General features: G+C 67.6%; 106 protein-coding genes (2 of these 106 only partly in view). 62 read left to right on the forward strand and 44 right to left on the reverse strand.

The window, feature by feature from the left end:
* From J8I33_RS07205 to ugpC, 4 genes are all read right to left on the reverse strand, one after another.
* Positions 1-653 carry the 5' portion of a sugar ABC transporter permease gene (locus tag J8I33_RS07205; RefSeq protein ID WP_209934181.1) on the reverse strand. 292 nt of this gene lie to the left of the window's left edge, so only the first 653 of its 945 coding nucleotides appear in the window; it begins with the start codon at positions 651-653; its stop codon lies beyond the left edge, outside the window.
* Positions 654-708: 55 nt separating this feature from the next.
* The gene (locus tag J8I33_RS07210) at positions 709-1,968 is read right to left on the reverse strand and encodes an extracellular solute-binding protein (RefSeq protein ID WP_050013441.1); all 1,260 of its coding nucleotides are present in this window, start codon (positions 1,966-1,968) and stop codon (positions 709-711) included.
* Positions 1,969-2,035: 67 nt separating this feature from the next.
* Positions 2,036-4,030, reverse strand: coding sequence for a beta-galactosidase (locus tag J8I33_RS07215; RefSeq protein ID WP_209924973.1), 1,995 nt, complete (start codon positions 4,028-4,030; stop codon positions 2,036-2,038).
* Positions 4,031-4,039: 9 nt separating this feature from the next.
* On the reverse strand, positions 4,040-5,197 hold the full coding sequence (ugpC, locus tag J8I33_RS07220; protein WP_089489922.1) for a sn-glycerol-3-phosphate ABC transporter ATP-binding protein UgpC: 1,158 nt from the start codon (positions 5,195-5,197) through the stop codon (positions 4,040-4,042).
* A 188-nt stretch (positions 5,198-5,385) separates the two neighbouring features.
* Between ugpC and J8I33_RS07225 the strand changes: the two genes are divergently transcribed.
* Complete coding sequence (locus J8I33_RS07225; protein ID WP_124556578.1) at positions 5,386-6,441, forward strand: LacI family DNA-binding transcriptional regulator; 1,056 nt, start codon at positions 5,386-5,388, stop codon at positions 6,439-6,441.
* A 142-nt stretch (positions 6,442-6,583) separates the two neighbouring features.
* On the forward strand, positions 6,584-7,291 hold the full coding sequence (locus tag J8I33_RS07230) for a TetR/AcrR family transcriptional regulator (RefSeq protein WP_089489920.1): 708 nt from the start codon (positions 6,584-6,586) through the stop codon (positions 7,289-7,291).
* Between the two features lie 43 nt (positions 7,292-7,334).
* Here the strand turns inward: J8I33_RS07230 and J8I33_RS07235 are convergent, their stop codons facing one another.
* Complete coding sequence (locus J8I33_RS07235; protein WP_209924974.1) at positions 7,335-7,976, reverse strand: GntR family transcriptional regulator; 642 nt, start codon at positions 7,974-7,976, stop codon at positions 7,335-7,337.
* Positions 7,977-8,116: 140 nt separating this feature from the next.
* Between J8I33_RS07235 and J8I33_RS07240 the strand changes: the two genes are divergently transcribed.
* Positions 8,117-8,593: an OsmC family protein gene (locus tag J8I33_RS07240; protein ID WP_209934188.1), complete on the forward strand. Its 477-nt coding sequence runs from the start codon at positions 8,117-8,119 to the stop codon at positions 8,591-8,593.
* Positions 8,594-8,611: 18 nt separating this feature from the next.
* Here J8I33_RS07240 and J8I33_RS07245 read toward each other — a convergent pair whose 3' ends face one another.
* Positions 8,612-9,562 (reverse strand): LysR substrate-binding domain-containing protein, encoded by a 951-nt coding sequence (locus J8I33_RS07245; RefSeq protein ID WP_050013434.1) that lies wholly within the window; start codon positions 9,560-9,562, stop codon positions 8,612-8,614.
* Between the two features lie 114 nt (positions 9,563-9,676).
* Between J8I33_RS07245 and J8I33_RS07250 the strand changes: the two genes are divergently transcribed.
* From J8I33_RS07250 to J8I33_RS07285, 8 genes are all read left to right on the forward strand, one after another.
* A complete protein-coding gene (locus J8I33_RS07250; RefSeq protein ID WP_089489919.1) occupies positions 9,677-11,428 on the forward strand; it encodes an IlvD/Edd family dehydratase in 1,752 nt (583 codons plus the stop codon).
* 180 nt (positions 11,429-11,608) lie between these two features.
* Entirely contained in the window at positions 11,609-12,967 is a 1,359-nt protein-coding gene (locus J8I33_RS07255) for an MFS transporter (RefSeq protein WP_124639023.1), read from the forward strand.
* 49 nt (positions 12,968-13,016) lie between these two features.
* Positions 13,017-13,946: a dihydrodipicolinate synthase family protein gene (locus J8I33_RS07260; protein WP_209924975.1), complete on the forward strand. Its 930-nt coding sequence runs from the start codon at positions 13,017-13,019 to the stop codon at positions 13,944-13,946.
* Between the two features lie 25 nt (positions 13,947-13,971).
* Positions 13,972-14,901, forward strand: a complete 930-nt coding sequence (locus J8I33_RS07265) for a Gfo/Idh/MocA family oxidoreductase (RefSeq protein ID WP_050013430.1) — start codon at positions 13,972-13,974, stop codon at positions 14,899-14,901.
* 97 nt (positions 14,902-14,998) lie between these two features.
* Positions 14,999-16,012: an arabinose ABC transporter substrate-binding protein gene (locus J8I33_RS07270; protein WP_050013429.1), complete on the forward strand. Its 1,014-nt coding sequence runs from the start codon at positions 14,999-15,001 to the stop codon at positions 16,010-16,012.
* A 21-nt stretch (positions 16,013-16,033) separates the two neighbouring features.
* The gene (gene araG, locus J8I33_RS07275) at positions 16,034-17,581 is read left to right on the forward strand and encodes an L-arabinose ABC transporter ATP-binding protein AraG (RefSeq protein WP_209924976.1); all 1,548 of its coding nucleotides are present in this window, start codon (positions 16,034-16,036) and stop codon (positions 17,579-17,581) included.
* 31 nt (positions 17,582-17,612) lie between these two features.
* Entirely contained in the window at positions 17,613-18,632 is a 1,020-nt protein-coding gene (gene araH, locus J8I33_RS07280) for an L-arabinose ABC transporter permease AraH (RefSeq protein ID WP_175973718.1), read from the forward strand.
* A 52-nt stretch (positions 18,633-18,684) separates the two neighbouring features.
* Positions 18,685-19,587 (forward strand): SMP-30/gluconolactonase/LRE family protein, encoded by a 903-nt coding sequence (locus J8I33_RS07285; protein ID WP_209934194.1) that lies wholly within the window; start codon positions 18,685-18,687, stop codon positions 19,585-19,587.
* 115 nt (positions 19,588-19,702) lie between these two features.
* On the opposite strand, the gene J8I33_RS07290 is transcribed toward J8I33_RS07285, so the two are convergent.
* Both J8I33_RS07290 and J8I33_RS07295 read right to left on the reverse strand, forming a co-directional pair.
* Entirely contained in the window at positions 19,703-19,960 is a 258-nt protein-coding gene (locus J8I33_RS07290) for a hypothetical protein (protein ID WP_143328922.1), read from the reverse strand.
* A 113-nt stretch (positions 19,961-20,073) separates the two neighbouring features.
* Positions 20,074-21,294 (reverse strand): DUF6402 family protein, encoded by a 1,221-nt coding sequence (locus tag J8I33_RS07295; protein WP_209934201.1) that lies wholly within the window; start codon positions 21,292-21,294, stop codon positions 20,074-20,076.
* A gap of 283 nt (positions 21,295-21,577) precedes the next feature.
* On the opposite strand from J8I33_RS07295, the gene J8I33_RS07300 reads away from it, so the two are divergent.
* The 7 genes from J8I33_RS07300 to J8I33_RS07330 all read left to right on the forward strand — a co-directional run bounded on the left by J8I33_RS07300 (position 21,578) and on the right by J8I33_RS07330 (position 30,934).
* Positions 21,578-22,081 carry a MarR family winged helix-turn-helix transcriptional regulator gene (locus tag J8I33_RS07300; RefSeq protein WP_050013425.1) on the forward strand — a complete coding sequence of 168 codons (504 nt, stop codon included), beginning with the start codon at positions 21,578-21,580 and terminating at the stop codon, positions 22,079-22,081.
* A gap of 237 nt (positions 22,082-22,318) precedes the next feature.
* Positions 22,319-23,149, forward strand: a complete 831-nt coding sequence (locus J8I33_RS07305) for a p-hydroxycinnamoyl CoA hydratase/lyase (protein ID WP_059448873.1) — start codon at positions 22,319-22,321, stop codon at positions 23,147-23,149.
* 66 nt (positions 23,150-23,215) lie between these two features.
* Positions 23,216-24,664, forward strand: coding sequence for an aldehyde dehydrogenase (locus tag J8I33_RS07310; protein WP_209934208.1), 1,449 nt, complete (start codon positions 23,216-23,218; stop codon positions 24,662-24,664).
* Positions 24,661-26,574 carry a feruloyl-CoA synthase gene (locus tag J8I33_RS07315; protein ID WP_209934216.1) on the forward strand — a complete coding sequence of 638 codons (1,914 nt, stop codon included), beginning with the start codon at positions 24,661-24,663 and terminating at the stop codon, positions 26,572-26,574. Before J8I33_RS07310 ends, J8I33_RS07315 begins: the two co-directional genes overlap by 4 nt.
* A 182-nt stretch (positions 26,575-26,756) precedes the next feature.
* Positions 26,757-27,962 (forward strand): 3-(3-hydroxy-phenyl)propionate transporter MhpT, encoded by a 1,206-nt coding sequence (mhpT, locus tag J8I33_RS07320; protein ID WP_050013421.1) that lies wholly within the window; start codon positions 26,757-26,759, stop codon positions 27,960-27,962.
* A gap of 65 nt (positions 27,963-28,027) precedes the next feature.
* Complete coding sequence (locus J8I33_RS07325) at positions 28,028-29,176, forward strand: porin (protein ID WP_050013420.1); 1,149 nt, start codon at positions 28,028-28,030, stop codon at positions 29,174-29,176.
* 33 nt (positions 29,177-29,209) lie between these two features.
* The gene (locus tag J8I33_RS07330) at positions 29,210-30,934 is read left to right on the forward strand and encodes a tannase/feruloyl esterase family alpha/beta hydrolase (RefSeq protein WP_209924981.1); all 1,725 of its coding nucleotides are present in this window, start codon (positions 29,210-29,212) and stop codon (positions 30,932-30,934) included.
* A gap of 63 nt (positions 30,935-30,997) precedes the next feature.
* Here J8I33_RS07330 and J8I33_RS07335 read toward each other — a convergent pair whose 3' ends face one another.
* Positions 30,998-31,474 carry an Lrp/AsnC family transcriptional regulator gene (locus J8I33_RS07335; RefSeq protein WP_209924982.1) on the reverse strand — a complete coding sequence of 159 codons (477 nt, stop codon included), beginning with the start codon at positions 31,472-31,474 and terminating at the stop codon, positions 30,998-31,000.
* Between the two features lie 177 nt (positions 31,475-31,651).
* Between J8I33_RS07335 and J8I33_RS07340 the strand changes: the two genes are divergently transcribed.
* Positions 31,652-32,884, forward strand: coding sequence for a diaminopropionate ammonia-lyase (locus tag J8I33_RS07340; RefSeq protein ID WP_209934222.1), 1,233 nt, complete (start codon positions 31,652-31,654; stop codon positions 32,882-32,884).
* 29 nt (positions 32,885-32,913) lie between these two features.
* Positions 32,914-34,098, forward strand: coding sequence for a M20 aminoacylase family protein (locus J8I33_RS07345; protein WP_209934230.1), 1,185 nt, complete (start codon positions 32,914-32,916; stop codon positions 34,096-34,098).
* 124 nt (positions 34,099-34,222) lie between these two features.
* On the opposite strand, the gene J8I33_RS07350 is transcribed toward J8I33_RS07345, so the two are convergent.
* Complete coding sequence (locus J8I33_RS07350; protein WP_209924984.1) at positions 34,223-35,584, reverse strand: aspartate aminotransferase family protein; 1,362 nt, start codon at positions 35,582-35,584, stop codon at positions 34,223-34,225.
* Between the two features lie 436 nt (positions 35,585-36,020).
* On the opposite strand from J8I33_RS07350, the gene J8I33_RS07355 reads away from it, so the two are divergent.
* Positions 36,021-36,599: a hypothetical protein gene (locus tag J8I33_RS07355; protein ID WP_209934233.1), complete on the forward strand. Its 579-nt coding sequence runs from the start codon at positions 36,021-36,023 to the stop codon at positions 36,597-36,599.
* 263 nt (positions 36,600-36,862) lie between these two features.
* On the forward strand, positions 36,863-38,860 hold the full coding sequence (locus tag J8I33_RS07360; protein WP_209934234.1) for a glycoside hydrolase family 28 protein: 1,998 nt from the start codon (positions 36,863-36,865) through the stop codon (positions 38,858-38,860).
* 71 nt (positions 38,861-38,931) lie between these two features.
* Here J8I33_RS07360 and J8I33_RS07365 read toward each other — a convergent pair whose 3' ends face one another.
* Together J8I33_RS07365 and J8I33_RS07370 are read right to left on the reverse strand one after the other, a co-directional pair.
* A complete protein-coding gene (locus tag J8I33_RS07365; protein WP_124556609.1) occupies positions 38,932-39,441 on the reverse strand; it encodes a GNAT family N-acetyltransferase in 510 nt (169 codons plus the stop codon).
* A 267-nt stretch (positions 39,442-39,708) separates the two neighbouring features.
* Entirely contained in the window at positions 39,709-40,353 is a 645-nt protein-coding gene (locus J8I33_RS07370; RefSeq protein WP_209934235.1) for a glycine zipper 2TM domain-containing protein, read from the reverse strand.
* A 460-nt stretch (positions 40,354-40,813) separates the two neighbouring features.
* On the opposite strand from J8I33_RS07370, the gene J8I33_RS07375 reads away from it, so the two are divergent.
* Genes J8I33_RS07375 through J8I33_RS07385 form a run of 3 tightly spaced genes read left to right on the forward strand, consistent with a single transcriptional unit; the run spans position 40,814 to position 43,778 of the window.
* Entirely contained in the window at positions 40,814-42,013 is a 1,200-nt protein-coding gene (locus J8I33_RS07375; protein WP_209934236.1) for an amidohydrolase family protein, read from the forward strand.
* A gap of 49 nt (positions 42,014-42,062) precedes the next feature.
* The gene (locus tag J8I33_RS07380; protein ID WP_209934239.1) at positions 42,063-43,247 is read left to right on the forward strand and encodes an amidohydrolase family protein; all 1,185 of its coding nucleotides are present in this window, start codon (positions 42,063-42,065) and stop codon (positions 43,245-43,247) included.
* A gap of 54 nt (positions 43,248-43,301) precedes the next feature.
* On the forward strand, positions 43,302-43,778 hold the full coding sequence (locus J8I33_RS07385; RefSeq protein ID WP_209924989.1) for a nuclear transport factor 2 family protein: 477 nt from the start codon (positions 43,302-43,304) through the stop codon (positions 43,776-43,778).
* A 56-nt stretch (positions 43,779-43,834) separates the two neighbouring features.
* Here J8I33_RS07385 and J8I33_RS07390 read toward each other — a convergent pair whose 3' ends face one another.
* Positions 43,835-44,698, reverse strand: a complete 864-nt coding sequence (locus tag J8I33_RS07390) for a LysR family transcriptional regulator (protein WP_050013410.1) — start codon at positions 44,696-44,698, stop codon at positions 43,835-43,837.
* Between the two features lie 170 nt (positions 44,699-44,868).
* A complete protein-coding gene (locus J8I33_RS07395) occupies positions 44,869-45,204 on the reverse strand; it encodes a nucleotidyl transferase AbiEii/AbiGii toxin family protein (RefSeq protein ID WP_245171603.1) in 336 nt (111 codons plus the stop codon).
* Positions 45,205-45,724: 520 nt separating this feature from the next.
* Here J8I33_RS07395 and J8I33_RS07400 point away from each other — a divergent pair.
* Both J8I33_RS07400 and J8I33_RS07405 read left to right on the forward strand, forming a co-directional pair.
* On the forward strand, positions 45,725-46,528 hold the full coding sequence (locus J8I33_RS07400; RefSeq protein WP_050013409.1) for an ABC transporter substrate-binding protein: 804 nt from the start codon (positions 45,725-45,727) through the stop codon (positions 46,526-46,528).
* 31 nt (positions 46,529-46,559) lie between these two features.
* Complete coding sequence (locus J8I33_RS07405) at positions 46,560-47,408, forward strand: phytanoyl-CoA dioxygenase family protein (RefSeq protein WP_124556555.1); 849 nt, start codon at positions 46,560-46,562, stop codon at positions 47,406-47,408.
* An 82-nt stretch (positions 47,409-47,490) separates the two neighbouring features.
* On the opposite strand, the gene hutC is transcribed toward J8I33_RS07405, so the two are convergent.
* Entirely contained in the window at positions 47,491-48,228 is a 738-nt protein-coding gene (gene hutC / locus J8I33_RS07410; protein WP_124556554.1) for a histidine utilization repressor, read from the reverse strand.
* 31 nt (positions 48,229-48,259) lie between these two features.
* Positions 48,260-48,802, reverse strand: coding sequence for an XRE family transcriptional regulator (locus J8I33_RS07415; protein ID WP_050013406.1), 543 nt, complete (start codon positions 48,800-48,802; stop codon positions 48,260-48,262).
* Positions 48,803-48,936: 134 nt separating this feature from the next.
* Here J8I33_RS07415 and J8I33_RS07420 point away from each other — a divergent pair, with 134 nt between their 5' ends.
* Genes J8I33_RS07420 through J8I33_RS07430 form a run of 3 tightly spaced genes read left to right on the forward strand, consistent with a single transcriptional unit; the run spans position 48,937 to position 51,367 of the window.
* Positions 48,937-49,719, forward strand: a complete 783-nt coding sequence (locus J8I33_RS07420; RefSeq protein WP_209924991.1) for an aldolase — start codon at positions 48,937-48,939, stop codon at positions 49,717-49,719.
* Positions 49,720-49,769: 50 nt separating this feature from the next.
* Positions 49,770-50,666, forward strand: coding sequence for a dihydrodipicolinate synthase family protein (locus tag J8I33_RS07425; protein ID WP_089489902.1), 897 nt, complete (start codon positions 49,770-49,772; stop codon positions 50,664-50,666).
* The gene (locus tag J8I33_RS07430) at positions 50,663-51,367 is read left to right on the forward strand and encodes an MOSC domain-containing protein (RefSeq protein WP_209934243.1); all 705 of its coding nucleotides are present in this window, start codon (positions 50,663-50,665) and stop codon (positions 51,365-51,367) included. The genes J8I33_RS07425 and J8I33_RS07430 overlap by 4 nt, the downstream gene beginning before the upstream one ends.
* Positions 51,368-51,384: 17 nt before the next feature.
* On the opposite strand, the gene J8I33_RS07435 is transcribed toward J8I33_RS07430, so the two are convergent.
* Positions 51,385-52,146 (reverse strand): SDR family oxidoreductase, encoded by a 762-nt coding sequence (locus J8I33_RS07435; RefSeq protein WP_209924993.1) that lies wholly within the window; start codon positions 52,144-52,146, stop codon positions 51,385-51,387.
* Between the two features lie 406 nt (positions 52,147-52,552).
* Here J8I33_RS07435 and J8I33_RS07440 point away from each other — a divergent pair, with 406 nt between their 5' ends.
* Positions 52,553-53,263, forward strand: coding sequence for a YceH family protein (locus J8I33_RS07440; protein ID WP_209924994.1), 711 nt, complete (start codon positions 52,553-52,555; stop codon positions 53,261-53,263).
* Positions 53,264-53,362: 99 nt separating this feature from the next.
* Here J8I33_RS07440 and J8I33_RS07445 read toward each other — a convergent pair whose 3' ends face one another.
* Complete coding sequence (locus J8I33_RS07445; RefSeq protein ID WP_124556551.1) at positions 53,363-53,785, reverse strand: hypothetical protein; 423 nt, start codon at positions 53,783-53,785, stop codon at positions 53,363-53,365.
* Between the two features lie 28 nt (positions 53,786-53,813).
* Positions 53,814-54,368 (reverse strand): hypothetical protein, encoded by a 555-nt coding sequence (locus J8I33_RS07450; protein WP_124594819.1) that lies wholly within the window; start codon positions 54,366-54,368, stop codon positions 53,814-53,816.
* 283 nt (positions 54,369-54,651) lie between these two features.
* On the opposite strand from J8I33_RS07450, the gene J8I33_RS07455 reads away from it, so the two are divergent.
* Together J8I33_RS07455 and J8I33_RS07460 are read left to right on the forward strand one after the other, a co-directional pair.
* Positions 54,652-55,782, forward strand: a complete 1,131-nt coding sequence (locus tag J8I33_RS07455) for a 3-deoxy-7-phosphoheptulonate synthase (protein ID WP_050013399.1) — start codon at positions 54,652-54,654, stop codon at positions 55,780-55,782.
* Between the two features lie 408 nt (positions 55,783-56,190).
* Positions 56,191-56,619 carry a PRC-barrel domain-containing protein gene (locus tag J8I33_RS07460; RefSeq protein WP_050013398.1) on the forward strand — a complete coding sequence of 143 codons (429 nt, stop codon included), beginning with the start codon at positions 56,191-56,193 and terminating at the stop codon, positions 56,617-56,619.
* 56 nt (positions 56,620-56,675) lie between these two features.
* Here J8I33_RS07460 and J8I33_RS07465 read toward each other — a convergent pair whose 3' ends face one another.
* From J8I33_RS07465 to dapF, 8 genes are all read right to left on the reverse strand, one after another.
* A complete protein-coding gene (locus tag J8I33_RS07465; protein ID WP_209934246.1) occupies positions 56,676-57,428 on the reverse strand; it encodes an SDR family oxidoreductase in 753 nt (250 codons plus the stop codon).
* Between the two features lie 40 nt (positions 57,429-57,468).
* The gene (locus J8I33_RS07470) at positions 57,469-57,984 is read right to left on the reverse strand and encodes an Ohr family peroxiredoxin (protein WP_124594817.1); all 516 of its coding nucleotides are present in this window, start codon (positions 57,982-57,984) and stop codon (positions 57,469-57,471) included.
* A gap of 25 nt (positions 57,985-58,009) precedes the next feature.
* Positions 58,010-58,765 (reverse strand): SDR family oxidoreductase, encoded by a 756-nt coding sequence (locus tag J8I33_RS07475; protein WP_209924996.1) that lies wholly within the window; start codon positions 58,763-58,765, stop codon positions 58,010-58,012.
* A gap of 205 nt (positions 58,766-58,970) precedes the next feature.
* On the reverse strand, positions 58,971-59,975 hold the full coding sequence (locus J8I33_RS07480; RefSeq protein WP_050013394.1) for a LysR family transcriptional regulator: 1,005 nt from the start codon (positions 59,973-59,975) through the stop codon (positions 58,971-58,973).
* Between the two features lie 110 nt (positions 59,976-60,085).
* Positions 60,086-60,487, reverse strand: a complete 402-nt coding sequence (locus tag J8I33_RS07485; protein WP_050013393.1) for a cupin domain-containing protein — start codon at positions 60,485-60,487, stop codon at positions 60,086-60,088.
* A 75-nt stretch (positions 60,488-60,562) separates the two neighbouring features.
* A complete protein-coding gene (locus tag J8I33_RS07490) occupies positions 60,563-61,042 on the reverse strand; it encodes a carboxymuconolactone decarboxylase family protein (protein WP_050013392.1) in 480 nt (159 codons plus the stop codon).
* Between the two features lie 209 nt (positions 61,043-61,251).
* Positions 61,252-62,136 (reverse strand): RNA polymerase sigma-70 factor, encoded by an 885-nt coding sequence (locus J8I33_RS07495; RefSeq protein ID WP_124639704.1) that lies wholly within the window; start codon positions 62,134-62,136, stop codon positions 61,252-61,254.
* The gene (gene dapF, locus J8I33_RS07500) at positions 62,133-62,945 is read right to left on the reverse strand and encodes a diaminopimelate epimerase (RefSeq protein ID WP_209934253.1); all 813 of its coding nucleotides are present in this window, start codon (positions 62,943-62,945) and stop codon (positions 62,133-62,135) included. The genes J8I33_RS07495 and dapF overlap by 4 nt, the downstream gene beginning before the upstream one ends.
* A 269-nt stretch (positions 62,946-63,214) precedes the next feature.
* On the opposite strand from dapF, the gene J8I33_RS07505 reads away from it, so the two are divergent.
* The 3 genes from J8I33_RS07505 to J8I33_RS07515 all read left to right on the forward strand — a co-directional run bounded on the left by J8I33_RS07505 (position 63,215) and on the right by J8I33_RS07515 (position 66,341).
* Complete coding sequence (locus tag J8I33_RS07505; RefSeq protein WP_050013389.1) at positions 63,215-65,293, forward strand: carbon starvation CstA family protein; 2,079 nt, start codon at positions 63,215-63,217, stop codon at positions 65,291-65,293.
* A gap of 12 nt (positions 65,294-65,305) precedes the next feature.
* Positions 65,306-65,512: a YbdD/YjiX family protein gene (locus tag J8I33_RS07510; protein ID WP_050013388.1), complete on the forward strand. Its 207-nt coding sequence runs from the start codon at positions 65,306-65,308 to the stop codon at positions 65,510-65,512.
* Between the two features lie 208 nt (positions 65,513-65,720).
* Positions 65,721-66,341, forward strand: a complete 621-nt coding sequence (locus tag J8I33_RS07515; protein ID WP_209934258.1) for a hemolysin III family protein — start codon at positions 65,721-65,723, stop codon at positions 66,339-66,341.
* Positions 66,342-66,400: 59 nt separating this feature from the next.
* On the opposite strand, the gene J8I33_RS07520 is transcribed toward J8I33_RS07515, so the two are convergent.
* Both J8I33_RS07520 and J8I33_RS07525 read right to left on the reverse strand, forming a co-directional pair.
* A complete protein-coding gene (locus J8I33_RS07520) occupies positions 66,401-66,826 on the reverse strand; it encodes a nuclear transport factor 2 family protein (protein ID WP_050013386.1) in 426 nt (141 codons plus the stop codon).
* A 118-nt stretch (positions 66,827-66,944) separates the two neighbouring features.
* The gene (locus J8I33_RS07525; RefSeq protein ID WP_124639698.1) at positions 66,945-67,298 is read right to left on the reverse strand and encodes a DOPA 4,5-dioxygenase family protein; all 354 of its coding nucleotides are present in this window, start codon (positions 67,296-67,298) and stop codon (positions 66,945-66,947) included.
* A gap of 489 nt (positions 67,299-67,787) precedes the next feature.
* Between J8I33_RS07525 and J8I33_RS07530 the strand changes: the two genes are divergently transcribed.
* From J8I33_RS07530 to J8I33_RS07540, 3 genes are all read left to right on the forward strand, one after another.
* Positions 67,788-68,165, forward strand: coding sequence for a hypothetical protein (locus J8I33_RS07530; RefSeq protein ID WP_050013384.1), 378 nt, complete (start codon positions 67,788-67,790; stop codon positions 68,163-68,165).
* Between the two features lie 223 nt (positions 68,166-68,388).
* Positions 68,389-68,868, forward strand: a complete 480-nt coding sequence (locus J8I33_RS07535) for a hypothetical protein (protein WP_209934260.1) — start codon at positions 68,389-68,391, stop codon at positions 68,866-68,868.
* A 169-nt stretch (positions 68,869-69,037) separates the two neighbouring features.
* The gene (locus tag J8I33_RS07540; protein WP_050013382.1) at positions 69,038-69,298 is read left to right on the forward strand and encodes a hypothetical protein; all 261 of its coding nucleotides are present in this window, start codon (positions 69,038-69,040) and stop codon (positions 69,296-69,298) included.
* Between the two features lie 154 nt (positions 69,299-69,452).
* Here J8I33_RS07540 and hpnH read toward each other — a convergent pair whose 3' ends face one another.
* Both hpnH and ispH read right to left on the reverse strand, forming a co-directional pair.
* The gene (hpnH, locus tag J8I33_RS07545; protein ID WP_012339213.1) at positions 69,453-70,613 is read right to left on the reverse strand and encodes an adenosyl-hopene transferase HpnH; all 1,161 of its coding nucleotides are present in this window, start codon (positions 70,611-70,613) and stop codon (positions 69,453-69,455) included.
* Positions 70,614-70,625: 12 nt separating this feature from the next.
* Entirely contained in the window at positions 70,626-71,567 is a 942-nt protein-coding gene (ispH, locus tag J8I33_RS07550; RefSeq protein ID WP_050013381.1) for a 4-hydroxy-3-methylbut-2-enyl diphosphate reductase, read from the reverse strand.
* Positions 71,568-71,970: 403 nt separating this feature from the next.
* Between ispH and J8I33_RS07555 the strand changes: the two genes are divergently transcribed.
* Positions 71,971-73,158, forward strand: a complete 1,188-nt coding sequence (locus J8I33_RS07555; protein WP_089489891.1) for a glycosyltransferase — start codon at positions 71,971-71,973, stop codon at positions 73,156-73,158.
* Between the two features lie 120 nt (positions 73,159-73,278).
* Here J8I33_RS07555 and J8I33_RS07560 read toward each other — a convergent pair whose 3' ends face one another.
* Entirely contained in the window at positions 73,279-74,676 is a 1,398-nt protein-coding gene (locus J8I33_RS07560) for a phage tail protein (RefSeq protein WP_124594306.1), read from the reverse strand.
* Positions 74,677-74,784: 108 nt separating this feature from the next.
* Entirely contained in the window at positions 74,785-75,792 is a 1,008-nt protein-coding gene (gene hpnA / locus J8I33_RS07565; RefSeq protein ID WP_011353724.1) for a hopanoid-associated sugar epimerase, read from the reverse strand.
* A 152-nt stretch (positions 75,793-75,944) separates the two neighbouring features.
* Here hpnA and J8I33_RS07570 point away from each other — a divergent pair, with 152 nt between their 5' ends.
* From J8I33_RS07570 to J8I33_RS07580, 3 genes are all read left to right on the forward strand, one after another.
* Positions 75,945-76,241 (forward strand): acylphosphatase, encoded by a 297-nt coding sequence (locus J8I33_RS07570; RefSeq protein WP_050013378.1) that lies wholly within the window; start codon positions 75,945-75,947, stop codon positions 76,239-76,241.
* A 27-nt stretch (positions 76,242-76,268) separates the two neighbouring features.
* Positions 76,269-77,168: an EamA family transporter RarD gene (gene rarD, locus J8I33_RS07575; protein WP_124555220.1), complete on the forward strand. Its 900-nt coding sequence runs from the start codon at positions 76,269-76,271 to the stop codon at positions 77,166-77,168.
* A gap of 418 nt (positions 77,169-77,586) precedes the next feature.
* A complete protein-coding gene (locus J8I33_RS07580) occupies positions 77,587-78,711 on the forward strand; it encodes an OpgC domain-containing protein (RefSeq protein WP_209934266.1) in 1,125 nt (374 codons plus the stop codon).
* A gap of 40 nt (positions 78,712-78,751) precedes the next feature.
* Here J8I33_RS07580 and J8I33_RS07585 read toward each other — a convergent pair whose 3' ends face one another.
* Positions 78,752-78,958: a hypothetical protein gene (locus tag J8I33_RS07585; RefSeq protein ID WP_050013375.1), complete on the reverse strand. Its 207-nt coding sequence runs from the start codon at positions 78,956-78,958 to the stop codon at positions 78,752-78,754.
* A gap of 120 nt (positions 78,959-79,078) precedes the next feature.
* Complete coding sequence (locus tag J8I33_RS07590; protein ID WP_050013374.1) at positions 79,079-80,596, reverse strand: peptide MFS transporter; 1,518 nt, start codon at positions 80,594-80,596, stop codon at positions 79,079-79,081.
* Between the two features lie 496 nt (positions 80,597-81,092).
* Here J8I33_RS07590 and J8I33_RS07595 point away from each other — a divergent pair, with 496 nt between their 5' ends.
* The 7 genes from J8I33_RS07595 to J8I33_RS07625 all read left to right on the forward strand — a co-directional run bounded on the left by J8I33_RS07595 (position 81,093) and on the right by J8I33_RS07625 (position 88,974).
* Positions 81,093-81,671 carry a cupin domain-containing protein gene (locus tag J8I33_RS07595; RefSeq protein WP_011548888.1) on the forward strand — a complete coding sequence of 193 codons (579 nt, stop codon included), beginning with the start codon at positions 81,093-81,095 and terminating at the stop codon, positions 81,669-81,671.
* 178 nt (positions 81,672-81,849) lie between these two features.
* Entirely contained in the window at positions 81,850-83,463 is a 1,614-nt protein-coding gene (locus J8I33_RS07600; protein ID WP_050013373.1) for a peptide ABC transporter substrate-binding protein, read from the forward strand.
* 10 nt (positions 83,464-83,473) lie between these two features.
* Positions 83,474-84,412 carry an ABC transporter permease subunit gene (locus tag J8I33_RS07605; protein ID WP_050013372.1) on the forward strand — a complete coding sequence of 313 codons (939 nt, stop codon included), beginning with the start codon at positions 83,474-83,476 and terminating at the stop codon, positions 84,410-84,412.
* Positions 84,413-84,425: 13 nt separating this feature from the next.
* Positions 84,426-85,328, forward strand: coding sequence for an ABC transporter permease subunit (locus J8I33_RS07610; protein WP_050013371.1), 903 nt, complete (start codon positions 84,426-84,428; stop codon positions 85,326-85,328).
* A 2-nt stretch (positions 85,329-85,330) separates the two neighbouring features.
* Positions 85,331-86,323, forward strand: coding sequence for an ABC transporter ATP-binding protein (locus J8I33_RS07615; protein ID WP_089489888.1), 993 nt, complete (start codon positions 85,331-85,333; stop codon positions 86,321-86,323).
* Positions 86,320-87,339, forward strand: coding sequence for an oligopeptide/dipeptide ABC transporter ATP-binding protein (locus tag J8I33_RS07620; protein WP_050013369.1), 1,020 nt, complete (start codon positions 86,320-86,322; stop codon positions 87,337-87,339). Before J8I33_RS07615 ends, J8I33_RS07620 begins: the two co-directional genes overlap by 4 nt.
* 168 nt (positions 87,340-87,507) lie before the next feature.
* Positions 87,508-88,974 (forward strand): OprD family outer membrane porin, encoded by a 1,467-nt coding sequence (locus J8I33_RS07625; protein ID WP_050013492.1) that lies wholly within the window; start codon positions 87,508-87,510, stop codon positions 88,972-88,974.
* 55 nt (positions 88,975-89,029) lie between these two features.
* Here the strand turns inward: J8I33_RS07625 and J8I33_RS07630 are convergent, their stop codons facing one another.
* From J8I33_RS07630 to J8I33_RS07640, 3 genes are all read right to left on the reverse strand, one after another.
* Positions 89,030-90,022: a DedA family protein/thiosulfate sulfurtransferase GlpE gene (locus J8I33_RS07630; RefSeq protein ID WP_050013368.1), complete on the reverse strand. Its 993-nt coding sequence runs from the start codon at positions 90,020-90,022 to the stop codon at positions 89,030-89,032.
* Between the two features lie 155 nt (positions 90,023-90,177).
* A complete protein-coding gene (locus J8I33_RS07635) occupies positions 90,178-90,447 on the reverse strand; it encodes a hypothetical protein (RefSeq protein WP_050013367.1) in 270 nt (89 codons plus the stop codon).
* A 269-nt stretch (positions 90,448-90,716) separates the two neighbouring features.
* A complete protein-coding gene (locus J8I33_RS07640) occupies positions 90,717-93,050 on the reverse strand; it encodes a phospholipase C, phosphocholine-specific (RefSeq protein WP_050013366.1) in 2,334 nt (777 codons plus the stop codon).
* Between the two features lie 349 nt (positions 93,051-93,399).
* Between J8I33_RS07640 and J8I33_RS07645 the strand changes: the two genes are divergently transcribed.
* The 3 genes from J8I33_RS07645 to J8I33_RS07655 all read left to right on the forward strand — a co-directional run bounded on the left by J8I33_RS07645 (position 93,400) and on the right by J8I33_RS07655 (position 95,993).
* Positions 93,400-93,546 carry a hypothetical protein gene (locus tag J8I33_RS07645; RefSeq protein WP_235356191.1) on the forward strand — a complete coding sequence of 49 codons (147 nt, stop codon included), beginning with the start codon at positions 93,400-93,402 and terminating at the stop codon, positions 93,544-93,546.
* A gap of 99 nt (positions 93,547-93,645) precedes the next feature.
* On the forward strand, positions 93,646-94,146 hold the full coding sequence (locus J8I33_RS07650) for a GNAT family N-acetyltransferase (protein WP_209934274.1): 501 nt from the start codon (positions 93,646-93,648) through the stop codon (positions 94,144-94,146).
* A gap of 251 nt (positions 94,147-94,397) precedes the next feature.
* Complete coding sequence (locus J8I33_RS07655) at positions 94,398-95,993, forward strand: thioredoxin family protein (protein ID WP_209934282.1); 1,596 nt, start codon at positions 94,398-94,400, stop codon at positions 95,991-95,993.
* A 39-nt stretch (positions 95,994-96,032) separates the two neighbouring features.
* Here J8I33_RS07655 and J8I33_RS07660 read toward each other — a convergent pair whose 3' ends face one another.
* Both J8I33_RS07660 and J8I33_RS07665 read right to left on the reverse strand, forming a co-directional pair.
* A complete protein-coding gene (locus J8I33_RS07660; protein ID WP_011694888.1) occupies positions 96,033-96,284 on the reverse strand; it encodes a DUF4148 domain-containing protein in 252 nt (83 codons plus the stop codon).
* A gap of 341 nt (positions 96,285-96,625) precedes the next feature.
* Complete coding sequence (locus tag J8I33_RS07665) at positions 96,626-98,029, reverse strand: GntP family permease (RefSeq protein WP_050013360.1); 1,404 nt, start codon at positions 98,027-98,029, stop codon at positions 96,626-96,628.
* A gap of 326 nt (positions 98,030-98,355) precedes the next feature.
* Here J8I33_RS07665 and J8I33_RS07670 point away from each other — a divergent pair, with 326 nt between their 5' ends.
* The 5 genes from J8I33_RS07670 (at position 98,356) to J8I33_RS07690 (ending at position 104,106) form a co-directional block, all read left to right on the forward strand.
* Complete coding sequence (locus J8I33_RS07670) at positions 98,356-99,843, forward strand: sigma 54-interacting transcriptional regulator (protein WP_209925010.1); 1,488 nt, start codon at positions 98,356-98,358, stop codon at positions 99,841-99,843.
* Between the two features lie 54 nt (positions 99,844-99,897).
* On the forward strand, positions 99,898-100,425 hold the full coding sequence (locus J8I33_RS07675) for a BON domain-containing protein (protein WP_050013358.1): 528 nt from the start codon (positions 99,898-99,900) through the stop codon (positions 100,423-100,425).
* A gap of 61 nt (positions 100,426-100,486) precedes the next feature.
* Positions 100,487-100,759: a hypothetical protein gene (locus tag J8I33_RS07680; RefSeq protein WP_012493616.1), complete on the forward strand. Its 273-nt coding sequence runs from the start codon at positions 100,487-100,489 to the stop codon at positions 100,757-100,759.
* Between the two features lie 102 nt (positions 100,760-100,861).
* Positions 100,862-101,167, forward strand: coding sequence for an H-NS histone family protein (locus J8I33_RS07685; RefSeq protein ID WP_124555229.1), 306 nt, complete (start codon positions 100,862-100,864; stop codon positions 101,165-101,167).
* A gap of 581 nt (positions 101,168-101,748) precedes the next feature.
* Complete coding sequence (locus J8I33_RS07690) at positions 101,749-104,106, forward strand: GNAT family N-acetyltransferase (RefSeq protein ID WP_209934287.1); 2,358 nt, start codon at positions 101,749-101,751, stop codon at positions 104,104-104,106.
* Positions 104,107-104,757: 651 nt separating this feature from the next.
* Here the strand turns inward: J8I33_RS07690 and J8I33_RS07695 are convergent.
* Positions 104,758-105,309, reverse strand: a complete 552-nt coding sequence (locus J8I33_RS07695) for a hypothetical protein (RefSeq protein WP_050013355.1) — start codon at positions 105,307-105,309, stop codon at positions 104,758-104,760.
* A 181-nt stretch (positions 105,310-105,490) separates the two neighbouring features.
* Positions 105,491-106,312 (reverse strand): IclR family transcriptional regulator, encoded by an 822-nt coding sequence (locus J8I33_RS07700; protein WP_050013354.1) that lies wholly within the window; start codon positions 106,310-106,312, stop codon positions 105,491-105,493.
* A 661-nt stretch (positions 106,313-106,973) separates the two neighbouring features.
* On the opposite strand from J8I33_RS07700, the gene J8I33_RS07705 reads away from it, so the two are divergent.
* Positions 106,974-107,822 carry an ureidoglycolate lyase gene (locus tag J8I33_RS07705; RefSeq protein WP_050013352.1) on the forward strand — a complete coding sequence of 283 codons (849 nt, stop codon included), beginning with the start codon at positions 106,974-106,976 and terminating at the stop codon, positions 107,820-107,822.
* A 138-nt stretch (positions 107,823-107,960) separates the two neighbouring features.
* On the opposite strand, the gene J8I33_RS07710 is transcribed toward J8I33_RS07705, so the two are convergent.
* A complete protein-coding gene (locus tag J8I33_RS07710; RefSeq protein WP_050013351.1) occupies positions 107,961-108,344 on the reverse strand; it encodes a VOC family protein in 384 nt (127 codons plus the stop codon).
* Positions 108,345-108,619: 275 nt separating this feature from the next.
* Between J8I33_RS07710 and J8I33_RS07715 the strand changes: the two genes are divergently transcribed.
* The gene (locus J8I33_RS07715) at positions 108,620-109,249 is read left to right on the forward strand and encodes an ABATE domain-containing protein (protein ID WP_245171651.1); all 630 of its coding nucleotides are present in this window, start codon (positions 108,620-108,622) and stop codon (positions 109,247-109,249) included.
* Between the two features lie 15 nt (positions 109,250-109,264).
* Here J8I33_RS07715 and prpR read toward each other — a convergent pair whose 3' ends face one another.
* Positions 109,265-111,253, reverse strand: a complete 1,989-nt coding sequence (gene prpR / locus J8I33_RS07720; protein WP_209925012.1) for a propionate catabolism operon regulatory protein PrpR — start codon at positions 111,251-111,253, stop codon at positions 109,265-109,267.
* Positions 111,254-111,423: 170 nt separating this feature from the next.
* On the opposite strand from prpR, the gene prpB reads away from it, so the two are divergent.
* Complete coding sequence (prpB, locus tag J8I33_RS07725) at positions 111,424-112,317, forward strand: methylisocitrate lyase (protein WP_006480320.1); 894 nt, start codon at positions 111,424-111,426, stop codon at positions 112,315-112,317.
* 40 nt (positions 112,318-112,357) lie between these two features.
* Positions 112,358-112,774: the beginning of a 2-methylcitrate synthase gene (prpC, locus tag J8I33_RS07730; protein ID WP_006480321.1), read on the forward strand. 756 nt of this gene lie beyond the right edge of the window; 417 of the gene's 1,173 nt are visible here — the first part of the coding sequence; the start codon lies at positions 112,358-112,360; its stop codon lies off the right edge, out of view.

Consider the following 112,774-nt stretch of genomic DNA (forward strand, 5'->3'; position numbering starts at 1 on the left):
CCTTCCATCCGTGCGGCTTCGATCTGTTCCGGGTTGACCGACGTGAGGCCGGTCAGGTACAGGATCATGCAGTACGCCGTTTGCGGCCACAGCGCGGCCAACACGATGCCGAAGGTCGCGTAGCGCGCGTCGCCGAGCACCGGGATGCCGTGCCCGGCGATGAGCGCGAGCAGCCCGAAGGTCGGATCGTAGAACCACGAGAAGATCAGCCCGACGACCACGCCCGACAGCACGAACGGTGCGAAGAACAGCGACTTCACGAGCCGGATGCCACCGACCGCCTGGTTCAGGTAGAGCGCGAGCGCGAGGCCGAGCGGCGGCGCGAGCATGAACAGCGCGAGCCAGATCACGTTGTTGCGCAGCGCCGTGTAGAACGTCGGCGCATGCACCAGCTCCGCGTAGTTCGCGAGGCCGACGAAGGTGCGCTCGGTCATCCCGTCCCAGTTGTACAAGCTCAGCCACAGCGTCGACAGGATCGGCCAGATCACATAGACGGCCACCATCGCGCAGGCCGGCGCGAGAAAGAGCCACGCGGCGCGCCGTTGCCGCCGCACGGCGGGCGACGGGCGGCGCGCGGGCAATGCGTCGGCGGATGAGCCGCGCGACGGCGGCGCGGCGCCGGCGGGCGGGGGGGACGCGATCGGACTGGACACGGCAAGCCTCCTGAAACGGACACGGCGGCGCGCCGCCGCCGGTTGGGTCACGCGCTTACTTCTTGTAGATCCGCTTGCGGGTCTGTTCGAGTTGCGCGAGCACCGTGTCGAGCTGCGCGGGATTCGCGACGAACTGCTGCATGCCCTTCATCCCCTCGTCGGCCATTTCCTTCGTCATGTCGCGGTCGTAGAACTGCGCGACGCCGCCCTTCGTGTCGGCGAGAATCCGGAAGCCGATCCGCGAGATCGGATCGGCCGGCTCCGGCGACTTGCTGTTGGCCGACAGCGAACCGAGCCCTTCGGCGAGTTTCGCGCCGATCTCGGGCGTTTCGACGAATGCGAGGAACGTGTGCGCGTCGGCCTTGTTCTTCGCCTTGGTCGGGATGTGCAGCGATTCGACCGGGCCGTCCTCGGCGGTCGGCACCTTCGGGTCGATGACGGGGAAGCGGTAGTAGCCCATTTCCGGCTTCACGTTCGGCGGAAAGCCGGCCGCAATGAAGGTGCCCATCAGCATCATCGCGGCCTTGCCCTGGAACAGGAACGGCTGCGCGCCGTCGAGATCGTAGGACAGCGCGTTGTCGATGAAGTAGCCCGAGTCGATCAGCGATTTCCACGTCGTGTAGACCTTCTTCACGCGCGGGTCGGTGTACGCCACGTCGCCGGCCATCAGCTGCTGGTGGAACGCGTTGCCGTTCAGGCGCAGGTCGAGATAGTCGAACCAGCCGGCGAGCGTCCACGCGTCGCGGCCGCCGATCGCGATCGGCGTGATGCCGGCCGCCTTCAGCTTCTTGCACGCATCGAGAAACTGGTCCCAGGTCTTCGGTTCGTCGGCGATGCCGACCTTGCGGAACAGGTCCTTGCGGTAGAAGAGGCCCCACGAGTAGTAGACGGTCGGCGCCGCGTACTGCTTGCCGTTATACGACGACGCGCTGCGCGTCGACGCGTACATCGCGTCCCAGCCGTTCTTCGTCCAGTCGCCGCTCAGGTCCTCGAACAGTCCGCGCTTCGCGTAGTACGCCATCCGCTCGCCCGCGTGCCAGTTCACGACGTCCGGCGCGACGGTCGTGAGCCACGCGGGGAGCTGCACCTTGTACGCTTCCTCGTCGACGAAGGTCGGCTTCACGTCGATGTCGGGATGGGCCTTGTGGAACGCTTCGATCGTCGACTGCCACACGGCGCGCTGGCTCGCGCCCTTGAACGCGATGTTGATGGTGAGCGTGCCGGCATCGGCGGGCGTCGTGGCGCCGAACGACGCGAACGCGATGGCGGCGGCGCTCGCCAGGCGGGCAGCGACGCGAAGGGGGCGATGGGTCATGAGTGTCTCCAGTCCTGTGTGTCGTTGTTTGTGCGTGACCGGCGCGTGGCGGCGCCGGGGGCGGTTGCTACGAACGGCTTCGATACACGGCCACGCCTTGCGGCTCGACCTGCGCGGCGCCGACCACGAACGCGGACGGCGGTACGCCGTCGATCGCATGCGGCGTGTCGCGATAGTTGAATACGTAGGTCAGGCCGCCGCGCCGGCTCACGCGCACGGTGTCGCCGAGCGGCGTCGGGGCCAGGCCCGCAACGGCTGCGACATCGGCGAACAGCCGCGCGGTGGTCGCGTCGTCGAACAGCGCGGCCCAGTAGTGCAGCGCGCCGTGCGACACGCAGGCCGGATGGCCGTCGGCGAAGCGTGCGTGCACGACGCAGCGGGCGCCGTCGTCGTTCAATTCGACGAGGTCGCGCCAGTGACGCGCTTCGCCCGCGAGCGGCGAGCCGTCGCGCAGCGTGCCGTCGATCCGTTCGGTCAGGTTCGGCCGCAGCGATTCGACGCGCCACACGCGTACCGGCAGGATCGATGCGAGCGGGCCGGGCGGCAGCGCCGGCGGAATCTGCAGGTCGGCCGTCTTCGAGCCGGTGCGCGGGCCGAACACCGCGTGCGCACCCGATGCGGCGAGCCGCGACGCGAAATCGTCCGGCACGACCGGCAGCGGCGGCACGACGACGAGCCGGTAGCCGTCGAGCGGCGCATGCGCGGACACGATGTCGACGTCGAGGCCGAGCGAGCGCAGCGCCGAGTAGTACTCGAACGCGAAACGCGGGTAGTGGAAATCGGCGCCCTGCGGCTGCACTTCGAACAGCCATTTCGCTTCGTAGTCGAACACCAGCGCGACCGGCGCACGCACCGGGCCGGTTGCGTCGGCATCGGCGCCGGCGTCGAGCACGGCGGCGATTTCCTGCGCGACGCGCTGCGCTTCGCGGCCGCCTTCGTCGAGCCGGTTGTCCGGGGTGTTCAGGCCCGCGTGCATCTGCTCCTGCGCGAACGGCGCCTGCCGCCAGCGGAAGTACGACACGCAGCCGGCGCCGTGCGCGAACGCTTCCCAGCTCCACAGCCGCACCATGCCCGGCAGCGGCGCGGGGTTCCAGTGCGCCCAGTTCACCGGGCCCGGCTGCTGCTCCATCACCCAGAACGGCAGCTTCGACATGCCGCGATAGAGATCGTGATTGAACGACGCGAAATCGGGATGGCCGGTACGCAGCCAGCGCGCCTTCACGTCGGGCGCGAACCACAGCTCCTCGAGCGCGCCGAGCGGATAGCTGTCCCACGTCGCGACGTCGAGGTCGCGCGCGACTTCGTAGTGATCGAACTCGGTGAACAGCTGCATGAAGTTGTGCGCGACGACGCGGCCCGGCGAGTGCGCGCGGATCACGTCGACCTGCATCCGGTGATAGCGCGCGAGCTCGTCGGACGCGAAGCGCCGGTAGTCGAGGCGATGCGACGGATGGGCTTCGGTCACGGTGCCCACCGGCGCGTCGACTTCGTCGAAATGGCGATACTCCATGCTCCAGAACACGGTGCCCCACGCGCGGTTCAGCGCGTCGATCGTGCCGTAGCGCGCTTTCAGCCATTCGCGAAAGCGCACGAGCGCGGCCGGCGAGTAGCTGACGACGGTCTGGTGGCAACCCAGCTCGTTGTCGGTCTGCCAGTAGCGCACGGCCGGGTGGTGGCCGTAGCGTTCGGCGACCGCCGTGCAGATCTGGCGCGACGCTTCGAGATAGGTCGGCGACGAGAAGTCGTAGTGGCGGCGCGAGCCGAACTTGCGCGGCCGGCCGTCCGCGCTGATCGCGAGGATGTCGGGATGGCGGTCGACCAGCCATTTCGGCGGCGTCGCGGTCGGCGTGCACATCACGATCTCGAGGCCGGCCGCGCCGAGCACGTCGACCGCGCGATCGAGCCAGCCCCAGTCGTATTCGCCCGGCGACGGCTCGATGCGGCTCCACGCGAATTCGGCGATCCGCACCTGCTCGATGCCGAGCGCTTTCATCCGGCGGGCGTCGTCGGCCCACATCGATTCCGGCCAGTGTTCCGGGTAGTAACAGACTCCGAGGCGCATGCCCGATCCTTATGCGTAGTGGTGGACGGGAAGGTCGGCGCACGCGGGCACCGCGCGGCCGTCTTCGGTGAACAGGTGGCAGGCCGCGGCCGGCGCGTGCACGTGCACGCGTTCGCCGGTGCGCACCTGCGCGTCGCCGGGCACTTTCGCGATCAGTGGCGTCGCGTTCGGCTGGCCGGCCGGATCGAGGTGCACGTAGGTCTGCTCGCCCAGGCGTTCGACGAGCGCGACGTCGCGCGCGAGCGTCGTCGCGTCGGGCGCGGCGCCGAGCGTCAGGTGTTCGGGGCGGATGCCGAGCGTCACGGCGGCGCCGGCGGAGAGCGCCGAGCCGTCGCGCGGCAGCACGAAGGTTTCGCCGGACGGCACGAGCGTGACGGCCGTGCGACGCGCGTCGCATGCGGTCACGACGGCCGGCAGGAAGTTCATCCGCGGCGAGCCGATGAAGCCCGCGACGAAGCGGCTGGCCGGATGGTGGTAGAGGTCGAGCGGCGCGCCGACCTGCGCGATGCTGCCGTGCTGCGCGGTATCCGCGCCGGCGTGCAACAGCACGATCTTGTCGGCGAGCGTCATCGCCTCGGTCTGGTCGTGCGTCACGTAGACGACGCTCGCGCGTTCGAACTGACGATGCAGCCGCGCGATCTCGATGCGGGTCTGGCCGCGCAAGGCCGCGTCGAGGTTCGACAGCGGTTCGTCGAACAGGAACACGCCGGGCTCGCGCACGATCGCCCGGCCGATCGCGACGCGCTGCCGCTGGCCGCCGGACAGCGCCTTCGGCTTGCGCTCGAGCAGCGTGTCGAGCTGCAGGATGCGCGCGGCGTCGCGCACCTTCCGGTCGATCTCGGCCTTCGGCACGCGCGCGAGCTTCAGCCCGAACGCCATGTTCTCGTACACCGTCATGTGCGGAAACAGCGCGTAGCTCTGGAACACCATCGCGACGCCGCGCTGGGCGGCCGGCACGTCGTCGACGCGGCGGCCGTCGATCGACAACTCGCCCGCGCTCAGATCCTCGAGCCCGGCGATCATGCGCAGCAGCGTCGATTTCCCGCATCCGGACGGCCCGAGAAACACGCAGAACTCGTGCGCGCCGATCTCCAGATCGACGTCGCGAATGACCGGCGCGTGCTCGCCGTAGGCTTTCTGCACGCGTCGCATCGAGATGCTCGCCATTGTCTCCGCTCCATGTTCTAATGCGCCGTACGACTTGATTAAGCGCTTAATCACCGCGATCAAAAAAAGGGGCGATGCGATCGCGGCCGAGTCGCGCCCGTTGGCGGGCGGCAAGGTGTGCGGCGATAGTGCGCCGCTTCGGTGAGCGAAGCAAATACTGGATCGACGTCTCATATAGTGGGCAAACGATGGCAACACTGGATGAAGTGGCGCGCCGCGCCGGCGTGACGGCCGCGACGGTGTCGAACGTGCTGCGCGATCGCGGCCGGGTGGGCGACGCGACGCGCGCGCGGGTGCTCGAAGCGGTCGACGCGCTCGGCTATCGGCCGCATCTCGCCGCGCGGGCGCTGGCGGAAGGGCGCGCGCCGACGGTCGCGCTGATGGTATCGAGCATCGCGAACCCGTTCTATCCGGAGTTCGCGCTGGCGGTCGAGCGCGCGGTGCGCCGCAACGGGCAGTTCCTGATCGTCTGCAACACGAACGAAGATCCGTTGCAGGGGCGAGCGTATCTCGACCAGATCGCCGGCACGGTCTCCGAAGGGATTCTCGTGACCAACGCGAACCTGCATCTGCCGGATCTGCTCGACGTCGCGCGGCGCGGTGTGCCGGTCGTGCTGTGCCTGTGGGAGCGGCCCGAGGCGCCGCCCGACGGGCTGCCATGCGTGGCGATCGATTTCCGCGAGGCGGGGCGGATCGCGACGCGGCATCTGCTCGAACTCGGCCATCGCGAGATCGGCGTGATCGTCGGCGGGTCGGCAAACGGCGTGCAGGCCGCGCGCTACGACGGCTGCGTCGACGTGATGCGCGAAGCCGGGCTGGACGCGTCGCGCGTCGGCGCCGGGCACGATTCGATCGAGGGCGGCGTGCGCGCGGCCGGGCAGTTGCTCGATGCGCATCCCGAGCTGACCGCGCTCGTCGCGACCAACGACCTGCCGGCGATCGGCGCGATGCACGCGGCGGCCGATCGCGGCCGGCGCGTGCCCGACGATCTGTCGATCGTCGGCATCACCGACATCCATCTCGCCCGCGACACGCGGCCCACGCTGACGACCGTCGCGATCCCGACCGCCGAGGCGGCCGGCATCGCGGTCGAATTGCTCAATACGCTGCGCGAGGCGGGCGGGCAGGGTGACGACGCATCGCGCGTGCGGGTCGCGTCACCGCCGACGCTGGCGGTGCGCGGTACGACGGGGCCGGTGCACGGCCGCGCACCGCACCGTGCCGGGCGGTCGCACCGCACGTAAGGCCGCGAACCGGCCAGGTGGCGGCGCGAGGTTCGTTGGTAGAATTCGCATCCGTGGACAGCCGCCGGCAGCGACCCAGCCAGCCGGCGGCTACGCCAGACCGCCGACCCGCGCCCGCTTCGGCGCTCGATCCAATACGTGAATGAAGAAAACCGTCAAGACAGGTACGGCACCGGCTTCCGGCACGGCGCGCGCACGCCGGCCCACGCAGGCGGAGCGCAGCCAGGCGACGCGTGAGCGCGTCATTGCCGCCGCGATATCGCTGCTGCACAGGGAAGGCTATTCTGGCGCGACGACGCTCGCGATCCGGCGCGAGGCCGACGTCAGCATGGGCGCCATGCAGCACCAGTTTCCGACCAAGGCGGAATTGATGGCCGCGGTGCAGGAACGGCTCACCGGCGATCGCTTCGCGCAGTTCGAACGCGCGGCGCGCAGCGCCACGACGCCGCTCGAGCGGATCGACCGGATGCTCGATGTCGCGGGCGTGCTCATCGGCACGCCGCTATTCGCCGCCAGCATGGAGATCCAGTTGGCGCGGCGCGCCGACAAGGAGCTCGACGAGGCGGTGACGCGTATCCTCAGGCCGTTCGGCGAGGGGTTTCGCGCATTGATGGACGATGCCGTCGCGGGTTTCGATCGTGCGATTGCGCTCAAGATCACGCAATTGCAGTTACTGGCCGGATCGATGATCCGCGGGTTGACCATCGATGTCGTGACGGGCAGTGACCCTGCCGTGGCGCGGGCCGCATTCGCGCTCTGGCGTGAAATCGCGCTGCGGCACATCACGGACATGGCGCAATCTCCTGCGCCGGCGCCCACGAAAACCGGCAAGCGCCGCGCTTCACGCTGATATCCCGCTGACGATGTGGGCCGCGCGCATCGTCGCGCCGGCCTCAACCACCTTCGACGAGCCGCAGCACGATGCGTCGCGCCGAATCGAGATGCGCGACGGTCATCGCGCGTGCCGCCCGCGCATTGCGTTCGCGACATGCCTGCAGAATCTCTTCGTGATCGACCTGGAACGACGGCGTATCCGCGAGCAGCGTGGCCTGCAGGCGCTCGTAACGTTCGACCTGGCTGCGCAGCTCCGCGATCGACTTCAACTGCCGCGCGTTGCCGCAGCACGCATACAGCAACGCGTGGAATTCGCGGTTCAGCTCGCCTTGCCGGCGCGGCGCCGTTGCATCGCCGAGCAGCCGATGCACGAGTTCGGCGCGCGCGAGCGTCTCGTCGTCGAGCCGCTTCACGCTGCGGTAGATCGCATCGCCTTCGAGCAGCACGCGCAAATCGTAGATTTCCTGCACGTCGGACGCGCTCAGCATCCGCACGACCGCGCCGCGATTCCTGAAGATATCGAGCAAGCCTTCGCGTTCGAGCCGCTGGATCGCTTCGCGCATCGGAATTCGGCTGATGCCGAACCGTTCGGCCAGGTCGCGCTCGACGAGCCGCTCGCCGGCCGCCAGCTCGCCGTTGATGATCATGTCGCGCAGCGACGCGGCGACCGCGTCGGCGGTGGAGTCAAGTTTGGCTTCCATGCCTGCGTGTTCCGTTATTTTGGAATAATGGTATACCAAACGACGATCCGGTGCCAGAATGGCGATCACCGGCGGGCTTCACGTAACGGCGTCCGGCCCGTTCGGACCGGTCAAGACAACCGACATCAATGGAGAGCGAGATGGCATCGGGTGAACATCACTATCGCGTCGCAGTGGAGTGGACGGGCAATCGCGGCACCGGCACGTCGGGGTATCGCGAGTACGGCCGCGATCACGTGATCCGCGCCGGTTCGAAGCCGGATATCCCCGGTTCGTCGGACCCGGCGTTCCGCGGCGACGCGGCGCGCTGGAACCCCGAAGACCTGCTGCTCGCGTCGGCGTCGGCATGCCACAAGCTCTGGTATCTGCATCTGTGCGCGGAGGCCGGCATCCGCGTACTGGCCTACGTCGACCACGCGGAAGGCATGATGGTCGACGGCGCCGGAGCGGGCCGCTTCACCGAGATCGTGCTGCGGCCGCAGGTGACGATCCGGGTCGGCGACGATCGCGAACGGGCCGCGCATCTGCATCACGATGCGCATGCGCAGTGCTACATCGCGAATTCGGTCAACTTCCCGATTCGCTGCGAACCGGTGGTCGAGTTTGCCGCGGAGTAGGCAACCGCGGCTGCGCAGTCACGGCGCGACGCCGTAAACCTCCCGCGCCGCGGCCCGAATCGCATCGACCATCACCGCGACGGCCGGCGAATGCAGCCGGTCGGTGCGCGTGATGAGCCCGAAATCGTCCATCCGGCAATCCATCTCCAGCGGCAGCACCGTGACGATGCCGTGCCGCGCGTAGTAGTGCGCGACGTCCTCGGCGAGCACCGCGATCATGTCGCTCTGCTCGATCAATTGCGTGATGAACAGCAGCGCGGCCGTCTCGACGACGTTCGCCGGCGGCGCGAGGCTCGCGCGCTGGAACACGAGCTCGAAGCGGTGACGCAGCACGCTGCCGGCCGGCGGCACGACCCACGCGGCGCGCTGCACGTCCGCGAGCGACAGCGGCGCCTGCGCGAGCAGCGGGTGGCCGGGCCGCACGACGGCGGCCACCGACTCGCCGGTCAGCGGTTCGTAGCGCAGGCGCAGCTTGTCGTGTTCGGCGGACAGCCGGCCGAGCACGATGTCGATCTTTTCCTGTGCGAGGTGTTCGAGCAGCACGTTGCTGGTGTCGATCTCGACCGACACGTGCAGGCCCGCATGCGTGCCCTTCACCGCGGCGACGGCCGGCGGCACGAGCCGCAGGCCCGGCGACGTGATCGCCCCCACGGCGACGTGGCCGAGATGGCCGGCCTTTAGCGCGGCCAGCTCCTCGCGCGCCTGGTCGAGGCTGCCGAGCGCCGCGCGCGCGTGGCGGATCAGCGCGTCGCCGTACAGCGTCGGCCGCATCCCGCGCGGCAGGCGCTCGAACAGCACCGCGCCGATCGATTCCTCGAGTTCGCGCAGCAGCTTCGACGCGGCCGGCTGCGTCATGTTCAGCGCGGCCGCCGCGCGGTGAATGCTGCCTTCGTCGGCGAGCGCGACGAGCAGCAGCAACTGGCGCGTCTTCAGGCGGGCGCGGTTTCCCCACGGGCTGGCTTCGGTCATCGTACGGGTTTATATCGATATCTGAATCGATATCGTAATCGCCTAAATCGTCATTAGCCAGTTATCAAAATTCTGCCTAGACTGCGCCGGTATCCCGTCACCACAGGACTGACGATGTCGGCAACAAAACCCAGGCTGCGCTCCGCTCAATGGTTCGGCACGAACGACAAGAACGGCTTCATGTACCGAAGCTGGATGAAGAACCAGGGCATTCCCGATCACGAATTCGACGGCCGGCCGATCATCGGCATCTGCAACACGTGGTCCGAACTGACGCCGTGCAACGCGCACTTTCGCAAGCTCGCCGAGCACGTGAAGCGCGGAATCTCGGAAGCGGGCGGCTTCCCGGTCGAGTTCCCGGTGTTCTCGAACGGTGAATCGAACCTGCGCCCGTCCGCGATGCTCACGCGCAATCTTGCGTCGATGGACGTCGAGGAAGCGATCCGCGGCAACCCGATCGACGCGGTCGTGCTGCTCGCCGGCTGCGACAAGACGACGCCCGCGCTGCTGATGGGCGCGGCGAGCTGCGACGTGCCGGCGATCGTCGTGTCGGGCGGCCCGATGCTGAACGGCAAGCTCGAGGGCAAGAACATCGGTTCGGGCACGGCCGTGTGGCAGCTGCACGAAGCGCTGAAGGCCGGCGAGATCGACGTGCATCACTTCCTGTCGGCCGAAGCCGGGATGTCGCGCTCGGCCGGCACCTGCAACACGATGGGCACCGCGTCGACGATGGCGTGCATGGCCGAGGCGCTCGGCGTCGCGCTGCCGCACAACGCGGCGATTCCGGCCGTCGATTCGCGCCGCTACGTGCTCGCGCACATGTCGGGTATCCGGATCGTCGAGATGGCGCTCGAAGGGCTCGTGCTGTCGAAGATCCTGACGCGCGCGGCGTTCGAGAACGCGATCCGCGCGAACGCGGCGATCGGCGGTTCGACCAATGCGGTGATTCACCTGAAGGCGATCGCCGGCCGCATCGGCGTGCCGCTCGAACTGGAAGACTGGATGCGCATCGGCCGCGACACGCCGACGATCGTCGACCTGATGCCGTCGGGGCGCTTCCTGATGGAAGAGTTCTATTACGCGGGCGGCCTGCCGGCCGTGCTGCGCCGGCTCGGCGAAGGCGGGCTGCTGCCGCACCCGGACGCGCTGACCGTGAACGGCAAGTCGCTGTGGGACAACGTGCGCGAAGCGCCGAACTACGACGATGAAGTGATCCGTCCGCTTGACCGCCCGCTGATCGCGGACGGCGGGATCTGCATCCTGCGCGGCAATCTCGCGCCGCGCGGCGCGGTGCTGAAACCGTCGGCGGCGAGCCCCGAACTGCTGAAGCATCGCGGCCGCGCGGTGGTGTTCGAGAACCTCGACCACTACAAGGCGACGATCAACGACGAAGCGCTCGACATCGACGCGAGCTCGGTGATGGTGCTGAAGAATTGCGGGCCGCGCGGTTATCCGGGCATGGCCGAGGTCGGCAACATGGGGCTGCCGCCGAAGCTGCTGCGCCAGGGCGTGAAGGACATGGTGCGGATTTCCGATGCGCGGATGAGCGGCACCGCGTACGGCACGGTCGTGCTGCACGTCGCGCCGGAAGCCGCGGCCGGTGGGCCGCTTGCTGCCGTGCGCAACGGCGACTGGATCGAACTCGACTGCGAGGCCGGCACGCTGCATCTGGACATTACGGACGAGGAGCTGCAGCGCCGCCTGTCGGACGTCGATCCGACCGCGGCGCCGGGCGTGGCCGGGCAGCTCGGCAAGGGCGGTTACGCACGGCTGTATATCGATCACGTGCTGCAGGCCGACGAGGGGTGCGACCTCGACTTCCTGGTCGGCATGCGCGGCGCGGACGTGCCGAGCCATTCGCATTGAGTGGCGGGCGGTGACAGCCGATTGTGCAGAGATACGGCCCGCGTAAGCGCTGAAGCGCTAACGTGGGCCGACCGCGAAGCATGGGGCCGCCGTAAGCGCTGAAGCGCTAACGTGGGCCGACCGCGAAGCATGGGGCCCACGTAAGCGCTGAAGCGCTAACGTGGGCCGACAGGAGACAAGATGACGACGCAGTACACGCCCGCGCAGGCCGCGGCGGAACAGTCCGATTCGCCGGCAGCCGTCGACGAACGGCAACTGACCCGCCTGCTCACGCGCAAGCTGGTGCCGTTCCTCGCGCTGATCTACGTGGTCGCGTACGTCGACCGTACCGTCGTCGGCTTCGCGAAGCTCCACATGAACGCGGCGATCGGCCTCGGCGACGCCGCGTACGGGCTCGGCGCCGGACTGTTCTTCATCGGCTACTTCCTGTGCGAGGTGCCGAGCAACCTCGCGCTCGGCCGCTTCGGCGCACGCGTGTGGTTCGCGCGCATCCTCGCGACGTGGGGCGTGATCACGATGGCGATGGCGCTCGTGCAGGGGCCGACCAGCTTCTACATGCTGCGCTTCCTGCTCGGCGCGGCCGAAGCCGGCCTCTATCCCGGCATCCTGTACTTCCTCACGCAATGGTTCCCGATGCGGGATCGCGCCCGCGTGATCGGCCTGCTCGTGCTCGCGCAGCCGCTCGCCGGTATCGTCACCGGGCCGCTCGCCGGATGGCTGCTGTCGACGCACGGGTGGTTCGGCCTGTCGGACTGGCAGACACTGTTCGTCGTCAGCGGCTTGCCGGCCGTGCTGCTCGCATGGCCGACGCTGCGGCTGTTGCCCGAATCGCCCGCGCATGCGCGCTGGCTGAACGACGACGAACGCCGCTGGATCGCGCGGCAGCTCGCCGCCGACCGCGACACGTATCGCCCCGATTCGCACGGCAATCCGCTCGCCGCGTTGCGCGACCGCCGCGTGCTGCTGCTCGCCGCGCTGTTCCTGCCGTTCCCGCTGTGCATCTACGGGCTGTCGCTGTGGCTGCCGACGATCATCCACGCGTTCGGCGCCGGCGATGCGACGACCGGCCTGCTGTCCGCCGTGCCCTACCTGTTCGCGGTGGTCGGCCTGCTCGTCGTGCCGCGCCATTCGGATCGCAAGCGCGAGCGCTACTGGCACATCGTCGTCGTGTCGGCGGCCGCCGCCGTGACGATGGCCGCGAGCGCGTGGGTGCGGCAGCCGGCGCTGCAATTCATGTTCATCTGCCTGACCGCGTTCTCGCTCTATTCGATCCAGGCCGTCGTGTGGGCGCTGCCCGGCGAATTCCTGGCCGGCACGAGCGCCGCGGTCGGCATCGCCGCGATCAATTCGCTCGCGAATCTCGGCGGCTACGTCGGGCCGTACGGGATCGGGCTGATCAAGGCATCGACCGGCAGCCTCGCGGCCGGCCTGTACTTTCTCGCGGCGACGCTGCTGTTCGCGGTGCTGATGACGTTCGTGGTCCGGGCCGCGCTGCGCGCGCCCGAGCCGGCCGCGGGCGCATTCGCCCGCGAATCCTGAACGCCTTGTTTTCCGGCTGAACGCCGATTCGACTGACGCAGGACCCACCATGACATCGAGCAGCACACCGCGCTATCGCGGCATCTTCCCCGTCGTTCCGACGACGTTTTCCGACACCGGCGAGCTCGACCTCGCGAGCCAGAAGCGCGCGGTCGACTTCATGATCGACGCCGGCTCGGACGGGCTGTGCATCCTCGCGAACTTCTCCGAGCAGTTCGCGATCACCGACGACGAACGCGACGTGCTCACGTGCACGATCCTCGAACACGTCGCCGGCCGCGTGCCGGTGATCGTCACGACGTCGCACTACAGCACGCAGGTCTGCGCGGCGCGCAGCCTGCGCGCGCAGCAGCTCGGCGCGGCGATGGTGATGGCGATGCCGCCGTATCACGGCGCGACGTTTCGCGTGCCGGAAGCGCAGATCTTCGATTTCTTCGCGCGCGTGTCCGATGCGATCGACATCCCGATCATGATCCAGGACGCGCCGGCGAGCGGCACGCCGCTGTCCGCGCCGTTCCTCGCGCGGATGGCCCGCGAGATCGAGCAGGTCGCGTACTTCAAGATCGAGACGCCGGGTGCGGCGCACAAGCTGCGCGAGCTGATCCGGCTCGGCGGCGACGCGATCGAGGGGCCGTGGGACGGCGAGGAGGCGATCACGCTGCTCGCCGACCTCCATGCGGGCGCGACCGGCGCGATGACGGGCGGCGGCTTCCCGGACGGTATCCGGCCGATCCTCGAAGCATGGCGCGACGGGCGCCACGACGATGCGTTCGCGCATTACCAGACGTGGCTGCCGCTGATCAATCACGAGAACCGCCAGTCCGGGATCCTCACCGCGAAGGCGCTGATGCGCGCGGGCGGCGTGATCGCATGCGAGCGGCCGCGGCATCCGATGCCGGAACTGCACCCGGACACGCGCGCGGAATTGCTCGCGATCGCGCGCCGGCTCGATCCGCTCGTGCTGCGCTGGGCGCGCTGAGCGATTCGCGAAGGAGAGACGCACGATGAGCCATCCAATTTCGCTGGGTGTCGTCGGGATCGGCAAGATCGCCCGCGACCAGCATTTGCCGGCGATCGCCGCCGAACCGGGTTTCGCGCTGACTGCCTGCGCGAGCCGTCACGCGGAAGTCAACGGCGTGCGCAATTATCCGGATCTGAACGCGCTGCTGGCCGCCGAGCCCGAGCTCGACGCGGTGTCGCTGTGCGCGCCGCCGCAGGTGCGCTACGCGCAGGCGCGCGCGGCGCTCGAAGCCGGCAAGCACGTGATGCTCGAGAAGCCGCCGGGCGCGACGCTCGGCGAAGTGGCGGCGCTGGACGCGCTGGCCCGCGAGCGTGGCCTCACGCTGTTTGCGACCTGGCATTCGCGCTGCGCGAGCGCGGTCGAGCCGGCGCGTGCATGGCTTGCGCAACGCACGATCCGCGCGGTGCAGGTGCGCTGGAAGGAAGACGTGCGGCGCTGGCATCCGGGGCAGCAGTGGATCTGGGAGCCGGGCGGCCTCGGCGTGTTCGATCCGGGCATCAACGCGCTGTCGATCGTCACGCGGATCCTGCCGCGCGAGCTGGTGCTGCGCGAGGCGACGCTGATCGTACCGAGCGACGCGCAGATGCCGATCGCGGCCGAACTCGATTGCGCGGATACCGACGGCGTACCGGTGCGCGCGGAATTCGACTGGCGGCATGGCCCGGTCGAGCAATGGGAGATCGCGGTCGACACGGCCGACGGCGTGCTCGCGATCAGCCGCGGCGGCGCACAATTGTCGATCGCGGGCGAGCCGGTCGAGATCGGGCCGGAGCGCGAATACCCGGCGCTGTATGCGCATTTCCACGCGTTGATCGCGCGTGGAGAAAGCGACGTCGACGTGCGGCCGCTGCGGCTCGTCGCCGATGCCTTCCTGTTCGGCCGGCGCGTGCAGACCGACGCGTTCGGCCGCTGAACCTGCGTGCGCTTCGCCATGAAGCATGAAGCGCACGCGACGATTGATTGATATTTCGACACGCATCACGGCATCAGCCGATACCAAGGAGACACCCATGAACCGCACGACTCACACGATCCGTCGACACACCCTGCGCGCGCTGCTGGCCGCGCTTTGCATCGCGCCGCTCGGGATGACGGGCGCCGCGCATGCCGATGCGCCGCTGAAGATCGGCTTCCTCGTGAAGATGCCGGAGCAGGCGTGGTTCATCAACGAGCAGAATGCGGCATCCGCGCTCGGCCAGAAGGAGAACTTCTCGGTCGTGAAGATCGGCACGCCCGACGGCGAGAAGGTGCTGGCCGCGATCGACAACCTCGGCTCGCAAGGCGCGCAGGGCTTCGTGATCTGCGCGCCGGACGTGCGCCTCGGACCGGCGATCGCGTCGCGCGCGAAGCGCTACAACATGAAGTTCGTGACCGTCGACGACCAGCTCGTCGATTCGAGCGGCAAGCCGCTGCCGAACGTGCCGCACCTCGGGATGTCGGCGACCAAGATCGGCAACCAGGTCGGCCAGGCGATCGCCGACGAGATGAAGCGGCGCGGCTGGAAGCCCGAGGAAGTCGGCGCGCTGCGCATCACGAACTACGAGCTGCCGACCGCGAAGCTGCGCACCGACGGCGCGACGCAGGCGCTGCTCGCGAACGGCTTCCGCAAGGAGAATATCTTCGACGCGCCGCAGAAGACGACCGACGACGAAGGCGGCTTCAGCGCGGCGGCGCCGGTGCTCGCGCGCCATCCGAACGTGAAGAAATGGGTGGTCTACGCGCTGAACGAGGAAACCGTGCTCGGCGCGGTGCGCGCGACCGAACAGCTGCACATCCCGGCGGCCGACGTGATCGGCGTCGGCATCAACGGCGCGGGCGAGGCGTTCGCCGAGTTCCAGAAGAAGGAGCCGACCGGCTTCTACGGGACGATCGCGGTCAGCTCGACGAACCACGGCAAGGACAGCACGCAGAACCTCGTCGACTGGATCCGCAACGGCAAGACGCCGCCGGCCGACACGCAGACGAGCGGCAAGCTGATGACGCGCGCGAACTGGCAGGCCGTGCGCGCCGAACTCGGTATCTGAGCGGGGCGAGGCGAGAACGCGATGACGATGCAGACGATGACGGCCGCGTCCGGCCACGACGCCGAAGCGGGTACGCCGCCGGACGGCCCGCTGCTCGCGCTCGACGGCATCACCGTGACGTTTCCGGGCGTGCGTGCGCTCGACGCGGTGTCGCTGTCGGTGCGCGCGGGCGAAGTGCACGGGCTGATGGGCGAGAACGGCGCGGGGAAATCGACGCTGCTGAAGGTGCTGTCCGGCGTGAACCAGCCGCAGGCCGGCACGCTGACGCTGAACGGCACGGCGCAGCGCTTCGCGTCGACGCGCGCGGCACTCGAGGCCGGCATCGCGATCATCTACCAGGAGCTGCATCTGGTGCCCGAGCTGACGGTCGCGGAAAACCTGATGCTCGGGCAATTGCCGAGCCGGCTCGGCGTGGTCGACGAACGTGCGCTCGCCGCGCGCGCCCTCGATGCGCTGGAGCGGCTCGGCGAGCACATCGATCCGGGCATCCCGGTGAAGTATTTGTCGATCGGCCAGCGCCAGATGATCGAGATCGGCAAGGCGCTGATGCGCGATGCGCGCGTGATCGCGTTCGACGAACCGACCAGTTCGCTGTCCGCACGCGAAACCACGCAACTGTTCCGGATCATCCGCGCGCTGCGCGCGGAAGGCCGCGCGATCATCTACGTCACGCACCGGATGGAGGAAGTGTACGAGCTGTGCGACCGCGTGACGGTGTTTCGCGATGGCCGCCGCATCGACACGTTCGATTCCGTCGCCGATCTCGACCGCGACCGGCTGATCGGCTGCATGGTCGGCCGTTCGATCGAGGACGTGTACGGCTACCGGCCGCGCCCGGCCGGCGACGTGCTGATCGAAGCGAAGGGGCTGGCGGGGCCGGGGCTGGCCGAGCCCGTGTCGTTCACCGCGCGGCGCGGCGAGATCGTCGGCTTCTTCGGGCTCGTCGGCGCGGGCCGCTCGGAGTTGATGAAGCTGCTGTACGGCGCGGTACGGCCGACCGCCGGCCACGTCGAGCTGAACGGCAAGCGGGTGGCGTTCGGCAGCCCGCGCGACGCGGTGCGTGCCGGCATCGCGCTGTGCCCGGAAGACCGTAAGCAGGAAGGCATCGTCGCGATCGCGTCGGTGGCCGACAACCTCAACATCAGCGCGCGCCGTCATTTCAGCCCGGCGCGCGTGCTGCTCGACGGGCGGCGCGAACGCGAGCTCGCGCAGAAATACATCGAGCGCCTCGCGATCAAGACCCGCGACGGCGAAACGCCGATCGGCGCGCTGTCGGGCGGCAACCAGCAGAAGGTCGTCCTCGCGCGCTGGCTGGCCGAGCGCATCGACGTGTTCCTGATGGACGAGCCGACGCGCGGCATCGACGTCGGTGCGCGCGCCGAAATCTACAACCTGTTCTACGAACTCGCGGAAGCGGGCCGTACGGTGATCCTCGTGTCGAGCGATCTGGCCGAGGTGATCGGCGTGTCGGACCGCATCGTCGTGATGAAGGAAGGACGGATCGCGGGCGAGGTCGCAAAGGCGCAGGCGACGCCCGATGCGCTGATCAAGCTCGCGCTGCCGCGCTAGCGGCCCGCAGTCAAACTGGAAAGCAAACGTTATGAGCCAGGCAATGCAACCCCAACGTACTTCCCCCTCCCCGGATACGCCCGCCGTGCCCGCGCGCGCGCGCGGCGGCGTGTGGCAGTTGATCAACCGCTCCGGCATCGTGATGGTGTTTCTGGTGCTGTTCGCGACGCTGTCGCTGACCGTGCCGGACTTCCTCACGCCGCGCAACATCCAGGGCCTGCTGCTATCGGTCACGCTGATCGGTTCGATCTCGGTGACGATGATGTTCGTGCTCGCGCTCGGCGAAGTCGACCTGTCGGTCGCGTCGATCGTCGCGTTCTCGGGTGTGGTCGCATCGACGCTGATTACCGCGACGCACAGCATCGTGCTCGGCGTCGCGGCCGGCGTGCTCGCCGGCGGCGCGGTGGGGCTCGTGAACGGCGTGCTGATTGCGCGCTACCGGATCAACTCGCTGATCGTCACGCTCGCGATGATGGAAGTCGTGCGCGGGCTCGCATTCATCACGTCGAACGGCGACGCGGTGATGATCTCGGAAGAGCGCTTCTTCGATCTCGGCGGCGGGTCGTTCCTCGGCATCTCGTTTCCGATCTGGAGCAATATCATCGGCTTCGTCGTGTTCGGCTTTTTGCTGCGCAAGACGGTGTTCGGCAAGAACGTGCTGGCCGTCGGCGGCAACGGCGAGGCCGCGCTGCTCGCGGGGCTGCCGGTGATGCGCATCAAGATCGCCGTGTTCGTGCTGCAGGGGCTCGTGACCGGCTTCGCCGGCGTGATGCTCGCGTCGCGGATGAGCCTCGGCGACCCGAAGACATCGGTCGGCCTCGAACTCGGCGTGATCTCCGCGTGCGTGCTCGGCGGCGTGTCGCTGACGGGCGGCGTCGCGACGATCTCCGGCGTGCTGGTCGGCGTGCTGATCATGGGCTCCGTGCAGGACGCGATGAGCCTGCTGAACGTGCCGACCTTTTACCAATATCTGATACGCGGCGGAATTCTGTTGCTCGCGGTGCTGTTCGACCAGTATCGTCGCAACCAGCGGCGCGCGATGAAGATCTGACCCCTGGCGAACGCGCGACCGCCTGCATAAGCGACAGATATCGGGAGACGGCATGCAACAGATTCATCCTGCCACGCAGGCGACGCTGCTGGCGGACAGCCGCAACACGCTCGGCGAAGGCGCGACGTGGTGCGACGCGACGCACGCGTTGTACTGGGTGGATATCGAAGGCGCGCAGCTGTGGCGCTGCTGCGCGGATGGTTCGGACCTCGCGCAGTGGGCGATGCCCGAGCGGCTCGCGTGCTTTGCGCTGACCGACGATCCGGACGTGCTGCTCGTCGGGCTCGCTACGCATCTCGCGTTCCTTGATCTGCGCAGCGGCGCGTTCACGCGGATCGTCGACGTCGAGCCCGATTTGCCGACGCGGCTCAACGACGGGCGCTGCGACGGTTCCGGCGCGTTCGTGTTCGGGATGAAGGACGAAGGTGGCGATCCGCCGCGCGCGGTCGGCGGGTTTTATCGGCTCAATCCGGACCTCACGCTCGAGCGGCTTGCGCTGCCGCCGGCCGCGATCGCGAACAGCATCGGGTTCTCGCCGGATGGGTCGAAGATGTATTTCTGTGATTCGCTGGTGCGCGAGATTTTTGTGTGCGATTACCGGGCGGGTGGCGACGTCGCGAACGTGCGGTCGTTCGCGCGGCTGACGGATGTGGACGGAGATCCGGACGGCTCGATCGTCGATCGTGATGGCGGGCTGTGGAATGCGCAGTGGGGTGGGCGGCGGGTGGTGCGTTATGGGCCGGGCGGGGTCGAGACGGATCGCGTTGAAGTGCCGACCGCGCAGCCGAGTTGCGTTGCGATCGATGGTGACGGCCGGTTGTATGTGACGAGTGCACGTGTTGGCCTGAGCGATGATGCGCTGGCCGGCGATGCGCACGCCGGCGGTGTGTTCGTCGCGCAGACGCGGTATGTGGGGCTGCCGACTGCGCGGTTTGCCGGGACACGTACTGGATGAATGGCGGATGTGGACGGCAGGTGCTATCGGCTGGCAACCCGAAATGGCGCAGAACAACGAAAGCCCCCGGCTTGTGAAGGATCGGGGGCTTTTCTTTTACACGCAATCACCACAATTAAAATAAAGGTAGTCGGGCACGAATCCAATCCCACTTGGTAGGCGGAATCGCAAGCAACTGCATCACATCACTGCTCGAGCTATCGTAAAATATGATTCCACCGACACCATCTACCAGTTCTCGCTCGGTTGCTGAATTTACATAGTATGAAAAATAGCGTTGAGCGCGCAATTCTCCGGTTCCGTCAAAAAGCTGAAGCCTCACTTCATGCCCATTCCGAACATTCGCTCCACACAACTTTGCGTAATATTCCATGCCTCCAAATTCCTTCTTCCCCCCATTCAGTTCCTTTTCAAAAAAATCACACCGACCATAATTTGGTCTGCTCATATGAATGGAAAAGCCAATCAGAAAAAACAGAAGAATGGCTAGCCCAGTGATTCGGAGGGCGCTAATCTGCATATTTCACCAAGTTTTATTTCGACAGGTTTCTTCAACTTTAGATAGACGGGTTTTGAATATATCATAAAGTCCCCGCCCCTATGATGCTTGGCGCGCCATCGACTATAGTCGGAGTTGTAGATCGGATAGAACACGTCGGGCTCTTTGAATTTCCCGAAAAGGCTCTTTCTCGTGTCCACGGGCTTGTTGATGCTTTTTACCCAGATATCCACATCAGTATCGCGCTTTGGCGAACTAGACGCCGACTCACTTATCACGGGCCCCGGCGCGATGATCACGCCACGCTTATTCCAATGCCCCAAATATTGAATTCCATTAAATGAGTAGTTGTCTTTGACGTAAAGGTACACATGCGTAATTTTTCCGATGGCGTCTACGCAATAAAAATTGCTCGTTTTCTCATATCTGAAATATTTTTCACCAGTGATCTCAAGATTGCCTATGGCTGAATATATATTAAAATTCGCCAAGGCTCCCGTGAGATCCGTCGGTGCGAGATTTTCGAGTGTGTCCCAATTGCTGATTGAAGCAAGCTGGAATTGCCAATCTATATGAAAATGACGAATGTCAGACAAAAATTGAGTCGTATTGATATTGAGGTTTGCCTGTCGATCTTCTGAAAACATCTTGTTAATTTTTGCAAGAATTTTTGTTTTTGCTTCGACTATGGCGGCGTCTCGATAAATATCCTCGGAAAGAAGCTTTTCATATTTCCTCCGAACACTTCCAAATTTCAATGTCCAGTCAAGAGTTACGCTATCGTTGTTTATTGGTTGAATTGACTTGGCATTGTCATTATAAATGTGCTCGGCACTCGCAAACCAAGTGCGTGCGAGTTTGGCTGACACTCTCCAGCCCAAGTTATCCATCGCAATAGCTACATCTTGTAAATCAAAGGGCGGGGGATTCTCGCAAACTTCGGCCTCGTCCTGCTTTGGTGGTTCTTTGGTCTTCGGCTGTTGCTTCGACTGCGGTGCTTCTGCTTGCTTTCGAGTTTTGGGCGGCTTCACTACCGGCTTTGGTGGCAGTGGAGGCGGCGGCTTTTCGCCTGGAGCCAGTTTATCGATCGATACAGTTTTTTGAGTCTCGAGCGGGATGCATCCTTGTGCGCCATCGTACTTTTTCAATTCTGGCCCTAGCAACCCTTTTTGAGGTCTATAGTAAGGAATCTTTTTTACGTCAGCCATAAAATTCTCGTCTCATATTAACCTTTGTTGGTTGCGGTATCGCAGTCACTCCGCCTTGTGAAGATTGGAATGAAGCTGTTCTTTTACCCCATCACGAAGTGACGAACCATTTTCAAGATGAGAATCGATTGTTTTCGGTAATTTAATGGATGTGCGGACCGGTAATTTCGTACTTATACGAGGCAACTGAGAACATGGAGGGACGTTAAGCGTGATGTCGCGACTATGCGTCCGTCCCCCCACCTGCTGGTAAGATGGCCCGCAATTCCACCCAGCCCGCGCCATGAGTTCCACCCCGACCAAGCCCGCCCGTTCGAAACCCGCCGCGAAGAACGTCGCCCGCACGCCGGCCGACAAGCCGAAGCCGCGCGTGCAACAGCGCCTGACCTACGTGATCGGCGGCCTCGACCGGCTGCTGCGCCGCCACATGACCGACGCGCTCGCGCCGCTCGGCATCACGCTCGCGCAGTACACGGCGCTGTCGGTGCTCGAGGCGCGCGGCGCATCGTCGAACGCGCAGTTGGCCGAGCGCTCGTGGATCACACCGCAGTCGGCGAACGAGGTGATGAGCGTGATGGCCGCCCGCGGTTTCGTCACGCGCGAAGCCGACCCGTCGCACGGCCGCATCATCCTGCTGACGCTGACCGATGCAGGCGCGGCGATGCTGCGCGAATGCGAAGCCGTGCTGCGCCCGCTCGAAAAGCGCATGCTCGGCGACATCCCGGCCGACGACGCCGCGCACGTGCAGCGCGCGCTCGAACTGTTCTCGCGCAACCTGCGCGGCTGACCGCTTCCCCGGTTTTCACGACGCGGGCCTGCCGTCAGGCCCGAGCTCGCTTCGTCCACGCCATCGGCGGCCTCCCGACCGCTCCCTGATTTCCCCGCCGCTTTCTCCGCGTCCGCTCCGGGTTTACACCGGCGCTCGTGCCGCTTGCAATATCAGGTAGCCTGATATTAAATGAAGTCGTCCGCAGCAGGGATGCTGCGCACCGAATCGCACTGGAAACGAACGACAGGAACAGACATGAGCAAGTACGACAACCGCTGGCAGACCGTTGAAGTGAAAGTGGAGGCCGGCATCGCGTGGGTGACGTTGAATCGCCCCGAGAAGCGCAACGCAATGAGCCCGACGCTGAACCGGGAGATGCTGGAAGTCCTCGACGCGGTCGAGTTCGACGACGAGGCGAAGGTGCTGGTGCTGACCGGCGCGGGCGCCGCGTGGACGGCCGGCATGGATCTGAAGGAATATTTCCGCGAGATCGATGGCGGCTCCGACGCGCTGCAGGAAAAGGTGCGCCGCGACGCATCGGAATGGCAGTGGCGCCGTTTGCGGATGTACAACAAGCCGACCATCGCGATGGTGAACGGCTGGTGCTTCGGCGGCGGGTTCTCGCCGCTCGTCGCGTGCGACCTCGCGATCGCGGCCGATGAAGCGGTGTTCGGGCTGTCGGAGATCAACTGGGGCATCCCGCCGGGCAACCTCGTCAGCAAGGCGATGGCCGACACGGTCGGGCACCGCCGCGCGCTGCACTACATCATGACCGGCGATACGTTCACCGGCGTGGAAGCGGCGGAGATGGGCCTCGTGAACAGCAGCGTGCCGCTCGCCGGGCTGCGCGACGCGACGATCGCGCTGGCCGCGCGGCTGATGGACAAAAACCCGGTCGTGCTGCGCGCGGCGAAGCACGGCTTCAAGCGTTCGCGCGAACTCACGTGGGAGCAGTGCGAGGATTACCTGTATGCGAAGCTCGACCAGGCGCAGTTGCGCGACCCGGAGCGCGGCCGCGAACAGGGGCTGAAGCAGTTCCTCGACGACAAGACGATCAAGCCGGGCCTGCAGGCATACAAGCGCTGAGACAAGCGCGGACGCAGCCGCCGGCTTCCCCGCCGGCGTAATCGCAAGAGACAGGCAGGAGACGACATGACCGACAGACGGATGCTGATCGGCGGCGAGTGGTGCAACGCCCGCGACGGCCGCACCTTCGACCGCTTCAACCCCGCGACGGGCGCGCTCGCATCGCGCGCGCCGGCGGCCGGCGTGGCCGACGCCGACGCGGCGATCGACGCCGCGCATCGCGCGTTCCCCGCGTGGGCGGCACTCGCGCCGACCGAACGGCGCCGCCGGCTGCTGAAGGCGGCCGACCTGATGGACGCGCGCATCGACGAGATCATCGCGACCGGCGTCGCCGAAACCGGCGCGACGCCCGGCTGGCTCGGCTTCAACGCGACGCTCGCGGCGAACATGCTGCGCGAGGCCGCGTCGATGACGACGCAGATCGCCGGCGACGTGATCCCGTCCGACGTACCGGGCAACCTCGCGCTCGCGATGCGCGTGCCGTGCGGCGTGGTGCTCGGCATCGCGCCGTGGAACGCGCCGGTGATCCTCGGCACACGGGCGCTGGCGATGCCGCTCGCGTGCGGCAACACGGTCGTGCTGAAGGCGTCCGAGGCGTGCCCCGGTGTGCACGCGCTGATCGGTGCGGTGCTGGACGAGGCAGGGCTCGGCGCGGGCGTGGTCAACGTGATCACGCACGCGGCGGCCGATGCGCCTGAGCTCGTCGAGCGGATGATCGCGCATCCGCACGTGAAGCGGATCAACTTCACCGGGTCGACGCACGTCGGCCGCATCATCGCGCGCCACGCGGCCGTGCACCTGAAACCCGTGCTGCTCGAACTCGGCGGCAAGGCGCCGGTGCTCGTGCTCGACGATGCCGATCTCGATGCGGCCGTCGACGCGATCGCGTTCGGCGCATTCTTCAACCAGGGGCAGATCTGCATGTCGACCGAGCGCGTGATCGCCGCACGGCCGATCGCCGACGCCCTCGTCGAGCGGCTCGCCGCGAAGGCGCGCACGCTGGTCGCGGGCGATCCGCTGGCCGGTCATGCGCTCGGCACGATGGTCGATGCGTCGGCTGCCGCGCGCGCGGCGTCGCTGGTCGAGGATGCGCGTGCGCTTGGCGCGCAACTGCCGCTCGGCTGCCGTGTGGAAGGCGCGACGATGCAGCCGGCGATCGTCGACGGCGTGACGCGCGACATGCGGCTCTATCGCGAGGAGTCCTTTGCACCGGTCGTCGCGATCCTGCGTGCGGACAGCGACGACGAAGCGGTGGCGCTCGCGAACGACAGCGAATTCGGGCTGTCGGCGAGCGTGTTCAGCCGCGATATCGCACGTGCGATGGCGGTCGCGCGCCGGATCGAATCGGGGATCTGCCACGTCAACGGGCCGACCGTGCACGACGAAGCGCAGATGCCGTTCGGCGGCACGAAGGCGAGCGGCTACGGCCGCTTCGGCAGCCGCGCGTCGATCGCCGAATTCACCGAGCTGCGCTGGATCACCGTGCAGACCGCGCCGCGCCACTACCCGATATGAGCGAGCCGACGATGAATGCAGAGAAGGCGCCGCTTCAGGTCGGCCAACACGCCGACGCCGACGCCGTGCGCTATCGCGCGGCCGCCGTCGCGGTCGGCGCGGCCGAGATTCGCCGCGCCGACGACGGTACCTGGTACCTGCGCTCGCGCGAGCCGCTCGGCGATTACCCGACGCGCATCACCGACTGCCTCGTGCGCGGCGCGCACGCGCATCCCGACCGCGTGCTGGCCGCGCGGCGTGGCGCCGATGGCCGCTGGATCGAGATCACGTACGCGCAGATGCTCGAACGCGCGCGCGTGCTCGGCCAGGGCCTCGTCGATCTCGGGCTGTCGGCCGAGCGTCCGCTCGCGGTGCTGTCCGGCAACGATCTCGAGCATTTGCAGATGATGTTCGCGGCGATGCTGGCCGGCGTGCCGTATTCGCCGATTTCGCCCGCGTATTCGCTGGTGTCGACCGACTACGGCAAGTTGCGTCACACGCTCGGCGTGCTGCGGCCGGGCGCGGTGTTCGTCGCCGAACGTGCGCCGTTCGCGCGTGCGCTCGATGCGACGTTGCCGGCCGATGCAACGCTGATCGTGGCCCGCGACGCCGATGCGCAAACCGATGTCGAGAGCCGCACAGTGCCGCTGTCGCGCCTGCTCGCCACCGTTCCGCGCACGATCGACGCGATCCACGCGGCGGTCGGCCCCGACCATCTCGCGAAGATCCTGTTTACGTCCGGTTCGACGAAGCAGCCGAAGGCGGTGCCGACCACGCACCGGATGCTGTGCAGCAACCAGCAGATGCTGCGGCAGACGATGCCGGAACTCACGCGCGAGCCGCCGGTGCTGGTCGACTGGCTGCCGTGGAATCACACGTTCGGCGGCAGTCACAACCTCGGCATCGCGCTGTACAACGGCGGCACGCTGTATATCGACGACGGCCGCCCGATGCCCGGCCGCTTCGACGAAACCGTGCGCAACCTGCGCGAGATCGCGCCGACGATCTACTTCAACGTGCCGAAGGGCTGGGAAGAGCTGACCGCCGCGCTCGAACGCGATGCCGAGCTGCGCGACACGTTCTTCTCGCGCGTGAAGCTGTATTTCTTCGGCGGCGCGGGGCTGTCGCAGGCCGCATGGGACCGGCTCGACCGCGTGACCGAAGCGCATTGCGGCGAGCGCATCCGGATCATGGCCGGCCTCGGGATGACGGAGGCGTCGCCGTCGTGCCTGTTCACGACGGGGCCGCTGATGCGCGCCGGCTATATCGGGCTGCCCGCGCCCGGCTGCGACGCGAAGCTCGTGCCGTGCGGCGGCAAGCACGAACTGCGCTTCAAGGGGCCGAACGTGATGCGCGGCTACTGGCATGCGGACGTCGATCCGCGCGACGTGTTCGACGAAGAAGGCTACTACCGCAGCGGCGACGCGGGCGTCTTTGCCGATCCGCAGCGACCGGAACTCGGGCTGCTGTTCGACGGGCGGCTCACCGAGGACTTCAAGCTGAGCAGCGGCACGTTCGTCAGCGTCGGGCCGTTGCGCGCGAATGCGGTGTCGACCGGCGCGCCGTACGTGCAGGACGTGGTCGTCACCGGGATCAATCGCGACGACATCGGCTTGCTGGTGTTCCCGCGCGTCGATGCGTGCCGTGCGCTGGCGGGGTTGGCGGCCGACGCATCCGTGACCGACGTGCTGCGCGCGCCGGCCGTGCGCGCGGCGTTCGCGACGTGGCTCGCTGCGCTGAACCGGAACGCGAGCGGCGGGTCGACGTTCGTCGCGCGGATCCGGCTGATCGACACGCCGCCGTCGCTCGATCTCGGCGAAGTGACCGACAAGGGTTCGCTGAACCAGGCGGCCGTGCAGAAGCATCGCGCGGCGACGATCGACGCGCTGTACGACCCGGCGCGACGCGATCCCGACGTGATTTACGCGTAAGCAGCACGCACAACGACCGGCCGGCCACGACACCGGCAGGCATTTTTTCGGCCAGTGAATCAGGTTGCCTGATAAAGGCGGCCGTTCATACGACACCTCGCGCGCCGAACCGCCACTGGCCGGCGGCGGCGCGCGGCGGCCGTTGCAGGGCCGACCGACTACAAAGACATGGGAATGGAGACATGAACACTTACGTTGCCGAAAAATCCACGGTCGCGACCACGCTCGCGCTGTGTTTCGCGATCGCTCTCCTCGAAGGGCTCGACCTGCAGTCGGTCGGTGTCGCCGCGCCGCGCATGGCGCGCGAATTCGGGCTGTCCGTGTCGCAGATGGGCATCGCGTTCAGCGCGGGCACCTTCGGGCTGCTGCCGGGCGCGATGCTCGGCGGGCGGCTCGCCGACCGGATCGGCCGCAAGCGTGTGCTGATCGCATCGGTCGTGCTGTTCGGGCTGCTGTCGATCGCGACGGCGCAGGTATCGACGTTCGCGATGCTCGTCGTCGTGCGCGTGCTGACCGGCATCGGCCTCGGCGGCGCGATGCCGAACCTGATCGCGCTGTCGTCCGAAGCGGTCGAGCCGCGCTCGCGCAGCAGCGCGGTCGCGACGATGTACTGCGGGATCCCGTTCGGCGGCGTGATCGCGTCGGTGATCGGCGTGCTGCTCGCGGGCGACACCGAATGGCGGCACATTTTCTACGTCGGCGGCGTGGGTCCGCTGCTGCTCGTGCCGCTGCTCGTGTGGTGCCTGCCGGAATCGCGCGCGTATCTCGACGTCGCGGGCACGCAGGCATCACGCACGAGCGTCGGGAAGACGCTGTTCGGCGACGGCCGCACGACGTCGACGGTCGCGCTGTGGGTCAGCTACTTCTGCACGCTGATCGTCCTCTACTTCCTGCTGAACTGGCTGCCGTCGCTGATGGCTTCGCGCGGGCTCGATCGCGCACACGTCGGCCTCGTGCAGATCGCGTTCAACGTCGGCGCGGGGCTCGGCGCGCTCGGCATCGGCGCGGCGCTCGACCGGATGCGCGCGTCGCGCGTGGTCGGCGGCATGTATGTCGGGATCGTGCTGTCGCTCGCCGCGCTCGCGGCCGCGCCCGGTTTCGCGTCGCTCGCGGCGGCCGCGTTCGCGGCGGGGATGTTCGTCGTCGGCGGGCAGTCGGTGCTGTATGCGCTCGCGGCGATCTACTACCCGACCGCGATGCGCGGCACCGGCGTCGGCGCGGCGGTGGCCGTCGGCCGGCTCGGCTCCGTCGTCGGGCCGCTCGCGGCCGCGACGCTGCTGGCCGCGGGCCGCAGCGCGCCGGTCGTGATCGGCGCGAGCATCCCCGTCACGCTCGTCGCGGCCTTCGCTGCATTCGTGCTGATTCGTCGCCCGCAAGCCGACGACTGACGTTTCGTTTTTTCAAGGCGCGCCGTCAGAGCGCGCAATTCAACACGGTCTGGAGACGCAACGAAATGAAGACGAAGACAAGGAACGGCCTGCTGGCCGCCGGCGCGTGCTGCGCGCTTGCCGCGCCGGGCGCGCACGCGCAGTCGAGCGTGACGCTGTACGGGATCATCGACACGGGCGTCGAGTTCGTGTCGCACGCGAACGCGGCCGGCGACCACGTCGTGCGGATGCCGGGCGTGACGGGCGAGCTGCCGTCGCGCTGGGGGCTGCGCGGCACCGAGGATCTCGGCGGCGGCTACCAGGCGGTGTTCACGCTCGAAAGCGGCTTCAACGTACGCGGCGGCGATCTCGGCCAGGGCGGCCGGCTGTTCGGGCGCCAGGCCTTCGTCGGGCTGAAGAGCGGCTTCGGTACGCTCGCGTTCGGCCGTCAGTACACGATGACCTATCTCGCGCTGCAGGGCGCGGACATCATCGGCCCCGACATCTACGGGCTCGGCTCGTTCGACGCGTACGTGCCGAACGGCCGCGCCGACAACGCGGTGACCTACGTCGGCGCGTATCGCGGCGTGACGTTCGGCGCCGCGTATTCGTTCGGCCGCGACGGCGCGGGCACCGGCAACTCGCCGGGGCAGGGCACGTGCGCGGGGCAGGTGCCGGGCGACGCGGTGCAGTGCCGCAACTGGTCGGTGATGCTCAAGTACGACAGCGCGTACTTCGGTGCGGCGGCATCGTACGAGGAACAGCGCGGCGGCACCGGCGCGGCCGCCAACTTCTTCGACGGCGTGGCGCCCGTTCCCTTCACGAGCAGCGGCGGCAAGGATGCGCGTACGCACGTGAGCGCGTATGCGCAGGCGGCCGGCGCGAAGATCGGCGCGGGCTGGATCGGGCGGCGCGTGTCGACCGGTTCGCCGGCCGCGCCCGGCGCGCATTCGGACCTGTTCTTCGTCGGCGCGTCGTATGCGGTGAAGCCCGATTTCATCGTCGACGGCGAAGGCTACCGGATCGTCAACAGCGCGCACGACACGCGCGCGACGATGGCCACGCTGCGCGCGACTTATCTGCTGACCAAGCGCACGGCCGTCTATGCGCAATCGTCGTATCTGTGGAACAGCGCGCACGCGCGCTACTCGGTCAGCGGCGGCGGGCCCGGCACGACGCCCGGCGCAGGGATGGGGCAGCTCGGCGCGATGGTCGGCGTGCGGCACATGTTCTGATTCAGCGGCGTGACGAACCGAATGGGAGTTATCTTGAACAGGAAATCTGCATTCCTCTGTATTGCGCCGCTGTCCGCCGCCGCCCTGCTCGCCGGTTGCGGCGGCGACGATTCGATCAGCGCGCCGCCCACGCACCTGAGCGCCGCGACGCCGGCCGCGATGGCGCAGACCTGCGACGCGCTCGCCGCGAAGCTCGCGTATGCGAACACGTCGTTCACGTCGGTGACGACCGCGGCGGCCGGCGCGCTGACGGTGGCCGGCAAGCCGGTCGCCGAGCACTGCGTGATCGCGGGGAAAATGAACGAGCGCGTGAGCGCGGTGGACGGCAAGACCTATGCGATCGGCTTCGAGATGCGCTTGCCGAAAGCATGGAACGGCCGCTTCTTTTACCAGGCGAACGGCGGGCTCGACGGCAACGTCGTGACCGCGACCGGCGAGATCGGCGGCGGCGGGCCGCTGACCAACGCGCTGAACCAGGGTTTCGCGGTGATCAGCTCGGACTCCGGGCACAGCGCCGCGCAGAATCCGCTGTTCGGCCTCGATCCGCAGGCGCGGATCGACTACGGCTACGGCGCCGTCGACGCGCTGACGCCGATGGCGAAGCAGGTGATCCGGCTCGCGTACGGCAAGGCGCCCGATCGCAGCTATTTCGGCGGCTGCTCGAACGGCGGCCGTCACGCGATGGTCACGGCGGTGCGCAATCCGGCCGACTACGACGGCATCATCGCGGGCGATCCGGGCTTCCATCTGCCGAAGGCGGCGATCGGCGAGATGTACGGCGCGCAGCAGTTCGCGAAGATCGCATCGGCCACGGGAACGAACGGGTTGCCGGATATCCGCAGCGGTTTCAACGATGCGGAACGCCAGTTCGTCGGCGCGAAGATTCTCGAAAAATGCGACGTGCTCGACGGCGCGGCCGACGGGATGGTGCAGGACGTCGCCGCGTGCCAGGCGCACTTCAGCGTCGATGCCGATGTTCCCACCTGCGCGAATGGCACGCGCACCGGGTCGTGCCTGACGCCTGCGCAGAAAACCGCGCTGGAGAACGTGTTCGCCGGGGCGCGCAACAGCGCGGGCACGGCGCTGTACGCGAGCTTTCCGTACGATCCGGGCCTGTCGGGCCCTGGCTGGGCTGCATGGAAGCAGTCGAACTCGATCATGCTCGACCCGGCCGCGATGGCGTTCACGTTCATGACGCCGCCGAAAACCGCCGCGGTGCTCGCGAACCTCGCCGGCTTCGCGCTCGGCTTCGACATGGACAACGATGCGCCGGCAATCTTCGCGACGAACGGCACTTATACGCAATCGTCATGGTCGTTCATGACGCCGCCCGACGAGACGAACCTCGCCGCGCTGAAGTCGCGCGGCGCGAAGCTGCTCGTCTATCACGGCACGGGCGACCCGGTGTTCTCGTTCAACGACACGCGCGACTGGTACGCGCAGGTCGCGCAGGCGAACGGAGGCGATGCGTCGAGCTTCGCACGCTTCTATCCGGTGCCGGGGATGAACCACTGCTCCGGCGGGCCGGCCGCCGACCAGTTCGACATGCTGACGCCGCTCGTCGCGTGGGTCGAACAGGGGCAGGCGCCCGCGGCGGTCGTGGCTGCCGCGCGCGACACGGCGAACGCGGTGCCGAACGCGGACGTGCCCGCGTCGTGGGGCGCGGGGCGTACGCGGCCGCTGTGCCCGTATCCGCAGGTTGCGCGCTACAACGGTTCGGGCGACTTGAACTCGGCGGCGAGCTTCAGTTGTCGCTGACGTAGCCGTCGATGGGAAGCGGCCGGCGCACGCTGTCACGCGCCGGCCGCTTCATCGCTGCATTCACTCGCCGGGGTCGACCGGCACGTCGAGCCCGACCTTCACGCGGCTCATGCTGACCAGCGTCTTGAACCGCTTCACGTTGTTGTTCGCGAAGAACAGCTCGCGCGTGAGCGCGTTGTACTGATCCATGTTGCGCACCGCGAGGATCAGCACGAAATCCCATTCTCCCGTCACGTAGTAGCACTGCTGGATCTGCGGGCAGCGCTCGAACGCGCGTTTCATCGCGTCGAGCTGGTCGATCTGCTCGCTCTCGACCTCGACGTTCACGACGATCGTCAGCGGATGATCGACCTTGTCCGGCGCGACGATGGCCGTATAACGCTCGATCACGCCCGCTTCCGCGAGACGCCGCAGCCGCCGGTTCACGGCAGCGGTCGACAGGTTGACGCGCGCGCCGAGCTCGGCCTGCGGCGTCTGCGCGTCGCGCTGGACTTCCATCAGCAGCTTGCGATCGAACGCATCGAGTGGAGTCGTCATGATGGCGCGCGCAACCTCGAAAGAATGAGAAATTTTTGCGTCGAAGTGGTCGATTTGGCGATTTCGTTCACCCGCCTGCGCAATATTATTTTTCCAACCGACGGCGCGCAACCCGCGCCTGCCCGACCCGACTCACCCGACGGACCGCCCGAGGTCCCGCTTCCGGAGCCTTTCGCCATGCTGATCGCCAACCCGCGCGCGTCGCGCACCGCCTACCCGAACGCGCTGCGCCGCGTGATGAACATCGCGTCGGCCGACGAAAGCGGCGCATGGCTCGCGCACTGGCCGCTCGTCGGCAATGCACGCACGCCGCTGCGCGCGCTGCCCGATCTCGCCGCGCGGCTCGGCGTCGCGAGCGTCAGCGTGAAGGACGAGTCGTGCCGTTCGCCGCTCGGCAGCTTCAAGGCACTCGGCGCGCCGATCGCGCTGGTGCGGCTCGTGAAGCGGCTGCGCCGCACGCAGGCACTCGATCCGCAAGGGCTCGTCACCGGCCGCTACGCGTCGGCGCTGGCCGACCTGACGGTGATCAGCGCGACCGACGGCAATCACGGCCGCGCGCTGGCTGCCGCCGCGCGTGCGATCGGCTGCGGCTGCGTGATCGTGCTGCACGCGCACGTCGACGCCGAGCGCGAACGCGCGATCTCCGCGTACGGCGCGCGGATCGTGCGCATCGCGGGGAACTATGACGAATCGGTCGTCTGCGCGGCGCAGCTCGCGCAGGCGAACGGCTGGTACGTCGTGTCGGATACGTCGTACGACGGCTACGAAGCGATTCCGCGCGACGTGATGCAGGGCTACGGCGTGATCGCCGCCGAAGCGGCCGCGCAGGCCGCGGAGGACGACGGGCGGCCGTTCACGCACGTGTTCCTGCAAGGCGGCGTGGGCGGCCTCGCCGCGGGCGTCGCGAGTTACCTGTGGGAGCGTGACGGCGTGCAGCGGCCGCGCTTTGTCGTCGTCGAGCCGCGCCAGGCCGACTGCCTGTACCAGAGCGCGCTGGCCGGCCGCGCGACGAAGGCGAGCGGCAGCGTCGATTCGGTGATGGCCGGGCTCGCGTGCGGCGAGGCGTCGCCGCTCGCATGGGATTTTCTCGAGATGTGCATCGACCACTTCATGCTGATCGACGACGCGGACGCGGTGCAGGCGATGCGCGGCCTCGCGGCCGGCAGCGAACGCGACGTGCCGCTCGTCGCCGGCGAATCGGGCGCGGCCGGTGTGGCGGGGCTGGCCGTGTTGATGCGCGACCCGGCGCGCGCGCGGCAGGTCGGGCTCGACGCGAACGCGCGCGTGCTGGCGATCAACACGGAAGGGGCGACCGCGCCGTCCGTGTACCGGAACTGCGTCGGCGAGACGGCCGATGCGGTGCTCGCGCGCCAGCGCGACTGGCTGAGCCGCGCGGCGGCGGCGGCCTGAACGACATGACCACCGACGAGGCGAACGCAATGGATGCAATCGACGCAACGGCAGAAAGCACGCTGCAGGGCCGACTGAAGACCTGGCGCAGGTATCTGCACCAGCACCCGGAAACCGGATTCGAAGAGGTGAACACGTCGGACTACGTCGCGCGGATCCTGACGACGCTCGGGCTCGACGTGCATCGCGGCATCGGCGGCACGGGGCTCGTCGCGAACCTGACGGCCGGCACGGGCCAGCGCACGATCGGCATTCGCGCGGACATGGACGCGCTGAACATCGTCGAGCACGCGCCGGGCCGCGAACACGTGTCGCGCACGCCCGGCAAGATGCATGCGTGCGGGCACGACGGCCACATGTCGATGGTGCTCGGCGCCGCGCAACTGCTGGCCGAGCGCAAGGATTTCGACGGCACGGTGCGCTTCATTTTCCAGCCGGCGGAAGAGCACGGCCGCGGCGCGAAGGCGATGATGGCCGACGGGCTGTTCGAGCGCTTTCCGGTCGACGCGATCTTCGGTGCGCACAACATGCCCGGCATGCGCGCGGGCACGTTCGCGACGCGTGCGGGCGGCATCATGGCGAGCGAAGACAATTTCGTGATCCGGATCGACGGGCGCGGCACGCATGCGGCGCGGCCGCACATGGGCATCGATCCGATCGTGATCGGCGCGCAGATCGTGCTCGCGCTGCAGACGATCGTGTCGCGCAATCTCGACCCGGGCCAGCAGGCGGTGATCTCGTGCACGGAATTCATCACCGACGGGCTGCGCAACGTGCTGCCGTCGACGGTGACGATCAAGGGCGACACGCGCAGCTATTCGCGCGACGTGCAGGCGCTGCTGGAGGCGCGGATGCGCGAGATCGGCGAAGGGATCTGCCGTACGCACGGTGCGGCCTGTACGTTCGAGTACACGCACGAGTTCGCGCCGACGGTGAATTCGCCGGAATGGGTCGACACGGCCGTGCAGGCCGCCGCGCACGTCGCGGGCGCCGATGCTGTGAACGCCGACGTGCAGCCGATGATGATCTCGGAGGATTTCGGCGCGTTCCTGCAGGCGGTGCCGGGCAATTTCGTGTTCATCGGCAACGGCGAAGTGGCCGGTCAGGGCGGCGTGCCGCTGCACAACGCGACGTACGATTTCAACGACGAGATCTTGCCGACCGGCGCGCGCTATTTCGCGGAAGTGGCGCGGCGCGCGTTGAAGGCGGTGTAGCGGAGGCGGGTCGCTGCGTATTCGGTTCGCCGCGCGTGCGGCGTACCTTCGTCATTGACGACGCATCGATGCTCGAGCGCACCGGTTTGCCGGCGCGTCGAGGATCGTCCGTCGTCGCATTCGATCAACCGGCCAGTTCACCCAGGCACGCATCGAACTGTGCGACGAGCGTATCGACATCGTCGGCCGTCGTTTGCGGGCACACGAGCATCATGTTGTGGAACGGCGTGATCAGCACGCCGCGATTCAGCAGGTACAGGTGCACGATGTGCTCGAGTTCGCTGTCGAGTTGCGCGCCGGCCAGCGTGCCGTTGCGCGGCGGCACGGGCGCGAACTGAAACTCGGTGCGCGCGCCGATGCGCGTCACGCACCACGGCAGCCGGTGTTTTGCGATCGCCTGGTCGAGCCCAGCCGCGAGCCGTGCGGCGAGTGCGAACATGTACGCATACGCGGCGTCGGTCGCGACTTCGGCAAGCGTCGCGCGCATCGCATGCATCGCGAGCATGTTCGCGGTGAGCGTCGTGCCGATCCCCGAATGGCCGGGCGGCGCGTTCAGCTTCGCCGCTTTCGCGCGTTCCGCGAATGCGGCGCTGAAGCCGTACACCGCGCACGGCACGCCGCCCGCGATCGGCTTGCCGACCACCAGCATGTCCGGTTCGAGGCCGTGCGCGACCGCGTAGCCGCCGGGCCCGCTGCTGATCGTGTGCGTCTCGTCGATCACCAGCAACGTGCCGTGGCGGCGCGTCAGTTCGCGCGCGGCCTCCCAGAAGCCGGGGTCGGGCAGCACCATCCCGATGTTCGTCATCGCGGGCTCGGCGAGCACGCACGCGACGTCGCCGTCCTTCAGCGCCGCTTCGAGCGCGTCCAGATCGTTGAATTCGACGACGCGCGTGTTCGCGAGCAGGTCGTACGACTGCCCGAGCAGACTGTCGCGCTGCACCGGGCGGCCGTCGACGAGATCGACGAACACGTCGTCGACGGTACCGTGATAGCAGCCGTTGAACACGACGATCGTGTTGCGGCCGGTGGCCGCGCGCGCCCAGCGCAGCACGAAGCGGTTCGCGTCGCTCGCGCTCAGCGCGAATTGCCAGACCGGCAGCTGGAAGCGGCGCGCGAGTTCGCGCGACACCCAGGCGGCGTCCTCGCTCGGCAGCATCGTCGTATAGCCGCGCGTGGCCTGCTCGACGAGCGCGCGGGCGACCGGTTCGGGCGCATGGCCGAACATCGCGCCCGTATCGCCGAGGCAGAAGTCGACGTAGCGATGACCGTCGACGTCGATGAACGTCGCGCCGCGTGCTTCCTTCACGTATAGCGAGAACGGGGTCGACCAATCCTGCATCCAGTGCAGCGGCACGCCGAACAGCAAGTGCTCGGACGCTTCCGCGGAGAGTGCGCGGGAGACCGGCATGGCTTCGGTGAACGCGCGGCGCTCGCGATCGAACAGCGCGCGGGCGCGGATGAGGTCGACTCCGTGGTGGGTAGGCAAAGGCAGCTCCTGGCTGGGGGATAGGGGAAACGATAGCGCGGGCAGCAGGGAGCTGAACAGAGGCGGAATTACCGAGGCGGGTCGGCGGCGGCAATTCGCGAGTGCGTTCTATTTGATTTCGAGATGGCACTGGTGAATGAAAACCGTAAAAACCCGTGAAGGTTTCCATGGATTTTTAACGGACTTCCCGCGATCTATCGTTGTTGCATGCCGTGGCGCGGAGGGTTCGCACAACGAGGCCAGTATTGGCTGTTGAGCGAATCCGTTACGTGTTTTCGATCGAATCCAGCCGACTCGACCGCGCGCGCCGCGGCTGGGCGCATCGAATGCCACGGAGATCGCGCCGGTTAATTTCGGGATAAGTGGGTTTCGAATTTTCCGGCAAAGGAAGGCGCGGACGCCCGAATCCCAACCCTCCGGAATGCGGGACTACACAATGAAAATCCGAACTTCTCTCACCGTACTCGTCGCATGTGGCGTCTTGACCGGCATCGCCCATGCGGGCTCGACGTCGCCGCAAGCGGTTGTCAAGAAAATCACGCTGACCGCGCACATCGGCGACAGCCTGTTCGTTTCACAGCCGGACAACACCGCATACGGCGTGGTCGAGCTGAGCGCGACCGACGGCAGGCAACGGACGTTTGCGACGACGCTGCCGATCCGTGTGCGCACGACGAATCCCGATATCAACGTCACGCTGCTGCAGCCGCTGCGCCTGTCGAACGGTCTCGACGATCTTGCCAATACGCAGGTGGTGCTGACGGACAAGGCCGAAGACGCGGAAATCGCGCCCGGCGTTGGCCGCACGCTTATGCTGGTGAAACCGGGGCGGGACGGATTCGACGGCTATGACGAAACCCGCAACGTGAAGGTCAGCGCACAAGCGCCGGCTGTCGGCGGGACGGCACCGATCAACGGGCACTATCGCGGCGATCTGGTGCTGGTGTTCGAGCCGACAGCTTCGGCGGGGCGCGAGCCGACGACGGGAGCAGCGGTCGCGGCGGCTGGCGAGTAGGGGACCTCGCCCCGGCAGACATCGTCGGCCGGGGCTTTTCGATGGAAGTTTTTGCGCATAAACATACGATAACGTATCTCGCGGGACCCGTTCTCAAATGTGAGTGTGCGCACACATACCGTAGATTAGTGCTGTAAATACAGGGTAAACGACAGATACATGTTGCGGCTCAATCGCGTCTAGACTGCTCAATGTAGTACGACGACGTATAAATAGAGATCCGCTATTCGGTGCATCGATACCCCTGCCCTGAAGGAGTGCCCATGGCCGCCCATCGCCGTCGTTCGTCTTCGTCCGTCCGATCGCCTGCATCGAAACGGGTCTCGCGCCGCGCGTTCATCGGCTGGACCGGCGCACTCGCCGGCGGCGCGATGCTCGGCAGCCCATTCGCGGCCCGCCGGGCGCTGGCGGCAGGCGCGACGGCGAATGCGTCGGCGGTCGATCTCGTGTGGGCCGAGCACGGCGCGGCGGCGCGCATCGCGGCGTCGCTCGCGCACGTGTCGCGGCTCGCGCGGCACGGCCGCGACTTCGACGTGACGCACTACGGCGCGCGCCCGTGCGCGACGGTCGCGCAGACGTCGCCGTACCCGGCCGCGAAGTCGCCGGTCAGCCCCGGTTCCGACCTGACGACCGCGCCCGGCGCATTCGATTCGCGCCCGGCGTTTCTCGCGGCGATCGACGCATGCCGGCGCGAAGGCGGTGGCCGCGTCGTCGTGCCGGCCGGCGCCTGGTATTGCGCGGGGCCGATCGTGCTGCAAAGCAACGTCACGTTCCACCTCAGCGCGAACTGCACGATCTACTTCAGCCCGAACCCGGCCGACTACGCGAAGGACGGCCCGGTCGATTGCGGCGCGAACGGCCGGCTGTACTACAGCCGCTGGCAGGCGAACGATTGCCTGAACTACGGCGCGCCCGTCTACGCGCGCAACGCGACGAACATCGCGCTGACCGGCGAAGGCCCGACGTCGGTGCTCAACGGGCAGGCGATGACGCCGTTCTCCGGCAGCGGCGCGAACAGCGTCTGCTGGTGGACCTACAAGGGCTCGTCGGGCGCGTACGGCGCGAGCGCGACGGTGCCGGCCCAGAACACCCCGAACCCGAACAACGTCGACCTGCGGATCGTCGTGCCCGCGATTTCCGACGCGCTTTATGCGCTGCTGACGTCGTCCGTCACGCCATGGCAGCAGGACCAGAACTACCTGCCCGCGCTGTCCGAGGCCGGCGTGGTGGTCGAGAAGCGCATCTTCGGCCTCGGTCACTACCTGCGGCCGTGCATGGTCGAATTCATCGGCTGCACGAACGTGCTGATGGCGAACTACCAGACGCAGAACACGCCGTTCTGGCAGCACCATCCGACCGCGAGCCGCAACGTCGTGATCCGCGGCGTGACGACCAACAGCATCGGCCCGAACAACGACGGCTTCGATCCGGACGCATGCACCGACGTGCTGTGCGAGGACTGCACGTTCAACACCGGCGACGACTGCATCGCGATCAAGTCGGGCAAGGACCGCGACACCGAATACGGGCCCGCGAAGCGGCACCTGATCCGCAACTGCGCGATGAACAGCGGGCACGGCGGCATCACGCTCGGCAGCGAGATGGGCGGCGGCGTCGAGCAGATCTATGCGACGAACCTGTCGATGCTGAACGCGAACTGGCAGACCAACCCGCTGAACATCGCGATTCGCGTGAAGACCAACATGAACCGCGGCGGCTACGTGAAGGATTTCCACGTGAAGGGCGTCACGCTGCCGAACGGCGTGACGCTGAAGGGCGGCGGCTACGGCAGCGCGCTGCTCGCGGGCAGCCCGGTCAACGCGAGCGTGCCGCTCGGCGTGGTCACGCCTGCGGCAGGCAATCCGTCGGCCGCGCAGGGCGGCATCGTCACGTTCGACTGCGACTACCAGCCGGCGAACGACGCGGTGCGCACGCGCGCGCCGGTCGTGCAGAACGTGACGATCTCCGACGTGAAGGCGAGCAACGTGACGCTGAACGGCGTGAGCGCGTCGTGCTTCCAGGCGATCGTCGCGCAGGGGCCAGTCGCGTTCGACTACAACGGCACGCCGCCGACGCCGGCCGTGCAGCCGATTTCCGGCGTGACGATCAGCAACTGCGACTTTGGCACGCCGGTCGCGTCGGGCACGCCGACGGTCACGTCGCCGGGGCCGATCTATGCGTTCAACGTGAGCGCGATGACGCTGACGAACGTGACGATCGCCGGGCAGGTCGTCAACACGACGATCACCGACAAGCGGTGAGATGAGGCGACGCGCCACGACGTTCGCGTGCGGCCGATCGATACCTGCACGCGAACACGAATACGAATACGCTACGCCAGCGTCTTCACCATGTAGTGCTCGTCGTAGAAGCGGCCATCGACGCACATCGAGCGCGGCTCCGTGCCGAACCGCACGAATCCCTGCGACGCATACAGCCGCTCCGCGGCGTGGTTGACTTCGTTCACGCACAGCATCAGCTGGCTGCATCCCCACGCGTTCGCCGCATGCGCGGTCGCGCGGTCGAGCAGCGCCTGCGCGACGCGTTGCCCGCGATACGCGGCGTCGACGTACACGCCCCAGATCGTCGCCTTGTGCGCGATCTTCGTGCGCGCATCGCGGCGTACGCCGGTGATGCCGACGAGCGTGCCGCCGTCGAACGCGCCGAACACGGCCTGTGCCTGCGTCGGCGTGAGGCGTTTCGCGAATTCGTCGACCGGCACCTGCGACTCTTCGTCGAGCGTCGGCAGGAAAGACGTCGGGGCGGTGTCGACCGCGCGCAGGCGGACGGTCTGGAACTGCGCCGCGTCGGCGGCGTCAAGCAGGCGGATCGTGATCGTCATCGGCGGCATTCCGGTTGAGGGGCGTGCATGCCGGCGCGCCGCTGCGGCGGTCGCGGGGATGCATCGTCCTAATCCTAATAGGAATTCGGATGCCGCGTGGCGATGCGCGGTGCGTCGCACGGGCGTGAACGAGAAGACACTGATGGCGGCGTGTCGTACCGCGATCAAGGAGGGTGCGCGTCAAGCGCATGCGCGGTCGCGCCGGTCTGGCGCACGACGTCGAACAGGCGACGTGCGCGCGATCGACTCACGCGCACGCCACGGGAATCAATAGCGCGACAGTTGATTGCCGTTGATCTGCACGCGGTCGCCCGGACGCAGGTTGCCCGGCGACTGCACGTCGAACGAGCGCATCGAGCCGTCGCTAACCTGCACGTCGATCCGGTAGCTGCTTGGGCCTTGCGCGGCGCCCATCTGCTGGCCGATCTGGTTGCCGGCCACCGCGCCGCCGAGCGCGCCGATCACGGTCGCCGCATCGCGGCCGTGACCGCGGCCGAACTGGTTGCCCACCAGCCCGCCGACCAGCGCACCGACGACGGTGCCGGCGATGCCCGACGGAGCGACCGAGCCGTTGACCGGCTGGATGTTCGACACGGTGCCGTACTGCGTGCCGTAGCCGTTGCCGTACGGGGTCGCGTATTGCTGTTGCGGGTTGCCGTACTGGTCATACGGCTGCGAGCCGTATTGATCGTACGGTTGCGGCGCCTGGTTCGGATACGCCGGTTGCTGCTGCACGTAGCCCGGCTGCGAATACGTGGGCTGCGCATAGCCGGGCGTCGCGTATTGCTGCTGCTGCGGATAGCCCGGCTGCGCGCCGTAGTAGCCCGGCGCGACGCAGGCGGTGAGCGGAAGCGCCGCCACGGCGACGAGCGAGGCGAACAGAACGGTCTTCGTGGAAGGCATGCGCATCATGATGTTTCCTGCATCGGCAACGTGTCCGCCGCTGGATTCCCGTCAGGGTGGCGAACTCGGCGTGAGTATAAGGAATGGCCGGATGCGCGTCCGGTGCGGCCGGGTAACAACGTGTAAAGTCTGTTGCCGCGTAAATCGCCGGTGGGGTGGGGCGTCGAAGGGGCGGCCGGCAACGGCGCGACGCGGTTTCCCGGCGCACGCGTGCGGGCGCTGCACCCCCGCGCGGCCGCCGACATTCCAGCCGCTTCCACGGCCAACGACACCCGTCTCCGCGTTCGGTCCGCCGGCCATGCGCGCCACACATCGCGAAATCGAATGCGCGGCATCGCGACTTTTAATTGGCCTCGCGCAGCGGCGTCCGATATCGTGGCCGGATTCCCTGCCAACGGTCGCGCCGCGCCGGCCGCGGTTCCTCCCCTGTCCGCGCCGGTGTCGCGCCGCGACCGCCCCAATCGAAGCCATGACCGAACGATTCTTCATCAACGCCCGCGACGCCAGCGGCCAACCCGTCAATCTCGTCGTCCGCGACGGCCGCTTCGCCGCGATCGGCGCCGATTGCACCGCCGCGCCCGGCGCGCAGACGATCGACCTCGACGGCCGCGTCGTGCTGCCTGGTTTCGTCGACGGCCACATCCATCTCGACAAGAGCTTCGTCGGCGATCGCTGGGTGCCGCACGAACCGGTCGGCTCGCTGCGCGAGCGGCTCGCGGTCGAGAAGCGCCAGCTCGCGGCCGCGCCGCCGATCGTCGAGCGCGCGAACGCGCTGATCGCGCAGGCCGCCGCGTTCGGCACGATCGCGATGCGCAGCCACGTCGACGTCGATGCGACGACGGGGCTGTCGAACCTGCACGCCGTGATGGCCGCGCGAGAACAGTGGCGCGGGATCGTCGACATCGAACTGGTCGCGTTTCCGCAGGCCGGCGTGATCACGTGCCCGGGCACCGCCGAGATCCTCGATGCGGCGGTGCGCGAAGGCGCGGACGTGGTCGGCGGAATCGACCCGACGACGCTCGACGGCGATGCGGACGGCCAGCTCGACATCGTGTTCGGCATCGCCGAGAAGCGCGGCGCGAAAATCGACATCCACCTGCACGAGCCGGGCGAAACGGGCATCGCGCAATTGCTGCGGATCGCGGCGCGCACGCGCGCGGCCGGGCTCGGCGGACGCGTGAACGTGAGCCATGCGTACGCGCTCGGCCAGGTGAGCGCCGACGACGTGCAGCGCACCGCCGCGGTGCTGGCCGACGCCGGCGTATCGATCCTGACGAATGCACCGGGCGACTGCGCGTTCCCGCCGGTGCAACGGCTGCGCGACGCGGGCGTGCACGTGTTCGCGGGCAACGACAACATCCGCGACGCGTGGTGGCCGTACGGCAACGGCGACATGTTGCAGCGCGCGATGATGGTCGGCTACCGGTCGGGCTTCTACACCGACGAAGCGCTCGGCATCGCACTCGACATGGCGACGCACGCCGGCGCGCGCGTGATCGGCAAGGAAAACTACGGAATCGCGGTCGGCTGCGACGCGAGCTTCGTCGCGGTGCGTGCGCCGAACGCGGCAGCGGCCGTCGCGGGCGTGCCGGCCGAACGCTGGGTATTCCGCCGCGGCGAAAGCGATCAGGGCGCACCGCTCGCGCCGTCGCTGCGCTTCACGCGCTGATCCGCCCGACCCGCGGCACCTTGCACCGACCGACCCGACCGGAACCGACATGACGAACCTGCTGATCCGCAATGTCCGCACGAACGCCGACGCCGCGCTCGATATCCTGATCGAAGGCGATCGCATCGCGCGCGTCGGCCCGTCGCTCGACGCGCCCGCCGGCTGCGCGATCGAGGACGGCGCGCTCGCGTTGGCGCTGCCCGGCCTCGTCGAAGGCCACACCCACCTCGACAAGACCCATTGGGGGATGCCGTGGTATCGCAACGCGGTCGGACCGCGCCTCGTCGACCGTATCGAGAACGAACGCCGCTATCGCGCGACGAGCGGCCATGACGCGGGCGCCGCGTCGCTCGCGCTGGCGCGCGCGTTCCTCGCGGCCGGCACGACGCGCATCCGCACGCACGTCGACGTCGATACCGAAGCCGGGCTGCGCCATCTGCACGGCGTCCTCGCGACGCGAGAGACGCTGCGCGGGCAGGTCGAGATCCAGATCGTCGCGTTTCCGCAGTCGGGCGTGCTCAAGCGGCCGGGCACCGATGCGTTGCTATCCGACGCGCTCGACGCCGGCGCCGACCTGCTCGGCGGGCTCGATCCGTGCGCGATCGAAGGCGATCCGGTCGAGGCGGTGGACGTGCTGTTCGCGATCGCCGAACGCCACGGCCGCGGACTCGACATCCATCTGCACGAGCGCGGGTCGATGGGCGCGTACTCGCTCGACCTGATCCTGCAGCGCACCGCGACGCACGGCATGCAGGGGAGGGTCACGATCAGCCATGGCTTTTGTCTCGGCGATCTCGCCGAGCGCGAGCGCGATGCGCTGCTCGCGCGGATGGCCGAGCTCGGCGTGGGCATCGTCACGACCGCGCCGGCCGCGGTGCCGGTGCCGCCGGTGGCCGCGTGCCGCGCGGCGGGCGTGACCGTGATCGGCGGCAACGACGGCGTGCGCGACACGTGGACGCCGTACGGTTCGCCCGACATGCTCGAACGCGCGATGCTGATCGGCATGCGCAACGATTTCCGCCGAGACGATGCGCTCGAAGTCGCGCTCGACTGCGTGACGCACGGCGCGGCGCGCGGCTGCGGTTTCGCGGATTACGGGCTGCAGCCCGGCAGCCGCGCGGATGTCGTGCTCGTCGATGCGCTGACGTTCGCGGAGGCCGTCGTCGCGCGGCCGGTGCGGCGTCTCGTCGTATCGTCCGGGAAGATCGTCGCGCGTCATGGCGCGCTGGTCTGAGCGCCGCGTCGCCCCGGTATGATCCGGTTTTCAACCGGATGTCGGGAGACGACGATGCGACGCACGACCGCGGCACGGGCCGCACGATGGATGGCGGCGGCCCTGTTCGCCGTGAGCGCCGCGCATGCGGTGGCGACCGGCTCGGCCGACGACGCGCAGCAGGAAGCCAACCGGCGCACGGTGCTCGCGTTCTACGAGAAAGGCTTGAACGAGAAGGATGCGGACGCCGCGCTCGCGTATGTCGGCGATCGCTACGTGCAGCACAACCCGAACGCGGCCGACGGGCGTGACGGTTTCCGCAAGTTCGTCGCGTTTCTGCGCGACAAATATCCGCAGTCGCACAGCGAGATCAAACGTTCGTTCGTCGACGGCGACTACGTGATCCTGCACGTGCACGCGGTGCGCGAACCGGGCACGCGCGGCAGCGCGATCACGGATATCTTCCGGCTCGAGCACGGCAAGATCGTCGAACACTGGGACGTCAACCAGCCGGTGCCCGAGCAGGCGGCGAACGGCAACACGATGTTCTGACACGTGTGGCGCGCGGCGCCCCCCTGCGCGCCGCTCCCGTTCGAAATCCGCTTCGCCTACCGCCCTTCGAGTTCCAGCATCGCCGCGAGCGTCTTCGTCAGCGCGCGGACCATCGGGTCGGCCGTCGGCCGATGCAGGATCGCGATGTCCATATGCTCGATCGGCGCGAAGCCCTGCTTCGCGGTCAGCACCACATGCTCGTCCGTCACCACGCGCGCGGGCAGTACGCTGATGCCGAGCCCGTCTGCGACCGCCGCCTGGATGCCGCTCAGGCTCGACGTCGTGAAGCTGATCCGCCAGCGGCGGCCGCGCTCCTCGATCGCCTTGATCATGTCGTCGCGGTAGAGTCCGCGCGGCGGGAACACGACGATCGGCACCGGGTCGAGATCGATCGACGGATGCTTCGCGCTGTCGATCCAGCGCAGCTTCTCCGGCCAGCGCACGACGGCCTCGCGGCTGTCGCGCCGCTGCTTGATCAGCACGAGGTCGAGTTCGCCGCGATCGTACGCGGCGCTGATGTCGCGGCTCAGCCCGCACGTCACTTCGAGCTTCACCTGCGGATGCTCGCGCTTGAACGCCGCGAGCGCGTGCGTCGTGCGGCCCGCCGCGAAATCGTCGGGCACGCCGAGCCGGATCGTCAGCGCGACCGTCGCGCCCGACAGCGCCTCCAGCATCTCGTCGTTCAGCGCGAGCATGCGTCGCGCATAACTGAGCACCGTCACGCCCGCATCGGTCGGCCGCACGTCGCGCGCGCCGCGGTCGAGCAGGCGGTGGCCGGCGATTTCCTCGAGCCGGCGCACCTTCTGGCTGACCGTCGACTGCGTCGAATGCAGGCGCGCGGACGCCGTCGTGAAACTGCCGCAGTCGGCGACCATCACCAGCGCACGCAGCAGGTCGATGTCGAACAGGGGTCTATTCATTTATGCACTTCTAGGGATTCGGGCATTTCATTTTCAAATGCGTGCGACGACTTTTAACATGGCAGGGCAGCGCGGGCAATCGCGGTTTCGCCGGAGTTGGGCGGGTGTTTTGCGGGGTTGGGAGGTGCTTGACGACTTCCTGTGGATGACGTTCGCGGGCGCGGTAGGGATCAGCGGCGGCGCGATTTGGGTTCAGGCGTGCCGCCGGGGAGTTTTCGCAGGAATGCGTCGGCGAGTTGAACGCAATAGTCGAACGACGGCGTGTAGCCGAGTGTCCGGATGTCGTCGAACCGCGGTTGTACGAAGGCGCGATGCTCGTTGAGCAGACGCAGAAACGTGTCGCGATGCCGAACGAGGAACGCACCGGCTTCCATCAAGCTTTCCGGCTCCCGCTCGATGACCAGGCACAGATCGAACAGGTCCCGCGCAGTCGGACGATCGCCGCGGTGCCGCATTTTCTTGGCGACGATTTCCGCGGAAGTCTCGACCTTGACGACACGATCCATCAGCGTCCGTTCGTCGTAGCCGGGAGACGTCAGATTCCGGGAGACCCACGAAGTCGATTTCGCCGTCGGGCAGCATCAGCTTTACGAACCCGGCGTGTGCCTCATCATTCGGCGTGATGTCGGACGCGGCATCGCTGATGCGGGGATTCACGTCGAAAAATTCCATCGCAGTATAGGGCGCGTTGCCAGTAGATTCGACGGAACCGCGGGAAACACCTCGCGGTGGTGGCCGGTGTCCGGAAAACGCATTCTGGGTCAGGTGCGGATCGCGCAGGGTAGACATCCGAAATTTCCCGGAAAATCTCTCACTGGAGCGTCACCCGCGTCCCCGGCTTCGATCTTTTATTAATCCGCCGCCCTCCCGCATTTCCCTGCTTGTGCTCAAAAATCAAGCGGTCTAGCCTGCATGGCAGTTTCACCGAAGTCCCTCGTCTTTCGCGCCCCGCGCCGGCACCCCGTCGCATCGCCCCAAACCGAACGCCGGCATCGCCCGCCGCGTCGAGACTTTCAAGGACCCGCCATGAACCGCACCGCAAAGCTCCTCGTCACCGCGCTGGCGTTCGCACCGCTCGTATCGTTCGCGCAGGACGCGTCGACGATCCGCTGGGGCATCGACCCCACGTATCCGCCGTTCGAGGCGAAGCAGCCCGACGGCTCGCTGGCCGGCTTCGACATCGACCTGCGCAACGCGATCTGCGAGCAACTGCATGCGAAGTGCGTGTGGGTCGAACAGAGCTTCGATGGGATGATCCCGGCGCTGCGTGCACGCAAGTTCGACGTGATCATGTCCGCGATGACGGCCACCGACGAGCGGCTCAAGCAGATCGACTTCTCGAACAAGCTGTATGCGTCGCCGGGCGCGCTCGTCGCGCCGGTCGGCTCGAAGCTGCTGCCGAATGCCGCGTCGCTCGCCGGCAAGCGCGTCGGGATCGACCAGGGCACGACGCAGGAGGCGTACGCGAAGGCCGAATGGGCGACCAAGGGCGTGACGATCGTGTCGTACCAGAATCAGGACCAGGTGTATCAGGATCTGGTGAACGGCCGGCTCGATGCGACGTTCCAGGACAAGACCCAGGCCGGCTACTCGTTCCTGAAGACGCCGCGCGGCAAGGGTTACGCGTTCGCGGGCCCGGACGTGACCGACGCGCGGATCACCGGACACGGCGTGGCGATGGGCATACGCAAGGGCGACGGCGACATGAAGAAGCGGCTGAACGACGCGATCGTCGCGATCCGTGCGAACGGCACGTACCAGAAGATCGCCGCGAAATACTTCGACTTCGACATCTACGGCGCAAAGCAGCAACTGACTTCGGCGCCGTGATCCCGTGACTCATCCCATCGACAGGCACACCATGACGAGTATCCAGGATCGCGTCGCGCAAGCCGTGACGCCCGAACTGATCGCCGCGTTCCGCGACGAAGGCGCGGTCTGCATCAAGGGCATCTTTTCGCCGGACGAAGTGGCCGCGCTGCAGGCCGGCATCGACGCGAACCTCGCGCAGCCGAGCGAACGCGCGAAGGTCGCGAGCCGGCCCGACGATCCGGGCTGGTTCTTCGAGGATTTCTGCAACTGGCAGCACAACGACGCGTATCGCGACTTCATCGTGCGCTCGCCGGCGCCGTCGGTCGCCGCCGCGCTGATGGGCACGGACACCGTGCGGCTGCATCACGACCACCTGCTCGTGAAGGAGCCCGGCACGCGGCAGCGCACGCCGTGGCACCAGGACCAGCCGTACTACGACATCGAAGGCGACGACAACGTCAGCATGTGGATTCCGGTCGATCCGGTGCCGCTCGAATCGACGCTGGAATTCGTCGCGGGTTCGCATCGCGGGCCGTGGCTGATGCCGCGCACGTTCATGGACAAGGAGGCGAAGTGGTTTCCGGAAGGCAGCCTCGCCGACCTGCCCGACATCGAAGCCGACCGCGCGGCCTTCCCGATCCGTCGCTGGGCGCTCGAACCGGGCGACATGGTGTGCTTCCGGATGCTCACGCTGCATGCGTCGGGCGGCACGCAGAACCGCCGGCGCGCGTTTTCGATCCGCTTCGTCGGCGACGATATCCGTCACGCGCCGCGCCGCTGGAAAACGTCGCCCCATTTCCCCGGGCTCGCGGAACAACTGCCGGACGGTGCGCCGCTCGATCACCCGCTGTTTCCGGTCGTGTGGTCGCGCGATGCGGGGCAGGTCGGCGCGATCTGACTCTGGCGCGTCGAGGTAACGAACCCGGCGGCGGTTCCAGGGACGAAACGGCCGTCGTGCGTTGGGCGCGTGCGACGAAGGATCAGGTCGGGTGGCGCCCCGCGCCCGGTTTGAAGCGCGAGCCGAGCCGGTAGCGGTTGCCCGGATGCAGGAAGTGCACGAACGTGACGGGCAGCCCGTCCGTCCACGTGCGGCGCGTGAGCGTCAGGCACGGCTCGTCGGCGCGCATGTCGAGCAGCCGCGCCTGCTCGCCGGTCGGTAGCGACGCGTCGACGACGTGCTCGATTTCCAGTTCGTGGTGCGACACGTTGTTGTACAGGTACTCGGACGGCGGCTCGGTCTGGAAATCCTGATCGATGAAGCCGGGCGCGGCGGCCGGGTTCACGTAGCGATCCTCGAGCTGGATCGGGCGGCCGTTCTCCTCGTGCACGCACACCACGTGAAAGACCGGCGTGTTGACCGGCAGGCCGAACGCGGCCGCGACGTCGAACGACGCGGGCTCGCGCGACTGGCTGAGCACGCGGCAGCGGTACTCGTGGCCGCGCGCGCGGATCTCGTCGCGGATATGCGCGATCATCAGCAGGTTCGACTGCGGCTTCACCTCGGCGACGAAGGTGCCGACGCCCGCGATGCGCTTGAGCACGCCTTCCTCGGTCAGCTCGCGCAGCGCGCGGTTGACCGTCATGCGCGCAACGCCGAACTGCGCGGCGAGATCGAGCTCGGACGGGATGCGGTCGCCGGGGCGCCAGTCGCCGGACTCGACGTGCTGGCGAACGAGCGTCTTGATCTGCTGGAACGGTGCGGTGGCCTTGGTGACCATCGGAAGATCCTTGCGCGAAGAAGTGACGAGGCTAGTCGTCGTGGCTGACGATGACCAGGATCTCCGCCTGCGCGGCGCCGAGGCTGCGCGTGCGGTGCGGGATGAGTGCGTTGAAATAGACTGAATCGCCGGTCCTGAGTTGCACCGTCTCGTTCGGAAATTCGATTTCGACGCGCCCCTTGTGCACGAACAGGAATTCCTCGCCTTCGTGTTCGCGGAACGTCGACGCGACGAATTCGTGGGGCGGATGCACGACGAACGGCAGCATCTTCTTCGGCGCGACGCCCGCCGCGATGCTCTCGAAGCGGTGCGCGTGACTATCGGCTGCCGCGCCCATCGCGGTGCGCTCGCCGGCGCGCGTGACCGTGATCAGCTCGCGGTTGCTGCTTTCCGAGAACAGCTGCTCGACGTCGACGTTCAGCGCCTTCGACAGCTTCAGCGCGACCGCGATCGACGGCACGCTCAGGCCGCGCTCGACCTTCGACAGGTAGCTCTTGGTGAGGCCGGTCTCGTCGGCCAGCACGTCGAGCGTCCAGCCCTTCTGTTTTCTGAGCAGCTTCAGGCGAATCGTCATGGGGCGCCAGGTGTCCTTCGAAAAACCGATTGTAACGCATGACACAAAGTGTCATTCGGTGTATCGTGTGTCACGCACGCCGGAAAAAACGGCCGCGGACGGCGCGGCAGACCCGGTTCATTCAGGAGGCGAACATGGCGGAAACGCTGAATTTGACGAAGGAAGCGCTGGTCGCGCTGGCGGAGCGGCGGCTTGAAAACGAAGTGGGCGACAGCGGCTGGTCTGCGCGACAAAAGCTCGCGCTGACGTGCCGGATCCTGTTCGACGCCGGCCACGACTCGGGCCTGGCCGGGCAGATCACCTGCCGCGCGGATGCGGCCGGCACGTACTACACGCAGCGGCTCGGGCTCGGTTTCGACGAAATTTCGGCCGCGAACCTGCTGCGCGTCAACGAGGATCTCGACGTCGTCGATGGCGAAGGCATTCCGAACCCGGCCAATCGGTTCCATACGTGGATCTATCGCGAGCGCCCGGACGTGAACTGCATCATCCATACGCATCCGGCGCATGTCGCGGCGCTGTCGATGCTCGAACAGCCGCTGGTCGTGTCGCACATGGACACCTGCCCGCTGTACGACGATTGCGCGTTCCTGAAGGACTGGCCGGGCGTGCCGGTCGGCAACGAGGAGGGCGAGATCATCTCGAGGGCGCTGGGCAGCAAGCGCGCGATCCTGCTGTCGCATCACGGCCAGCTGGTGGTCGGCAAGACGATCGAGGAGGCGTGCGTCCTCGCGCTGCTGATCGAACGCGCGGCGAAGCTGCAACTGCTCGCGATGTCGGCCGGCGAGATCAAACCGGTGCCGCCGGCGCTGGCGCGCGAAGCGCACGACTGGATCTCGAAGCCGAAGCGCGATGCGGTGACGTTCGACTACTACGCACGCCGTGCGTTGCGTACGCATCGGGATTGCGTCGCTTGAGCGCGTGCGCCGTTTCGATCTCTTCACACAATCATTGAGGAATACCCATCGTGTCCATCCTGCTGAAAGGCATCATTGCCTACCCGGTCACGCCGTTCTCCGCCGCCGGCGACGTCGACCTGAAAGCGCTCGATGCGCTGATCGAACGCCTGATCGCCGACGGCGTTCACGCGATCGCGCCGCTGGGCAGTACCGGCGAAAGCGCATACCTGTCCGATGCCGAATGGGAGGCCGCCGCCACCGCGTCGATTCGCGCGGTGCGCCGGCGCGTGCCGACCGTCGTCGGGATTTCCGATCTCACCACGGCGGGCGCGGTGCGCCGCGCCCGCTACGCCGAACAGGCCGGCGCCGATGCGGTGATGGTGCTGCCGGTGTCGTACTGGAAGCTCGGCAACGACGAGATCGTCGCGCACTATCGCGCGATCGGCGACGCGATCGGCATCCCGATCATGCTGTACAACAACCCGGCGACGAGCGGCGTCGACATGTCGCCCGACCTGATCGCGACGATCTGCCGGGCCGTCGACAACGTGACGATGGTCAAGGAAAGCACCGGCGACATCGGCCGGATGCACCGGCTCGCGCAGTTGAGCGACGGGACGATTCCGTTCTACAACGGCAGCAATCCGATGGCGCTCGCCGCGCTGGCCGCGGGCGCGTCCGGATGGTGCACGGCCGCGCCGAACCTGAATGCCGCGTTGCCGCTCGCGTTGTTCGACGCGATGCGTACGGGCGATCTCGCGCGCGCCAGATCGGTTTTTCACGCGCAGTTGCCGTTGCTGCAGTTCATCGTCAACGGCGGGTTGCCGGTGACGGTGAAGGCCGGGCTGAGGCTGCGCGGTTTCGACGCCGGCGAACCGAGGCGGCCGCTGCTGCCGCTCGGCGACGCACGCACGCGCGAACTCGAGCGCCTGCTGGCGGCGCTGCCGGAGGTTGCCGCGGCATGAGCGACGACGCGCGGCCGGCGATCGCGGCCGTCATCGACGCGGTGCGGATCGGCGCGAGCCGGCCGCTCGCCGGCACGCCGCACGCGAGCGCGATCGACAAGCAGCCGGTCGATGCGCGCCGCTGGTTGGGTGCGCTCGGCTTTGCCGGCGACGAGCAGGCCGATGCGCGGCATCACGGCGGCCCCGACAAGGCCGTTCATCACTATGCGCACGATCACTATGCGTGGTGGGCCGGGCAGATCGGCGCGCGCGACGTGCTCGCCCGGCCGGGCGCGTTCGGCGAGAACCTGTCGACGCGCGGCATCACCGAGCGCGACGTGTGTCTCGGCGACGTGTTCACGCTGGGCGGCGCGGTGCTGCAGGTGTCGCAGTCGCGGCAGCCGGGCTCGAAGCTCAACGCGCGTTTCGATCATCCGAGGATGGCGGCGCTCGTGCAGCAAAGCGGCCGGACCGGCTGGTACTACCGCGTGCTGCAGGAAGGCTGGGTGGCGGCGGGCGACGTGCTGGCGCTGCATGCGCGCCACTACCCGCAATGGCCGTTGTCGGCGGTGCTCGACGTGCTGTATCGACGCACGCTCGACATGGCCGCGCTCGACGCGCTGTGCGACGTGCCGCTGCTGCCGCCCGGCTGGCGCAAGATGCTCGAGAAGCGCCGCACGGAGCGGCAGGTCGAGGACTGGACGAAGCGGCTCGAAGGATGACGGGCCGCGTCCGATGCTTACTTCGTCGGCAGGTTGCGCACGTCGGCCGTCGGCTCGTTACCGAATGCGTCGCTCAGCACATAGCCGATCAGCTGTCGGGCGGTGGCCTCGGGCGTGGCGAGCGCGCCGCTCGCCTTCAACTCGTCGAATTTCTCGCGCATCGGGAAATTGTTTTGGTCGGTCGCGCGGATCGTGGCCTGCATGCCCGTATCGACGACACCCGGCGCGACGCTGCAGATCCGCAGTGCGCCGTTCGCGTCGAGCGCGACGGCGCGCGCATGGTGATCGAGCGCGGCCTTGGTCGCGCAGTAGATGCTCCAGCCCGCATACGCGTTGCGCGCCGCGCCGCTCGACAGGTGCGCGATCCGGCATTCGGTCGCGGCCGACGCGGCTTGCACGAGCGCGGCCGACAGCATCAGCGGCGCGGCGACGTTCAGGCCGACCGCGCGGGCGACGATCGTCGGGTCCTGCACGGCGAGCGGGCCGATCGGATCGACGACGCCCGCGTTGTTGAACAGCAGCACGAGCGACGCGCCGTCCACGAAGCGGCACAGCGTGTCGCCGGCCAGCCAGGCCGCGACGGCCGTGGAATCCGACAGGTCGAGTTCGACTTCGGCGAAGCGCTCGCCGGCCTGCGACGCGAGCGACGGATGGCGGCTGCGCGACACGCCGAGCACGGCGATGCCTTCCTGCAGCAGTTGTTCGGCGAGCGCCGCGCCGACGCCGCGCGTGTGTCCGGTGACGATGGCGCGCACGGGTGCGGGAGAAGATGCAGTCATGGTGGTGAACCGGTGAGGGGTGAACGGTAGTGGCGAGCGGCGCGCACGCACGGCGGCAGTGAATTCGGGGCGAGTGATGCGTGGTATCGACGAGCGAAGACGGTCGCGCGCGGCGCGCTCGATATCGGGATGAGCGCCTATCGTAGCGCCGGCATGGGCATCGCGCAAACGCGGGGGCGTGCGCGAAGGCCGAATCTGCGGCGCTGCGGCCCACGCATCGTCGCATTGCACCGCGCGCGATCGGCCGCGCCGCTACGTCGGACGAAAGCATGCCGCGGCACGTGCGCGCGCTGGTGCGATGAGCGGCGCCGGGCCGCTCGCCGCGGGCTATCATATGGCTCGCCCGTGCGATGCCGCGCGGGCCGCGATCGTTTCCCTTCACCTGCTGCACGCCGCGACGCTACTCATGAACACCACGCCGGATACGCCCACGCCCCGCGCCCTTCGCGAACTCACGCCCCTCGAGGCCCGCATTCTCGGCGTGCTCGTCGAGAAACAGCACACGGTGCCGGATACCTACCCGCTGTCGCTGAACGCGCTGACCGCGGGCTGCAACCAGAAAACCGCGCGCGCGCCGGTGATGAACGTCAGCGAGGACGAAGTCACGACCGCGCTCGACGGGCTGAAGCACCTGAGCCTCGTGATGGAAGGCAGCAGCAGCCGCGTGCCGCGTTTCGAGCACAACATGAACCGCGTGCTCGGCATCCCGAGCCAGGCGATCGCGCTGCTGACGATCCTGTTGCTGCGCGGCCCGCAGACGGCCGCCGAGCTGCGCCTGAACAGCGCGCGCCTGCACGGCTTCGCGGATATCTCGTCGGTCGAGGCGTTCCTCGACGAACTCGCGGCGCGCACGCAGCCCCTCGTCGTCCGGCTGCCGCGTGCACCGGGTGCGCGCGAGAACCGCTGGATGCACCTGATGTGCGGCGAAGTGAACACGGCCGACTTCGCGAGCGCGGATGCCGGCGGTGGCGCGGATTCGGTGCCGCCTTCCGAATTCGAGGCACTGAAGGCCGAGCAGAAGCGCCTCGCGGACGAAGTGGCGCGACTCAATGCGCTGGTTCAGCGGATGGCGAGCGAACTCGGTATCGACGTCGACGCGCCGGGCGACGCGGGCTGACAGACGCCCAAGGCACCTGAAACGGAGTGACACCGGCGCACACGCGCTCACGCGCGCGCCGGGTGACGAACGCGCTCCGCAACCCTGCCCGAAGCCGCATTACCAGCGGCACCCCGCCTTCGCGGACGCATCGACGTCCTGCGCCCACGCGAAATCCGTTTGCTTGCCGGTGCGTGCGTTGCGGTACGTCATCGAATAGACGATCGCGCCCTGGCTCGTCATCTCGTACTCGCCGTTGATCTTGCCGTCGACCATTTCCCACCACGTGGTCGTGAACTGGTACGGCCGGCCCTCCGCCAGTTCTTCGTGATCCTCGTGCTTGAACAGCAGCGGGATCGCCGTCTTCGACTTCGCATACCGGACGACACCGCCTTGCCACTTGGCCACGTCGTCGTAGTACGTGCGCAATTCGAAGCGCACGGGTTTGTCTCCGCTCGTCTGAAAACACAGCACTTCGGTACTGACTTCCGCCGACGCGGGCAACGCGATGCACACCAGCAACGCCGCGAATGTTTTTTTCATGTTCGTCTGTCCGTCATGGAAAAGCGCTTCAACCGACACTGATTCGCGTGGCGCCCGCATCGACGAGCCGGAACAGCAGGTCCTCGACCGCCGCGCCCGGTGCCGAGCCGAGATCCGCGTTGACGCGCCATCCGTGCTCGGTGTTCGCCGGTTCCGACAGATAGTGAACGATGCCGTGCAGGCCGTCTTCGGCCGGCATGCTTTCGTCGTCGGCGTCGAACCACGCGAAGAACCAGGTCTTGAACACCTCGGTGGCCGCGGCTTCGTCGAGACCGTCGGCTTCGATCGTCGCCCAGTCCCACACGAACGGATGGATCGATACGGCTACCGTTTCGAGCTCGAACGCGAACGGCTCGAAATCGAGTTGCGTGGTCGAATCGACCATCGCCGGCTGGCCAGCCGATTCGCCTTCGCCGTGAATGGTGTCGGCCCGGCATGGCAGCGCGAGCGGGCCTTCGGTGGCGAGCGTGCCGTCGGCTTTCCGGTAGGCCGGCTCGACGACGGCGGCCGGTTGCGTGGCCGCTTGCGCGAGCAGGTCGGCGTAGGGTTGGCGGATGGCGCTGAGGAGGTCGGATACGGTCATCGTGGCGTGTCGGGCAAGGGGTGAACGATCGGTCGCAGGCAGGCGGCGCATGGTGCCGCCGGTGTCGAGCGAGGGGCCGCATCGGCAGCGGACAGCCACGATCGTACGGCACCGCGGTGACACGCGACCACTCGGCCGAATGGCCGGCGGACCGCGATCGCCGTCACGTCGCGACCCGTCGTGTCGATTTCGGTCGACTTCCCCGCAACCCGCTATCGTTCCGCACGGGTGCCATAATCGAGCCTGCCCATCATTCCAGACAGATGTCCCCCGGAGAATCACCATGCAGAACCTCGACAATCCTTCCCACGATCGCGAGGTAGGCAGCGCCGACGCGACGCAGGACACCACCCGCATCGACGACGTCCGCATCGGCGCGGTGCGTCCGCTGATTTCGCCCGCGCTGCTGCTCGACGAGCTGCCGGTGCCGGCCGCGACGCAGACGCTCGTCGAGGATACGCGCCGCGCGATCGGCGACATCCTGCACGGCCGCGACGACCGGCTGCTGCTCGTCGTCGGCCCGTGCTCGATCCACGATCACGACCAGGCGCTCGATTATGCGCGCCGCCTGAAGGCCGCCGCCGACGCGCTGAAGGACGACCTGCTGATCACGATGCGCGTGTACTTCGAGAAGCCGCGCACGACGGTCGGCTGGAAGGGGTACATCAACGATCCGCGCCTCGACGGCAGCTTCCGCATCAACGAAGGGCTGCGCGCCGCGCGGCAACTGCTGCTCGACATCAACGCGCTGGGCCTGCCGGCGTCGACCGAATTCCTCGACCTGCTGAGCCCGCAGTACATCGCCGACCTGATCGCGTGGGGCGCGATCGGCGCGCGCACGACCGAGAGCCAGAGCCATCGTCAGCTCGCGTCGGGGCTGAGCTGCCCGATCGGCTTCAAGAACGGCACCGACGGCGGCGTGCAGGTCGCGTCGGACGCGATCGTCGCCGCGGCCGCGAGCCATGCGTTCATGGGGATGACGAAGATGGGGATGGCCGCGATCTTCGAGACGCGCGGCAACGACGACGCGCACGTGATCCTGCGCGGCGGCAAGAACGGCCCGAATTACGATGCGGAGCACGTCGAAGCGAGCTGCGCGGTGCTGCGCAAGGCCGGCTTGCGCGAGCAGGTGATGGTCGACTGCTCGCATGCGAACTCGAACAAGTCGCACGAGCGGCAGATCGAGGTCGCGCAGGATCTCGCGCGGCAGTTGGGGCAGGGCGAGCACCGGATCGTCGGCGTGATGGTGGAGAGCCATCTCGAGGCGGGCAGGCAGGACCTGAAGCCGGGCGTGCCGCTGCAATACGGCGTGTCGATCACCGATGCGTGCCTGAGCTGGACGCAGACGGAGCCGGTGCTCGACGTGCTGGCGGAGGCGGTGCGGCATCGCCGGGTGTATGCGCGGAATGCGTGATGCTGCGCGGCGGCGCGGCGCCCGCCGCGTGATTCGATGTGTTCGATACGCCGCGAAGATCGGGCGCTCGTCCGTGAGATTGCGCTAATCGACGGGTCACGGCGCCATTTTCCGCGCCGCGCGCGCCGTCTGTTTGCACGAATCTTGATCCTGATCCGTTCCGCCCCGCTTGCCACGTTGCACGCTCAACGCACGATCCGGCGAATCCCGCTACCATGAAAGACGTGTTGCTCGCTGCAGTCCGGCCACGCACACACGCAGTGGCGGTGCGGCCGGCCGTCACGCGACCGACGAAGCGCGGGGCGGCCATCCGCGGGGCGGCCATCCGCGGGCGCTCACCGATCAGCCATTGCGCCCGCGTCGCTTCGTTCCCGGAATCCACAACAACCGAACCGGAGTGCATCACACATGAAGTTCTACAAGACCCTCCTCGCAGCAACCGTCCTCGCGTCGAGCATCAGCGCGCATGCGCAGATCGCGGGCGCGCAGCCGATCAGCGTGACCGTCGAGCAATCGCAGGCGCTGCTCGAAGGCTGGAGCGTGAAGAAAAGCGTGCTCGGCAAGACCGTGTACAACGACGAGAACCAGAAAGTCGGCAAGGTGCGCGACCTGATCGTCGCGCCGGACGGCTCGGTGTCGGCCGCGATCGTGTCGGCAGGCGGCTTCCTCGGCGTGGCCGCGCACGACGTCGCGGTGCCGATCGCGTCGCTCGACGTGCGCAACGGCAACATCTACCTGCCGGGTGCGACCAAGGAAGCGCTGAAGGCCACGCCGGCGTTCCAGTACGCGAAGGTGCCGTCGGCACCGAAGCCGAAGAAGGTCGACGAAAAGCACTGATTTGCCGTACCGCGCGGCACGCGTCGTACGTCGCGTGCCGCGCGTCCTTGCGACGGTCAGGTTGCGTCGAGTCCGCCGTCGACCGTGACCACCTGACCTGTCATCCATGCCGCCTGCGGCGACGCGAGCGACACGATCCAGTTCGCGACGTCCGCGGGCTCGCCGCGCCGGCCAAGCGGAATGCGCGTGCGCTCCTGCGCCTTGATTGCTTCGATGTCGGGTGCCGACAGCTTCATCCGTTCGGACAGGAAGTCCGTTTCCGTCGGGCCCGCCGCGACGGCGTTCACGCGTACGCCCGCCGATGCGAGCTCGAGCGCCCAGCAGCGCGTCAGATGCTCGAGCGCGGCCTTGCTCGCTGCATAGTGCGACAACAGCGCCGCGGCCTTGTGTCCGAACGTGCTCGACACGTTGACAATGCTGCCGCGGGCTGCTTTCAGATGCGGCAGCGCGGCGGTCGCGAGCATCGACGGTCCGAGCGTATTGACGCGGAAGATCGCGCTGATCGCGTCGAAGGTCGCCGACTCGAGCGGCAGGATCGCCCCCGCGCCCGCATTGTTGACCAGCACGTCGAACCGCCCCGCCAGTGCGACCGTTGCGTCGATCGTGCGCGTGGCGTCGGCCGGATCGCCGGCATCCGCGACCACGTAGTCGATGCCCGGCGCGCTGCGCGCGGCGGCGGAAAGCGCCTCTTCGCGGCGGCCCGTGATGACGACGCGCGCCCCTTCGCGTGCGAACGCGACGGCCGCCGCCCGCCCGATGCCGGCACCGCCGCCGGTAATGAGGACCACCTTGTTGTCGAATGACTGCATGACTTTCTCGTGAAGATGATGGGTTGAACGTGCGTGCCGTTTAGCGTTCGTGCGCATCGTCCGCCGGCGCCAGCGCCACCACGTGGCTGATTCCCTCATGCGCCATCTTCGTGTAAGGACTGAAACGCTCCGTATTGCGGACGAGCTCTTCCGCCACGACGCGTTCGACGCCCGGCAGCCGCACGCGAATGTTCGCGTTCAGCATGAACAGCCCGTCCATCGGATCGCGGCAGAAGTCGATCGACGCGGACACCGATGCACCGGCGATCGACACCCCCGCCCGTGCAGCCAGCAGGCTCAGCGCGCCGTGAAAACACGCCGCATAGCTCGCGGCGAACAGTTGCTCCGGGTTCGGGCCGTCGCCGAGCCCGCCGAGCGCGGACGGCAGGCGCAGCTCGACATCGAGCCGCCCGTCGTCGGAACGCGCGACGCCCGATGCGCGGCCGTGCTCCGCCGCGCCGCCGGTGACGGTCACCGTCGTCGAGTACAGCGTCTGCGGTTCTCGTCCGCGATACCGGTCGAGCAGCGATAGCGGCGGCGGGCGCAGCGGCGTCATGGTGTGCGTGATCCGGCCGAGGCGCTCAGCGCGCGGGCTGGTTCTGGCGGAACCACGCGTCGAAGGTCGTCGCGCCGAACCGCGCACCGGCTGCCGGCACGAGCGTGTCGTCCTGCAGCACCGCGCCGAAGTAGTCGGCGCTGGCGTCGCGCGTCACCGTGCGCGCGTCGTGCGTCGCCGACAGGAAACGCTCGACCAGATCGGCGATCCGCACGCGCTCGGGGCCGCCGATCTCGGCGATGCCGTTGCGCGGCGCGTCGAGCGCGAAGTCGGTCACGGCGGCCGCGACGTCGTCCGATGCGATCGGCTGGAAGTGCGCGGTGGTCAACCGGACCGTGTCGCCCTGCGCGCCGGCCTGCGCGATCGCGCCGACGAATTCGAAGAACTGCGTCGAGCGCACGATCGTGTACGGCACGCCGGCTTCGCGGATCAGGTTCTCCTGGATGATCTTGCCGCGGAAATACGCGCTCTGCTGCAGCCGGTCGGTGCCGACCACCGACAGCGCGACGTGATGGCGTACGCCGGCCGCGCGCTCCGCGGCGAACAGGTTGCGCCCCGACGCCTCGAAGAACGCCTTCACGGCCGCTTCCTCGAACGACGGCGAATTCGCGAGATCGACGACGACCTCCGCGCCGGCCAGCGCGGCGTCCAGCCCCGCGCCCGTGATCGTATCGACGCCCGTCGACGGCGCGGCCGCCACCGCGTCGTGGCCGCGTGCGATCAGGTTCCTGACGACCTTGCTGCCGATCAGGCCGGTACCACCAATCACGACGATTTTCACGATTGCTCTCCTTGAACGGGCGCGCGACATGCGCGCCGCATGAATCTGCCGAAGCCGGCGCCCATCGCGTTCGCGCGATCGGGCCGGTACGTTGCCGAACGGCGCAGCGCCGTATTCGCGTGCCTGTCGAACAGCCCGCATCGTAGGCATGCGCCGCGCGATCCGGTAGAGGCCGACAAGCCCTCACCATGTTGCCGGGAATGCATCAATCGACCGTCTCCAGCGGCGCCAGCGTCGTCATCGTGGTCAGGCACTGCAGATCGCGCGCCCGCGTCTGTTCGATCATGTAGTCGATGAACACGCGGATGCGCGTGGGCAGATGCTTGCGGCTCAGGTAGCAGAGATAGTGGCCGCCGTCGTCCGGCGCGTGCTGGCCGAGACAGCTCAGCAGCCGGCCGTCGGCGAGCAGGTCGCACACCTGGTACGCGGGCAGTTGCGCGATGCCGAGCCCGTCGAGCGCCGCGTGCACGACGAGATCGATGTCGTTGAACGTGTGATGCGCGGCGATCTGGCGCTGCTGCGTCGCCCCGTCGATCCTGAATTCCCATTCCGTCACGCGGCCCGATGCGGTGCGCAGGTTGATGCAGCGATGCCGCTCGAGATCGTCGACGTGGCGCGGCAAGCCGTGCCGGTGCGCGTACGACGGCGACGCGCAGACGATCATCTGCATCGGAATCAGCCGGCGCGCGACGATCGCGCTGTCCTCCATGCGGCCGTCGCGAAACGCGACGTCGATGCGGTCGGCGGAGAAATCGACGGGCCTGTCGTTCAACAGCAGTTCGAGCGTGATGTCCGGATACCGCGCATGGAAGTCGCGCAGCAGCGGCGCGATGACCTTGCGACCGAAGCCCGGCGTCGCGCCGATGCGCAGGTGTCCGCTCGGCGGCCCGCTGCGCAGCTCGCGCATGTCCTCGAGCGCCTGCGCCAGATGCTCGATGCCGGGCCGGCAGTTTTCGTAGAAGAGTTCGCCTTCGCGCGTCAGCGACATGCTGCGGGTCGTGCGCTGGAACAGGCGGGCGTCGAGCCGATCCTCGAGCCGTTGCACGTGGCGGCTGACCGACGAGCGGCCGACGCCGAGGCGATCGGCGGCGCGTGCGAAGCTGCCTTCCGTGACAACGGCCAGGAAGGTGACGACGCCGGCGTAGCAGGTCGAGAAGCTGCGTGCGAAAGGGTCGTCGGCGTCGGGGCGGCGGATGGAGGTGTCGGGCATGGAGGCGCTGGAATCGTGGTGTCCGTATGCGACTAGACGGTTCAGCGCTGCCGCCTGTGACACCGCCCGCCGCATTTTTTCAAAAAAGGGCGCGGCGGCGTGCGGGCCGGCTATTTCTCCGGCACGAGCACGGGTGCACCCTTGTCCTTCAACAGCAGCACGATGAACTTCGCGGGCCGCGTCCGGCTCGCATTGCGTCCGACCGTGTGCAGATCGTTCGGGCCCTCGTAGAAGGTCTGGCCCGGCTTCAGCGTGACGGGCTCGCCGCCCTTCACCTGCATCACGATCGAGCCCTCGACGACATAGACGAAGGCCTCGGCGTGGTGACGGTGGACCGGGTCGACCGCGCCGGGCGGATATTCGACCGAGATCATCAGGGCTTCCTTGCCCGGATACGCGTCGAGCGGCTTCGTCATCAACGGGGTGACGATGGCCGAAGGCGCCGCGTGGACAGCGCCGGTGGTCGAGGCGGCGACGAGCGCGGCCGCGATGGCATGTTTCAGGCGAATCATCGGATGGATTCCAGTGAAGCCGCCGGCCGGCAGCCGGCGGCGAAGAAGGGAGCGGCCCGTAGCCGGGCGCGGGCGTCAGGCGAGATTGGCCTTGTCGAGGCCGTAAGCCTTGTCGGCCGAGCCCGGAGCGGTGCGGAACGCCACGTTCGCGCGGTTCCAGCCGTTGATCGCCATCACTTCGAACGTCAGGTCCGACAATTCCTTTTCGGAGAACTGGCCGCGCACGCGATCGTAGACGTCGTCGGGCACGCCGTGCTCGGGGAGTTTCGTCAGTACTTCGGTCCAGGCCAGCGCAGCCCGCTCGCGCGGCGAGAACAGCGTCGATTCGCGCCACGTCGCGAGATGGTGAAGGCGCAACTCGCGCTCGCCGTGCAGGCGAGCCTCCTTCACGTGCATGTCGAGGCAGAATGCGCAGCCGTTGAGTTGCGACGCGCGTGCGGACACGAGGTCACGGATCGATTCCTCGATCGCGCTGCCGCGCAGCAGGTTGCTGAGTTCGAGGAATTGCCGGAACAGTTCCGGCGATTGATGCATGTAGTTGAGACGCTGCGTCATGATTTCTCCTGGCGACGAAGAGGCTGGCCCGCGTTGCGCGGGCGTCGGGGGCGGCAGGGCGCCGCGCGAAATCATCTTAGGAGTGTGGGCCGGCGCGCGGTAGCCACGCACAGGGACGCATCGTGTTGCGCGGGCTGCACCAATGCCGCATCGAGCGGTGCACGGCGCGCGCTTCGGGGTTCAACCCATCGCTAGGGCGTGAACACGCCCTAGCCGGCACTGCACGCGGCTGCGATGCGCGCGAGCTTGTCGGGGTTGCGCTGCACGAGAATCCGGACGATGCGCGTGCCGTCCGTCTCGAACGCCATCGCGGATTCGAGCTGGCCGGCGATGATGCGCAGCATCGCCCATTCGCCGTTCAGCACGACCGGACGCATTTCGACGCCGCTGCCGCAGCGCAACCACGTCGCGTAGAACAGTTGTGCGATGCGGCGACCGCCGACCATCGGTTTCGGGAAACTCTGGACCTTGCCGCCGCCGTCGCCGATCAGCATCGCATCTTCGGCGAGGAGCGCCTGGATCGACGGAAAATCGCCCTGCGCGAGGGCATGCGAAAAGGTCTGCAGCAATTGCCGGTGCGTTTCGCGCGGCACGATGTGGCGCGGCCTGTCGTCGTCGCGCAACTGGGCCTTCGCCCGGCTGACGAGCTGCCGGCACGCGGCTTCGGATTTGCCGATCGCGTCGGCAATCTCGTCGTAGTCGGCATCGAACACTTCGCGCAGCAGAAAGGCTGCGCGCGCTTCCGGCGTCAACCGCTCGAGCAGCAGCAAATAGGCGACCGACACGTCGTTCGCGCGCTCCGTCACTTCCTCGGGCGTCGCAGGCGATTCGCCGAGTTCCGGCTCGGGCAGCCAGATACCCGCGTAGTGCTCGCGCCGGATCTTCGCCGCGCGCAGCCGGTCGATCGACGTCCGGGTCGTGACCGCGACGAGCCATGCCTCGGCATTCTCGATACCGTCGCGCGCCGCGTCGTGCCAGCGCAGCCACACGTCCTGCACGATGTCTTCGGCGTCCGCGATGGAGCCGAGCATCCGGTACGCGATCTTTTGCAGGCGCGGACGCAGCGTGTGGAAGATCTGTGCGTCGTCGCTCATGACAGCCACACCCCGCTGAACCCGAATGCAACCGGCCCGCTCAGGAACACATTGCCGGTGCCATCCCAATGCACCGTCACGTTGCCGCCGTCGCATTCGACGTTCACGGTCTCGTCGAGCAGTCGGCGCCGGATACCGTTGACCACCGCGCCGCACGAACACGAGCCGGAGCCGAGCGGCACGCCGCCGCCGCGCTCCCAGATGCGCAGGCGAATGTGCGTGCGATCGATGACCTGAACGAAATGCACGTTGGTTTTCCGCGGAAACAGCGGATGCGTTTCGATCGCCGGGCCGAGCGTTTCGAGGTCGAGTGCAGCGACATCGTCGACGAAGAACGTGCAGTGCGGATTGCCCATGCTGCAGGCGGCCGGTGTGCCGGGCAGCGGCAGCGCGAGCGTGTCGGCGGCTTCGGCAAAGGGTATGTCCTGCCAGCCGAACCGCGGCGCGCCCATCTCGACCTTGATCAGTCCGTGCGCATCCTGCGAACAGTGCAAGCGGCCGCGATTCGTGCGCAGCACGACCGACGCCGCGCCGGTTTCCCGCATCAGCTTCCATGCGGCGCCGCGCGTCGCGCTGCCGCAGGTATCGAGCGTCGAGCCGTCGGGATTCCGGAAGGCGACGTACGCGGTGGCGTCGTCGCAGTCCGAGATCAATGCGAGCTGATTGAAGCCGATGCCGCGATGCCGGTCGCCCATGCGCCGCACGAGATCGCGATCGACGCGGTGCGCTTGCTCGTGTCCCTGATCGCGCAGGTCGACGATGACGAAGTCATCGCCATTCGCGTTCATCTTCTGAAATGCGATCGGCATGGCGGTTCCGGAGTGGGGGTAGGCGAACACTGTACGTGGCTCGGCGGTCGCGGGCAATCGTTGCCCGACGAGGCGCATGCGACAGGGGCCTACGTAATTCTACGTAGCCCCGCATACGTAGTTATCCGCTTGTAAGCCTCCCCCATCGCGCGGAATACTACGGCCCATCGCCGCGGCCTCTGCGAGGCTGTGGCACGACGCATCGACGTCACGCGGGTTCGGCGCCTCGCCGCATCCACTCAAAAACACATTGGAGACCAGGAGACGCCATGAATCGGGCTTCCAGTACCCTGCTATGGATCGCGGTCGCGCTGCTCGGCGCGTTCGCATTCGGCACGATCGCACTCGCGCACGGCGAACGCGTCAGTGCCCTCTGGATCGTGATCGCCGCAGTCTGCGTGTATCTGATCGCGTATCGCTTCTACAGCCGTTTCATCGCCAGCAAGGTCATGCAGCTCGACGGGCTGCGGATGACGCCGGCGGTCAAGTACAACGACGGCCTCGACTACGTGCCGACCAACAAGTACGTGCTGTTCGGCCATCACTTCGCCGCGATCGCCGGCGCCGGGCCGCTGGTCGGCCCCGTGCTCGCCGCGCAGATGGGCTATACGCCCGGCATGCTGTGGATCCTGGCCGGCGTTGTGTTCGCCGGCGCGGTGCAGGACTTCATCGTGCTGTTCATCTCGACGCGCCGCGACGGCCGCTCGCTGGGCGACCTCGTCAAGATGGAGCTCGGCACGGTGCCCGGCGTGATCGCACTGTTCGGCGCGTTCCTGATCATGGTGATCATCCTCGCGGTGCTCGCGCTGATCGTCGTGAAGGCGCTGACCAATTCGCCGTGGGGCACGTTCACCGTCGCCGCGACGATTCCGATCGCGCTGTTCATGGGCGTCTATACGCGCTACATCCGCCCGGGCCGCATCGGCGAAGTGTCGATCATCGGCTTCATCGGGCTGATGGCCGCGATCGCGTTCGGTCAGAACGTGGCCGCCTCGCCGGCGATCGCCGCGTGGTTCACGTTCAGCGGCACGCAGCTCACGTGGATCCTGATCGGCTACGGCTTCGTCGCGTCGGTGCTGCCGGTGTGGCTCTTGCTCGCGCCGCGCGACTACCTGTCGACGTTCCTGAAGATCGGCACGATCCTCGGCCTCGCGATCGGCATCCTGGTCGTCGCACCGGAACTGAAGATGCCCGCGCTGACGAAGTTCGTCGACGGCACGGGCCCGGTGTGGGCGGGCAACCTGTTCCCGTTCCTGTTCATCACGATCGCGTGCGGCGCGGTGTCGGGCTTCCATGCGCTGATCTCGTCGGGCACGACGCCGAAGCTGATCGACAACGAAACCAACGCGCGCTTCATCGGTTACGGCGCGATGCTGATGGAATCGTTCGTCGCGATCATGGCGCTGGTCGCCGCGTGCGTGATCGAACCGGGCATCTACTTCGCGATGAACGCGCCGGCCGCCGTGCTCGGCTCGACACCGGAAGCGGTCGCGAACACCGTCACGCAATGGGGCTTCGTGCTGACGCCCGACATGCTCACGCAAACCGCGAAGGCCGTCGGCGAAACCACGATCATCGCGCGTGCGGGCGGCGCGCCGACGCTGGCCGTCGGCATGGCGCACATCCTGCACCAGGTGATCGGCGGCGAAGCGATGATGGCGTTCTGGTATCACTTCGCGATCCTGTTCGAGGCGCTGTTCATCCTGACGGCCGTCGACGCCGGCACGCGTGCGGGCCGCTTCATGCTGCAGGATTTGCTCGGCACGTTCCACCCGGCGCTCAAGCGCACCGAGTCGCTGCCCGCCAACCTCGTCGCCACCGCGCTGTGCGTGGCCGCGTGGGGCTACTTCCTGTACCAGGGCGTGGTCGATCCGCTCGGCGGCATCAACACGCTGTGGCCGCTGTTCGGCATCTCGAACCAGATGCTCGCCGCGATCGCGCTGGTGCTCGGCACCGTCGTGCTGTTCAAGATGAAGCGCGAGCGCTACGCCTGGGTGACGATCGTGCCGACCGCGTGGCTGCTGATCTGCACGCTGACGGCCGGCTGGCAGAAGATTTTCGACGCGAACCCGAAGGTCAGCTTCCTCGCGCACGCCGCGAAGCTGCAGGCCGCGGTGGACGAGGGCAAGGTGCTCGCGCCGGCGAAGTCGATCGCGCAGATGAAACGGATCATCTTCAACGACTACATCGATGCGGCGCTGGCCGGGCTGTTCATCTTCGTCGTCGTGGCGATCGCGGTGTACGGCCTGCTCGCCGTGCTTCGCGCGCGCCGCGAGTCGAAGCCGACCGTGCGCGAGACGCCGTACGAAGCGATGCCGGCCGCGCAGGCGCTCGGCAGCGGACGTTAAGGGGAGGCCGCGATGTTCAGCGATCTTGGCGGCGACCTGCGCAGCGCGGGGCGTTACCTTGGGCAGGCGTTGCGGCTGATGGTCGGCCTGCCCGACTACGATACCTACGTCGCGCACATGCGCGACACCCATCCGGACCGCGAGCCGATGACGTACGAGGAATTCTTCCGTGAGCGTCAGAATGCGCGGTACGGGTCGGGGGCGGGGAAGTGTTGCTGAACCGGGCCGTTGCAATCGCCTGACGAATCGGTTCGGTATCGAAACGGGAGCGCCGCGATGGCTGTCGCGGCGCTTTTTTCTTTGGTGGGCCGACGACGCGCACCGCAGGGCGCTTGCGTGCCGTTTGCCCGCGCGCAGCGCGGCGGCATCCGGCCGCCGGTATCATTAGGGCACTTTCTTTTCCCGATGGATCGCAGGAGAACACGTCGTGCATGTCGGTGAGCGTTTCAACAGCATTTCCCATCTCGTCGGCGCGGTGCTGTCGGTGGCCGGCCTCGTCGCGCTCGTGACGATGGGCGCGCTCGAAGGCGACCCGTACAAGGTGGTGAGCTTCAGCGTGTACGGCGCGATGCTGATCCTGCTCTACGCGATCTCGACGGCCTATCACAGCGTGCGCAACCCGCGCCTGAAGGCGATCCTGCAGAAATGCGACCATGCGGCGATCTATCTGCTGATCGCAGGGAGCTATACGCCGTTTACGCTCGTCACGCTGCGCGGCCCGTGGGGCTGGTCGCTGTTCGGCGTGAGCTGGGGGCTCGCCGTGTTCGGCATCCTGCAGGAGCTGACGCTCGGGCGCCGCACGCGCCTGCTGTCGATGATCCTGTACGTGCTGATGGGCTGGCTCGCGCTCGTCGCCGTGCGGCCGCTGATCCACGCGCTGCCGCCGGTCGGCACCGCATGGCTCGTGGCCGGCGGCGTGATCTACAGCGCGGGGATCTACTTCTTCATCAACGACGAACGCATCCGCCACGGGCACGGTATCTGGCACCTGTTCGTGCTGGCCGGCAGCCTGTGCCAGTTCGTCAGTGTCGCGATGTACGTCGCGTGAGGGGCATGGCGCGTTGAGCGCGTGATGCTTCGCGCGTCGCGAGTCGGCCGCAGCATGCGCTACCGGCGCGGCGCGTCCCGCAGCGCGCCGAAGCCCACCCATCCCCAGTACACGCGATGATGCGCGATCAACCCGTCGCGCAGATCCATCACCTCGACGAGATCGACCTGATCGCCGTCCGGCGTGGCGCGCGGGTATTCCCAGACGAGCTGGCGGCCGTTCGAGAAGAACAGCCCGGTCCGGTACCAGCGTCCGAGCGGGTTGTCCGGATTGCGCAGGCCGGCCGCGAAGAACGCGCCGATCGCGGCCTTGCCGTGCAGCACGCCCGAGCCGTGTTCGGGCAGCGTGGCGACGACGAGCGGCGTTTCGAGCACCGCGTCGTCGGCATACAGCGACATCAGCGCGTCGAGGTCGCGGGCGACGACGGCCGCGTGCCAGTCGTCATGGATGCGCCGGGCATCGGCATCGGTGTCTGCGGGTGTCATGGCGGGTTTCCGGAAGTCGATCACGGAAACCACTGTAGGGGTGCGCCGCCGCGAGACGTTTCACGTCGACCCGAAACGTGGATGCCGGGCCGCGCCGCGGGCGCTCTGCGGGTGGCCCCTAGCCGGCCAGCGCGTCGAGATTCAGCGCATACGACTTGCCGATCCACACCGCGCAATCGCGGTGGTCGCGCAGTTCGTCGTGCGTATTCGGATGCAGGAAGATGTCGAGCGCGCCGTGGTTCAGCACGAGCCACGGCACGATGTCGTCGAATCGCGCGGCATCGAACGCGATCTGGTACGACCACGCCGGATGCGGGCCGACGAGGCGTTCGTGAAAGCGGCCGAGTTCGATGACCGCGCCGAACCGCGCGTCGACGACCTGGCGAAATGCCCAGGCCGCGTCGCGGCTTGCCGCATCGAAATAGACGTGCGCGTGCCAGCTGTCGATGGCGGTAGTGTCGAGAGCAGCCATGGGAAGACTCGATTAAAAATGAAAATGCCTGGGATGCCGTGCGAAACGGTCGATGCGTGATTATCGCGCGTCCTTGCAGATTGCGTCGCGTCTCAATCCGGCAGGCCGATGCGAGTGATTTGTCCTGCATCAGAAGAATCCGCTGATCCGACTCGATCGCTTCGATGGTATCCGTGTGCGCGATAACACGCCGGAAGCCTTGTGCGCAGGCGCGCCGGCCGGATTTCCGTCGGCAACACGTCATTTCGGAAATTGAAAGAGCGCGGTGAGCGCCCCACCGGATCGCCGGTAAAAGTCCGATCAGATCGTTGAATGAAATAAAGAAATTCCATTTCGAAGGGATACGCGAACGACGCAGTTCGCACGCCGAATGCGCGGCTGAAAATAACAATTGCGGATTCGGCTATTCAAGCGGGATGCGGCCCGACATACGATGATTTCAACGCATCGATGCTGGATCGATGCGGGGACAACCATCTGGAGGCCATTATGCGATCCCTCGTTCCCGTTGCCGTTCTTTCCTGCGCACTCGCTGCGCTGCCGGCCGTCAGCTTCGCGCAGACGATCGGCGTCGCCGACACTTCGCATGCCGCGCCGTTGACCTGGTCGGCGGCGCGTGCCGAAACCGATGTGCAGCTGATGCAGATGACGCGTGCCGGCTATCGCGCGACGACGGCCGGCAACCAGAACTATCCGCTCGCGATGCAACGTGCGCTCGAGCGCGTGTACAACCCGGTGCCCAACCGGTGGCCCGACGAAAAAGCCGCGATGCAAGCGCGGGCGGCCCGCGACGTGCAGAGCGGCCATCCGGTGAAGGCGTTCTTCGTGAAAACCGCGTACTACCTGAAGGGCGACAACACGTTTTGACGCAGGAGACGAACATGGCATGCGCTGACCGAGTGCTCGGCGGGTGGCGTGCGTCGGCGATACGCAGGCCGCCGCACGCGTGCACGGCACGGCGGCGCGCCGATGTGCACGGCATGCGACGCCGGGCGGACGACCTGCGCGACGCGGGCCGGTGCGCGGTTGCATGCGGCGACGCGCGGTCCGGGGCGACGGCGGACGACGCGAGCGCGAGCGAGGGCGGATCATGAAGGCTGCCCGGAAAGGCCGTCGCCATCCGCCGTTGACGCGCGAATGGCTGCTGCCGCTGCCGCCCGCGCATGCACGCGACATCTCGCTGAAATGCCACATGGCGCTGGTCGCGCTGCGTGGCGAGCACGGTAGCGAAACGCTGCTGATGAGGCTGCGCACGAGCGTGTATCTGGTGTTCCTCGCGCTCGACGATGCGGTCTCTCCCGACGCGACCATCGACCTGTGCGTCGACGCGGAGCGCGTGCTGGACGCGAGCGTGGCGCGCGCCGCGCGAAGCGGTGCATGGACGCTGCACGACGACGAATGCGCGGTGCTCGAACGCGTGCTCGCCGCGAACGACGCATGCGTCGCGACGCTCGCGCGGCATCGGCTGGCCGAGCTGTGGCGTCACGTCTGCACGTTCGCTTCCGCCGAACAGCCGGGGATCGTCGCGCAGGCGGCGGCGAAGATGCGGGCGCCGGCCGTTCTGCATTGAATGGCTGGCCGCGGGCCGCGTTTCATACCCGTCCGATTCCATCGCGCGGCCGCGCGCCGTCTAATGACACGACTGGAACCCGGCGTGGCCGGGCGACGAGGATCCATCCTCGCGTTTGCGGCGATCGTGCGTGTCGACGCGAACGCATTCGTTTCGGTCAGGAGGAGCGATGGCGCTATACAGGAGCGGCGGCTACTTCACGTGCGGAAGTGGCCGCGCATTCAGCGAGAATCTGCCGCCGGGCAGCAAGGTGACGGTGGCGGGCATCTATCGATGCACCGTGTGCGGCGACGAAATCGGCATTGCGAAATGGCAGATGCTGCCGTCCGAGGACGCGCATCCGCACGATCTCGATCCGCCGTCCGACCCGCTGCTCGATCCGGGGCCGACCGCGTGGCAACTGATCGCCGCGGCGGAGTCGCGCAGCTAGGCAACCGACGTTCGCCGCCGCACGCAGGCGCGTGAGCGCAATGCGGCACGCGGCGTCCGCCAAAACAAAAAGCGCCGCGGAGCGAACTCCGTGGCGCTTCTTCGATACCAGGCCGCTGCGAAGGCTCGACCCTCCGCGCGGCTCACCGCGCTGCTTAAGCGGCCGTTGCCGACTTCGCCGGCTTCTGCAGCTTGCCCTTGCCGGCGCGCTGGATTTCCTCGAGCTTGATCTCGACGTGACGCGAGAACACGTATTCGGCCGGACGCTGCTTCGCGATCGAGATATCCGGTGCGAACGGGCCGTCGGTCTTGATGCCCTTGCGGCTCACGCGCAGCGCCTTCAGCGGGTTCGAGATCGTGTCCATCACGGCCGTGGCCTCGAAGCCGCAGTGGACCATGCAGTCCGCGCACTTCTCGTAGTTGCCGACGCCGTAGTTGTCCCACTCCGTCGTTTCCATCAGTTCCTTGAAGGTCTTCACGTAACCTTCGCCGACCAGGTAGCACGGCTTCTGCCAGCCGAACACCGTACGCGCCGGGTTGCCCCACGGCGTGCACTTGTACGTCTGGTTGCCGGCCAGGAAGTCGAGGAACAGCGACGACTGGCTGAACGACCAGCGCTTGCCGCCTTCGCCGCGCTTCAGGATTTCGCGGAACAGGTTCTTCGTCTTGTCGCGGTTCAGGAAGTGCTGCTGATCCGGCGCGCGCTCGTATGCATAGCCCGGCGACACGGTGATGCCGTCGACGCCGATCGGGCCCAGCGTGTCGAAGAACTTCGCGACGCGTTCCGGCACCGCATCGTTGAACAGCGTGCAGTTGATGTTCACGCGGAAGCCGCGGCGCTTCGCTTCCTTGATCGCCGCGACGGCCTTGTCGTACACGCCTTCCTGCGACACCGAGTGATCGTGCGCTTCCTTGTCGCCGTCGAGGTGGACCGACCAGACGAAATACGGGCTCGGCTGGTAGTCGTCCATCTTCTTTTCCATCAGCAGCGCATTCGTGCACAGGTACACGAACTTCTTGCGCTTCATGATGCCCTTGACGATTTCCGGCATCTCCTTGTGGAGCAGCGGCTCGCCGCCGGCGATCGACACGACGGGTGCGCCGCACTCGTCGACGGCCTGCAGGCATTCCTCGACGGACAGGCGCTGGTTCAGGATCGGATCCGGATAATCGATCTTGCCGCAGCCGTTGCACGCGAGGTTGCAGCGGAACAGCGGCTCGAGCATCAGCGCGAGCGGATAGCGTTTGTTGCCGGACAGGTGCTGGCGCACGATGTAGGCGCCGACACGGACTTGCTGGAGCAGCGGAATAGACAAGGGATGTCCTCCTTAAACTTCGCGGGCGACAGCTTGCGTGAGCTTCGCCGGCAACTTGAATTCGACTTTTTCTTCACGGCCCGCCATCGTCGCGACATCGACGGGCCCCAGCGCGCGCAGCGCGCCGATTACATCCTCGACCATTTCCTCGGGCGCCGACGCGCCGGCGGTCAGGCCGACCGTCTGCACGCCCGCGAACCATTCGGCCTTCACTTCCGAGCCGTCGGCGACGAGATAGCTCGGTACACCGCTTTCGGTGCCGATCTCGCGCAGGCGGTTCGAGTTCGAGCTGTTCGTCGCACCGACGACGAGCAGCACGTCAACCTGTTCGCTCAACTCGCGCACGGCGGCCTGGCGATTCTGCGTTGCATAGCAGATGTCGCGCGTGTCCGGGCCGACGAGGTCGGTGAACCGGCGCTGCAGCGCTTCGATGATGCCGCGCGTGTCGTCGACCGACAGCGTGGTCTGCGTGATGTACGCGACCGGCGTATCGACGGGCAGCGTCAGCGTATCGACTTCGGCTTCGCTCTGCACGAGGATCACCTCGGCCGGAATCTGGCCGATCGTGCCTTCGACTTCCGGGTGGCCCGCGTGGCCGATCAGGATCAGCCGGCGGCCCGCCGCGACGTACTGGCGGCCCTGTACGTGCACTTTCGTGACGAGCGGGCAGGTCGCGTCGAGCACGTCGAGCCCGCGCGTTTGCGCGTCGCGCTCGACCGTCTGGGCGACACCGTGCGCGCTGAAGATCGCGACAGCGCCGTGCGGCACCTCGTCGAGTTCCTCAACGAATCGTGCCCCTTTATTACGCAGATTTTCGACGACATGCCGGTTGTGCACGATCTCATGACGCACATAGACCGGCGCACCGTGCTGTTGCAGCGCGCGATCGACGATCTCGATCGCACGGACAACCCCCGCACAGAAGCCGCGGGGCTGGGCAAGGATGACTCGCATAAGTGAGCGAACTCCGACGACAGACGCCGGGGTTCGAGGCGCTTGGCACGCGCTTGCTCGCCCCGGCTTGATGTTATGAAGGCAGGAACGAACCGGCCGGCCAGGCCCCGGAACCCCGAATTAATCGCGCATTTTAACCCTATCGGGCCGTCCGTGCTTCGGTGCCGTGTCGACACCGTTGCAATTGCGGGAGAGCCGCGTCGGCGCTGGCGCGCGCGGAACCCGGTAAACTGCGCGGTTTCGCGGGCGGCCGCTCCGGCTGCCCGCCATCGCGCTCATTTCAAGGCCATTCGATGACCGTCGATTCTCACGCGTATTGCCCGTCCGCCCGTGCGGCGTCGGGCGTTTTGTTCCAGACCCTTATTTCTACCGAACGAGCCGGCGGGCGGCAGGAGGCAGGCCGATGATGCTCGCGATCGCTTTCCTGGTGTCCGGCCTGTCGCTGGTGATCTGGATCGTGCTGCTCGTCGCGCGCGGCGGCTTCTGGCGCGCGCAGCCCGCACGGCCGCTGCCGCCCGACGCGCGCGGCGCGGCGGCCGAGGCCGGCTGGCCGGCCGTCGTGGCGGTCGTGCCGGCGCGCAACGAAGCCGACGTGATCGCCCGGGCGGCGACTTCGCTGCTCGAGCAGGACTATCCGGGCGACTTCCACCTGATCATCGTCGACGACCACAGCGACGACGGCACCGCCGACGCGGCCCGCGCGGCCGCGCTCGCGATCAACCGCGCCGACCGGCTGACGGTGCTGAGCGCGAAGCCGCTGCCGGCCGGCTGGTCGGGCAAGGTGTGGGCGCAGTCGCAGGGAATCGCGGCGGTGCAGACGCTCGGCCTGCCGGCCGACTACCTGCTGCTGACGGATGCCGACATCGGCCATCCGTCCGACGCCGTCGCGCAACTCGTCACGCGCGCGCAGGCCGAGCAGCGCGATCTCGTGTCGCTGATGGTGCGGCTGCGCTGCGACTCGTTCTGGGAAAAGGCGCTGATCCCGGCGTTCGTGTTCTTCTTCGCGAAGCTGTATCCGTTCTCGTGGATCAACAACCCGCGCAACCGGACGGCCGGCGCCGCCGGCGGCTGCATGCTCGTGAAGCGCACGGCGCTCGAGGAAGCGGGCGGCATCGAATCGATTCGCGGCGCGCTGATCGACGACTGCAGCCTCGCCGCGCAGATCAAGCATCGCGGCAGCGGCCGCCATCCGATCCGGCTCGATCTCGCCGATCGCAGCGTGTCGCTGCGCCCGTACGACAGCTGGCGCGACATCTGGAACATGATCGCGCGCACCGCGTTCACGCAGCTGCACTATTCGCCGCTGCTGCTGGCCGGCACGCTGCTCGGGATGACGATCATCTATCTGGTGCCGCCGGTCGTCGCGCTCGCCTACGGTGCGCGCGCGTGGCCGGCATGGCTCGCGTGGGCGTCGATGTGCGCCGCGTATGCGCCGATGCTGCGCTACTACCGGCGCTCGCCGCTGTGGGCGCCTGCCCTGCCGCTCGTCGCGCTGTTCTATGTGGGCGCGACGTTCGCGTCCGCGTGGCGTTACTGGCGCGGCAAGGGCGGCCAGTGGAAGGCGCGCGTGCAGGCGCCGGTGGAGCGTTGACCCACGCCGGCGGAGGCCGGCCGTCCCGATCAACCGGAACGCTGAAAACACACAGCCCGGATCGGCTCGAGCCGATTCGGGCTGTGTGTTTTTTGGCCGGTTTCCGGCCGATGCGCGCGCTTACCGCTGCGTGAGCATCATGTACATCTGGATCACGACGTCCGGCGAGAACGTGAACGGCACCCAGCCGTAGCCGGTATGGCGAGCGACCAGCAGGCGGTCGCCGTTCGCCTGCTTCTGCACGGCCATCATCGGGTTCTTCGTCGTCACGAAACGCCAGCCGGCCGGAATGCCGGGCGGCGGCTCCGGCTGCATCGACGCGCGGGCGTGCGCGAGTTCCTCGATCAGCTGGCCCAGTTGCTCCGGATGCAGCGTGATCGACTGGCCGTTGATGGTCAGCGTGAGTTCGTTCTGGGACGGGCGCGCGACGTGCAGCGTCGCCTTGTCGGCCGGCGCGGCAGCGGTGTCGGCTTCAACCGCGGTTTCGGCTTGCGTCGTCGGAATCGGCGCGGTCTCGGCATTGGCCGGGGCGTCGGCGACTTCGACCACATCGATCGTTTCCACCGTTTCCGCCGCCAGCGCGGTCGTGTTCACCGACGCTTGCGCCGCCACGGACGGCTCGACGACATCGGCCGTCACGGCAACCGCGCTCGTCGCGGCTTCCTTGACGACGGCCTCGACCAGCGCTTCGGCGTCGGCGATCGCCTTCGCGTGGTGCTGCGCGGCCGCTTCGGCCTGCGCGATCGCTTCGGTATGGCGCTGCGTGATCGCTTCGGCTGCGGCGGTCGCTTCCGCGTGGCGTTGCGCGGCGGCTTCGGCCTGGGCGATCGCTTCGGCGTGACGCCGTGTGATGGCTTCGGCCTCGGCGGTTGCGTCGGCGTGGCGTTGCGCGGCGGCCTGCGTGTCGGCGAGCGCTTGCGTATGACGCTGGGCGAGCGCCTCGGCCTCGGCGATCGCGGCCATGTGGCGCTGCGCGGCGGCTTCGGCTTCGGCGGTCGCTTCCGCGTGGCGCTTCGCGGCGGCTTCCGCTTCGGCAGTCGCCGCGGCATGACGTTGCGCGGCCGCTTCGGCTTCGGTCGCCGCGGCGTGATGACGCTGCGCGGCGGCCTCGGCTTCGGCGATCGCCGCCGCGTGGCGCTGCGACGCGGCTTCGGCATCCGCGTGACGTTGCGCGAGCGCTTCGGTCAGCGCGGTGGCTTCCGCATGGCGCTGCGAAGCGGCTTCGGCTTGCGTGGCGGCATCCGTATGACGTTGGGCGGCCGCTTCGGCGGCGGCGGTGGCGTCGGCATGACGCCGCTGCGCGGCTTCGGCGTCGGCGGCTGCGGCCGTGTGGCGCTGCGCGGCCGCCTGCGCTTCGGCTTCCGCCGCCGCGTGACGCTCGGCCGCGGCCCGGGCTTCCGCTGCCGCGGCGCGCGCGAAGGCTTCCGCGCTGCGTGCCGCCTGCTGGGCGGCGTGGTGATCGTGGAGGAGCTGATCGACGCCCGTGGCGAGCGAAGCGATCTGATCGTTCAGGTTCATGCGTGTCTTCTCTGCGTAAGACCCGCGATTTTAACCGCTGCGCCGATGCCGGTCCGTGCGCGACGTGTAACAAAGTGCGCAAAGCGGCGCGACGTGCGCCGCTTTGTGTTACTTCAGGTAGCCCGCCGAGCCGAACCAGTCGAGCGCATCGCGCAGCCCTTCGCGATACGGGCGCGCACGGTAGCCGAGCTCGCGCTCGGCCTTCGCGGACGTGAAATACATCTTGTTCTTCGACATCCGCAGCCCGTCGACGGTGACGAACGGCTCCTTCTTCGTGAACTTCGCGACCGCTTCGGCGCCGACCGCGAGCGGGTACAGCGGCCAGCGCGGCAGTGCGATCGTCGGCGCCTTGCGGCCCGTCATCTGCGCGATGTCCGCGAGCATCTGCTGCAGCGGCAGGTTCTCGCCGCCGAGGATGTAGCGCTCGCCGATCCGGCCGCGCTCGAGCGCGAGGAAGTGGCCGTGCGCGACGTCGTCGACGTGCACGAGGTTCAGCCCCGTGTCGACGAACGCGGGAATCTTGCCGAGCGCGGCCTCGACGATGATGCGGCCGGTCGGCGTCGGCTTCACGTCGCGCGGGCCGATCGGCGTCGACGGGTTGACGATCACGGCCGGCAGCCCTTCGTCGGCGATCATCCGTTCGACCGCGCGCTCCGCGAGCACCTTGCTGCGCTTGTAGACGCCGATCGCCTGCTCGGCCGTGAGCGGCCGATTCTCGTCGGACGGATCGCCGGCGCTCGTCACCTTCAGCGTCGCGACGCTGCTCGTATAGACGATCCGCTCGACGCCTTCCGCGCGGGCCGCGCGCATCGTCGCGACCGCGCCTTCGAGGTTCGCGCGCTCGATCTCGTCGGGATCGGGCGCCCACAGCCGGTAGTCGGCCGCGACGTGCAGCAGGTAGCGCACGCCGCGCAGCGCGGCGCGCATCGACGCCTCGTCGCGCATGTCGCCGGTGACGATCTCGGCGTCGAGATCCGCGACGTTCGTGCGCGGGCTGGTCGGGCGTACGAGCACGCGCACCGCATAGCCTTTTTGCTGCGCGATGCGCGCGACGGCGGAGCCGACGAAACCGGACGCGCCGGTGACGAGAACGAGATCGCGGGAAGTATCAGTCATGCGTTTCCTTCTGGGCCGCGCGGGCGGCGCGGCGGTTGGGCATCGGCGAGATTGTACGTGGTCGGCGCGCGCGGCGACGCCCGGCCGGCGCGTGTGCGAAGCGGCCGACGCGACTACAATGCCGGGCTTGAATGCAACGGGAGGGCGACGCGATGAGCCGCAATGAACTGGACGAACGGATCGAGACCTACTACGTGCGGGTGCGCGGCGTCGTGCAGGGCGTCGGCTTTCGTCATGCGACGGTGCGCGAAGCGCATGCGCTGAAGCTGCGCGGCTGGGTCGCGAATCTCGAGGACGGCACCGTCGAGGCGATGATCCAGGGACCCGGCGCGCAGATCGACCGGATGCTCGCGTGGCTGCGTCACGGGCCGCCTGCCGCGCGCGTGACCGAGGTGACGTTCGAGGAACGGCCGACCGAGAAGCGCTTCGAGCGTTTCCAGCAGCAGTAAGCGGCACGCGAAGGGACACACAACAATATGACGGGGTATCCGGAAGCCGGGCGCGGCCTCTTGCTGTCGGTGATGGCGTCGACGCTGTTCGCGCTGATGTCGGCTTACGCGAAACTGCTCGCGCCGCTCACGGGGCTCGACATCTTCGCGTGGCGCATCGTGTGGACCGCGCCGGGCGCGCTCGCGCTGATCGCGCTGCGCGGTCGCTGGCCGGCGCTCGTGGAGCTCGCGCGGCGCAGTGCGCGCGACTGGCGCCTGCTGATCGCGCTGCCGGTGAGCGCGGCGTTGCTCGGCGTGCAGCTGTGGCTGTTCCTGTGGGCGCCGCTGCATGGCCGCATGCTCGAAGTGTCGCTCGGCTATTTCCTGCTGCCGCTGACGATGGTGCTCGTCGGCCGCTTCTACTATCACGAACGGCTCGACCCGCTGCAATGGGCGGCGGTCGCGTGCGCGGCGCTCGGCGTCGCGCACGAAGTGTGGGCGACGCGCGCGTTCGCATGGCCGACGCTCGTCGTCGCGCTCGGCTATCCGCCGTATTTCGTGCTGCGCCGGCGGATCAACGCCGATTCGCTCGCCGCCTTCGCGATCGAGATCGTGCTGCTGTGCCCGATCGCGTTCGCGATGGTCGCGACGAGCGCGACGCGCGTCGCGGGCCATCCGCTGCTGTGGGCCGCGCTGCTGCCGGGGCTCGGCCTCCTCAGCACGCTCGCGCTCGCGAGCTACCTGAAGGCGAGCCGGATGCTGCCGATGGCGCTGTTCGGGATTCTCGGCTACGTCGAGCCGGTGCTGCTCGTCGTGGTGTCGCTGCTGCTGCTCGGCGAGACGCTGAGCGTCTCGCAGCTCGCGACGTACGGGCCGATCTGGGTCGCCGTCGCGCTCACCGCATGGCACAGCGCGATGCTGATGCGGCGCTTGCCCGCGCGCGGATAAGCGCATCGTCGCGATGCGCGGGCCGTGCGGAACGTGCCGCGCATCGCGCATCGTCCGGCCGTCGAACCGCGTTCGTTCCGCTGCCACGTCCTCTCGAATCCGTCGATACTGACCGCCGACTGACGCCGCGCTGACGCGAATCTGGCGACGCTGCCTGCTTCGCCGCGCCACGCTCACGCTTGTAATCGAAGAGAAGATTCAGTTGCATTTTGTTACTTAGGGTCGCCCCTGATCGGCCATTAGACTGATCTGATCGACTTCCCTTCGTATCCGGCTTTTCATTGAACGGTCACCTCCCTGCCAAGCCGGCCGGGTTGGCACGATACGGGCATACGCGTATCGTCGCCGATCGCGCTCGCCGTCTTTCTCCCGCTTCCTTCCCCGGTGCACGTCGCACCGCCGCCGTGCAGGTGCGCTCATGTCGTTGAGCCCGCTGCATGCCGCCACGGCGCAGCCGTCGCGCAGCGGCCGCCTGATCGAAATCGACTTCTTCCGCGGGCTCGTGCTGTTGATGATCGTCGTCGATCACATCGGCGCGAGCGTGCTGTCGCGCGTGACGCTGCACGCATTCGCGCTGTGCGATGCGGCCGAGGTGTTCGTGTTCCTCGGTGGCTTCGCGACCGCGAGCGCGTACGGCGCGATCGCCGAGCGGCACGGCGCGCGCGCCGCGCAGCAGCGGTTCGTGCGACGCGCGATGCAGATCTACCGCGCGTTTCTCGCGACGTCGACGCTGATGCTCGTCGTGTCGGCGGTGCTCGATCACTACGGGATCGATGCGCCGAACCTCGCGCTCGACGACGTCAGCGTGATGCTCGCGTCGCCGCTGACGGGGGCGGCCGAGCTGCTGACGTTCCAGCGCCAGCCGTATCTCGCGTCGGTGCTGCCGATGTACGTGCTGTTCGCGCTCGCGTCGCCGGTGCTGGTGCCGTTCGCGCGGCGCCATCCGTGGCTGCTCGTCGCGCTGAGCGTCGCGTCGTGGCTCGCGGCGGGCTGGCTCGGCCCGGAGCTGCTGGACACCGACGGCTTCCGCTGGAGCTTCAACCCGTTCGCGTGGCAACTGATGTTCGTCGCTGGCGTGCTCGCGCGCTGCCAGCCGTTCTACCGGCGCGTCGCGCTCGGCCGCTGGGGCGCGGCGGCGACCGGGCTCGCGTGCGCGATCGTGCTCGGTTGCGCGAGCTACAAGCTGTTCTCGGGGCTGCCGGCGCCCGAAGGCATGCTCAAGCGCGATCTCGCGCTGCCGCGCGTCGTGAGCTTCGCGGCCATCGCGTGGCTGATGGCCGATTGCGTGCGCTTCGGCTGGATCGCGCGGATCGCGCAGGGCGTGCGGCCCGTCGTGGCGGTTGGCCAGCGCGGGCTGATCTGCTTCGTCGCGGGTGCGGCGATCTCGCTCGTGATCGATTCGCTGCTGCATCCGGTCGCGGGCAGCGCCGATCTGCGGCATGTCGGCGTGGGCCTCGTGGCCGACGCGTGCGCGGTCGGGCTGATGATGGCGGTGGCCGGTTCGGGGGCGTGGATCGCGCGATGGCGCGGCGCGGCGGCGTAAGCGCGCGCAAGAAGGGCGGCGCGGCAGGCGCCGCGCGGCGTCAGTGAGGTGAGCCGATACGGGAGCGGGGCGTGGCGGTGGCGTCGTCGGCTTCGGCGTCGTCGCGTTCGTCCGGCGCCGGGTCGTCGCGCTCCGCGAGCACCGCGTCGGCTTCGGCCGCGGCCCGGGCGGCGCGCATCGCGGTGCAGCGCTGCGCGTGCCGGATGTCCGACAGGATCCTCAACAGCCGCGTCGTCTTGCTTTTCATCGGGTTCTCCCGCCAGTGCGCATCTCGGGAAGCGGATGCGTTGCCTGCAACCAGTGTAGGACGCGTTCGCGTTTCCGGCGGGAGAATGTGGCGTGCACGCCGCACGCCGAGGGATAGTACTTACTGCGCGGCGGCGGCCTGCGCCTGCAGCGCTTCTTCGCGGCGCTCGTCCGTGCAGCGCTGATGCTGGCGCGACAGGCGGTTCATCAGCGGCAGCAGCAGCAGCGCGAGCAGCATGCCGATCGCGGCGAGCCAGCCGAGCTTCTCGAACAGCGACAGATAGAGCGGCAGCGATTCGGTGGCCGGCAGCTCGTGCGACGGCATCTGCGCGAAGTTCGCGACGACGCTGCCCAGATACTGCGACACGCCCGTCGCGACGAAATACGCACCCATCATGAAGCCGCTCATGCGCGCCGGCACGTAGCGGGCGATCATCGCGAGGCCGAGGCCGCTCACCAGCAGCTCGCCGAGCGAGTACAGCCCGTAACCCCACACCATGAACCACGACGACACGCGGCCGTCGACCGCGTAGCGGCCGCTGATCGTGAACACCAGGTAGCCGGCGGCGACCGCGCCGAAACCGAGCGCATACTTCGCGGCGACCGGCAGGTCGCGGCCGCCCTTCGCGACGGCGTTGTAGACCCACACCAGCACCGGGCTCAGCAGCATGATCCAGATCGGGTTCAGCGCCTGGAACTGCGCGGCGCTCCACGTGAACAGCGTCGTGCCGAACAGCATGAAGCGCGGGTCGACGTTGCGCAGCGCGAACAGCGTCAGCGACGTCGACATCTGCACGTAGAAGATGAAGAACAGGATCACCTGGCCGATCAGCACGAGCGCCGCGATCAGGCCCGCGCGCTCCGAGCGCTCCGACTTCGCGATCATGTACGCGAAGATCGCGAGGATCGCGAATGCGGCCGCCCACACGCTGGCGACCGCGAGTTGCTTGTGCTGCAGCACGTACAGCGTGACCAGCGCGAGCGCGACGCCGCCGGCCGCGACCGCGCCGAGGCGCTTCCAGCGGATCGGCTGGTCGTCCGGCTGCGAGCCGACGTGCGCGAGCGTGCGGTGCATCAGCATGAAGTTCAGGATCGCGAGCAGCATGCCGCCGCAGCAGACCGCGAACGCGGTGTGCCAGCCCCAGTGATCCTTGATCCACGGCGTCGCGAGCATCGACACCGTCGAGCCGATGTTGACCGCCATGTAGTAGATCGTGAACGCGCTGTCGATGCGCGCGTCGTCGCCTTCGTAGATGCGGCGCACGAGGTTCGCCGCGTTGGCCTTGAACAGGCCGTTGCCGACGACGATCACGCCGAGCGACGCGTACATGTACGTCAGTTGATCGTTCGGCACCGCGAGCATCAGGTAGCCGGCGCACAGCACGGCCGCGCCGATGATCATCGTGCGGCGGGCGCCGAGCACCTTGTCGCCGATCCAGCCGCCGATCGACGGCGCGGCGTAGACGAGTGCGGTGAAGGCCCCCCAGGTCAGGTTCGCGTGGCTGTCGGTGAAGCCGAGCCGGTCGACCATGAAGAGGACCAGGAGCGCGGCCATGCCGTAGTAGCCGAAGCGCTCCCACATTTCGATGAGGAAGACCGTCGTAAACGATCGGGTCTGTGAAACAGGTGCGTGCATCATCAATCTCGTTTGAAACGGACGGCGCGGATCGCGCGTCGCCTTAAGGTCGAACTGGCGCCGGAGCACTGTGGCCGGGTAGGCTGGCATCGGCGATGGAGCAGTCGAGCGGTTAGCTCGGGCCGGGGACGGATTCCACCTGAGAAGGCGGAGCGCGGCCCCGACCGGCGCGCGAATGGTAACGTTTGCCGGTCCGGTGCGTCGGGTCCGCGCCACTTAGGGAAACTCCCGATATGGCAGCAGCTTTCAGGAACATTTGTCTCATCATCTACTTGTAAGCTTGACGCCGGTTCTCCGCAAATTCCCGGAGAGCCGCTTGCAGCTTGCCTGTGAAGGCTGCGAGTCTGGCAAGATAGCGCGTCGTTTCGCTCGCTTCGGGCCCTGTTTAGTGCACCGGGCTCAACGCCGAAGACGGGGGCGAACCCGAAGATTAAGCTATCTCGAATTAACTTAGTTACTTTCCATCAAACATTTTTTGACGACCACTTTTCGGCCTGCTATGGTTCCCCCCACTGAAAACTCGCGATCGGCAGATGCTGTCGCACTGGGCAGCAAGATTCGCGCGTTGCGCCAACGTCTGAAGCGCACGCTCGACGACACCGCTACCGCCGCGGGGATTTCGAAGCCGTTTCTGTCTCAAGTCGAGCGCGGGCTCGCGTCGCCGTCCCTGACGTCGCTGGCCGGTATCGCCCACGCGCTCGGCGTGACGGTGCAGTACTTCGTGGATACGCCGAGCGAGGAACGCTCGGTGTGCCGAGGCGATCAGCTGCGCTTCTTCGGGTTTGCGGATTCGGCGAACCTGTTCGCGCGACTGACGAACGTGTCCGAAGGGCGCCAGCTGGAGGCGATCCTCGTGAGGATGCCGCCGGGGCAGAAACGGTCCGAGGTGACGACACATGCAGGAGAGGAGTTCCTGTACGTGATTGAAGGGGAAGTGTCGCTGACGCTGGAAGGCAAGACGTTCGTCCTGCAGGCCGGCGACAGTTCGCACTATCAGTCGACGGTCCCGCACAGCTGGGTCAACACCGCGAAGATCGAGTCGGTGGTGGTCTGGGTCGGTACGCCGCGACTGTTCTAACGCACGGGTATTCCTTCGTTTCTTCGACGGGATACCTGTCGAAAGAAATGTAAGGAATACTAACATGCAATACGAGAATCACGGGCCTCCTCAATCGCTGCCCCCGTCAGCGTCTCACGCGTAAGCCGCGGCATCCGCCGCGCGACGCCCACCGAACCACCTTCTCAAGACTGCCACGATGAAATCCTTGCATGCCATGTCGGCCGTGCTGGCCGCGCTCGCCCTGACGACGCCCGTCGCCCACGCCGTAACCGTTCCGTCGAACGTCGCGCTCGCTCCGCAACAGGACCTGACGCGACAGGTGCCGGCCGAAGTCGAGTCGCTCGACCCGGCGCACATCGAATCGTGGACCGGCAACACGATCGGCCTCGACCTGTTCGAAGGGCTCGCGCGCATCGATGCGGCCGGCCAGGTCGTGCCGGGCGTCGCGCTGTCGTGGGAGCGCAAGACGCCGCAGACATGGATCTTCAAGCTTCGCCACGACGCGAAGTGGAGCAACGGCCAGCCGGTGACGGCCGCCGATTTCGTCTATTCGTGGCAGCGCCTCGTCGATCCGAAGACGGGCTCGAAGTACACGATCCTCGTCGAGTTCATCAAGAATTCGAAGGACATCATCGCGGGCAAGGCCGCGCCGTCGACGCTCGGCGTGCGTGCCGTCGATCCGTACACGCTGGAAGTGACGACCGACGTGCCGGTCGCGTTCTTCCCCGAACTGACCGCGATGGCGCCGCTCGTGCCGGTGAACAAGGACGTGGTCGCGAAGTTCGGCGATGCATGGACGCGCCCGGGCAACCTCGTCAGCAACGGTGCATACCAGCTCGTCGACTGGCAGCCGAACAACCGCATCGTGATCGCGAAGGACGCGAAGTACTGGAACGCGCCGAAGGTCGTGATCAACAAGGTCACGTACCTGCCGATCGAAAGCGACGAAACCGCGATGCGCATGTATCAGGCCGGGCAGATCGACTACAGCTACTCGATTCCGTCGGGCATCTTCCAGCAGGTCAGCAAGCAGTTCGGCGCCGAGTTGCGCCCGGGCCTGCAGCTCGCGACTTACTACTACTTCCTGAACAACAGCGACGCGGCGCTGAAGGACAAGCGCGTGCGCCAGGCGCTGTCGATGGTGATCGATCGCGACGTGCTGACGTCGAAGCTCACGCAGGCCGGCGAGAAGCCGATGTACGGGCTGATGCCGAACGGCACGAAGGGCGTGCAGCCGTTCACGCCGGAATGGGCGTCGTGGCCGATGGCCAAGCGCATCGCGACCGCGAAGGACCTGCTGAAGCAGGCCGGCTATTCGGACGCGAAGCCGCTGTCGTTCACGCTCACGTACAACACCAACGACCTGCACAAGAAGGTCGCGCTGTTCACCGCATCGGAATGGCGCACGAAGCTCGGCATTACCACGAAGCTCGAGAACGTCGAGTTCAAGGTGCTGATGAAGCAGCGGCATGACGGCAAGGTGCAGATCGCGCGCGACGGCTGGTTCGCCGACTACAACGACGCGATGACGTTCTTCGACCTGATCCGCTGCGGCAGCTCGCAGAACACCGTCGGCTACTGCAACAAGCAGGTCGACGCGCTCGTCGAGGAAGGCAACCAGAAGCTCGACGACAATGCGCGCACCGCGCTGCTCACGCAGGCGCACGACATGGCGATGAAGGACACGCCGATGGTGCCGCTGTTCCAGTACTCGGCCGACCGTCTCGTGAAGTCGTACGTGGGCGGCTATTCGCTGAAGAACGTGATCGACATGCGTGCTTCGCAGGACATGTACCTGATCAAGCACTGACGGAGCGATCATGCTGGCCTACGCATTGAGGCGCACGTTGTGGGCGGTGCCGACGATCCTCGCGGTCATCACCGTCTGCTACCTGCTGCTGCATTTCACGCCCGGCGGCCCGTTCGATACGGAGAAGCAGCTGTCCGCCGCGACGCTCGCGAACCTGAACGCGAAGTACCACCTCGACGAGCCGCTGTGGAAGCAGTACCTGCTGTATCTCGGCTCGCTGCTGCACGGCGATCTCGGCCCGTCGTTCCGTTACGTCGACTGGTCGGTGAACGATCTCGTGAAGAAGGCGCTGCCCGTGAGCCTCGGCGTGGGCGGCGTGTCGATCCCGATCTCGATCGTGCTCGGCGTGCTGCTCGGCACCGTCGCGGCCGTGCGCCGCGACAGCGTGATCGACCGCTTCGTGATGCTGATCGGCAACTTCGGCAACGTCGTGCCGCCGTTCGTGCTCGGCCCCGTCATGGTGTGGATCTTCGCGATCCTGCTGAAGACGTCGGCCGGCAACGGCTGGCTGCCGGCCGGCGGCTGGGGCGACGGCGGCTGGCAGTACCGGCTGCTGCCGATCGCGCTGCTGACCCTCATCAACGTGTCGCTGCTCGCGCGCGTGATGCGCGGCTCGATGATCGAGACGCTGTCGAGCAACTACATCCGCACCGCGCGCGCGAAGGGCCTGCCGGGCTCGACGATCGTGCTGCGCCACGCGCTCAAGCCCGCGCTGATGCCGGTCGTGTCGCTGTTCGGCACGGTCTGCATCACGTCGATCACCGCGGCCGTCGTCACCGAATCGGTGTTCGCGCTGCCGGGCGTCGGGCAGCTCGTCGTGAACGGCGCGATCAACCGCGACTACACGCTGGTGCTTGGCCTCGTCGTGATGACGACCGTCTTCGCGGTGCTGTTCAACCTGCTGGTCGACCTCGCGTACGCGTGGCTCGATCCGCGTATCCGTTATTGAGCGAGGCACAGCGATGACTCCGACCACTCCCGTCGTCGGCCTGCCTGTGCAGACCGATTCGCCGCCGCATTCGCGCTCGCCGCTCGAGCTCGCGTTCGCGCGCTTCCTTCACAACCGCGCGGCGCTGTTCAGCCTCGCGCTGCTCGTGCTGATCACGCTCGCCTGCTTCGTCGGCCCGTGGCTGCTCGCGGCCGATCCCGCCGCGAGCGACTGGGCGTCGATCAGCCTGCCGCCGACCTGGGCGAACCAGCACTGGTTCGGCACCGACGAGCTCGGCCGCGACCTGCTCGTGCGCACGCTGATCGGCGGCCGCGTATCGATCGAGGTCGGCCTGCTCGGCACGCTCGTGTCGGGCCTGTTCGGCGTCGCGTGGGGCGCGACCGCGGGCTTCGCGGGCGGCCGCGTCGATTCCGTGATGATGCGCGTCGTCGACATGATGTACGCGATCCCGTACCTGCTGATCGCGATCCTGATGATGACCCTGTTCGGCCGCTCGTTCATGCTGGTCGTGCTGACCATCAGCGCGTTCTCGTGGATCGACATGGCGCGCGTCGTGCGCGGCCAGACGCTGTCGCTGCGCAATCGCGAGTTCGTCGATGCGGCGCGCGCGATCGGCGTGTCGCCGGCATCGATCGTGCTGCGCCACGTCGTGCCGAACCTGCTCGGCGTGGTCGTCGTGTACGCGACGGTCTCGGTGCCGAACATCGTGCTGACCGAATCGGTGCTGTCGTTCCTCGGCCTCGGCGTGCAGGAGCCGATGACGAGCTGGGGCGTGCTGATCCAGGACGGCGCGCAGAAACTGGAATCGATGCCGTGGCTGCTGCTCGCCCCGGCCGTCATGCTGTGCGTGACGCTTTACTGCGTGAACTTCGTCGGCGACGGCCTGCGTGACGCGCTCGACCCGAAGGATCGCTGAAGATGGTTGCTCTACTGGAAGTTGAAAACCTCGGCGTGCGCTTCACGCGCAAGGATGCGCCGCCGATCGACGCCGTCAACGGCGTGTCGTTCTCGCTCGAAGCCGGCAAGACGCTCGGCATCGTCGGCGAATCGGGCTCGGGCAAGAGCCAGACCGTGATGGCGCTGCTCGGCCTGCTGGCCGGCAACGGCACGACGACCGGCGCCGCGCGCTACCGCGGCGACAACCTGCTCGACATGGATACGCGCGCGCTGAACGCGGTGCGCGGCGATCGCATCGCGATGATCTTCCAGGACCCGATGACGTCGCTCAATCCGTTCCTGACGATCGAACGGCAGATGACCGAGACGCTGCAGCTGCATCGAAGGCTGTCGCGCAAGGAAGCGATCAAGCGCGCGATCGAGGCGCTCGAATCGGTGCGCATTCCCGATGCGGCGCGCCGCATCCGCATGTATCCGCACGAGTTCTCGGGCGGCATGCGCCAGCGCGTGATGATCGCGATGGCGCTGTTGTCCGAGCCGGAAATCCTGATCGCCGACGAGCCGACCACCGCGCTCGACGTGACCGTGCAGGCGCAGATCATCGACCTGCTGCGCGAGCTGAACCGCGAGCGCGGCACCGCGATCGTGCTGATCACGCACGACATGGGCGTGGTCGCCGGCCTCGCCGACGACGTGATGGTCATGTACGCGGGCCGCACCGTCGAATATGCGCCGGCCGAATCGATCTTCGCGGCGCCGTCGCATCCGTACACGATCGGGCTGCTCAACGCGCTGCCGCGCCTGACCGACGCGGACGATGCGCCGCTCGTCGCGATTCCCGGCAACCCGCCGATGCCCGGCACCGCGCCGGCCGGCTGCGCGTTCGCGAAGCGCTGCACGTATGCGGAAGAACGCTGCGGCGCCGAGCGCCCGGCGCTCGAAACCTATGGCGCCGCGGGCGCGGTGCGCGCGTGCCACCGGCCCCTGGCCGATCTGACGGGAGGTCTGCGATGAGCGTCGATGAACGCCGCCAAGCCGGCGCGACGGACGACACGCTGCTGTCCGTCGACAATCTGAAAGTGCATTTCCGCGTGCCGCTCGGCGGCTATCCGTGGTCGCCGAAGGGCACGCTGCGCGCGGTCGACGGCGTGTCGTTCGACGTCAAGCGCGGCGAGACGGTCGGGCTCGTCGGCGAATCGGGCTGCGGGAAATCGACGCTCGCGCGCGCATTGATCGGCCTCGTGCCGATGACGGCCGGCACCGTGAAATGGCGCGGCCAGGCCGTGGCGCCCGATCACCTGCGCGGCACCGCGATGCGGCGCGAAGTGCAGATGATCTTCCAGGATCCGCTCGCATCGCTCGATCCGCGCATGACGATCGAGCAGGTCGTCGCCGAGCCGCTCGTCACGCACCAGCCGGGCCTCGGCCGTACCGAAGTGCGCCGCCGCGTGATCTCGATGCTCGAACGCGTCGGCCTGAACGCGCATCACCTGCTGCGTTATCCGCATGAATTTTCCGGCGGGCAGTGCCAGCGCGTCGGCATCGCGCGCGCGCTGATCGGCGAGCCGAAGCTCGTGATCTGCGACGAGCCCGTATCGGCGCTCGACGTGTCGATCCAGGCGCAGATCGTGAACCTGCTGCGCGATCTGCAACGCGAACTGTCGTTGTCCTATCTGTTCGTCGCGCACGACCTGGCGGTGGTGAAGGCCATCAGCCAGCGCGTGCTCGTGATGTATCTCGGCCGCGTGATGGAGTTCGGCACGCGGCATGACGTGTACGGCGTGCCGCAACACCCGTACACGAAGGCGCTGCTCGATGCGGCGCCGACGCCGGAGCCGGCGCGCGAGCGTGCTCGCCGTCCGATGCTGCTGGCGGGCGAGATGCCCTCGCCGCTCAACCCGCCGTCCGGCTGCGCGTTCCGCACGCGCTGTCCGGTCGCGATCGACGCGTGCGCGCAGGACGTGCCGCTGCCGGAAGTGCGGCAGGGGTCGGCGGCGCGCGTCGCGTGCATCCGCGCGGGCGCGGCGTGATGTGAAGTAACGCAGCAAACAAAACCAAGGCAGGTCAACAGGGGTAGGTGCGGCGCGAACGATCTTCGCGCCGCGGGTACAGGCGCGTCCTTAGCCGGGCTCGCCGGGGGGCTGGAAGCGGATCGCAACCGGCGTGGACGATATCAACACAAGACGAGAATTATTACGATGAAAAAGCAGAAGAGGATCGGGACGGCATCGAAGATGCTGCTTGCATGGGGGCTGCCGGCGCTCGCCGGCGTCTCGCTGACGGGTGTCGCGCACGCCGACGACGCGGCGCCGCTGACGGTCGCGCAGGCCGCACCGGTCGCCGCGTCGGGCACGTCGGTTGCGCAGGCAACGACCCCGAACGCCGTGATCAACGCCGAGGCGACCCAGGCCGTCACGCCGCCCGACGAGCCGTCGGCGCAGTCGAAATCGAACGGCTTCATCGCCGACAGCCATCTCGACTTCCTGTTCCGCAACTATGCGGACGTGCTCGACAACAAGGGCGGGCCGCATCGTCATGCGTGGGTCCAGGGCGCGATGGCGAACTTCGAATCGGGCTACACGACCGGCCTGATCGGGATCGGCTTCGACGCGTCGTTGTATGCGGCGCTGAAGCTCGACGGCGGCCAAGGCGCCGGCAGCATGGTGCACATCGCGAAGGGCGGCGGTGGCGGCAACCAGCTCGCGTGGGCGTACCCGGGCATCTACGACATCAAGGCGCGCATCTCGAACACGGTGGTCAAGTACGGTCTGCAGGCCGTCGACAACCCGTTCATGGAGCAGCACGACAACCGCGCGCTGCCGCCGACGTTCCTCGGCGCGACGCTCGTCAGCAATGAATTCAAGAACGTGATGCTCGAGGCCGGCAGCTTCACGAAGACCGACGCGCGCGGCCATACGACGCTCACGAATCTGACGACGCAGTACGGCGGCACGCGCATCAATCGCCTGTCGTACGTCGGCGGCACGTGGGACTACTCGCCGAACGGCGAAGTCGCGCTGTACGCGAACCAGGCCGACGACGTGTGGCACCAGTACTACGCGTCGGTGAAGCACAGCATCGGCAGCCCGCAGACGATCAAGTGGACCGGCTTCGGCAACGTCTATTCGACGCACGACACGGGCGATGCGCTGCAGGGCAAGATCAACAACAACGCGTACAGCCTGTCGCTCGCCGCGCAGCACGGCCCGCATGAACTGCTGCTCGGCTTCCAGCACGTGCTCGGCGATCAGTTCTTCGACTACCTGAACGAAACGAACGGCATCTTCCTGACCAACTCGATGGACGTCGACTACAACGCGCCGCACGAAAAATCGCTGCAGCTGCGTTACACGTTCTACGGGAAGGAAGCGGGCCTGCCGGGCTTCAAGGCGATGGTGTGGGGCGTGACGGGCTGGGGCGCGGACGGCAGCGCGGGCGCGGCCAACGACCCGAGCAAGTCGAGCATCTACTGGAGCAACGGCGCGCCGGTGCAGGGCCGTCACCACGAGTTCGGCTTCATCCCGTCGTACACGTTCCAGAGCGGCAAGCTGAAGAACACGAAGGTCACGTTCATCGCGATGTGGCACAACGGCTCGGCACACTACTCGGACGCGACGAACACCGAGTACCGTCTGGTCGTGAACCTGCCGCTGCACGCGTTCTGATCGAACGGGGACGCACGTCCCCGGTGTCGTACGGGCCGGCCTGCGATCGGTGCGATCACGCCGGCTTGTGCCAGCCCGCCACGGAATCGTTCGCGGCGGGCATCTCTTCCACGAGCGACGTGAGCTGGCGGCCCGTATCGCGCCATGCATCGAGGCCGCCGCGCAGCGCGAGCGCATCGGTGAAGCCTGCATCGAGCAGGCGCTTCGCCATCAGCGCGGCCGTCACTTCGTTCGGGCACGAGCAATACACGACGAATTTCTGCGTGAGCGGATAGCGCGCGACGATGTCGCCGATCTGGCGTTCGTCGGCGAACTGCGCACCGGGAATCGTGAACGGGTCGAGCTTGCGATGCTCGGGCGAGCGGACGTCGAGCACTACCGGGGCGGTGGCGTCGCGCAGCAGCACGTCGAGCTCGTCGACGCCGATCCGCGCGTTCGCGAGCTGGCGGATCAGCGCACGGCGGCGCATCCACCGCACGGCCGCATAGATCGCGAGCAGCGCGACGATGACCAGCAGCACCGCGCGGCCGAGGCGGCTCGCGCCGGCGAACAGCCAGTCGATCTGCCGATAGAACACGAGGCCGGCGCCCAGCCCGACGATCGTCCACAGCGCGGCGCCGAGCGCGTCGTAGCCGGCGAACGTGCGATAGCGCGTGCCGAGCGCACCGGCCATCGGCACCGACACCAGCGACAAGCCCGGAATGAAGCGCGCGACCGCGAGCACGCGCACGCCGTAGCGGCCGAAGAAGCGTTCGGTCTTTTTCACGCAGGTATCGCGCGACAGCGACAGCCGGCAGATCGTCTTCAGCGTCGTGCCGCCGTAACGCCGCCCGGCCACGTACCAGACCGTGTCGCCGATCAGCGCGCCGAGCACGGACATCACCACGACCGTCACGAGCTGCGAGCCGATCATCGCCGGATGCATCGCGGACATCGCGCCGAACAGCACGAGCGTCGGCATTGCCGGCACCGGCAGGCCGATGGCCGCCGCGAGCACGTTGGCGAACACGAGAAGCGGCCCGTACTGGGCGACGAGGTCACGGAGCATGACGGCTGGCCGAAAAGGAAACGCGTGGGCGGGAAACGCAGATGGACCGATTATCGGCCTTTTTCAACACAGCGGCGGGAATGACGCAAAAGCGCCTGACGGCGGCAGGGGGATGTGGGTGAGCCGACGCGTTGCACGCGGCTCACCGTTCGGAATCAGGAAGGCGTGCGGGCGAGCGATGCGGCGCCGTGGTTTTCGCCGGGCAACTCGGCGCCGTGCGAGCGGATCGCCGCGATCAGTTCGGCCGGGGTGATCTCGTAGCGGACCTCGCGGTGGATGCCCGGCTTGCGTTCGTCGACCTCGATCAGCAGCACGCTCTTGCCGTCGGCCGTTGCCTCGAGCCGGAGCGAGCGCAGTTCGCGGCCGTCGGCCGCGTCGTGTTCGGTGAGCAGGGTCATTGCCCCGGATGAGCCGGTAGTGCGCATCGAACCTATCCTCGTGTCGTGGTGCCGTAGCGGCAAAGATGTCTTTGTTGAATACAGCTTGACGCAGTTTAACGCGAACGGGCCGCGACACGGAGCATTTTCGTGGGGACGAAAAGAGGGTTACACCACCGATCCTTCTGATGTTTGAGCCGCGCCGGGCGGGCGTCTGCGCCGCATCGGGCCCGGCCGGAACCGGTACCCGAACGGCGTTCGCGGCCATGCCGGCGCGGGCGGCGACACGCGCTGCGCCGCGTGTCGCCGCGGCGGTGTCAGAAGCGGTCGGCGAGTCCCATCGCCGGATCGCTGACCGAGTGGCGGCCGGTTTCCACGCGGCCGGCCACGCGGCGCGAAAAGCTCGCGTCGCTGTCGGCGGTGACGATGAAGTCGTACCAATGGCCGGTCGAGTCGAGCTTCCAGTGCAGTTCGGACTGGTCGCCGGCGTGCACCGTGACCGTCCACACGGTGCCGGCGCCATGGCCGTTGCCGTTTTCGTTGCCGTGGCCATGACCGTGGTCGGCGTTTGCGCCGCGCCCGGACAGCGGCCCATAGACCTGGTTCGACTTGACCGTGAAGCGCACCGTGCCGCCGCCGTCGTTGCGTAGCCGCAGGTGGAGGTTGCCGCTCGCGCCCGCGTAGCCGACGCGCACTTCCGGCTGCGGCGCGCGAGCGCCGGCCACGCGGCTCAGGTCGCCGGTGAAGCGCCGGTGAAAGCCGTTCGGGCCGAGCACCCACAGGTCATATTTACCGCCATCGTCGGCGCGCGCGGCCCAGTCGCCGTGCAGCTTTTTGCCCGGCTCGACGACGTAGCGCCGCGGCAGCCGGTCGAGGTGCAGCTTGTCATAGACGTGAAACACGGCGGCGGCGCGGCCGGTGTTCGCGAACTTCAGCGTGACCGTGCCGGCGCCGGCATCGGTGTGCGCGCTCGCATGCAGCTCGTACGGCAGCGCGCGCGACGGGCGCACGCCGGTGGCCTGCGCGGGCAGCGCGGGCGTGGCGGGCGGCACGATCTTCGGCGCGGCTTGCTGCGCGGCGCTCAGCGCGTCGACCTGGCTTTTCGTCGTGCGGCCCGCGAGCGTCGGCAGCGGCTCGTCGTTCGGCGTGCGGAAGTTGAACGCGCTCGTCAGGTCGCCGCACACCGCGCGGCGGTATGCGCTGATCTGCGGCTCCGCGACGCCGAAGCGCGCCTCGAGGAAGCGCAGCGTCGACGTATGGTCGAACACCTGCGAATTGACCCAGCCGCCGCGGCTCCACGGCGACACGATCCACATCGGCACGCGCGGGCCCGGGCCGTACGGACGGCCGTCGGCCGCCGGCTGGCTCGCCGTGGCCGGCGCGAAGTCGTGGTACTCGACCGCGACGTCGGCGGCCGACAGCGTATGGCCGCCCGCGAGCGTGCCGTCGGCGTTGCGCGACGGCACGGCCGGCGACGGCATGTGGTCGAAGAAGCCGTCGTTCTCGTCGTAATTGACCAGCAGCACGGTCTTGCTCCAGACCTCCGGGTTCGCCGTCAGCGCGTCGAGCACGGCCTGCACGTACCAGCCGCCCTGCGCGGGGCTCGACGGCCCCGGGTGTTCGCTGTACGCGGACGGCGGGATGATCCACGACACTTCCGGCAGCTTGCCGTTGCGGATGTCGTCGCGAAACGTTTCGAGAAAGCCGTACGGCATCGTGTTGCCGAAGCCCTTCGCGAGCGGGCTCAGCGGATCGTCGATCGTCGGGTCGTAGAACGCGCCGGCCGCCGTCACCGGCTGCGTGATGTCGGTCGACGCGACATACGCGGGCCGGCGCGCGGCCGGCATCTGCTCGATCGCCGCGCGCCAGTGGCGGAAGCTCATCATTTCGTTGCAGCCGAAGTTGTCGATCAGGCTCTGGTAGACCTTCCAGTTCACGCCGGCCTGTTGCAGCCGGTCGGCATAGGTCGTCCAGGTCCAGCCCTGGCTCGACGGGCCGATGTCGTTGCCGCCGTTGAACTGGTTGTTCAGCGCGGCGATCTTCACGCGATTGCCGTCGGCCGGGCTGATGCCGTTCGGGCCGTTGGTGCCGCTCCAGTAGAACAGGCGGTTCGCGATCGTGCCCGTGTGCATCCCGCAGTGGTAGTGGTCGCACAGCGTGAACGCATCGGCGAGCGCGCGCTGGAACGGCACTTCGGCCGCGTCGTAATAGCCCATCGACAGCGGCGTCTTCGCGTCGGGCCAGCGGTTCATCCGGCCGTGATCCCACGCGGCCTGCGAATCGGCCCACGTGTGCGGCGTGCCGCCCGCGCGCTGCGCGTTGCCCTGGCGCGCGTCGAGGTGATACGGCGTCACGGTCGCGGCGGGCGTCCCCTTCGCGTACGCCTGATAGAACACGTCGCGGCCGTTCGGCGACGGCACCGCGAAGCGGTCGCCATAGCCGCGCACGCCCTTGAACGTGCCGAAGTAGCTGTCGAACGCGCGGTTCTCCATCATCAGCAGCACGACGTGCTTGACGTCCTGGATGGTCCCCGTTTCGTGGAAGGCGGGAATGGCGAGCGCGCGGCGGATGCTCGGCGGAAATGCGGACAGCGCGGCGGCGGCGAGGCCGGAGCCGGCGGTCTGCTGAAGGAATTTGCGGCGTGACGTCATGGCGTTCGGATCCTGTGAAGGTGGGAGCGTTCGTGAGTGCGTCTTGTCGTGCCCGGGCGTCGTCCCGCCCCGGGACGATCGCCGATGCGTGCGCGTTCGGTGCGTCGGCCGCGCGTCGCGGTGGTGCGCGCGTTGCGCCCGACACGCGACGCCCGGCATCCGACGTCGCGCCGATGCGGCGGCCTCGTCGTCGCGGTCCCGTGCGCCGCGCGCTCGTGATGCGCGGGGCAGGTGTCGGCACGCACCGGCCCGGCGCATGCCGGGCTCGGGCGGCGCCCAGTCTAGGGAGGCGACATGACGTCGACGTGATGAAGAAATGACATCGCATGTCGCGCACGTGACGTTGTGCATGCAACGATTCGTTCAAGCGCGATGCGAGGCTGAAGAAGGTAAGAAATTACCGATCGCCGCCGGTGTGACCGGTCAGAATTTTCCGGATTTCGCGACGATGGCGCGCGCGTTTCGTTGTGGATGCAACGTGATGGGCGCCGCGTGACCTCCGTGTTTCAAATGCATGAAATCGGCTAAGCTCGTTGCGTTGCTGCGCGGTTGTGCAGCCTGCGCCTTGGCGCGACTTTTCGGAACCGGCCCACCCATGACCGATATCAGAATCCGGCACTGCGAGACGCACGACGTCGACGCGATCCGGCAGATCGCCGCGCATCCCGCGGTGTACATGAATACGTTGCAGCGGCCGTTTCCGTCGCTCGAAAAATGGCAGAAGCGGCTCGACAACCTGCGCGAGCACGGCGTGAGCCTCGTTGCCGAAATCGACCGTACGGTGGTTGGCCATCTCGGCCTGCATCCCGAGCCGAATCCGCGTCGGCGCCACGCGGCGGCGCTCGGCATGATGGTCGACGCGGCCCGTCACGGGCGCGGCATCGGCGGCCGGCTGCTCGCGGCCGCGATCGATCTCGCGGAGAACTGGCTGAACGTCACGCGTCTCGAGTTGACCGTGTTCACCGACAACCGCGCGGCGATAGCGCTCTACGAGAAACACGGTTTCCGCATCGAAGGCGAATCGCCGGATTACGCGTTGCGCGACGGCGTGCATGCGTCCGTGTATCACATGGCGCGGATCAAGGCGCGGCAATGAAAGGCCGGCCGTCGCGGACGTGACGGCACACGCCGCCGCGCGTCATATCCAATCGAGAATTCGTTCGTTTTCCTTCGGCTGTACCCGTCGTATCGTCGAACGATTTGCCGGTCTCTGCGGCTGGCTTCGCTTTTCCGTATCGATGCATGCGCGGCGCTGCGCGTCGGCCGGCCTCATCGTCATCGCTTCACGGCCCTCGTTGCGTGCGCGGCATCGCCCCGAAACCGTCTTTTTCAACGGAACCCGCTTCGATGAAAACCGTTCTCCGCAGTCTCACCGCCGCCTGCGTGTTCGCTGCCGCCAGCGCGGCGCTTGCCGCCGCCACGCCCGTCGGCGCCCCGGCGGCGAGCGCATCGTCCGACGGTGCGCATCTGCCGCCCGGCATCGCGTGGCAACACGGCGACGTCGACGCCGCGTTCGCGCTCGCGAAGCGCGAGGGCAAGCCGCTGCTGCTGTACTGGGGCGCGGTGTGGTGCCCGTCGTGCAACCAGGTGAAGTCGACGATCTTCAGCCAGCAGGCATTCAAGACGCGTTCGTCGTTCTTCGTGCCCGTGTACCTCGACGGCGATACCGAAAGCGCGCAGAAGCTCGGCGAGCGTTTCAAGGTGCACGGCTATCCGACGATGATCCTGTTCCGTCCCGACGGCACCGAAGTGACGCGGCTGCCCGGCGAAGCCGATCTCGACCGCTACATGCAGGCGCTGTCGCTCGGGATGACGGCCGCACATCCGGTGCGGCAGACGCTCGCGACCGCGCTGAAGAACGGCGCGGCGCTGACGCCGGACGAATGGCGCCTGCTGGCCGACTATTCATGGGATACGGACGGCGCGCTGCCGGTGCCGGCCGATCGTGTCGCGCAGACGCTGCAGTCGCTCGCGCAACGCGCGCGGGCGGCGGGTGCGAAAGCCGAATCGGCGCGCTTCGCGCTGAAGTCGGCGGTGGTCGCCGCGTCGGACGACCCGACGCAGGCCGGCGCGCTCGACAAGGCCGCGCTCGCCGATTCGCTGCGCACGGTGCTGCACGATCCCGCGCTGTCGCGGGCCGATTCGGACGTGCTGGTCGCGGCGCCCGCGCGCGTGGTCGCGTATCTCGGCCGCGACGACGCGCAGCGCACGAAGTTGCGCGGCGCGTACGACACGGCGCTCGCGCGCCTGTCGACCGACACCACGCTGTCGTCGATCGACCGGCTGATGGCGCTGCACGGCCGCGTGCTGCTCGCGCGCGGCGACGCGCGCAACGGCGCACCGCTCGCTGCGCCGGCGCTGGCCGACACCGCGCGCAAGCAGATCGCCGCGTCGGTGCAGGGCGCGGCGAACGCGTACGAGCGGCAGGCGCTCGTCAGCGAAGGCGCGGACACGCTGACCGACGCGGGGCTGTACGACGAATCGGATGTGTTGCTGAAGGCCGAGCTGCCGCGTTCGTCCACGCCGTACTACTTCATGTCGGGACTCGCCGCGAACGCGAAGGCGCGCGGCGACAAGGCGGCCGCGCTCGACTGGTATCGCAAGGCGTACGACGCGGCGAGCGGGCCGGCGACGAAGCTGCGCTGGGGCGCGACTTACTTTGCGAACGCGGTTGAGCTGGCGCCGAACGATTCCGCGCGCATCGAAGGGATCGCGGCCAGTGTGCTTGCGCAGGCCGACAAGACCCGGGATGCGTTCTACGGCGCGAACCTGCGTGCGTTGACCAAGGTCGTCACGCAGTTGAATCGCTGGCGCGGCAGCGGCGCGCACGATGCGTCGGTCAGGACGGTCGTCAAGCAGTTCGACGGCGTATGCGGGAAGCTGCCTGCCGGCGATCCGCAGGCGGCGGCGTGCGCGAAGCTGATCCAGCCCGTGAAGGCGTAACGACGCGCGGGGGCATCGTCGAGCGGGCCGGGGGATTCGTTACCGGCCCGATTCCGACGACGCGCCGCGATCGCTGCCGTATCCGGCGTCGTGCTCGCGGGCGATCTTCGCTTCGGCCGATACGATGCTGGCCGGATAGAACCAGTCGCTCGACTGGAAGCCGGCCTGCTTGAGCGCCTTGACTTCGGCGTGGACCTGCGCGCGCGTGAGCGGCTGGTTCGACTGCGCTTGTGCGGCGAACGGGGCCGAGACGGCCAGGGCGATGGCAACGGCTTGGATCAGGCGCTTCATGATCGGGACCTCCACGATTCCGGTGAATCGCGGCGCTTCGTTCGTCGAAGCGCCGTGCGACGTTGAAACCAGTGTAGGCCGCGGCCGGCGCGCGAAAAATGCGATCGCGCCCAACGCAGTGTTTTGCTGCGGGTAACAATGGGCGCGTGAGGGGCGAGGCTGTGCAATGGCCCGGGCGGCCGCCACGCGCGTGCAAGCGCTGCGGCGTGGATCTGGCCTGATTCGACGGGCAGAAAATGAAATCGGACCGGATGCGCATTTCGGAATCCGTTCCGGTGCGCATGCGGTCCGATCTTGGAAGACGGGAAGGCGGCGCATGAAGCGCCGCCCGATGCCGACGCTTACACGAGCCCCGTCGCGTAGTACACGGCGATCACGAAGAACACCGCGAGCGTCTTGATGATGGTGACCGCGAAAATGTCGCGATACGACTCGCGGTGCGTGAGGCCCGTGACCGCGAGCAGCGTGATGACCGCGCCGTTGTGCGGCAGCGTGTCCATGCCGCCGCTCGCCATCGCGACGACCCGGTGCAGCACGTCCATCGGGATGTTGGCCGCCTGCGCGCCCTTGATGAACAGGTCCGACATCGCGGCGAGCGCGATGCTCATGCCGCCCGATGCCGAGCCCGTGATACCCGCGAGCGAGCTGACCGACACGGCTGCGTTGACGAGCGGGTTCGGGATGCTCTTCAGCGCGTCGCTGACGACGAGGAAGCCCGGCAGCGCGGCGATCACGCCGCCGAAGCCGTATTCCGACGCGGTGTTCATTGCGGCGAGCAGCGCGCCGGCGACGGCGGCCTTCGAGCCGGCCGCGAAACGGCCGCTGACGCGCTTGAACGCGGTCAGCACGACCAGCACGATACCGAGCAGCAGCGCGGCCTCGACCGACCAGATCGCGACGACCGTCTTGATCGACGTGGTGACCGGCGCGTGCACGCCCGGCAGCACTTCCGGCGCGACCGTGTACGACGCGGCGCCGTACCACTGCGGGATCAGCTTCGTGAACGCGAAGTTCGACACGCCGACGAGGATCAGCGGCAGGATCGCCAGCGCGGGATGCGGCAGCGCCTTCGCCTCGACGCGCTCAGGCTCGTTGACGAGCGACGTGCCGTAGCCTTCGCCCTTTGCCATCGCCGAACGGCGGCGCCATTCGAGATAGGTGAGACCGACGACGATGATGAACAGCGAGCCGATCGTGCCCAGCGCGGGCGCGGCCCACGCGGTCGTCTTGAAGAACGTGGTCGGGATGATGTTCTGGATCTGCGGCGTGCCGGGCAGCGAATCCATCGTGAACGAGAACGCGCCGAGCGCGATCGCGCCGGGCATCAGCCGTTTCGGGATGTTGCTCTGGCGATAGAGTTCGGCCGCGAACGGATAGACCGCGAACACCACGACGAACAGCGAGACGCCGCCATAGGTGAGCAGCGCGCACACCGCGACGATCACCGCATTCGCGCGCGAGCGGCCGATGTAGCGGATCGCCGCGTGGACGATCGACTCGGAGAACCCGGACAGTTCGATCACCTTGCCGAACACGGCGCCGAGCATGAAGACAGGGAAATACAGTTTGACGAAGCCGACCATCTTCTCCATGAAGATGCCGGAGAAGACCGGTGCGACGGCGGCGGGTTCGGTCAGGAGCACCGCGCCGAGCGCGGCGATCGGCGCGAACAGGATCACGCTGTAGCCGCGATACGCGGCGAACATCAGGAACGCCAGCGCGGCGAGGACGATCACGAAAGACAAGGGAGTCTCCTAAAAGCTTGGAATGGCTTTGGTTGTTGTTCGATCGCGCGATGCGCCGCGGACCAACTCAGGTTCGTGCAGGTTTCGTGCCATCGGCCGGATTGCGCCGCCGGACATGGGTCCGCCGGCGGCCGGCGGGCCCGCGCCGGTCCAAGTCTGACGATTCTACATAAAACGTCTCCATCTGGAGACGTTTCGGCCATCCGGCCAACCCTCGACATCGTGCAGGGCTTTCCCGGAAAACGCGTTGCGGTGTGTCTCCGGAGTGAGATAATCCGTCCCGTTCCGGAGACAGCCGGCCGACGATATACGGAGACGACGACACGATGATGAACGACTGGGCCCGCCTGCCCGTCAACTACGGCGACGTGCTGCGGCGCGCCGCCGAGTCGCTGTTCCGGACCTTCGAGGATTCGAGTGCGGGCACGGTGGTCGTCGATCGCGACGCGCGCGTCGTGTGGATGAACGAGCGTTACGCGGCGCGCTTCGGTTTCGCCGATCCGCAGCAGGCCGTCGGCCTCGACTGCGAGGCCGTGATCCCGAACAGCCTGATGCGCGAGGTCGTATCGACCGGCCAGCCGATCCTGCTCGACATCATGGAGACGGGCCGCGAGCCGCTCGTCGTCACGCGCCTGCCGTTGAAGAACGAGGCCGGCGAGACGGTCGGCGCGATCGGCTTCGCGCTGTTCGATCAGTTGAAGACGCTCACGCCGATTTTTTCCCGCTATGCGCAGCTTCAGCAGCAACTGATCGCGACGCAGCGCTCGCTCGCGCAGGCGCGCCGCGCGAAATACACGTTCGCGAGCTTCGTCGGCACGAGTGCCGCGAGCCTCGAGACCAAGCGCCAGGCGCGCCGCGCGGCGCAGGTCGATTCGCCGGTGCTGCTGCTTGGCGAGACGGGCACCGGCAAGGAACTGCTCGCCCACGCGATTCACGCGGCGTCGGCACGTGCGCTCCAGCCGCTCGTGACCGTCAACGTCGCCGCGATCCCCGACACGCTGCTCGAAACCGAATTCTTCGGCGCGGCGCCCGGCGCGTACACCGGCGCCGATCGCAAGGGCCGCGTCGGCAAGTTCGAGCTGGCCGATCGCGGCACGCTGTTTCTCGACGAGATCGGCGACATGCCGCTGCCGTTGCAGGGCAAGCTGCTGCGCGTGCTGCAGGACAAGGAGTTCGAGCCGGTCGGCTCGAACCGGATCGTGCGCGCGGACGTGCGCATCATCGCCGCCACGTCGGCCGACCTGCCGGCGCTCGTGGCGGCCGGGCGTTTTCGCGCGGATCTCTATTACCGGCTGAACGTGCTGACGATCCATGCGCCGCCGCTGCGCGAACGCGCATCCGACATCGCGGCGCTCGTCTACGCGACGCTCGAGGAACTGGCCGCGCAGCACGGGCGCGCCGCCCACTGCGAGCTGACCGACGATGCGCTGCGGATGCTGTGCGCGTATCCGTGGCCCGGCAACGTGCGCGAGTTGCGCAATACGCTCGAGCGCGCGCTGATGCTGTCCGACCGTTCGGTGATCGATGCGCGCGCGCTCGCGCCGTTTCTCGGGCCGGTGCGCATCTCGGCGGACGGCGCGGCGCCAACGCAGCGGGTTGCCGCGGTGCCGGCCGAGCAGCGTGCGGGCGATGCGTCGACGGCCTCCGGGGCGCCGGCCGCTTCGTATGCCGATGCACTGGCGGCGTGGGAGCGCCAGTTCCTGAGCGATGCGCTGGCGGCTTGTGACGGCAAGGTCATTGAAGCGGCCGCGCGCATCGGCATCGGCCGCGCGACGCTGTACAAGAAACTGGCCGCGCTCGGTATTGGCCGTTAGGCCGTTCGGCGACGCCGATGCGGCCCGATGTAACGCATCGAACAGGAGGTCACGATGAAGCGGATCGGCTTCGCAGGGTGGTTGACCCTGTTGCTGGCGAGTGCCGCGCTCGCGCAGTCGGGCGATGCCGACGCGCCCGACGCGCGGCGCAACTGGTACAACGATCCGTTCGTCGCGCTGTCGCAGGACGTCGCCGAATGCCCGTTGCCGCTCGGCCCGTGGATGACGCGCGCCGAGATGACGGACGATGCGCACTACCGCGCCGAGCGCGGCACGACCTGCTGGCTCGCCCATCGCTGCACGAAGCCGAACTCGTATATGTATGACGCGTCGATCGCCGATGCGGCGAAGGCGCACTTCGCCGGCTCCGATCGCCTGCGCGGCACGAGCCTGTGGATCACCGTGCAGCGACGTTTCATCTACGTCGAAGGATGCGCGGATACGACGCTCGATCGCCACGCGCTGCAACGCGAATTCGAGGCGCTTCCGGACGTCGAGCAGGTTTTCGTTCGCATCACCGACGATCCGCGCAAGCGCTTGCCGTACAAGGCGCGCGGCCAACCCGACCGCGCGCCGGACTGACGGCCGAAGGGCAGCCCATGGCATACTCGCGACATTCAAAAAAAGGTTGACGGGAAGAATAATGAAACACATGCTTGCGTCGGTCTGTCGGTGGCCTCGGGCGGCCGTGATGTTGGCTCTGGTTGCAGGGCTCGGCGGGTGCGGCGGCGGTGCTCCGCTGTTCACGTCGGATGGGCGCCCGACCACTCAGGTGCAATGCACCGGCAGCGACTGGAGCAATTGCACGGACAATGCCCGGGCCATGTGCAACGGGGATTTCGACGTGATCCAGCAATCCACGGATGACGCCGTGCGAAACCTTCTCTTCGCATGCAAGAAGAAAAGCGGTTATTGATCCCGAAATGACCGGCTGAGGAGACACGATCGGGCAAAGCGCTTTTCCGTTTGCTTTGAGTCACTTGTTTTTCACGAATAACACTCATGGAGTCCCATCCATATGGCGACCTACAGGCAACTGAGCGCGCAGCTCGAACGGCTTCAGCAAAAGATCGACAAGGAACGTGAAAAGGCGATTGCCGACGCGATTGCGCATATCCGCGCGAAAATCGACGAATACGACATTACGCCCGAAGAGCTCGGTTTTCGCCCGGCAGGATCGGCCGCCGCCAATGCCGCCGCGAAGCCCAAGCGCACCTTGCCGCCGAAGTACCTGAACCCGAAGACGGGCGAAACGTGGAGTGGCCGCGGGCGGGCGCCGGCATGGCTCGGCAAGAACCGCGGACGTTTCCTGATCAAGGACTGACTCCCGGAAATCCTCACCTTTCGTGTGCCGACTGACGGTGCGAACGGCCATGCGGCCTTCGCGCCGTTTTGTTTTCGCGCAATCGTCACGCGATTTTCCCCGACGAATTGAAGTGCAATGCCGCGCAATTAACAGATCCCGTTTTGCGAATTCGCCGCGATCCGGCTGCATGTTGCCGGTAATTCCCGTAAACAACCGCGTAATGGCGCAATGCATGCGCATTGGCATGTGCGATTTTCGCGGTGCATGCATCACGCGGATTTTCATCACCTTTCGCATGCGGATGCGGTGTGTCGTGCGATTCCCGAAGATACTCACCATGGCTCCTGTAAATCCTCACCTTTGAGAAAACGGCTGCAGCGTCGTGCCGCGTGGCGTGCCTCGTGCATGCGGCGCTACGATGCCGGGCCGTATGTGTTGCAGGTCCATGGTGCGGGCGTTGACACCCGTCGAATAGTCGGCCGTTCGGCATATAGGCAGTCGCAAGCGGTTCGCCTATGCTTGGGGTTCGCGTCGATCGGCGCACGGCCTGCCCGGCCGCATGCCGATCGTGTCGTCTTTCGTCACCGCAGGGAGCCGATGTGACCGTTCGCCATCTCGATGCGTTGTTCCAGCCCAAGTCCGTTGCGGTCGTCGGCGCGTCGTCACGCGCCGGCAGTATCGGCGCGATGGTGTGGTCGCGTGTGCTCGACGGCGCGTTCCAGGGGCCTGTGTGGCCGGTCAATCCGAAATATCGCGAGCTCGACGGGCATGCGGTCGTCTCCGATGTCGACCGGCTGCCCACGCCGCCGTCGGTTGCCGTGATCTGCACGCCGCCCGCGACCTGGGCCGGCATCGTGCGCAAGCTCGGCGAACTCGGCACGCGCGTCGCGGTGATCGTCGGCGACGCGCGCACCGATGCCGATCGCGTCGCGGTCGATCGCACGCTGAAGGCGGCGAAGCCGTTCGTGCTCCGTATCGTCGGGCCCGGCAGCCTCGGCGTGTTGTCGCCTGCGCGGCATGCGCATTTCGGCGCGCCTGCCTATACGGCGCGATCGGGCGGCGTCGCGTGGGTGTCGCAATCGAACGCGCTGACGAACGCGGTGCTCGGCTGGGCCGATGCGCGCGGCCTCGGCTTTTCGCACGTCGTCGCGCTCGGTAGTGAAGCCGATGTCGATGCGGGCGACGTCCTCGACTATCTGGCAAGCGATCCCGGCACGCGCGCGATCCTGCTCGAACTCGATACCGTGCGCGCGGCGCGCAAGTTCATGTCGGCGGCGCGGGCGGCCGCACGTAACAAGCCGGTACTCGCGTTGCGCACCGGCCGTGCCGATCCCGGCGACGCGCTGTACACGGCGGCATTCCAGCGCGCGGGCATGGTGCGCGTCGATGCGCTCGACGATCTGCTCGACGAAATCGAGACGCTCGGCGTCGGCCGCGTCACCGCGCGGGGCGCGGCGACGCTCGTGACGAGCGATGCGGGCGTGGCGAAACTGGCGGTCGATGCGGTGGCCGACGTGCGCGACGTGCTGACCGACTGGTCGCCCGCGGCAACGTCGGCCGTCGCGGCCGCGCTGCCGCATCTCGCGGCGCCCGGCAATCCGCTCGCGCTGGGCGACGATGCGCGCCCCGAGCACTTTGCCGCGGCGATCAAGGCGCTCGCCCCGTTTCCGCAGACGGGCACGCTGTTCGTCGTTCATTCCACTTCGCACAGCGCGCCGGCCGAGTCGGTCGCGCGCACGCTGATCGATTCGCGGCAGTACGCGCATCGCGGCATCCTCGCGTGTTTCTTCGGCGCGGTCGACGCGGCGACGCGCGATGCGCTGCACGCGAACGGCATTCCGGTGCACACGACGCCGCAGCGGCTCGCACGCGCGTATGCGCGTCTCGTCGACTACAACCTCGGGCGCCAGTTGCTGATGCAGACGCCGGAGGGCACGCCGCTGCAGCCGGCCGAGTGCGTGGCGTCCGCCCAGGCCGATGCGCGCCGGCTGGTCGAAGCCGGTCAGCATGAACTGGCCGGCGAGGGCGCGCTGCACTGGCTGTCCCGTTTCGGTCTGCAGGGCGAGCAGCCCGACGAACCGGCCGGCAAGAAGGTCGTCGATATCGCGGTCGACATGTACGACGATTCGAACTTCGGTCCGGTGTTTCGCTATGCCGTGCCACCGGCCGATGGCGTATCGGCACCGTTTGTCGTCTACGGCCTGCCGCCGCTGAACACGGTGCTCGCCCGCGCGGTGATGGAGCGCTCGCCGTATGCGCGCAGCACGCGTGTCGAGCCGACGCTCGACGCGCTGACGGCCCTGTCGCAGGTCGTCTGCGACGTGCGCGAAGTCGTCGCGATGTCGGTCACGCTGCGCGTGCTGTCCGACCGCGCCTGGGTGATCGCGCCGCGCATCACGCTTGCCTCGGGGCGCAGCCGGCTCGCGATCATGCCGTATCCGCGACACCTCGAGCAGACGCTCGAGTGGCGTGGCGAGACGGTGACGATCCGTCCGATCCGTCCGGAGGACGAGGCCGCCCACAACGAACTGCTCGGTGCGATGACGCCGGAAGATCTGCGGATGCGTTTCTTCGGCGCGGTGCGCAGCTTCGATCATTCGCAGGTGGCGCGCATGACGCAGATCGACTACGACCGCGAAATGGCGTTCATCGTGTCGTTCACCGATATGTCCGGGTGCGACCACACGCTCGCGGTGGTGCGTGCGGTCGCCGATCCCGACAACGAGACGGCGGAGTTCGCGATCGCGGTGCGACCCGATCAAAAGGGCAAGGGGCTCGGCCGGTTGTTGATGACTCGCATCATCGATTACGCACGCTCGCGCGGCACCGCGTGGATGGTCGGCGAGGCGCTGCGCGAGAATTCGGCGATGATCTCGCTCGCGAAAGCGTGCGGGTTTGCGGTGTCGACGACGGAGGAGCCCGGCGTCGTGGGTTTCAGGATGAAGTTACAGCCGTAGGCGTCGGTCCGTGGTTCGACGCCGAGGGCAGCGCATGGCGCCGATGCTGCAATGTGTCGCCATGCTGCGAATTCAATCAGGAATGCAAATAACTCCAAATCAATCTGTGCGGTGAAACGTCTGCCAACATGTCGGATCTGTCGATCGCGGCGATATCGCGCCGCACGCACGGTGTCCGGAGACGCATGCAGTGGGCTGCGATGGCCACCTTCCGCAGCCGTTTCGAGCGACGTGCATGTCCATGTTCGTGGCCGTATTCCGGCCTCGCCAATTCAAGGCCATCAGCAAGGTGAGACTTTTCGGGAGCAGCGAGTGAGCTTTTCCGGGACAGCGTGGTGAGCCGATACGGGAGCGTTCGGTGAGCCTTCCCGGGAACGGCCGGTGAGCACCTGCGGGAGAGGCCGGTGAGTCTTTTCGGGACGTGTCGGTGAGCCCTTGCGGGAGCGATCGGTGAGGACGTTCGGGAGACGTCAGCGAGCGTCTCAGGGGCCTTGGGTGAGACTTTTCGGGAGGCCGCGGTGAGTGCTTGCGGGATGCCGAGGTGAGCTTTTACGGGAGCATGCGAACGCACGGCTCCCGTGGGCGTGGCGCCGGCCCATGCCGGCGCGACACGCGGGTGCGGGCACGCAGGAACCGTGCCCGCGGTCACATTCACGCAGCGAGTTTCGACGCCGCGTCGTTCACCTGGTCGCGCGAAATCGCGAGTTCCTCGAGGTGCGGATCGGCGTAGACCGCGCCGGTTTCGCGCTCGAGGCGGGCGATCGTCAGCGCACAGCGCGCGGTGTCTTTCGGCATCGCGATGAAGCGCTTGACCGACTCGCCGGCCGTGAACGCGTCGAACAGTGCGCCGCGCACGTCGTCCGGAAGCGTCTTGGTCCACTGGTACGGCTTGCCGTTGAACGTGATCGACGGCGGCAGCGTGCGTTCCTTCTTGGTCGCCGTGATGAGCCCGTAGGTGCGCGCCGCGTCGCCGATCTGCTCGGGCGAGAAGAGTTCGTCAGGCGTGATGCCGAACTGCTCGATGTAGTTCTCGATCGCCTGCATCGCGGCGGCACGATCGTCGCGCTTCTTCTGCGCGCGCGCGACGATATCGCGCAGCTCGTCCGCTTCCTCGGGCGTGATCGTGAAGCTTGCCTGCTTCTGCTGAAGTTCGGAGAAACGCTGGAATTCTTGATCGTTCAGAAGTTTGGCCATGACATCCATCGGACACGACGGCCGCGACAACCGGCCGCCGTAGTTTTTGAGAGGGCCGCTATTCTAGCGTAGCGCCGCGGGCGCCCGATGCGGCATCGCGCATCGGGCGTCGCACGGGCATCGTGGATGCGGGACCGGAACCGGCGCCGCTGCGCCGCGGCCTGTGCGCGTTGCCTGGAACCCGCGCGTGTCAGCAGGTCTCCGTGCGGCACATCGACAGACGGGCGGCCGTGCCGCGCAGTGCGTCGACGACCACGTCGACGGACGGCGCGAGGTGCGCATCGATCCGGCGCATGTACGGGCACGTCAGCACCGCGATCGCATGGCCGGCCGGCCCGAGGATCGGCACGGTCAGGTCGGTCACGCCGTACGCCTGGCGGCTGTCCTGGCGCAGATAGCCGGACTGCCGGATCGACTGGCACGCGTTCGCGAGTTCCTGCTCGTTCAGCGGCGCTTCGCCCTTCACCTTGCGATGCTCGGCCAGCATGTGCGCGCGTTGCTCGGCGCTCTGGAACGCCAGCATCATGCGCCCCGACGCCGTGTCGGCGAGGCCGACGCGCGAGCCGAGCCGGACCGACACGCCCCACGGGCCGGGCCCGTCCACTTGCGCGATCACGAGCAGGTTGCCGCGATCGTAGACGGACAGGTGGCACGACTGCTCGGCGGCATCGGCGAAGCGCTGCATCGGCGGCAGCGCCTCGGCGATCAGCCGGTTCATCGGCGGATGCCGGTGCGCAAGCGCGAACAGCTTGAGGCTGAGCGTGTAGCGATCGCCGCCGGTCGAACGCATCACGTAGCGGCGCGCGACGAGGCGTTCGAGCATCCGGTAGATTTCGCTCGCATTGCGGCCGAGTTCCTTCGTGATTTCGGTGCGGGTGAGTCCTTCCTTCTGCTCGGACAGGAGTTCGAGAATGTCGAGGCCCTTGTCGAGCGCGGGTGCGCGATAGCGATCAAGAGCGGCCATCGATTCCCGTGCGTCGCAGCCGGGAAGCGGGTCGTTGGTTGTCTGCATTGTCGATGTGAAGTTGGGGGATTACCGTCGATCGGTGGGCGACGCACGCTGGCCGGTTCTGCTCCGCGTATGGCAATGAAAGCCGTCCGTACGAGCTTAGCAATAAACATACAGTGTGCAATGCAGCGTCTTTTTACCGATCATTACCCGACAAGAACGGATGGGCAAACGTTTTCGATGACAGGGGCACCCCGAATAGCCAGTATTCATGCCTCGATGGCAGGCGCGCCTGCGCATGACGGCCGGTCGATCAACGTGGGCGCGGCGCGTGTTGCGAAGCAGCTTCGGCAGTCGCACCAATAGTCGGTATCCGTCGCGTGTCATTTCACGGCGCGCGACCGGTGGTACAAAGGCTTGCGGGCCAGCGACGGCGCGGCCGCGCGTGCAGCCGGCCGGCATGGGCCGGCACGCGTCGCGGATGCCGGGCCGTCGTCGCCGATGCGCAGACCGGCGGCCGCCCGTTCGATGCGTGCCGTACTGCAGTACGGCGCCACGATCGCTGCGCCCGCGCGACGCTCGCGCGTCGACGGCATGCCGCACGCGGCGCCGACGCGTGCAATTGACGATCGACGATCGACGATCGACGACCAGTCCGGCGCGTGGCTGCGAAAGGCCGCGTCGGCCGGTATCCTGTCCCATTCGACAACAGAGGTTAAGCACGATGAAACTGCTTCGCTACGGCCCGTCCGGCCAGGAAAAGCCCGGCATCCTCGACGCAGCCGGCCGCATTCGCGACCTGTCCGCGCAGGTGCCGGATCTTGCCGGCGATGTGCTGTCCGACGCGGGTCTCGCGCGGCTGCGCGCGATCGATCCGGCCACGCTGCCGCTCGTGTCCGGCGAGCCGCGCATCGGTGCATGCGTCGGCCAGGTCGGCAAGTTCATCGGCATCGGCCTGAACTATGCCGATCACGCGGCCGAAGCCGGCATGCCGGTGCCGAAGGAGCCGGTCGTGTTCGGCAAGTGGACGAGTTCGATCTGCGGCCCGAACGACGGCATCGACATCCCGAAGGGTTCGGTCAAGACCGACTGGGAAGTGGAACTGGGTGTCGTGATCGGCGCGAAGTGCAAGGACGTCGACGAAGCGCGCGCGCTCGATTACGTCGCGGGCTACTGCGTCGTCAACGACGTATCCGAGCGCGAATGGCAGATCGAGCGCGGTGGCCAGTGGGACAAGGGCAAGGGCTTCGACACGTTCGGCCCGATCGGCCCGTGGCTCGTCACGCGCGACGAAGTGCCCGATCCGCAGCGTCTCGACCTGTGGCTCGACGTCGACGGCCATCGTTATCAGAACGGCAATACGCGCACGATGGTGTTCACCGTCGCGCAGCTGATCGCGTATCTGTCGACCTGCATGACGCTGCAGCCGGGCGACGTGATCACGACCGGAACGCCGCCGGGCGTCGGGATGGGGATCAAGCCATCGCCGATATACCTGAAGGCCGGTCAAACGGTGCGCCTCGGGATCGAAGGACTCGGCGAGCAGTTGCAGAGCACACGCCACGCACAATAAGCGCGTGCGCGGCGCGGACCGGCTGGAGGATGCAGCTACCCGCGCGCAGCGAACGACGACGTAGCCAAAAACCAGGGCCCGATTCCGCGCGAGGCGGAATCGGGCCCTTGTCGCTCGTGCGCGTCCGGACGAAGCGGATCACACGACGTTGTCGAGTTCGCAGTGCGCTTCGAGCCGATAGCCGTCGGGGTCGACGACGAACGCCGCGTAATAGCCGGGGCCGTAGTGCTCGCGCTTGCCGGGCCCGCCGTTGTCCTTGCCGCCGTGCTCGAGCGCGGCGCGGTAGAACGCGTCGACCTCGACCGGCGACGCGGCCTTGAACGACAGGTGCAGCCCGGAATCGGGATCGGCGACGACAGGCCGGGCCGCGTGCTGCAACCACAGCTCGGGCTCGGTCGTGCCGTAGCCGAGCGCGCCGTCGTCGCTATACAGGCGCTTGTAGCCGAGTGCGCCGAGCGCGCTGTCGTAGAAGGTGCGGCTGCGATCGATGTGGGCAACGCCGAACGAAAGGTGGTCGATCATCTGTGGCTCCTTGAACTGAGGGGGACGTCAGTGCGGCAAACCTGCTTACAGGCACCATGCCAGCCGCTTGTAGCGCAGCGCGCCGAGCGTGCTGTCGTCGTACCTGCGGCCAGTGGAGGTGTGGATAACGCTGAACGAAAAGCGATCGATCATCTGTGTCTCCTTGGATTGAACCGGCATCGGTGCGGCCAACCAGTTTTTAACCACCATGCCGGTTATGTTAGAAATCGCTCGGACGCTTGTCAACCGGCATGGTGGTTAGATACGATCGCGTCATGAGCAAAACGCAACCTTCCGTCACAACGGACTGCCTGATCCCGGCGGCGCCCGAAACGTTGAGCCTCGATTTCGCGAACACGCTGTATTGGCGCGGCAGCGACCCACCGACGGAAACCTTCGGCACGATGGACGACCTGTTCGCGTGGTGCCGCGAGCAGGCGGGCGTACCGGCCGGGCTGGCCGACGCGTGTCGTGAGCAATACCTGAACCTGAAGAAGAATGACGAACCCGCGATGCTCGCGCAGGCGCTCGCGTTGCGCGAGGCGCTATACCGGCTCTTTCACGCGCAGGCGGAGCAGCGCGAGCCGCAGGCCGAGGATCTCGCGCTGCTCGGCGGCTTCCTGGTGGAAGCATCGCCGCGCGTTGCGCTGGCGCGCGTCGACGGCCGCTATGCGTGGCGGATCGACGCGTCGGGCGCGACGCTCGCGCGCCTATTGAGCCCGGTGCTCTGGTCGGCGATCGACCTGCTCGGCGGCGCGCGGCTCGCGAAGGTCAAGCGCTGTGCGAACGACGCATGCCAGTGGCTGTTCATCGACGACAGCAAGAACGGCAGCCGACGCTGGTGCTCGATGTCGTCGTGCGGCAATCGCGCGAAGGCGTATCGCCACTATCACAAGGCCGAATGACGGCGCGGACGGAACCTATTTCGCCGACAACTTCCGCCACAGCGTCGTCTTGCTGATGCCGAGCATCGCGCACGCGCGATCGCGGTCGCCGCCGCACGCGTCGAGCACCGCGCGGATCTCGTCGGCTTCCGCGCGACGGCGCCGCGCGTGGAGCGTCCGTGCATCGTCGCCGCCGGCGCCGGCCGCATCGGGCGGCGCGGCGAACAGCTCGGGCGCGATCACTTGCAGCGCGCCAGGGGCGAGCGCCGCGCACGCGGCGGCCGGATCGTTTTCGTCGACTTCCTCGGCCAGCTCCACCGCGATCCGCTCGACCACGTTCTGCAGTTCGCGCACGTTGCCGGGCCAGCGGTAGCGCGCGAGCGTCGCTTGCGTCGCGGCGAGCACGCGCAGCGCGTCGTCGGCGTCGCGCACGCGGTCGGCGAGACGCGGCTCGCGCCGCGCGGCCTGCACGAGCAGCGTCGCCGCGAGCGCGGGGATGTCGGCCGCGCGCTCGCGCAGCGGCGGCAGGCCGATGTTCAGGATGTTGAGCCGGTAATAGAGATCCGCGCGGAACGTACCGGCCTCGACGGCCGCGAGCAGCGGCCGGTGCGTCGCGGCGATCACGCGCACGTCGATGCGGATCGGCTCGGTCGAGCCGAGGCGGATCACCTCGCGCTCCTGCAGCACACGCAGCAGCCGGCTTTGCAGCGACGGCGGCATCTCGCCGATTTCGTCGAGAAACAGCGTGCCGCGGTGCGCGGCCTCGAACAGGCCGGTCTTGCCGCCGCGCCGCGCGCCGGTGAACGCGCCTTCTTCATAACCGAACAGCTCGCTCTCGAGCAGCGCTTCCGGAAACGCGCCGCAGTTGACCGCGACGAACGGATAGCTGCGCCGCGCGGACAGCGCATGCAGGCTCTGCGCGATCATCTCCTTGCCGGTGCCGCTTTCGCCGAGCACGAGCACGGTCGCGTCGGATTTCGCGTAGCGGCGCACGAGGTCGCGCACGCGCGTCATCGGCGCCGACGCGCCGACCACGTCGTCGAGCGCGTAGCGGGCGGCGAACTGCTGCGTGGTCGGCTGCGAACGCAGCGCGCGATCGAGCCGTTCGACCGCGCGCGATTCCTGGAACGTCAGCACGCTGCCCGACGTGACGCCGCGATCGACCAGCGGCCCGCGATGCACGACGTAGCGCACGCCGCGCACGGTCGCGAGCGCGTCGCCGTCCTCGCCGCGCAGCGTGCGCAACTCGGGCCGCAGGTCGACGAGCGCGCGACCGACGGCCGCCGCGGGTTCGACCCCGAACGCCGATGCGAGCCGTTCGTTGATCGCTTCGACGCGGCCGTGCGCGTCGAGCGCGACCACGCCGTCGCGCAGGTGCTGCAGCAGCGTGTCGAGCCGCTGGCGGCGAAACGCCTCGGCGTGCGTCGCATACGCGACTTCGAGCGCCGTCTCGACAGCCTTGCGCACCGACGCATGCGAATACAGGAATACCGCGCCCATGCCGACGCTGGCGGCGAGATCGGTGACGAGGCCCGGGCCGACGATCGTCTCGATGCCGCGATCGCGCAGGTCGTGCACGCAGGCTTCCGCTTCCTGGGCGGACTGATATGACGCAAACTGCACGTCGAGGCCGTACGCGGCGACGAAGCGGCGCACTTCGGGCGGCGTCTCGCCGGCGCTGACGAGCGCGATCCGCGTCGCATCGCGCCGCGCGCGCGCGAGCGCCTGCATCACGTCGAAGCCGGTCGGCGACACGACCACCACCGGCACCTGCGCGCGCGTTTTCAGGAAGCCGCCGTTCGAGCCGGCCGCGACGATCACGTCGGGCCGCGCGGCGCCGGCCTCGGCGATCGCGCTCAGCGCATCTTCATAGGCGCGCGTGACGATGCGCACGTCCGCGCGTTCGTCGAATTCGCCGGCGATCTCGCGAAACAGCTCGCGCAGCCGGCTGATGCCCATCGCCCAGATGCGCGGGCGCACCGTGCGGTCGGCGGGGCCGACGGGCTTGGTCGAGGAGAGGTCCATGACGGCCGATTATGCGCGCGCGATTTCATTTTTGAAACATGAAATCGCTAAATTGAAATCGCCGGGCGGTGCCGCACCCACGGCGGTCGCTTAAGAATCAGTGAGTTAGCGACGTTCCGCAAGCTGGCCCGGTCCTTGCTGTTATCGGGCATTCCATCAGGAGGCCGTTCATGAGCAATACGCATCTTCAGAGCGCCGGCGCGAAGTTCCGCGCGGCAGTCGCGGCCGAGCAGCCGCTGCAGGTGGTCGGCGCGATCACCGCGTACGCGGCCAAGATGGCGCAGGCCGTCGGCTTCAAGGCCGTGTACCTGTCGGGTGGCGGCGTCGCCGCGAACTCGCTCGGCATTCCCGACCTCGGCATCAGCACGATGGAAGACGTGCTGATCGACGCGACGCGGATCACCAACGCGACCGACCTGCCGCTGCTGGTCGACATCGACACGGGCTGGGGCGGTGCGTTCAACATCGCGCGCACGGTCCGCTCGTTCATCAACGCCGGCGTCGCGGCCGTGCACCTCGAGGACCAGGTCGGCCAGAAGCGCTGCGGCCACCGTCCGGGCAAGGAAGTCGTGCCGATCGACGAAATGGTCGATCGCGTGAAGGCCGCGGTCGACGCGCGCACCGACGACCAGTTCGTGATCATGGCGCGCACCGACGCGGCCGCCGCGGAAGGGATCGATTCGGCGATCGAGCGCGCGGTTGCGTACGTCGAAGCCGGCGCGGACATGATCTTCCCGGAAGCGATGAAGACGCTCGACGACTACCGCCGCTTCAAGGCCGCCGTGAAGGTGCCGATCCTCGCGAACCTGACCGAGTTCGGCTCGACGCCGCTGTTCACGGTCGACGAGCTGCGCGAGGCGAACGTCGACATCGCGCTGTACTGCTGCGGCGCGTATCGCGCGATGAACAAGGCCGCGCTGAATTTCTACGAGACGCTGCGCCGCGACGGCACGCAGAAGGCGGCCGTGCCGACGATGCAGACGCGCGCCGAGCTGTACGACTTCCTCGGCTATCACGAATACGAGCGCAAGCTCGACGAACTGTTCGCGCAGGGCAAGAAGTAACGCGGCCCGCACCCCCCGATACCCATTGGAGAAGGAAAACATGAGCGAGACGAAAGACGCAGCAGCACCGGCCGCCGCAGGCGCATTCAAGCCGAAGAAGTCGGTGGCGCTGTCGGGCGTGACGGCCGGCAACACGGCGCTGTGCACGGTCGGCAAGACCGGCAACGACCTCCACTATCGCGGCTACGACATTCTCGACGTCGCCGAATCGTGCGAATTCGAGGAAATCGCGCATCTGCTCGTGCACGGCACGCTGCCGAACCTGACCGAACTGGCCGCGTACAAGACCAAGCTGCGCGCGCTGCGCGGCTTGCCGAGCGCGCTGAAGGCCGCGCTCGAACAGATCCCGGCGTCGGCTCATCCGATGGACGTGATGCGTACCGGTGTGTCGGTGCTCGGCACCGTGCTGCCGGAGAAGGACGACCACAACCTGCCGGGCGCGCGCGACATCGCCGAC

The organism is Burkholderia sp. AcTa6-5 (assembly GCF_017815075.1).
In the GTDB taxonomy this organism is placed as follows: domain Bacteria; phylum Pseudomonadota; class Gammaproteobacteria; order Burkholderiales; family Burkholderiaceae; genus Burkholderia; species Burkholderia sola.

What these genes read in the sequence shown, in the direction of transcription:
- J8I33_RS07210 (WP_050013441.1), bottom strand. Translation starts at nt 1,968, where the DNA reads ATGACCCATCGCCCCCTTCGCGTCGCTGCCCGCCTGGCGAGCGCCGCC.
- J8I33_RS07215 (WP_209924973.1), bottom strand. Translation starts at nt 4,030, where the DNA reads ATGCGCCTCGGAGTCTGTTACTACCCGGAACACTGGCCGGAATCGATG.
- ugpC (WP_089489922.1), bottom strand. Translation starts at nt 5,197, where the DNA reads ATGGCGAGCATCTCGATGCGACGCGTGCAGAAAGCCTACGGCGAGCAC.
- J8I33_RS07225 (WP_124556578.1), top strand. Translation starts at nt 5,386, where the DNA reads ATGGCAACACTGGATGAAGTGGCGCGCCGCGCCGGCGTGACGGCCGCG.
- J8I33_RS07230 (WP_089489920.1), top strand. Translation starts at nt 6,584, where the DNA reads ATGAAGAAAACCGTCAAGACAGGTACGGCACCGGCTTCCGGCACGGCG.
- J8I33_RS07235 (WP_209924974.1), bottom strand. Translation starts at nt 7,976, where the DNA reads ATGGAAGCCAAACTTGACTCCACCGCCGACGCGGTCGCCGCGTCGCTG.
- J8I33_RS07240 (WP_209934188.1), top strand. Translation starts at nt 8,117, where the DNA reads ATGGCATCGGGTGAACATCACTATCGCGTCGCAGTGGAGTGGACGGGC.
- J8I33_RS07245 (WP_050013434.1), bottom strand. Translation starts at nt 9,562, where the DNA reads ATGACCGAAGCCAGCCCGTGGGGAAACCGCGCCCGCCTGAAGACGCGC.
- J8I33_RS07250 (WP_089489919.1), top strand. Translation starts at nt 9,677, where the DNA reads ATGTCGGCAACAAAACCCAGGCTGCGCTCCGCTCAATGGTTCGGCACG.
- J8I33_RS07255 (WP_124639023.1), top strand. Translation starts at nt 11,609, where the DNA reads ATGACGACGCAGTACACGCCCGCGCAGGCCGCGGCGGAACAGTCCGAT.
- J8I33_RS07260 (WP_209924975.1), top strand. Translation starts at nt 13,017, where the DNA reads ATGACATCGAGCAGCACACCGCGCTATCGCGGCATCTTCCCCGTCGTT.
- J8I33_RS07265 (WP_050013430.1), top strand. Translation starts at nt 13,972, where the DNA reads ATGAGCCATCCAATTTCGCTGGGTGTCGTCGGGATCGGCAAGATCGCC.
- J8I33_RS07270 (WP_050013429.1), top strand. Translation starts at nt 14,999, where the DNA reads ATGAACCGCACGACTCACACGATCCGTCGACACACCCTGCGCGCGCTG.
- araG (WP_209924976.1), top strand. Translation starts at nt 16,034, where the DNA reads ATGACGATGCAGACGATGACGGCCGCGTCCGGCCACGACGCCGAAGCG.
- araH (WP_175973718.1), top strand. Translation starts at nt 17,613, where the DNA reads ATGAGCCAGGCAATGCAACCCCAACGTACTTCCCCCTCCCCGGATACG.
- J8I33_RS07285 (WP_209934194.1), top strand. Translation starts at nt 18,685, where the DNA reads ATGCAACAGATTCATCCTGCCACGCAGGCGACGCTGCTGGCGGACAGC.
- J8I33_RS07290 (WP_143328922.1), bottom strand. Translation starts at nt 19,960, where the DNA reads ATGGAATATTACGCAAAGTTGTGTGGAGCGAATGTTCGGAATGGGCAT.
- J8I33_RS07295 (WP_209934201.1), bottom strand. Translation starts at nt 21,294, where the DNA reads ATGGCTGACGTAAAAAAGATTCCTTACTATAGACCTCAAAAAGGGTTG.
- J8I33_RS07300 (WP_050013425.1), top strand. Translation starts at nt 21,578, where the DNA reads ATGAGTTCCACCCCGACCAAGCCCGCCCGTTCGAAACCCGCCGCGAAG.
- J8I33_RS07305 (WP_059448873.1), top strand. Translation starts at nt 22,319, where the DNA reads ATGAGCAAGTACGACAACCGCTGGCAGACCGTTGAAGTGAAAGTGGAG.
- J8I33_RS07310 (WP_209934208.1), top strand. Translation starts at nt 23,216, where the DNA reads ATGACCGACAGACGGATGCTGATCGGCGGCGAGTGGTGCAACGCCCGC.
- J8I33_RS07315 (WP_209934216.1), top strand. Translation starts at nt 24,661, where the DNA reads ATGAGCGAGCCGACGATGAATGCAGAGAAGGCGCCGCTTCAGGTCGGC.
- mhpT (WP_050013421.1), top strand. Translation starts at nt 26,757, where the DNA reads ATGAACACTTACGTTGCCGAAAAATCCACGGTCGCGACCACGCTCGCG.
- J8I33_RS07325 (WP_050013420.1), top strand. Translation starts at nt 28,028, where the DNA reads ATGAAGACGAAGACAAGGAACGGCCTGCTGGCCGCCGGCGCGTGCTGC.
- J8I33_RS07335 (WP_209924982.1), bottom strand. Translation starts at nt 31,474, where the DNA reads ATGACGACTCCACTCGATGCGTTCGATCGCAAGCTGCTGATGGAAGTC.
- J8I33_RS07340 (WP_209934222.1), top strand. Translation starts at nt 31,652, where the DNA reads ATGCTGATCGCCAACCCGCGCGCGTCGCGCACCGCCTACCCGAACGCG.
- J8I33_RS07345 (WP_209934230.1), top strand. Translation starts at nt 32,914, where the DNA reads ATGGATGCAATCGACGCAACGGCAGAAAGCACGCTGCAGGGCCGACTG.
- J8I33_RS07355 (WP_209934233.1), top strand. Translation starts at nt 36,021, where the DNA reads ATGAAAATCCGAACTTCTCTCACCGTACTCGTCGCATGTGGCGTCTTG.
- J8I33_RS07360 (WP_209934234.1), top strand. Translation starts at nt 36,863, where the DNA reads ATGGCCGCCCATCGCCGTCGTTCGTCTTCGTCCGTCCGATCGCCTGCA.
- J8I33_RS07365 (WP_124556609.1), bottom strand. Translation starts at nt 39,441, where the DNA reads ATGACGATCACGATCCGCCTGCTTGACGCCGCCGACGCGGCGCAGTTC.
- J8I33_RS07370 (WP_209934235.1), bottom strand. Translation starts at nt 40,353, where the DNA reads ATGATGCGCATGCCTTCCACGAAGACCGTTCTGTTCGCCTCGCTCGTC.
- J8I33_RS07375 (WP_209934236.1), top strand. Translation starts at nt 40,814, where the DNA reads ATGACCGAACGATTCTTCATCAACGCCCGCGACGCCAGCGGCCAACCC.
- J8I33_RS07380 (WP_209934239.1), top strand. Translation starts at nt 42,063, where the DNA reads ATGACGAACCTGCTGATCCGCAATGTCCGCACGAACGCCGACGCCGCG.
- J8I33_RS07385 (WP_209924989.1), top strand. Translation starts at nt 43,302, where the DNA reads ATGCGACGCACGACCGCGGCACGGGCCGCACGATGGATGGCGGCGGCC.
- J8I33_RS07390 (WP_050013410.1), bottom strand. Translation starts at nt 44,698, where the DNA reads ATGAATAGACCCCTGTTCGACATCGACCTGCTGCGTGCGCTGGTGATG.
- J8I33_RS07395 (WP_245171603.1), bottom strand. Translation starts at nt 45,204, where the DNA reads ATGGATCGTGTCGTCAAGGTCGAGACTTCCGCGGAAATCGTCGCCAAG.
- J8I33_RS07400 (WP_050013409.1), top strand. Translation starts at nt 45,725, where the DNA reads ATGAACCGCACCGCAAAGCTCCTCGTCACCGCGCTGGCGTTCGCACCG.
- J8I33_RS07405 (WP_124556555.1), top strand. Translation starts at nt 46,560, where the DNA reads ATGACGAGTATCCAGGATCGCGTCGCGCAAGCCGTGACGCCCGAACTG.
- hutC (WP_124556554.1), bottom strand. Translation starts at nt 48,228, where the DNA reads ATGGTCACCAAGGCCACCGCACCGTTCCAGCAGATCAAGACGCTCGTT.
- J8I33_RS07415 (WP_050013406.1), bottom strand. Translation starts at nt 48,802, where the DNA reads ATGACGATTCGCCTGAAGCTGCTCAGAAAACAGAAGGGCTGGACGCTC.
- J8I33_RS07420 (WP_209924991.1), top strand. Translation starts at nt 48,937, where the DNA reads ATGGCGGAAACGCTGAATTTGACGAAGGAAGCGCTGGTCGCGCTGGCG.
- J8I33_RS07430 (WP_209934243.1), top strand. Translation starts at nt 50,663, where the DNA reads ATGAGCGACGACGCGCGGCCGGCGATCGCGGCCGTCATCGACGCGGTG.
- J8I33_RS07435 (WP_209924993.1), bottom strand. Translation starts at nt 52,146, where the DNA reads ATGACTGCATCTTCTCCCGCACCCGTGCGCGCCATCGTCACCGGACAC.
- J8I33_RS07440 (WP_209924994.1), top strand. Translation starts at nt 52,553, where the DNA reads ATGAACACCACGCCGGATACGCCCACGCCCCGCGCCCTTCGCGAACTC.
- J8I33_RS07445 (WP_124556551.1), bottom strand. Translation starts at nt 53,785, where the DNA reads ATGAAAAAAACATTCGCGGCGTTGCTGGTGTGCATCGCGTTGCCCGCG.
- J8I33_RS07450 (WP_124594819.1), bottom strand. Translation starts at nt 54,368, where the DNA reads ATGACCGTATCCGACCTCCTCAGCGCCATCCGCCAACCCTACGCCGAC.
- J8I33_RS07455 (WP_050013399.1), top strand. Translation starts at nt 54,652, where the DNA reads ATGCAGAACCTCGACAATCCTTCCCACGATCGCGAGGTAGGCAGCGCC.
- J8I33_RS07460 (WP_050013398.1), top strand. Translation starts at nt 56,191, where the DNA reads ATGAAGTTCTACAAGACCCTCCTCGCAGCAACCGTCCTCGCGTCGAGC.
- J8I33_RS07465 (WP_209934246.1), bottom strand. Translation starts at nt 57,428, where the DNA reads ATGCAGTCATTCGACAACAAGGTGGTCCTCATTACCGGCGGCGGTGCC.
- J8I33_RS07470 (WP_124594817.1), bottom strand. Translation starts at nt 57,984, where the DNA reads ATGACGCCGCTGCGCCCGCCGCCGCTATCGCTGCTCGACCGGTATCGC.
- J8I33_RS07480 (WP_050013394.1), bottom strand. Translation starts at nt 59,975, where the DNA reads ATGCCCGACACCTCCATCCGCCGCCCCGACGCCGACGACCCTTTCGCA.
- J8I33_RS07485 (WP_050013393.1), bottom strand. Translation starts at nt 60,487, where the DNA reads ATGATTCGCCTGAAACATGCCATCGCGGCCGCGCTCGTCGCCGCCTCG.
- J8I33_RS07490 (WP_050013392.1), bottom strand. Translation starts at nt 61,042, where the DNA reads ATGACGCAGCGTCTCAACTACATGCATCAATCGCCGGAACTGTTCCGG.
- J8I33_RS07495 (WP_124639704.1), bottom strand. Translation starts at nt 62,136, where the DNA reads ATGAGCGACGACGCACAGATCTTCCACACGCTGCGTCCGCGCCTGCAA.
- dapF (WP_209934253.1), bottom strand. Translation starts at nt 62,945, where the DNA reads ATGCCGATCGCATTTCAGAAGATGAACGCGAATGGCGATGACTTCGTC.
- J8I33_RS07505 (WP_050013389.1), top strand. Translation starts at nt 63,215, where the DNA reads ATGAATCGGGCTTCCAGTACCCTGCTATGGATCGCGGTCGCGCTGCTC.
- J8I33_RS07510 (WP_050013388.1), top strand. Translation starts at nt 65,306, where the DNA reads ATGTTCAGCGATCTTGGCGGCGACCTGCGCAGCGCGGGGCGTTACCTT.
- J8I33_RS07520 (WP_050013386.1), bottom strand. Translation starts at nt 66,826, where the DNA reads ATGACACCCGCAGACACCGATGCCGATGCCCGGCGCATCCATGACGAC.
- J8I33_RS07525 (WP_124639698.1), bottom strand. Translation starts at nt 67,298, where the DNA reads ATGGCTGCTCTCGACACTACCGCCATCGACAGCTGGCACGCGCACGTC.
- J8I33_RS07530 (WP_050013384.1), top strand. Translation starts at nt 67,788, where the DNA reads ATGCGATCCCTCGTTCCCGTTGCCGTTCTTTCCTGCGCACTCGCTGCG.
- J8I33_RS07535 (WP_209934260.1), top strand. Translation starts at nt 68,389, where the DNA reads ATGAAGGCTGCCCGGAAAGGCCGTCGCCATCCGCCGTTGACGCGCGAA.
- J8I33_RS07540 (WP_050013382.1), top strand. Translation starts at nt 69,038, where the DNA reads ATGGCGCTATACAGGAGCGGCGGCTACTTCACGTGCGGAAGTGGCCGC.
- ispH (WP_050013381.1), bottom strand. Translation starts at nt 71,567, where the DNA reads ATGCGAGTCATCCTTGCCCAGCCCCGCGGCTTCTGTGCGGGGGTTGTC.
- J8I33_RS07555 (WP_089489891.1), top strand. Translation starts at nt 71,971, where the DNA reads ATGATGCTCGCGATCGCTTTCCTGGTGTCCGGCCTGTCGCTGGTGATC.
- J8I33_RS07560 (WP_124594306.1), bottom strand. Translation starts at nt 74,676, where the DNA reads ATGAACCTGAACGATCAGATCGCTTCGCTCGCCACGGGCGTCGATCAG.
- hpnA (WP_011353724.1), bottom strand. Translation starts at nt 75,792, where the DNA reads ATGACTGATACTTCCCGCGATCTCGTTCTCGTCACCGGCGCGTCCGGT.
- J8I33_RS07570 (WP_050013378.1), top strand. Translation starts at nt 75,945, where the DNA reads ATGAGCCGCAATGAACTGGACGAACGGATCGAGACCTACTACGTGCGG.
- rarD (WP_124555220.1), top strand. Translation starts at nt 76,269, where the DNA reads ATGACGGGGTATCCGGAAGCCGGGCGCGGCCTCTTGCTGTCGGTGATG.
- J8I33_RS07580 (WP_209934266.1), top strand. Translation starts at nt 77,587, where the DNA reads ATGTCGTTGAGCCCGCTGCATGCCGCCACGGCGCAGCCGTCGCGCAGC.
- J8I33_RS07585 (WP_050013375.1), bottom strand. Translation starts at nt 78,958, where the DNA reads ATGAAAAGCAAGACGACGCGGCTGTTGAGGATCCTGTCGGACATCCGG.
- J8I33_RS07590 (WP_050013374.1), bottom strand. Translation starts at nt 80,596, where the DNA reads ATGATGCACGCACCTGTTTCACAGACCCGATCGTTTACGACGGTCTTC.
- J8I33_RS07595 (WP_011548888.1), top strand. Translation starts at nt 81,093, where the DNA reads ATGGTTCCCCCCACTGAAAACTCGCGATCGGCAGATGCTGTCGCACTG.
- J8I33_RS07600 (WP_050013373.1), top strand. Translation starts at nt 81,850, where the DNA reads ATGAAATCCTTGCATGCCATGTCGGCCGTGCTGGCCGCGCTCGCCCTG.
- J8I33_RS07605 (WP_050013372.1), top strand. Translation starts at nt 83,474, where the DNA reads ATGCTGGCCTACGCATTGAGGCGCACGTTGTGGGCGGTGCCGACGATC.
- J8I33_RS07610 (WP_050013371.1), top strand. Translation starts at nt 84,426, where the DNA reads ATGACTCCGACCACTCCCGTCGTCGGCCTGCCTGTGCAGACCGATTCG.
- J8I33_RS07615 (WP_089489888.1), top strand. Translation starts at nt 85,331, where the DNA reads ATGGTTGCTCTACTGGAAGTTGAAAACCTCGGCGTGCGCTTCACGCGC.
- J8I33_RS07620 (WP_050013369.1), top strand. Translation starts at nt 86,320, where the DNA reads ATGAGCGTCGATGAACGCCGCCAAGCCGGCGCGACGGACGACACGCTG.
- J8I33_RS07625 (WP_050013492.1), top strand. Translation starts at nt 87,508, where the DNA reads ATGAAAAAGCAGAAGAGGATCGGGACGGCATCGAAGATGCTGCTTGCA.
- J8I33_RS07630 (WP_050013368.1), bottom strand. Translation starts at nt 90,022, where the DNA reads ATGCTCCGTGACCTCGTCGCCCAGTACGGGCCGCTTCTCGTGTTCGCC.
- J8I33_RS07635 (WP_050013367.1), bottom strand. Translation starts at nt 90,447, where the DNA reads ATGCGCACTACCGGCTCATCCGGGGCAATGACCCTGCTCACCGAACAC.
- J8I33_RS07640 (WP_050013366.1), bottom strand. Translation starts at nt 93,050, where the DNA reads ATGACGTCACGCCGCAAATTCCTTCAGCAGACCGCCGGCTCCGGCCTC.
- J8I33_RS07645 (WP_235356191.1), top strand. Translation starts at nt 93,400, where the DNA reads ATGCAACGATTCGTTCAAGCGCGATGCGAGGCTGAAGAAGGTAAGAAA.
- J8I33_RS07650 (WP_209934274.1), top strand. Translation starts at nt 93,646, where the DNA reads ATGACCGATATCAGAATCCGGCACTGCGAGACGCACGACGTCGACGCG.
- J8I33_RS07655 (WP_209934282.1), top strand. Translation starts at nt 94,398, where the DNA reads ATGAAAACCGTTCTCCGCAGTCTCACCGCCGCCTGCGTGTTCGCTGCC.
- J8I33_RS07660 (WP_011694888.1), bottom strand. Translation starts at nt 96,284, where the DNA reads ATGAAGCGCCTGATCCAAGCCGTTGCCATCGCCCTGGCCGTCTCGGCC.
- J8I33_RS07670 (WP_209925010.1), top strand. Translation starts at nt 98,356, where the DNA reads ATGATGAACGACTGGGCCCGCCTGCCCGTCAACTACGGCGACGTGCTG.
- J8I33_RS07675 (WP_050013358.1), top strand. Translation starts at nt 99,898, where the DNA reads ATGAAGCGGATCGGCTTCGCAGGGTGGTTGACCCTGTTGCTGGCGAGT.
- J8I33_RS07680 (WP_012493616.1), top strand. Translation starts at nt 100,487, where the DNA reads ATGAAACACATGCTTGCGTCGGTCTGTCGGTGGCCTCGGGCGGCCGTG.
- J8I33_RS07685 (WP_124555229.1), top strand. Translation starts at nt 100,862, where the DNA reads ATGGCGACCTACAGGCAACTGAGCGCGCAGCTCGAACGGCTTCAGCAA.
- J8I33_RS07695 (WP_050013355.1), bottom strand. Translation starts at nt 105,309, where the DNA reads ATGGATGTCATGGCCAAACTTCTGAACGATCAAGAATTCCAGCGTTTC.
- J8I33_RS07700 (WP_050013354.1), bottom strand. Translation starts at nt 106,312, where the DNA reads ATGCAGACAACCAACGACCCGCTTCCCGGCTGCGACGCACGGGAATCG.
- J8I33_RS07705 (WP_050013352.1), top strand. Translation starts at nt 106,974, where the DNA reads ATGAAACTGCTTCGCTACGGCCCGTCCGGCCAGGAAAAGCCCGGCATC.
- J8I33_RS07710 (WP_050013351.1), bottom strand. Translation starts at nt 108,344, where the DNA reads ATGATCGACCACCTTTCGTTCGGCGTTGCCCACATCGATCGCAGCCGC.
- J8I33_RS07715 (WP_245171651.1), top strand. Translation starts at nt 108,620, where the DNA reads ATGAGCAAAACGCAACCTTCCGTCACAACGGACTGCCTGATCCCGGCG.
- prpR (WP_209925012.1), bottom strand. Translation starts at nt 111,253, where the DNA reads ATGGACCTCTCCTCGACCAAGCCCGTCGGCCCCGCCGACCGCACGGTG.
- prpB (WP_006480320.1), top strand. Translation starts at nt 111,424, where the DNA reads ATGAGCAATACGCATCTTCAGAGCGCCGGCGCGAAGTTCCGCGCGGCA.